Source organism: Aquibium sp. ELW1220, assembly GCF_030398385.1.
In the GTDB taxonomy this organism is placed as follows: Bacteria; Pseudomonadota; Alphaproteobacteria; order Rhizobiales; family Rhizobiaceae; genus Aquibium.
This window is the reverse complement of record NZ_JAOAOQ010000017.1, coordinates 56,559-138,308: the sequence shown is the minus strand read 5'-3', so window position 1 is coordinate 138,308 and position 81,750 is coordinate 56,559. Positions and strand designations below refer to the sequence as shown.

At 67.3% G+C, this 81,750-nt stretch carries 77 protein-coding genes, 2 tRNA genes and 1 pseudogene (1 of these 80 cut by a window edge); 39 read left to right on the top strand and 41 right to left on the bottom strand.

Annotated features, from left to right (window positions below):
• Together N1F91_RS16790 and N1F91_RS16785 are read left to right on the top strand one after the other, a co-directional pair.
• The coding region (locus N1F91_RS16790) for a hypothetical protein (protein WP_354670549.1) at positions 1 to 401 on the top strand (401 nt) is incomplete at its 5' end.
• Entirely contained in the window at positions 401 to 664 is a 264-nt protein-coding gene (locus N1F91_RS16785) for a hypothetical protein (RefSeq protein ID WP_289994028.1), read from the top strand. The genes N1F91_RS16790 and N1F91_RS16785, both read left to right, overlap by 1 nt.
• A gap of 571 nt (positions 665 to 1,235) precedes the next feature.
• Here N1F91_RS16785 and N1F91_RS16780 read toward each other — a convergent pair.
• Positions 1,236 to 1,511 carry a hypothetical protein gene (locus N1F91_RS16780; protein ID WP_289994025.1) on the bottom strand — a complete coding sequence of 92 codons (276 nt, stop codon included), beginning with the start codon at positions 1,509 to 1,511 and terminating at the stop codon, positions 1,236 to 1,238.
• 168 nt (positions 1,512 to 1,679) lie between these two features.
• On the opposite strand from N1F91_RS16780, the gene N1F91_RS16775 reads away from it, so the two are divergent.
• From N1F91_RS16775 to N1F91_RS16740, 8 genes are all read left to right on the top strand, one after another.
• On the top strand, positions 1,680 to 2,258 hold the full coding sequence (locus N1F91_RS16775) for a hypothetical protein (protein WP_289994024.1): 579 nt from the start codon (positions 1,680 to 1,682) through the stop codon (positions 2,256 to 2,258).
• A complete protein-coding gene (locus N1F91_RS16770) occupies positions 2,246 to 2,659 on the top strand; it encodes a phage terminase small subunit P27 family (protein WP_289994023.1) in 414 nt (137 codons plus the stop codon). The genes N1F91_RS16775 and N1F91_RS16770 overlap by 13 nt, the downstream gene beginning before the upstream one ends.
• On the top strand, positions 2,628 to 4,247 hold the full coding sequence (locus N1F91_RS16765; RefSeq protein WP_289994022.1) for a terminase TerL endonuclease subunit: 1,620 nt from the start codon (positions 2,628 to 2,630) through the stop codon (positions 4,245 to 4,247). Before N1F91_RS16770 ends, N1F91_RS16765 begins: the two co-directional genes overlap by 32 nt.
• A 10-nt stretch (positions 4,248 to 4,257) precedes the next feature.
• Positions 4,258 to 4,455, top strand: coding sequence for a hypothetical protein (locus N1F91_RS16760; protein ID WP_289994021.1), 198 nt, complete (start codon positions 4,258 to 4,260; stop codon positions 4,453 to 4,455).
• Positions 4,455 to 6,236, top strand: a complete 1,782-nt coding sequence (locus N1F91_RS16755) for a phage tail tape measure protein (RefSeq protein WP_289994019.1) — start codon at positions 4,455 to 4,457, stop codon at positions 6,234 to 6,236. The genes N1F91_RS16760 and N1F91_RS16755 overlap by 1 nt, the downstream gene beginning before the upstream one ends.
• 127 nt (positions 6,237 to 6,363) lie before the next feature.
• Complete coding sequence (locus N1F91_RS16750; protein ID WP_289994018.1) at positions 6,364 to 6,558, top strand: hypothetical protein; 195 nt, start codon at positions 6,364 to 6,366, stop codon at positions 6,556 to 6,558.
• Positions 6,555 to 6,713 carry a hypothetical protein gene (locus tag N1F91_RS16745; protein ID WP_289994015.1) on the top strand — a complete coding sequence of 53 codons (159 nt, stop codon included), beginning with the start codon at positions 6,555 to 6,557 and terminating at the stop codon, positions 6,711 to 6,713. Before N1F91_RS16750 ends, N1F91_RS16745 begins: the two co-directional genes overlap by 4 nt.
• A gap of 50 nt (positions 6,714 to 6,763) precedes the next feature.
• On the top strand, positions 6,764 to 6,949 hold the full coding sequence (locus tag N1F91_RS16740) for a hypothetical protein (RefSeq protein ID WP_289994013.1): 186 nt from the start codon (positions 6,764 to 6,766) through the stop codon (positions 6,947 to 6,949).
• A gap of 63 nt (positions 6,950 to 7,012) precedes the next feature.
• Here N1F91_RS16740 and N1F91_RS16735 read toward each other — a convergent pair whose 3' ends face one another.
• Together N1F91_RS16735 and N1F91_RS16730 are read right to left on the bottom strand one after the other, a co-directional pair.
• A complete protein-coding gene (locus N1F91_RS16735) occupies positions 7,013 to 8,257 on the bottom strand; it encodes an integrase arm-type DNA-binding domain-containing protein (protein ID WP_289994011.1) in 1,245 nt (414 codons plus the stop codon).
• Between the two features lie 179 nt (positions 8,258 to 8,436).
• Positions 8,437 to 8,526: transfer RNA gene (locus N1F91_RS16730), tRNA-Ser, on the bottom strand.
• A gap of 295 nt (positions 8,527 to 8,821) precedes the next feature.
• Between N1F91_RS16730 and N1F91_RS16725 the strand changes: the two genes are divergently transcribed.
• From N1F91_RS16725 to N1F91_RS16705, 5 genes are read left to right on the top strand one after another with little or no spacing between them, the layout of a single operon-like run.
• A complete protein-coding gene (locus tag N1F91_RS16725; RefSeq protein WP_289994008.1) occupies positions 8,822 to 9,766 on the top strand; it encodes a MurR/RpiR family transcriptional regulator in 945 nt (314 codons plus the stop codon).
• Positions 9,763 to 10,416, top strand: coding sequence for an isochorismatase family cysteine hydrolase (locus N1F91_RS16720; protein WP_289994006.1), 654 nt, complete (start codon positions 9,763 to 9,765; stop codon positions 10,414 to 10,416). Before N1F91_RS16725 ends, N1F91_RS16720 begins: the two co-directional genes overlap by 4 nt.
• The gene (locus N1F91_RS16715) at positions 10,413 to 11,768 is read left to right on the top strand and encodes a glutamine synthetase family protein (protein ID WP_289994004.1); all 1,356 of its coding nucleotides are present in this window, start codon (positions 10,413 to 10,415) and stop codon (positions 11,766 to 11,768) included. Before N1F91_RS16720 ends, N1F91_RS16715 begins: the two co-directional genes overlap by 4 nt.
• Complete coding sequence (locus tag N1F91_RS16710; protein WP_289994003.1) at positions 11,768 to 12,514, top strand: N-formylglutamate amidohydrolase; 747 nt, start codon at positions 11,768 to 11,770, stop codon at positions 12,512 to 12,514. The genes N1F91_RS16715 and N1F91_RS16710 overlap by 1 nt, the downstream gene beginning before the upstream one ends.
• 46 nt (positions 12,515 to 12,560) lie before the next feature.
• Entirely contained in the window at positions 12,561 to 13,877 is a 1,317-nt protein-coding gene (locus tag N1F91_RS16705; protein ID WP_289994002.1) for an ArgE/DapE family deacylase, read from the top strand.
• Between the two features lie 47 nt (positions 13,878 to 13,924).
• On the opposite strand, the gene N1F91_RS16700 is transcribed toward N1F91_RS16705, so the two are convergent.
• Genes N1F91_RS16700 through N1F91_RS16680 form a run of 5 tightly spaced genes read right to left on the bottom strand, consistent with a single transcriptional unit; the run spans position 13,925 to position 18,521 of the window.
• A complete protein-coding gene (locus N1F91_RS16700) occupies positions 13,925 to 14,932 on the bottom strand; it encodes a branched-chain amino acid ABC transporter permease (protein ID WP_289994001.1) in 1,008 nt (335 codons plus the stop codon).
• Positions 14,929 to 15,804 carry a branched-chain amino acid ABC transporter permease gene (locus tag N1F91_RS16695; protein WP_289994000.1) on the bottom strand — a complete coding sequence of 292 codons (876 nt, stop codon included), beginning with the start codon at positions 15,802 to 15,804 and terminating at the stop codon, positions 14,929 to 14,931. Before N1F91_RS16695 ends, N1F91_RS16700 begins: the two co-directional genes overlap by 4 nt.
• Positions 15,804 to 16,529, bottom strand: a complete 726-nt coding sequence (locus tag N1F91_RS16690; RefSeq protein WP_289993999.1) for an ABC transporter ATP-binding protein — start codon at positions 16,527 to 16,529, stop codon at positions 15,804 to 15,806. The genes N1F91_RS16695 and N1F91_RS16690 overlap by 1 nt, the downstream gene beginning before the upstream one ends.
• Positions 16,526 to 17,263 carry an ABC transporter ATP-binding protein gene (locus N1F91_RS16685; protein ID WP_289993998.1) on the bottom strand — a complete coding sequence of 246 codons (738 nt, stop codon included), beginning with the start codon at positions 17,261 to 17,263 and terminating at the stop codon, positions 16,526 to 16,528. Before N1F91_RS16685 ends, N1F91_RS16690 begins: the two co-directional genes overlap by 4 nt.
• A 4-nt stretch (positions 17,264 to 17,267) precedes the next feature.
• Positions 17,268 to 18,521, bottom strand: coding sequence for an ABC transporter substrate-binding protein (locus N1F91_RS16680; protein ID WP_289993997.1), 1,254 nt, complete (start codon positions 18,519 to 18,521; stop codon positions 17,268 to 17,270).
• A gap of 196 nt (positions 18,522 to 18,717) precedes the next feature.
• Here N1F91_RS16680 and N1F91_RS16675 point away from each other — a divergent pair, with 196 nt between their 5' ends.
• Together N1F91_RS16675 and N1F91_RS16670 are read left to right on the top strand one after the other, a co-directional pair.
• Complete coding sequence (locus N1F91_RS16675; RefSeq protein WP_289993996.1) at positions 18,718 to 19,536, top strand: alpha/beta hydrolase; 819 nt, start codon at positions 18,718 to 18,720, stop codon at positions 19,534 to 19,536.
• Between the two features lie 105 nt (positions 19,537 to 19,641).
• The gene (locus tag N1F91_RS16670; RefSeq protein WP_289993995.1) at positions 19,642 to 20,145 is read left to right on the top strand and encodes a DUF3833 family protein; all 504 of its coding nucleotides are present in this window, start codon (positions 19,642 to 19,644) and stop codon (positions 20,143 to 20,145) included.
• A 93-nt stretch (positions 20,146 to 20,238) separates the two neighbouring features.
• Here the strand turns inward: N1F91_RS16670 and N1F91_RS16665 are convergent, their stop codons facing one another.
• The 7 genes from N1F91_RS16665 to N1F91_RS16635 all read right to left on the bottom strand — a co-directional run bounded on the left by N1F91_RS16665 (position 20,239) and on the right by N1F91_RS16635 (position 27,481).
• Positions 20,239 to 21,315 carry a BMP family ABC transporter substrate-binding protein gene (locus N1F91_RS16665; protein WP_289993994.1) on the bottom strand — a complete coding sequence of 359 codons (1,077 nt, stop codon included), beginning with the start codon at positions 21,313 to 21,315 and terminating at the stop codon, positions 20,239 to 20,241.
• Positions 21,316 to 21,360: 45 nt separating this feature from the next.
• Entirely contained in the window at positions 21,361 to 22,335 is a 975-nt protein-coding gene (locus N1F91_RS16660; protein WP_289993992.1) for an ABC transporter permease, read from the bottom strand.
• A complete protein-coding gene (locus tag N1F91_RS16655) occupies positions 22,322 to 23,449 on the bottom strand; it encodes an ABC transporter permease (protein WP_289993991.1) in 1,128 nt (375 codons plus the stop codon). Before N1F91_RS16655 ends, N1F91_RS16660 begins: the two co-directional genes overlap by 14 nt.
• Entirely contained in the window at positions 23,449 to 25,008 is a 1,560-nt protein-coding gene (locus N1F91_RS16650) for an ABC transporter ATP-binding protein (RefSeq protein ID WP_289993990.1), read from the bottom strand. The genes N1F91_RS16655 and N1F91_RS16650 overlap by 1 nt, the downstream gene beginning before the upstream one ends.
• A gap of 109 nt (positions 25,009 to 25,117) precedes the next feature.
• Complete coding sequence (locus tag N1F91_RS16645; RefSeq protein WP_289993989.1) at positions 25,118 to 26,095, bottom strand: quinone oxidoreductase; 978 nt, start codon at positions 26,093 to 26,095, stop codon at positions 25,118 to 25,120.
• 1 nt (position 26,096) lies between these two features.
• Complete coding sequence (gene pcsA / locus N1F91_RS16640; RefSeq protein ID WP_289994037.1) at positions 26,097 to 26,864, bottom strand: phosphatidylcholine synthase; 768 nt, start codon at positions 26,862 to 26,864, stop codon at positions 26,097 to 26,099.
• 2 nt (positions 26,865 to 26,866) lie between these two features.
• Positions 26,867 to 27,481 carry a DUF1326 domain-containing protein gene (locus N1F91_RS16635; protein WP_289993988.1) on the bottom strand — a complete coding sequence of 205 codons (615 nt, stop codon included), beginning with the start codon at positions 27,479 to 27,481 and terminating at the stop codon, positions 26,867 to 26,869.
• Between the two features lie 281 nt (positions 27,482 to 27,762).
• Here N1F91_RS16635 and N1F91_RS16630 point away from each other — a divergent pair, with 281 nt between their 5' ends.
• Positions 27,763 to 28,992 carry a UbiH/UbiF family hydroxylase gene (locus N1F91_RS16630; protein ID WP_289993987.1) on the top strand — a complete coding sequence of 410 codons (1,230 nt, stop codon included), beginning with the start codon at positions 27,763 to 27,765 and terminating at the stop codon, positions 28,990 to 28,992.
• Here the strand turns inward: N1F91_RS16630 and N1F91_RS16625 are convergent.
• A complete protein-coding gene (locus N1F91_RS16625; protein ID WP_289993986.1) occupies positions 28,963 to 29,931 on the bottom strand; it encodes an AEC family transporter in 969 nt (322 codons plus the stop codon). The two genes, N1F91_RS16630 and N1F91_RS16625, sit on opposite strands and share 30 nt — an antisense overlap.
• Positions 29,932 to 30,050: 119 nt before the next feature.
• On the opposite strand from N1F91_RS16625, the gene hspQ reads away from it, so the two are divergent.
• Positions 30,051 to 30,383, top strand: a complete 333-nt coding sequence (hspQ, locus tag N1F91_RS16620; protein WP_289993985.1) for a heat shock protein HspQ — start codon at positions 30,051 to 30,053, stop codon at positions 30,381 to 30,383.
• Between the two features lie 28 nt (positions 30,384 to 30,411).
• On the opposite strand, the gene dnaE is transcribed toward hspQ, so the two are convergent.
• The 5 genes from dnaE to N1F91_RS16595 all read right to left on the bottom strand — a co-directional run bounded on the left by dnaE (position 30,412) and on the right by N1F91_RS16595 (position 38,595).
• The gene (gene dnaE / locus N1F91_RS16615; protein ID WP_289993984.1) at positions 30,412 to 33,945 is read right to left on the bottom strand and encodes a DNA polymerase III subunit alpha; all 3,534 of its coding nucleotides are present in this window, start codon (positions 33,943 to 33,945) and stop codon (positions 30,412 to 30,414) included.
• A gap of 135 nt (positions 33,946 to 34,080) precedes the next feature.
• Complete coding sequence (locus N1F91_RS16610; RefSeq protein WP_289994036.1) at positions 34,081 to 34,656, bottom strand: ABC-type transport auxiliary lipoprotein family protein; 576 nt, start codon at positions 34,654 to 34,656, stop codon at positions 34,081 to 34,083.
• 110 nt (positions 34,657 to 34,766) lie between these two features.
• Positions 34,767 to 36,557, bottom strand: a complete 1,791-nt coding sequence (locus N1F91_RS16605; protein WP_289993983.1) for an MlaD family protein — start codon at positions 36,555 to 36,557, stop codon at positions 34,767 to 34,769.
• Positions 36,557 to 37,393: an ABC transporter ATP-binding protein gene (locus N1F91_RS16600; RefSeq protein ID WP_289993980.1), complete on the bottom strand. Its 837-nt coding sequence runs from the start codon at positions 37,391 to 37,393 to the stop codon at positions 36,557 to 36,559. Before N1F91_RS16600 ends, N1F91_RS16605 begins: the two co-directional genes overlap by 1 nt.
• 26 nt (positions 37,394 to 37,419) lie before the next feature.
• Positions 37,420 to 38,595: an ABC transporter permease gene (locus tag N1F91_RS16595; protein ID WP_289993979.1), complete on the bottom strand. Its 1,176-nt coding sequence runs from the start codon at positions 38,593 to 38,595 to the stop codon at positions 37,420 to 37,422.
• Positions 38,596 to 38,679: 84 nt separating this feature from the next.
• Between N1F91_RS16595 and dgcA the strand changes: the two genes are divergently transcribed.
• Positions 38,680 to 39,663, top strand: coding sequence for an N-acetyl-D-Glu racemase DgcA (gene dgcA / locus N1F91_RS16590; RefSeq protein WP_289993976.1), 984 nt, complete (start codon positions 38,680 to 38,682; stop codon positions 39,661 to 39,663).
• On the opposite strand, the gene N1F91_RS16585 is transcribed toward dgcA, so the two are convergent.
• Positions 39,660 to 40,865: an MFS transporter gene (locus N1F91_RS16585; RefSeq protein ID WP_289993974.1), complete on the bottom strand. Its 1,206-nt coding sequence runs from the start codon at positions 40,863 to 40,865 to the stop codon at positions 39,660 to 39,662. The two genes, dgcA and N1F91_RS16585, sit on opposite strands and share 4 nt — an antisense overlap.
• 139 nt (positions 40,866 to 41,004) lie before the next feature.
• Entirely contained in the window at positions 41,005 to 41,829 is an 825-nt protein-coding gene (locus N1F91_RS16580; protein ID WP_289993972.1) for a UDP-2,3-diacylglucosamine diphosphatase, read from the bottom strand.
• Positions 41,830 to 41,946: 117 nt separating this feature from the next.
• Between N1F91_RS16580 and N1F91_RS16575 the strand changes: the two genes are divergently transcribed.
• The gene (locus N1F91_RS16575) at positions 41,947 to 42,726 is read left to right on the top strand and encodes an SDR family oxidoreductase (protein WP_289993971.1); all 780 of its coding nucleotides are present in this window, start codon (positions 41,947 to 41,949) and stop codon (positions 42,724 to 42,726) included.
• 31 nt (positions 42,727 to 42,757) lie between these two features.
• The gene (locus N1F91_RS16570) at positions 42,758 to 43,600 is read left to right on the top strand and encodes a fumarylacetoacetate hydrolase family protein (protein ID WP_289993970.1); all 843 of its coding nucleotides are present in this window, start codon (positions 42,758 to 42,760) and stop codon (positions 43,598 to 43,600) included.
• 10 nt (positions 43,601 to 43,610) lie between these two features.
• Here the strand turns inward: N1F91_RS16570 and N1F91_RS16565 are convergent, their stop codons facing one another.
• Positions 43,611 to 43,946, bottom strand: a complete 336-nt coding sequence (locus N1F91_RS16565; protein WP_289993969.1) for a hypothetical protein — start codon at positions 43,944 to 43,946, stop codon at positions 43,611 to 43,613.
• 217 nt (positions 43,947 to 44,163) lie between these two features.
• Here N1F91_RS16565 and N1F91_RS16560 point away from each other — a divergent pair, with 217 nt between their 5' ends.
• Positions 44,164 to 45,324, top strand: a complete 1,161-nt coding sequence (locus tag N1F91_RS16560) for an aromatic ring-hydroxylating dioxygenase subunit alpha (protein WP_289993968.1) — start codon at positions 44,164 to 44,166, stop codon at positions 45,322 to 45,324.
• A 3-nt stretch (positions 45,325 to 45,327) separates the two neighbouring features.
• Here the strand turns inward: N1F91_RS16560 and N1F91_RS16555 are convergent, their stop codons facing one another.
• Entirely contained in the window at positions 45,328 to 46,527 is a 1,200-nt protein-coding gene (locus tag N1F91_RS16555; RefSeq protein WP_289993967.1) for an MFS transporter, read from the bottom strand.
• A gap of 208 nt (positions 46,528 to 46,735) precedes the next feature.
• On the opposite strand from N1F91_RS16555, the gene N1F91_RS16550 reads away from it, so the two are divergent.
• Together N1F91_RS16550 and N1F91_RS16545 are read left to right on the top strand one after the other, a co-directional pair.
• The gene (locus tag N1F91_RS16550; protein WP_289993964.1) at positions 46,736 to 47,734 is read left to right on the top strand and encodes a DUF1624 domain-containing protein; all 999 of its coding nucleotides are present in this window, start codon (positions 46,736 to 46,738) and stop codon (positions 47,732 to 47,734) included.
• Between the two features lie 41 nt (positions 47,735 to 47,775).
• Positions 47,776 to 48,207, top strand: a complete 432-nt coding sequence (locus N1F91_RS16545; RefSeq protein WP_289994033.1) for an isoprenylcysteine carboxylmethyltransferase family protein — start codon at positions 47,776 to 47,778, stop codon at positions 48,205 to 48,207.
• 33 nt (positions 48,208 to 48,240) lie between these two features.
• Here N1F91_RS16545 and N1F91_RS16540 read toward each other — a convergent pair whose 3' ends face one another.
• From N1F91_RS16540 to N1F91_RS16530, 3 genes are all read right to left on the bottom strand, one after another.
• Positions 48,241 to 48,627, bottom strand: coding sequence for a MerR family DNA-binding transcriptional regulator (locus N1F91_RS16540; protein ID WP_289993962.1), 387 nt, complete (start codon positions 48,625 to 48,627; stop codon positions 48,241 to 48,243).
• A 109-nt stretch (positions 48,628 to 48,736) separates the two neighbouring features.
• On the bottom strand, positions 48,737 to 49,480 hold the full coding sequence (locus N1F91_RS16535) for an alanyl-tRNA editing protein (protein WP_289993959.1): 744 nt from the start codon (positions 49,478 to 49,480) through the stop codon (positions 48,737 to 48,739).
• Positions 49,480 to 50,517 (bottom strand): cysteine synthase A, encoded by a 1,038-nt coding sequence (locus tag N1F91_RS16530; RefSeq protein WP_289993957.1) that lies wholly within the window; start codon positions 50,515 to 50,517, stop codon positions 49,480 to 49,482. The genes N1F91_RS16535 and N1F91_RS16530 overlap by 1 nt, the downstream gene beginning before the upstream one ends.
• A 271-nt stretch (positions 50,518 to 50,788) precedes the next feature.
• Between N1F91_RS16530 and N1F91_RS16525 the strand changes: the two genes are divergently transcribed.
• A complete protein-coding gene (locus N1F91_RS16525; protein ID WP_289993955.1) occupies positions 50,789 to 51,436 on the top strand; it encodes a ChrR family anti-sigma-E factor in 648 nt (215 codons plus the stop codon).
• Between the two features lie 56 nt (positions 51,437 to 51,492).
• A complete protein-coding gene (locus N1F91_RS16520) occupies positions 51,493 to 52,293 on the top strand; it encodes an SDR family NAD(P)-dependent oxidoreductase (protein WP_289993953.1) in 801 nt (266 codons plus the stop codon).
• A 78-nt stretch (positions 52,294 to 52,371) separates the two neighbouring features.
• On the opposite strand, the gene N1F91_RS16515 is transcribed toward N1F91_RS16520, so the two are convergent.
• Positions 52,372 to 53,712 (bottom strand): MFS transporter, encoded by a 1,341-nt coding sequence (locus N1F91_RS16515; protein ID WP_289993952.1) that lies wholly within the window; start codon positions 53,710 to 53,712, stop codon positions 52,372 to 52,374.
• A 197-nt stretch (positions 53,713 to 53,909) separates the two neighbouring features.
• Here N1F91_RS16515 and N1F91_RS16510 point away from each other — a divergent pair, with 197 nt between their 5' ends.
• The gene (locus N1F91_RS16510; RefSeq protein ID WP_289993950.1) at positions 53,910 to 54,881 is read left to right on the top strand and encodes an alpha/beta hydrolase; all 972 of its coding nucleotides are present in this window, start codon (positions 53,910 to 53,912) and stop codon (positions 54,879 to 54,881) included.
• Positions 54,882 to 54,937: 56 nt separating this feature from the next.
• Here N1F91_RS16510 and N1F91_RS16505 read toward each other — a convergent pair whose 3' ends face one another.
• A complete protein-coding gene (locus N1F91_RS16505; protein WP_289993948.1) occupies positions 54,938 to 55,762 on the bottom strand; it encodes a universal stress protein in 825 nt (274 codons plus the stop codon).
• A 104-nt stretch (positions 55,763 to 55,866) separates the two neighbouring features.
• On the bottom strand, positions 55,867 to 56,616 hold the full coding sequence (locus tag N1F91_RS16500; RefSeq protein WP_289993947.1) for a competence/damage-inducible protein A: 750 nt from the start codon (positions 56,614 to 56,616) through the stop codon (positions 55,867 to 55,869).
• 197 nt (positions 56,617 to 56,813) lie between these two features.
• Between N1F91_RS16500 and wrbA the strand changes: the two genes are divergently transcribed.
• The 3 genes from wrbA (at position 56,814) to N1F91_RS16485 (ending at position 58,828) form a co-directional block, all read left to right on the top strand.
• Positions 56,814 to 57,413 carry an NAD(P)H:quinone oxidoreductase gene (gene wrbA / locus N1F91_RS16495; protein ID WP_289993945.1) on the top strand — a complete coding sequence of 200 codons (600 nt, stop codon included), beginning with the start codon at positions 56,814 to 56,816 and terminating at the stop codon, positions 57,411 to 57,413.
• Between the two features lie 205 nt (positions 57,414 to 57,618).
• The gene (locus tag N1F91_RS16490) at positions 57,619 to 58,578 is read left to right on the top strand and encodes an alpha/beta hydrolase (protein WP_289993943.1); all 960 of its coding nucleotides are present in this window, start codon (positions 57,619 to 57,621) and stop codon (positions 58,576 to 58,578) included.
• Between the two features lie 165 nt (positions 58,579 to 58,743).
• Positions 58,744 to 58,828: transfer RNA gene (locus N1F91_RS16485), tRNA-Leu, on the top strand.
• A gap of 108 nt (positions 58,829 to 58,936) precedes the next feature.
• Here the strand turns inward: N1F91_RS16485 and glp are convergent.
• The 3 genes from glp to N1F91_RS16470 form a co-directional block, all read right to left on the bottom strand.
• Complete coding sequence (gene glp, locus N1F91_RS16480) at positions 58,937 to 60,196, bottom strand: gephyrin-like molybdotransferase Glp (RefSeq protein WP_289993941.1); 1,260 nt, start codon at positions 60,194 to 60,196, stop codon at positions 58,937 to 58,939.
• Between the two features lie 65 nt (positions 60,197 to 60,261).
• On the bottom strand, positions 60,262 to 62,730 hold the full coding sequence (locus tag N1F91_RS16475; protein WP_289993940.1) for an arsenate reductase (azurin) large subunit: 2,469 nt from the start codon (positions 62,728 to 62,730) through the stop codon (positions 60,262 to 60,264).
• An 11-nt stretch (positions 62,731 to 62,741) separates the two neighbouring features.
• Complete coding sequence (locus N1F91_RS16470) at positions 62,742 to 63,263, bottom strand: arsenate reductase (azurin) small subunit (protein WP_289993937.1); 522 nt, start codon at positions 63,261 to 63,263, stop codon at positions 62,742 to 62,744.
• A gap of 317 nt (positions 63,264 to 63,580) precedes the next feature.
• Here N1F91_RS16470 and N1F91_RS16465 point away from each other — a divergent pair, with 317 nt between their 5' ends.
• The 3 genes from N1F91_RS16465 to N1F91_RS16455 are packed head-to-tail and all read left to right on the top strand — an operon-like array spanning position 63,581 to position 67,168.
• Positions 63,581 to 64,396 carry a PhnD/SsuA/transferrin family substrate-binding protein gene (locus N1F91_RS16465; protein WP_289994032.1) on the top strand — a complete coding sequence of 272 codons (816 nt, stop codon included), beginning with the start codon at positions 63,581 to 63,583 and terminating at the stop codon, positions 64,394 to 64,396.
• The gene (locus N1F91_RS16460) at positions 64,393 to 65,856 is read left to right on the top strand and encodes a HAMP domain-containing sensor histidine kinase (protein ID WP_289993935.1); all 1,464 of its coding nucleotides are present in this window, start codon (positions 64,393 to 64,395) and stop codon (positions 65,854 to 65,856) included. Before N1F91_RS16465 ends, N1F91_RS16460 begins: the two co-directional genes overlap by 4 nt.
• On the top strand, positions 65,834 to 67,168 hold the full coding sequence (locus N1F91_RS16455; protein WP_289993934.1) for a sigma-54 dependent transcriptional regulator: 1,335 nt from the start codon (positions 65,834 to 65,836) through the stop codon (positions 67,166 to 67,168). Before N1F91_RS16460 ends, N1F91_RS16455 begins: the two co-directional genes overlap by 23 nt.
• A gap of 198 nt (positions 67,169 to 67,366) precedes the next feature.
• Here N1F91_RS16455 and N1F91_RS16450 read toward each other — a convergent pair whose 3' ends face one another.
• On the bottom strand, positions 67,367 to 68,269 hold the full coding sequence (locus tag N1F91_RS16450; protein WP_289993932.1) for a GGDEF domain-containing protein: 903 nt from the start codon (positions 68,267 to 68,269) through the stop codon (positions 67,367 to 67,369).
• A 370-nt stretch (positions 68,270 to 68,639) separates the two neighbouring features.
• On the opposite strand from N1F91_RS16450, the gene N1F91_RS16445 reads away from it, so the two are divergent.
• A complete protein-coding gene (locus N1F91_RS16445; RefSeq protein WP_289993930.1) occupies positions 68,640 to 68,981 on the top strand; it encodes a hypothetical protein in 342 nt (113 codons plus the stop codon).
• Between the two features lie 86 nt (positions 68,982 to 69,067).
• On the top strand, positions 69,068 to 70,882 hold the full coding sequence (ade, locus tag N1F91_RS16440) for an adenine deaminase (RefSeq protein ID WP_289993928.1): 1,815 nt from the start codon (positions 69,068 to 69,070) through the stop codon (positions 70,880 to 70,882).
• 12 nt (positions 70,883 to 70,894) lie between these two features.
• Here ade and N1F91_RS16435 read toward each other — a convergent pair whose 3' ends face one another.
• Together N1F91_RS16435 and N1F91_RS16430 are read right to left on the bottom strand one after the other, a co-directional pair.
• Positions 70,895 to 72,352 (bottom strand): TrkH family potassium uptake protein, encoded by a 1,458-nt coding sequence (locus N1F91_RS16435; RefSeq protein WP_289993927.1) that lies wholly within the window; start codon positions 72,350 to 72,352, stop codon positions 70,895 to 70,897.
• 128 nt (positions 72,353 to 72,480) lie between these two features.
• Entirely contained in the window at positions 72,481 to 73,938 is a 1,458-nt protein-coding gene (locus N1F91_RS16430) for a TrkH family potassium uptake protein (RefSeq protein ID WP_289993925.1), read from the bottom strand.
• A 136-nt stretch (positions 73,939 to 74,074) separates the two neighbouring features.
• On the opposite strand from N1F91_RS16430, the gene ilvA reads away from it, so the two are divergent.
• Positions 74,075 to 75,349, top strand: a complete 1,275-nt coding sequence (ilvA, locus tag N1F91_RS16425; protein ID WP_289993923.1) for a threonine ammonia-lyase IlvA — start codon at positions 74,075 to 74,077, stop codon at positions 75,347 to 75,349.
• 22 nt (positions 75,350 to 75,371) lie between these two features.
• Here ilvA and kdsA read toward each other — a convergent pair whose 3' ends face one another.
• Positions 75,372 to 76,211: a 3-deoxy-8-phosphooctulonate synthase gene (kdsA, locus tag N1F91_RS16420; protein WP_289993921.1), complete on the bottom strand. Its 840-nt coding sequence runs from the start codon at positions 76,209 to 76,211 to the stop codon at positions 75,372 to 75,374.
• A complete protein-coding gene (locus N1F91_RS16415; RefSeq protein WP_289993919.1) occupies positions 76,208 to 77,065 on the bottom strand; it encodes a VOC family protein in 858 nt (285 codons plus the stop codon). The genes kdsA and N1F91_RS16415 overlap by 4 nt, the downstream gene beginning before the upstream one ends.
• A 322-nt stretch (positions 77,066 to 77,387) precedes the next feature.
• Between N1F91_RS16415 and N1F91_RS16410 the strand changes: the two are divergent.
• Positions 77,388 to 78,155 (top strand): annotated as a pseudogene (locus tag N1F91_RS16410) (D-alanyl-D-alanine carboxypeptidase family protein); the annotation flags it as partial.
• A 43-nt stretch (positions 78,156 to 78,198) separates the two neighbouring features.
• Here N1F91_RS16410 and N1F91_RS16405 read toward each other — a convergent pair.
• Both N1F91_RS16405 and N1F91_RS16400 read right to left on the bottom strand, forming a co-directional pair.
• Positions 78,199 to 79,380: a TMEM43 family protein gene (locus tag N1F91_RS16405; RefSeq protein ID WP_289993917.1), complete on the bottom strand. Its 1,182-nt coding sequence runs from the start codon at positions 79,378 to 79,380 to the stop codon at positions 78,199 to 78,201.
• A gap of 106 nt (positions 79,381 to 79,486) precedes the next feature.
• Positions 79,487 to 81,115: a CTP synthase gene (locus N1F91_RS16400; protein WP_289993914.1), complete on the bottom strand. Its 1,629-nt coding sequence runs from the start codon at positions 81,113 to 81,115 to the stop codon at positions 79,487 to 79,489.
• Between the two features lie 219 nt (positions 81,116 to 81,334).
• On the opposite strand from N1F91_RS16400, the gene N1F91_RS16395 reads away from it, so the two are divergent.
• Positions 81,335 to 81,750 carry the 5' portion of an isovaleryl-CoA dehydrogenase gene (locus N1F91_RS16395; RefSeq protein ID WP_289993913.1) on the top strand. The gene runs 1,240 nt beyond the window's last position, so 416 of the gene's 1,656 nt are visible here — the first part of the coding sequence; it begins with the start codon at positions 81,335 to 81,337; its stop codon lies beyond the right edge, outside the window.

Below are 81,750 nucleotides of genomic sequence, written 5' to 3'. Positions count from 1 at the left end.
ATATTACCATTCGTCCGGTCATTGCGCCGGGCACTTACAACAATGCCGGGACGACTCCGTGGGTCGGCGCCATCATCGACCGGCTCGGCTATGACTCGCTGACCTATGCCATTGCTACCGGTACGCTTTCGGACGCGGACGCGACCTATACCGTGCTTCTGGAGGAGTCGAACGACTCCGGCATGTCGGGCGCTACTGTCGTTGCGGATGCCGACCTCATTGGCACCGAGGCTGCGGCAGGCTTCACCTTTGCCGACGACGGCGAGACCCGCAAGCTCGGGTACGTTGGCAACGCCCGCTATACGCGCCTCACAGTCACGCCCGCCGCTGCGAATTCCGGAGATAGCCCGCTTGCGGCTATGGCTATCCTTGGTCGTCCGCACAGCGCCCCGGTGACCTGATGCCGACCGAAATCCTTGCGACTGCCGCGACGGCAGACGATTCCGCGGATGTCGTTGTGGCGGACGGCGATTCCCTGACTGTGGCGCTTAAGGGCATGACGGACGACACCGCCCGCGTGCTCGTTCTGCTCAAGGATGACGCAGGCGCATACAACGGCGTGACCGAACTTACCGCGTACGACAAGGCAAAGGTGCTAGCCGCGCCGGGAACCTATCGTTTCACGCGCGTTGCGGGCGGCACCTGCGGCGTCTTCAGCGGCTAGCCCACACACTTCGGCGGCACAACCACGAGGGCAACTCCTGCCGCAAGCGGCGGGACAACGGGCCTGTCCAGCAACAGATAGTCACCTCCGGGCCGCCAAGCAGTCTTTCCGGTCAAGGTGACAAGGCCCAGACACCAGCCGTTTTTCATGGGCGGCCAAGGGTCGGCAGCGGCTCGTCAGCAATGGCGGGCCGCTATCACATAAGGAGGGCGCTATGGCCAACCGCATCTGCCCTTGCGGGTATAGCGTGCCTAAGAGCGCTAAGTGTCCCTGCCAGGTGCGCAATAGCAAGGCACGCCAGCAGGCTAACGACGCGGCCCGTGGCAGCGCCGCTGAACGCGGTTACGACGCGCGCTGGCACAAGGAGAGCCGCGCGTACCTGAAGGCGCTGGGCGCCCCCTTATGCGCCTGCGGATGCGGCCGGCCTGCGGACATGGTTGACCACGTCGTGGCGCCTAAGGGCGACATGCAGCTATTCTGGGATAGGTCCAACTGGCAGCCGTTCAATGGGCTGTGCAATCGGCGGAAGGCAATCAAGAGCGAGGGGGCGTTTGCGCGTTAGGGTGGCGGCTTAGCTCTTCATGTTAGCGATCTTTTCCGCTCTGACGAAGAACAGGCTGCTTGTATTCAGTATGATTTCTTCGCGCGGCATGTTTCTCTCAACCGATGTGGCAAGCAATTCTTCGAACTCGTGCTTAGAGAAGTCAGGCCCTAAGAACTTGACCAAAGTGCCATCAACAGCCGCCACTTCATACACTCGTTCTGACTCGTACGTAGACCATTTCCCTTCGTAGTTGTCGCCGGTCTCAAGCGTAACTACTTTGTATTCACTCCCAACCTCAAACACCGAATATCTCCCGCCAGATTCAAAGGGCGAAGCGCGTCAGCAGAATGCGTTTGCCTCCACCTTTGCCACCCTCGCACAACCGGGGGGTGGTTGTCGACTTCCTGCCGTCCGGCCTGCACCACGCGCCCCCCACAATTCGCAATTCACCCATATTAGGAATTTGAACCTATGGCCATTGTCGTAGTTACCGCGCCGGCAGTTGAGCCGGTGACGTTGAATGATCTTAAGCAGCACGTGCGCGCAACTGACTTCACTGACGACGACGAAATCTTGACCGCGAAGGGAATTTCCGCGCGGCAGCACGTCGAGCGATTCATTGGGAAGCCGCTGATCTCGACGACCTTCGAACTCGTCTATGACGCGTTCCCGGCGGGCGCGATCACGCTGCCGAAGGGGCCGCTGCAGTCCGTGACGAGCGTCAAATACCTGGACGCGGCGACGGGCCTGGAGGCCACCCTTTCGTCGGATGACTATGCGGTCGACACGGCGTCCGATCCGGGCCGCATAAAGCCGGGCGTTGGCGGCTGGCCCGACACTGCGGAGACCGTCAACGCGGTACGTATCCGCTTTGTGGCCGGCTATGGCGACGCGCCTGAAGACGTGCCGGAGCCGTTGCGGGAAGCCGTCCTGCAGCTTGCGGCGCAAGCGTATCAGCATCGCGCGGCGGCCCTTGTCGGCGAGTCGGCGGCGTCCATTCCGTTTGGCGTCGGCGACATGCTCGGCGAATACCGCGAGTGGTCGTTCTGATGCGTGGCCGCAAGCCCGCGATAACGGCGCTAGACGGGGCATTGTCGACCGCGCCTGCCGCGCCAAAATGGCTACCGCCACACGCCCGCACCGAGTGGCGCCGCGTTGTGCCGCAGCTTGTGGCCGACCGGAAGATCGCCGCGCACGAGCTTGCAACGGTGGAGTCCTATTGCCTTGCGGTCGCGACAATGCGCTCGGCGGAGGAAGCCGTGCGCAAGCATGGCCTGACCTACGAGTCCGATAGCGGCCCGAAGCGGCGGCCGGAGACAACCATCCTCAAAGAGAACCTCGAAGCCGCGCGCCGGCTTGCCGCTGAGCTTGGGCTTACGCCCGCCTCGCGCACCAAGAACAAGGGAGGGGCGCCGGGCAATGACGACGACGACGCCCTTGGCGATATCTAGCCACCTCGCGTGGATCTTCGATAACAGCAAAATTCCCGACCCGCATGGCAAAGGCGAGCGCGCCATCCGCTTTATCAAGGCGCTAAGGCATCCGAAATCCACCCTCCCCGGCCGTGCTTTCCAGCTTGATCGCTGGCAAGAGCGGATCGTCCGCCGCGTTTACGGCGACACCCTGCCCGACGGCACGCGACGGATTAAGACCGTCTTCGCGCTTATCCCGCGCGGCAACCGCAAGACCACGCTCGGCGCCGCGCTGGAACTCGTGCACCTTGGCCCGGAGCGGATCCCGCGTTCGCAGGTGGTCGGCGCTGCGGTTGACCGCGACCAGGCGCGTATTGCGCTGGAGGAGATGGTCGGGATTATCGGCGCGCACCCGCGCACGGCGGAAGCGTTCCAAATCCAGGACACTAAGAACCGCATCACCCACAAGCGCAGCGGCGCGTTCTATCGCGCTATGTCGGCGGACGCGGCAACGGCGCACGGGCGTACACCTGTGTTCGCCCTCGTGGATGAATTGCACGCCTGGAAGAAGCGCGACCTATGGGACGCGCTAAAGACCGGCCTTGTGAAAACGGCAGGCAGCTTGCTCGTCGTCACGACAACGGCCGGCGTCGGGCGGGAAAACATTGCGTATGACATGTACGCGTATGCCAAGCAGGTAGCGACGGGCGCCATTCAGGACGACGCGTTCCTGCCCATCCTCTTCGAAGCCGACCCCGAAGACGATTGGCGCGACGAGGCGGTTTGGCACCGGGTAAATCCCGGCTTGTCATGCGACCCGCCCTACCCCGATATCGTTGGCTTGCGGCAGCTAGTGCGGGAAGCCGAGCACCGGCCGGCCGATCGCGAGATGTTCCGGCAGTTGAACCTCAATGTGTGGCTCGACGGCGCGGCCAATCCGGAATGGGACTTGGCGATATGGGACCAGAACGGCGACCCGGTCGACCTGCCGTCCCTGAAGGGCAAGCGCGCTTGGCTGGCGGTTGACCTATCGAAGCGTATCGACCTGGCAGCCGTTGCCGCCGCGATCGAACTCGACGACGGGCGGTATGCCCTGCACGTGCGCGGCTTTGCGCCGGAAGCGCAGTTGCGCAAGCGGGCCGACAACGACGGCGCCCCGTATGCGCTATGGCGCGACCAGGGACACCTTACCGCCTGTCCGGGCGACATCGTCGACCGCGGCGTCATCGAGGACCACATACGCGAATTGTGCGGCATCCTAGACGTGCGCGAGGTTGCATTCGACCCGTACATGGCCCGCGAGATCATCGAGAATCTGGAGGCGTCCGGCATTCCATGTGCCGCCTTCTCGCAGACGCTGGCCAACTACGCGAAGCCGGTGGACGACTTCGAAGACCTGATGATGACGCGCCGGCTTTGCCACGGCGGCAACCCGCTCCTGCGCTGGGCGGTTGGCAATGTTGTGATGATGGCCGACCAGTCCGGCAACCGTCGACCCAACAAGGCTCGAGCCGCCGACCGTATCGACCCGGCCGTGGCCGCGATCATGGCTTGCGGTCGTGCCGTCGCCAGCGCGAGCGGACGCTCGATTTATGACACCGCGTCCGACGACGCTTTCTTTTTCTAGGGGATACCCAATGAACGACAAACTCTCTGTCTCCGAAGCCGCGACGGCAGCCGTTGCCGAGGCAATGATCCGCAACGGGCACGCCGTCGAGCACGTCGCCGCAGCGATGGCTATGCAAGGGATAGCTATGTTGCGCGTGCTGGACGGCGCGGCTGCGACGGCTGCCACGCTGCGCAGCCTTGCCGCACATATGGAAGGCGCGCGCTAATGGCCCAGGAAATCCAAAAGCTCGTCATAGCACTTGAAGCACGCACTGCCTCATTCGAGAAGGCACTCAAGCGCGCGACCGGCGCGACGAACCGGCAGGCCAAGGCGATAGAGACGCGGTTCGAGGCCGCCAACAAAAAGGTCGCCGGTATCTTCAAAAACTTCGGCGCCGGTCTCGTCGGTGGCATTGCGGCGGGCGGTATCGCGGGCATTGTTACGCGGTTCGCAGAAGTCGCGCGGAGTGTCGCCACCATCGGCGACGAGGCCAAGCGCGCGGGCGTGTCGGTCGAGGCGTTCCAAGAATTGAAGTTCGTCGCCGAGCAAAACCGAATCGGGCTGGACTCGATGATTGACGGCTTGAAAGAACTTAGCCTGCGAAGCGATGAGTTCATTCAAACGGGCGCTGGGCCTGCCGCAGAAGCCATCCAGAGGCTCGGCTATAGTGCGGAAGAGCTTCAGAGGAAACTCAAGGATCCGTCCGAACTGCTGCTTGAGATTATCGGCCGGCTTGGCGCTTTCGACAAGGCTGCGCAGATCCGCCTGGGTGACGAGTTGTTCGGCGGAAGTGGTGGAGAGCGTCTAGTCGAACTTATCGCGCAGGGTGAGGACGGCTTGCGCGCGACGATCGACCGGGCGCACGAACTCGGCACCGTCATGGACGCGGAGCTTATCGACAAGGCCGCCGAACTCGATCGGCGCTTTAACGAGGTTGTGACCACAATCGGCACGGCCTTGAAAACTGCCATCGTTGAGGCTGCAACCGCGCTAGAAGACTTCATCAATGCCTTTAGCGGCGCGCTAGCCGACCTGGATAAGAGGCGGCAAGCGGTAAGCCTTGGCGAGCAGTTCGGTTCGCTGGCGGGCACTACGGGGGGCGGCAGCTTCCCGCGCACGACGACAACGGCCAAGACCGACCGGCTGCCGCGTGCCGCGTTCGTCCCGCCTGTGGCGCCAGCCGGCGGCTTCGGCGCGATTAAGGCGGGCGGCGGGGCCAAGCGCGACGCGAGTGCGTCTGCGGCCATGCGGGAAGCCGAAGCCGTCCGGGAACTGATCGCCGAGCTAGAGGCCGAGCTTGCGCTAGTCGGCGCGACTGACCTGCAACGCGAGATCGCCAATACCCTCCGGCAGGCAGGCGCCGCGGCCACGGCCGAGCAACAGGCGCAAATCGTTGCGCTGGTCACTGCGCTGGAGGCCGAAGCAACGGCCACCCGAAACGCCACGGCGGCGGCGGAGGAGCTTCGCGGGATTGGGCGCGACGTGCTCGGCGGCATGATTTCGGACCTTCGGAGCGGCGCTTCGGCTGCGGAGGTGCTGCAGAACGCATTGAGCAAGGTTGCCGACCGGCTCATTGACATCGCGCTCAACAGCATCTTCGACGGCGGCGGCTTCAATATCCTTTCGATTTTCGGATTGAAGGACGGCGGCGGCGTGCAGCGGCTTGCGGGCGGCGGGCCAGTACGCGGGCCAGGCGGGCCGCGTGGCGACAAGATTCCGGCGATGCTATCGGATGGCGAGTTCGTCACCAACGCGCGCGCGACGTCCAAGCATCGCGGCTTGCTGGAAGCCATCAATGCCGACCGGCTAGGCAGCTTCCAGGCGCCCGCTATTCCGGCGCAGAGCGGCGGCGGCACAATGCGGCACGTGGTCGAGGTTTCGGGCGTGTTCGTGGACGATGGCGGCGTCGTGAAAGGCATTGCCACGCAACAGTCGCGCACGGCTGTCACGCAGGGGCTTGCTGGATACGACAAGGCCAAGCAGCGGCAGCAATTGACGAATGGCTAGGCGTTTTCGCACAATTCGTTGCAAGTATTGTGCGAAAACAACTACAGTAATAACCGCTTGCCTTCCAAACTACACTATGCATATATTGTTCCCGTAGCCGCATCGGGCGGCGTTGAGGGGAATGAATATGAACATGCATGCTTCTTCGACCGCGGTTGCAGCGCCTGCCTTCGTGGCGCCCATTGCGCTTGGCGCCCAGGTCGAGGCGGACAGCCTGATCTATGACGTCGTCGGCCGGAACGAGATGAACGGCGACCTGCTCGTCCGCTTCGGCGCTGAGCACTATTGGGCGCCGGCCGATGCCTTCAAGGTGGTCGAATGATCCCGGCGCCGCTACAGGAACGGATCCCGGCGCTACAGGCGGAACGCGCAAAGCTGGCCGCCGAGGCGGCACGCGAGGCCGACCCCGAGATTCGGCGGCTTATCGAGCAACAGGACGAATTGCTGCTCGTCATGATTTGGAAGCGGGCGAACTGAACTCGGACTACCGAATGCAATCTAGCGTTCGGCTCAACAGGAGAGAGACAATGGACAAAAGCGAAAAGTTGCGTGGCCACGTGCAGCACACTAAGACTTTCCTTGAGGCGGCTGAGGCTGCACTGGCTTCCGCCGGCTCCGAGGCAAGCCGCATTGATGCGGCCGCGACTGTTATCGAAGCGGCCGCGGACGCAATGGAAGACTTACAGGCTGCATTGAAAGAGGCACGCGCCTAGCGATCAGCCGCACCGCGTGCCGCGGCCTGTCATCCGAAAGGGTGGCGGGCCTTTTCGTGGCGGCTAGCGGCGCGGGCCGGAAAGCAAGTCTTCGGCTGGAGGCAAGCCGTCAAGGATAAGGTCGGCCCAAAGCTGCGCGAGTTCCCGCCTGCGCGCCATGTGGAGCGCGCGATTGTATGCGCCCTCTACGGCATCCTTCGGCACGTGCGCGAGCATCAAATCAATAACCGCGCGATCGGCAGGGAATCGCTCGTTCATCACAGACGAGAACGTCGCGCGCCATCCGTGCGGCACGTGCTTGTGATGATACCCAGCCCGGTTAAGCAGATACCCCATGGCGTTTTCCGACATGGGCTTGTGCGCGTGCCGCGTGTTCGGGAAGGCCAGCCGCCCTCGCCCGGATATCGTCTGCAGTGCGGCGATGGCTTCAACAGCTTGACGGGAAAGCGGAACGATATGGTCGCGCGCCTCGTCGCCTTTGTGCTGTAGCCGCATCTTCATGCGCTCGGCTGGAACCTGCCACGCGGGCGCGTCGGCGTCTAGGTTGGACCATTCAGCCCACGGCGTGCTCGCGAGCGTACCGGGGCGGACCGCGGTAAGGGCAAGGATGCGCAGCGCGAGCTTCGTTACGGGATGGGCTGGCTCGGCTTCTGCTTTCGCCAGCATCGCCCGCGCTGCCTCTAGGTCGATGATTGCGGGCTGGCGTCCCTTGGCCATTGGTGCCATCGCGCCTTTCACCTGCGCGCCCGGATTGGTCGTGGCTATACCCTTGGCAATCGCCCGCGCAAAGACAGCCTCTATCCGCTGGCGGACGCGACGGGCGGTTTCCTTGGCGCCCCGTTGTTCGAGCGGATGAACAACCGCGTACACATCGGAGGCTGAGATGTCGGCAATGGGTGCGGACCCCATGAAGGGAAAGACGTCCCGTTCAAGGCTCACCAGCACGTCATGCGCATGACGTTCGGCCCATTGGTCCCGGTTCACTTCGAACCATTCGCGGGCGACCTCTTCGAACGGATGTCGCGGAGCCGAGGTCACGGCAGCCTTTTCGGCCCGCTTGGTGGCGCTTGGATCCTCACCTTTGCGCAACGTTGCCTTGGCATCATCGCGCGCGCCGCGTGCCTGCGATAGCGAAACATCCGGGTATGGTCCGAACGAAAGGAGCTTTTCCCGCCCCTCAAATCGGAACTTGAACCGCCAGAGTTTGCCGCCAGATGGCGTGATGACCAGGTGCAAACCGTCGCGGTCGAATTTCTTGTACGACTTCTCGCCCGGCTTGAATGCCCTGATTGCCGCGTCAGTCAACATCGATGCGCTCTCCGAAATACCCCACTTCCGAAGGAATACCCCCACCTCTACCCCTTGTGCAAGCGGGGTATGGCGGGGTAGCGATGGGCAGCATGGGGCAACCAAAGGCAAAAGACGCGACATAAACCGTTGAAAATATGTAGCTTTCGGCAATAATGGAAAGTCTCGGGTATAAACAGTGGCGGAGGGAGTGGGATTCGAACCCACGGTGAGCTTGCACCCACGCCGGTTTTCAAGACCGGTGCCTTAAACCGCTCGGCCATCCCTCCGCGGCTCGCCGGCTATGATGCCGTCTGCCGACGCCCTTGCCGGCGAACACGATCCGGCGGTCGCATTTACAGCGCGCCGGATCGCAGCGTCAACCGGTCCGCCGCCGGCCTCTCTCCGCTTCCGACGCCGCGACCCCGCCTGATCCCGTCGGTACGCAGGCGAGGCTGCCGCAGGGCCGCGAGGGTTCGGACGGTGGCTCCGGAGCCGCGCGCGCTGTAGGTTTTCTTCCAGAAATTGACAGCGGAAAGCCATAATGTAAGAAACATATCAACCACCCGCGCAACCGGAAGTCCGATGTCGATTCGCGAAGATCTGGCGCACACGCGTCTCGTGCTGACGGCTTCGGAGGCGAAGATCGTCCAGGTGCTCTTGGCCGATTTCCCGATGTCGGGGCTCGGCACGGCGACGCGGCTGGCGAGGCTCGCCGGGGTCAGCGATCCGACCGTCACGCGGCTGATGATCAAGCTCGGCTATTCCGGCTTCGCCGACTTCCAGCAGCGCGTGCTGGCAGAAGTTGAATCGCGGCTGCATTCGCCGCTCCTGATGATGGAGGCCAAGCGCCCCGGTGGCTCGGACGCCGCTTCCGCGCTCGACTATTTCCGCTCCGTCTCCGACAGTCTCGAACGAACCCGTACGGCAGTGGCCGCGCAGGCCTATACGCGCGTCGTCAGGATGCTGCTCGAGAGCAAGGGCGAGGTCGTGCTGCTCGGCGGCCGGTTCAGCCGCCATATCGCCTCGATGCTGGCGGGCTACCTGATCCAGTTCCGCTCCGGCGTGCGCGACATCGGCGAGCTGGCGCCGCCGGATTTCGACCTGTTGATCGATCTCGGCAGGCGCGACCTCCTGGTGGTGTTCGACTACCGTCGCTACCAGTCCGACGTGGTCCGCTTTGCGCGCCAGGCGCATGAGCGGGGCGTCACGATCCTGCTCTTCACCGACAGCTGGCTGTCGCCCATCGCGGAACATGCCGACCAGACCATGGTCGCCGCCATCGAGGCCAATTCACCCTTCGACACGCTGGCCACCGCGGTCGCGCAGATGGAGGCGGTCCTGGCGCATGCGCTGGCGCTGCACGGCGGCGACATGCGCAAGCGGATGGAGGAGATCGAGCTCATCCGCCGCGCCAATGCGGTCACGCTCGACGCGGTCACGCCGTCGCCGGCCGACCGCGTCGGCCAGGCCGGCGCGGGCGAGCCGGCCGGTGCGCCATCCCAGCCAAGACGGACGAAACCAGCATGACCATGACCCTGCCGCGCCGCGACGAGCCGTTCGGGGCCGGCCAGACCGCCCTGCTTCTCGTCGACATGCAGCGCATCTGGCTGGAGCCCGGGCTCGATCCCGGCCATCCCGACTGGGGCGCCGACCATTATTTCTACCGCCGCACGCGCGAGGTGGTCATCCCCAACCAGATGCGCCTCCTCGCCGCCGCCCGTGAAAGCGGCGTGGAGGTGATGCACACGATCATCCAGAGCCTGACCGAGGACGGCCGCGACCGGTCGCTCGACCACAAGCTGACGCCGATCCACATTCCGCCGAGCCTCCCGGAAGGCCTGCCGCCGAAGGACCTCGCCCCCGTCGGCGACGAGATCATGCTGCCGAAGACCTCGTCCGGCATCTTCAACTCCACCAATGTCGACTATCTGCTGCGCAATCTCGGCATCCGCCATCTCGTCGTCGCGGGCGTGCTGACGGACCAGTGTGTCGACATGACGGTGCGCGACGGCGCCGACCGAGGCTATCTGGTCACCTGCGTGTCCGACGCCTGCGCGGCGCCGACGCAGGAGCGGCACGAAACGGCGCTGAAGGCCTTCGGCGGCTATTGCTGGGTCGCCGACACGGCCACCGTCGAGGCGCGCTTCCGGGCGCTCGGACGGGCGGACGCCGCATGAGCGCCGTGGCACCCTCCTCGCTGATCGGTTCCTCCGCTCTGGTCAGTATCGTGACGACGGACCTCGCGGCCGTGACGCGCGGACGGCCGCTGACGGAAGCGCGCTATCGGAAATCGCTGGAGACGGGCGTCGGCTGGGTGCCGGCCAACCAGTGCCTGACCGCCTTCAACACCATCGCCGATCCGAACCCCTGGGGCTCGTCCGGCGACCTGCGCATCGTGCCCGACGAGGCGGCGCGCTACGCCACCGCGGCCACGGGTGCGGCGACCCGCTTCGACATGGTGATGGGCGACATCGTCGAGCTCGACGGCACGCCCTGGATGGCCTGCGCCCGCACGCAGCTGCGTGCGGCGCTGCGCGCGCTCGAGGCGGCGACCGGACTTAGCCTGGTTGCAACCTTCGAGCAGGAGTTCACGCTGGTGCCAGGCGCGGCCGGCGCGCCGGTTCAGCCGCTTCATGCGTTTTCGGTCGAGGCGCTGCGCCATTTCGATCCCTTCGCCCCGCGGCTCTCCGCCTGCCTCGAGGAGGCGGGCGTGGAACCGGAGATGGTGCTGGCCGAATATGGCGCGAACCAGTTCGAGATCACGCATGCGCCGACCGACGGGCTGACCGCCGCCGACCGGGCCGTGGCGATCCGCGAGATCACCCGCGAGGTCGCGCGTGTAGCCGGCGCGCGCGCGAGCTTCGCGCCGAAGCCTGCGCTCGACCAGGTCGGCAACGGCGTGCACATCCATTTCAGCCTGCGCGACATGACGGGGCAGCCCGCCACGTTCGACGCCGCGCGACCGGGCCGGCTGTCGCAGGCCGCGGGCGCCTTTTGCGCCGGCATCCTGAGGCACCTGCCGGGGATTCTCGCGCTGACGGCCTCGGGCGTGCCGTCCTACTACCGGCTGGCGCCGCACAACTGGAGCTCGTCCTACACCTGGCTCGGCGAGCGCGACCGCGAGGCGACGCTGCGGATCTGCCCGACCGTGACGATCGGCGGGCGCGATCCTGAGCGCCAGTTCAACATCGAGTACCGGGCGGCCGACGCGACGGCCAATCCCTATCTGGCACTCGCCGCGATCGTGCGCGCGGGGCTGGCCGGGCTTGAGGCAGACCTGGCCGCCCCGCCCATCGTCGGAGGCGATCCGTCCGTCATGAGCGAGGACGAGCGCGAGCGCCTCGGGCTTCGGCGGCTGCCGGAGACGCTCGAGGAGGCGCTCGTCGCCATGGCCGCGAATCCGGTCGTGACGTCCTGGTTTGCGCCCGAGCTTCTTGCCAGCTTCGTCGCCGTCAAGCGGTCGGAGATCGGCCTGATGGCCGGGCTCGACCGCGCCGCGGTCTGTGCGGCCTACGGCGCGCGCTACTGATGCTGGCGGCCGGGAGTCGCGCCCTGGACTGGCCGGCACCGGTCGAGGTCCTCAATGCCGGTTCGGACACGGAGCTGGTGCTGATCTGCGACCATGCCTCGAACCACATCCCGGCCGAATACCGGCGGCTCGGCGTCAGCGAGGCCGATCTCCTGCGCCACATCGCCTGGGACGTCGGTGCCGCCGACCTCACGCGCGGCCTTGCCGAGCGCCTCGGCGCGCCGGCCTTCCTCGGCACCTATTCGAGGCTGCTGGTCGACCTGAACCGGCCGTTCGGCAGCCCAACCAGCATGCCGGTCCTGTCGGAGGCCACCCGCATCCCCGGCAACGAGGAGCTGAAACCCTCCGAGATCGAGCGCCGCCGCCGCCTGGTGTTCGAGCCGTTCCATGCCGCGGTCGCGTCCTTCCTCGATGCGCGCGAGAGGGCTTCGAAGCGCTCCCGCATCGTCGCCATCCATTCATTCACGCCCGTCTTCCTCGGCGTGCCGCGTCCCTGGCATGTCGGGATCCTGCACGACGACGAGCCCGCCTATGCCGGGCGCGTGATGGAAGGGCTGGCGCGCGACTTGGCACTGATCGTGGGTAAGAACGTGCCCTACGAGATCGACCGCGCGAGCGACTACGCGATCCCGGTGCACGGCACCGATCGCGGCAGCCCTGCCCTGCTGATCGAGGTCCGCAACGACCTGATATCGGATGGAGACGGCATCCGCGACTGGACCCGCCGGCTGGCCGAGGTGCTCTGACGGCATGATCGCACACGGCCGTGAGGCCAGGGAAGAGGATGAAGACATGGCGAACACCGAAGACATCATTGCAGGCGTGCAGGCGGCCATCGAGAAAGACCGCGACTGGGTCATCGGCCTGACCCGCGACATGGTGCGCATACCCTCCGTCAACCCGAAGTTCGAGCCCGATCCGGAGATCAACAGGGAGACGGAGGTTCAGGCGCTGCTGGAGCCGATCCTGAAGCAGCAGGGCTTCGCCACTGAACAGTGGGACGCCCTGCCCGGACGCCCCAACCTCGTCGGCGAGTGGGCAGGCTCGGAGGAGAAGAGCCTTATCCTCTGCGGCCACATCGACGTCGTGCCGGTGGGCGCCGCGAAGGACTGGTCGGTCGATCCGTTCGGCGGCGACATCGTCGACGGGCGGCTCTACGGACGCGGCGCCATCGACATGAAGAGCGGCGTCGCCGCCTGCATCGCGGCTGCCCGCGCCATCCGCAACGCCGGCATCGCGCTCGACGGTCGGCTGGCGATCCACTCGGTCGTCGACGAGGAATCCGGCGGTTTCGGCGCCATGGACGCGGTGAAGCGCGGCAAGCTCGCAAGGGCCGTCCTGGTCGCCGAGCCCACCTGGGGCGACGTGCTGCCCGCCGAAGGCGGCCTCGAATGGGTGCGCGTCACGATCCGGGGCCGGGCGGCGCATGCCGGGTGGCGCTACAACGAGATTTATCCGCAGGCGCACGAGGTCGGCCGTCTCGAACCGGGCGTCAACGCCATCGAGCTTGCCACGCGCTTCCTGACGGCGCTGCGCCATTACGAGCTCGACCGCGCTCGCGCGCGCTCGCACCCGCTGGTCCCGCTCGGCGTCAACACCATCAATCCGGGCGTGATTCACGGCGGCGCGGGACTGGGCGCGAACGGCCTGCCGAACATCATGACCAACCCGGCGATCATCCCGGACGTCGCAGTGATCGATCTCGACATGAAGTTCCTGCCGAACGAGAGCGCAGCGGACATCCGCCGCGACTTCGAGGCCTTCGTGCATCATTTCGCGCAGACCGACGCCTGGATGCGCCACAATCCGCCGACGATCCAGTGGGAACTCGGCGGGCTGCACTTCCCGCCGATGAACACCTCCGTTGACCATCCGCTGGTGACATCGCTCGTTGCGCGCAAGGGCGCGATCGGCAGAAAGCCGGCGATCAAGGGCTTCGTGGCGGTCTGCGATGCCGCGCACTATGCCGGGGCCGGCGTCGACGGCGTCATCTTCGGCGCGTCGGGCGACGGCTTTCACGGCAAGGACGAATATGTCGACATCGAGTCGCTCGTCGAGACCACCAAGGTCATTGCCGCGACCATCATCGACTGGTGCGGCGTCCGCTGAGCGGACGCGTCAGCATCGACTGTTTCGGCATCCGCAGAGCGGATGCCTCAGGCCGGGCGCTTCAGCCGCCCGGTGAGGCCGGCCCAGGCCGCCTGGATCATGCCGACCAGACCGCTCGGATAGACCAGCATCACGACGATGATGAGCACGGCGGTGATCATCGGCCGCCATGCGCCGAAATCGGCCATGGCCTCGCCGAAGAAGGTGAGCACGAACGAGGCGATGATGGCGCCGTAGATCGTGCCGGTGCCGCCGAGCAGCACCATCGACAGGACGATCGTTGCCAGGCTCATGCCGAACACGTCGATCGAGGCGTTGCGCTGGTAGGCGGCGTAGAAAGCCCCCGCGATCCCGGTGAAGAAGGCGCTCGCCGCCAGCGTGATCAGGCGCTGGCGCACCAGCGAGACGCCGCGGCTGATCGCATATTCCTCGTTGTCGCGCAGCGCCACGATGCTTGCGCCGGTGCGCGAGCGGACGAGCATCCGCAGGAAGATCGTGCTCGCCGCCAGCAGCCCTAGCGCGATGCCGAAATAGCCGATCTTGGCGTCCCGCACCATGTTGTGGTCGAAGAGGTAGAGGCCGGGGATCCGGACGATGCCCTGCGTGCCGCCGGTGAGCTCCGACTGGCTGATGATCACCTGCATCACCAGCTGGGCGAAGCCGAAGGTCACCAGGATGATATAGATGCCCTTCAGCCGCAGGATCGGGATGGTGACGATCACGGCTGCCAGCGTCGCCACCACACCGCTCGCCACCAGCGCAAGCCAGGGGTCGAGTCCCGCGAGCTTGGTCAGCAGCGCATAGGCATAGACGCCGATGCCGAACAACGCCAGGTGCCCGAAGTTGAAGACACCGCCATAGCCGAGGCTCAGATCCCAGTTCGACGCCACGATGGCGTAGATGAACGCCATGATGAGGATGTGCCGGCTGTAGCTGTCGGCGAAGACGAAGGGCAGGAGCGCCAGCACCGCGAAGCCGAGCATGAAGCCGGCGGCTTCCCGCTGCCAGGGGGTGCGTCCCGGCGCGCGGACGTTTCGCTTGATCGGGTCCATCATGCCAGCCCCCGGCCGCGGCTCGAGAATATGCCCTCCGGACGCACCATCAGCGTCAGGATCAGCACGGCAAAAAGCAGCGCGGGCGTCCAGTAGAGACCGAAATAGTAGCTGCAGGCCGCTTCGAAGAAGCCGATCAGGTAGGCAGCGAAGATAGGTCCCGAAATGCTCGATATGCCGCCGAAGACAACCACGATCAGCGCCTTGAGCAGCGGGTCGGCGCCCATGACCGGCGACATGAAGCGGTATCCGCCCATGAAGATGCCGGCGAGGCAGGCGAGCCCCGCGGCAATCGCGAAGGCGAGCCCGTAGAGCGCTGTGACGTTCAGCCCGACGAGTTGGCTCGCGTCCTCGTTCTGCGCCACTGCGCGCAGCGCCAGGCCGAGGCGCGTGCGCGTGAGAAACATCCACAGCGCGCCGAGGATGAGCGGCGTGACGACGATGATGGCGATCTGGTGCAGCGAGACGCCGATGCTGCCGATCATGGTGTTTCCGTCGACGAGCGGCGGCAGCTGCTTGGATCGCGGCCCCCAGATCTCTAGCACGCCGTTCTCGATCAGCGAGCCGGCCGCCAGCGTGGTGATCACGACCACGAGGACGAGGTTGGCGCGGCCGATCAGCGGCCGCACGACGGCGGCCTGCAGCAGCCAGCCGACACCAGCCGTCGCCAGCACGGCGAGCGGGAAGGCCGCGGCCGGATGCAGCCCCACCTCGACCAGCTGCCAGGCGAAATAGGCGCCGAGCATCATGAACACGCCGTGGCTGAAGTTGAACACGCCGATCGTGGTCCAGACCAGGGCCAGTCCCACGGCCATCATGGCGTAGAGCGAGCCCTGGAACAGGCCTCCGAACAGGATTTCCGCGAGTGCGCCCATCAATGGTCCTGGTGCTGGCCGAAATACATCGACATAATTTCGGCATGGGCAATGCTCTCGCCCGGCTTGATCTCCGTCGCGACGGTGCCGTGGTTGATCAGGTAGAGCTGCCGGCACAGTTCGAGCAGGAATTCGATGTCCTGTTCGACGACGATAAGGGGCACGCCGCCCTTCGATATGTCCAGGACCGAGGCGCAGAGTTCGTCCTTGATCCTGGGCGCGAGGCCGAGCGTCGGCTCGTCCAGGATCAGCAGGCGCGGATGGCTCATCAGCGCGGTGCCGATCGATACCATCTGTCGCTCGCCCCCCGACAGCGTGCGCACCCGCTGGCGCCAGCGCTCGGCGATCTTCGGAAACAGCGCGACGACCTTCTCGCGGTTTTCCGCCTCGTGCGGCCGGGCGCGCGCCGAATAGGCGCCGAGCGACATGCAGTCCGCGATCGTCAGGTCGGGAAAGATCCGGTTGCCCTGCGGCACGTGGATCAGCCCGGCGCCGACGATGGCGCGAGCGCTCTTGCCGGTGATATCTTCGCCATCGAACACGATGCGTCCGGCCTTCGGCCTAAGCAGGCCGGAAACGACGCGCAGCAGCGTCGTCTTGCCGTGTCCGTTCGGTCCGAAGAAGCCGACATTGCCATGGCGGCCGGCCTCCAGCGACATGTCGTTCAGAACGGTCACGCGGCCATACCCGGCCGTGATCCCTTCGACGGTCAGGATGGGTGTCACGCCGCCGCTCTCCGCGTGCCGAGATAGGCTTCCACGACCCGTTCGTCCGCGATCACCGCCGCGGGGTCGCCGGCCGCGAGCACCCGGCCCTGGTTCAGCACGAGGAGGTGCTGCGACAGGCTCATCAGGAAGGTCAGCACGTGCTCGATCAGGACGATGGTAATGCCGCGCGCCGCCGTTCGCCGGATCAGGCCGATCGACGTCTCGATCTCCGGGCGCGTCAGGCTCGAAGCCGGTTCGTCCAGAAGCAGCATCCTCGGCTCCATCGCGATCGCGGTCGCCAGCATCAGGCATTTTCGGTCGAAGACCGACAGTTCGCCGGCCAGGCGGCCGAACGACTGGGCAGAAAGACCGACGAATTCGATCGCCTCTGCGGCAGCGTCGCGCGCTTTGGCGGCCGGCCTGTCGGGCTTGCCGTAGCTCGAACCGATCAGGACGTTCTCGAACACGGTCAGTCCGTCGAAGCTCGTCTCGCGCTGGAAGGTGCGCGCCAGACCCAGGCGCGCGATGGCGTGCCCGGGCCGGCCCTGGATATCGATCCCGTCGAAGACGATCCGGCCGCGGTCGGGACCGAACGGGATTCCGGTGATGAGGTTGAACAGCGTGCTCTTGCCGCTGCCGTTCGGCCCGGCGACGCCGAAGATCTCTCCCGGCGCCACCGTGAACGACACCTCATCCACCGCCTTCAGCGAGCCGAACGCCTTGCAGACGCCCTCGACCTGAAGCAGGGCCACGCCCTTACTCCATCCAGGGCTGGATCTTGAACTCGCCCGTCGCATACTTCGCCGGCGAAATGAGAGTGCGCTCGCCGTCCCAGATCTGGAAGAAGGTGATCGGGATGAAGTCGTCGCCCTGCATGGCGAGGTGCGTCTCCGGGTCGAACTTGAGGCGGCCGGCAGCGACCTGCTTGTCGGTCTCGCTGATCGCCTTCATCACCGCTTCATGGTCGGCGGGATCGCCGGCCTTCTTCAGCGCGTCGAAATAGACGTGGACCATCTCGTAGAGGCCGATTCCGTAGGTGCCGCTCTCGGCGCCGTACTTGGTCTTGAACTTGGTCGCCACTTCCTCGGCGCGCGGGTTCTTCGGCGTCGTCAGCGCACCGCCGAGCAGGTTGTAGATGATGCCGGTCGAGTTCTTGCCGGTCAGCTCGACGAATTCCGGCACGCTCGGCGCGTATTGCAGGAAGACGAGGCTCTTCGTCGGCTGCTCCATGAACTGGTTCAGGAACGAGGCCGAGTTGCCCGGCAGGTAGTCGGTGTTGATCACGACGTCCGGCACGTTCTCGCGCACCTTGGCCAGGATCGAGCGCCAGTCGGTGACCTCGCCGAACGGCACGATCTCGTCGACGGTGATGGTCCAGCCGTTCTCGGCGAAGGTCTTCTTCATGCCTTCCGATATGGTCTTCGAATAGGCGTTGTCGGACGAGATGATGGCAACCTTCTTGTCCTTGAGCGTGATCTTGCCCTCGGCCGCCAGCTTCTCGACGAACAGCGTGACGTCGGTGTTGTAGGCGTCGAAGGAGGGCGTCATCGACCAGCAGCACATGTAATCCTCGGGCGACGGGGCGATGATGTCCCGGGTCTGCTGCGAGGTGGCCGCCAGCATGTAGGGCATGCCAGCTTCGGCCATGTTGTCGATCTCGAAGTTCGTCAGGCTGGCATAGCCGGTCAGCATGAAGTGCACGTCCGGGTCGCCGAGAAGTCGCTCCACGGCGCTGGTCACGTTGCCGGACGACTGATCCTTGACGTCGCCGACGACCAGTTCGAACGTGTCGCCGTCGATGCCGCCGGCTTCGTTCATCTCGTCGATCGCCATCTGGGCGCCGCGCTGAAACTCCTGGCCGTCAGCGGCGGCGGGACCCGTGAGCGGGGCCAGGAGGCCGATCTTGACGACATCCGCGAAGGCGGGAATGCTCGCAGCCGAGAACACGGTCGCGAGTGCCGTTCCCAGGAGAATCTGCCGGATGCGGCGATGTGCGGATCTGTGCGTCATGGTTTCAGTGCCCCTGTCTTTCCCGCGAGCCGGGAGTTGAAAGATTGACAATTTACGCACAAGCGTTCTTCCTTGAAAAGATGGTTTCACCGGCTGGCGAACAGAATCGAACACGCGGCAGGCGTCGCGGCAACCGTGCCGCGAAAGCGTGCAGTTGCCGTCGGCAGGACAACCGGCAACGCAGATGGGGGTGCCAATGACGATGACGCAGACGACGATCGACACGAGCCACGGCAGGATCGCCGTCCGGCAGAGCAGCGGCAGCGGGACGCCGGTCCTGCTTATTCACGGCAATTCCTCGTCAGGCGCCGTATTTCGCAACCAGCTGACCGGCCGTCTCGGCGAGCGCTTCCGGCTGATCGCGCCCGATCTGCCCGGCCACGGCGATTCGGCCGATGCGGTCGATCCCGACCGGACCTACAACATGGTCGGCTATGCCGATGCGATGACGGAAGTACTGAAGGTACTCGGTGTCGAGAAGGCCGTGGTGTTCGGCTGGTCGCTCGGCGGCCATATCGGCCTCGAGATGATCGACCGCTATCCCGGGCTGCTCGGCCTGATGATCACTGGCACGCCCCCGGTCTCGCCGGCACAGATCGGCGAAGGCTTCAAGCCGAGCCCGCATATGGGCCTGGCCGGCCAAGAGGTGTTCTCGGCCGAAGACGTGGAGAACTACGCGCGCAGCACGGCAGGCGAACCGTTCGAACCCTTCATGCTCGACACCGTCGCGCGGACCGACGGGCGCGCCCGGCGGATGATGTTCGAGAAGCTGGCGATGGGCGTCGGCCGCGACCAGAACGCGCTCGTGGCCGGCAAGACGCCGCCGATCGCAGTCCTGAACGGGCTGGACGAGCCGTTCGTGAACACCGACTTCGTGGAAGCGGTCGTCTTCTCGAACCTCTGGGAAGGTAGAAAGCACGTGCTTGAGAAGTCGGGCCACGCGCCGTTCTGGGACTCGCCCGACCGCTTCGACCCGGTCTTCGAGCGCTTCGTCGACGACATGGGCAAGGCCTGAGCACGCCCCGCCGCTCCTGCGGCAGATCGCGGGCCGCCTCATCTCCGGCGCTCCTGATCCGGGGATGGCGGCGATGCGTAGAATGCCCGTGAACAGGAGGCATTCATGGCTTGGCTCAGGACGGCGCTTGCGGGCGCCCTGATCGGATTGCTGTCTTCCGGCCCGGCGGCGGCCCGCGATCTGCGGCTGGAGGAGTTCTTCAAGGGGCGGACCAGCGCCACGGGAAGCTTCAAGGCCATCACCGGCACGTCGCGGACCTTCGACGTCGCCCTGCACGGTCGCTGGGACGGCAAGGTGCTCGTGCTTCGCGAGGACTTCCGCTACGCCGACGGCGAAAAGGACACCAAGACCTGGCGCTTCGAGAAGGTCGGCTGGAACACCTACAGTGGGACCCGGGAAGACGTGATCGGCGAAGCCAGGGTCGTCCTGGCGGGCGACAAGGCCTACTTCAACTATCTCGTCGATCTCGATCCGGGCGAGAAGCGCAACGTCGTCCGCTTCTACGACACGCTGCAGCTGTCGGCCGACGGGCGAAGCCTTTCGAACACGGCGATCGTCTTCAAGGGCCCGCTCCCGGTCGCGCGCGTGCGGGTCGACTTCGTGCGGTGACGGCCGCCAATCGGCCAGGCCTGCTCAGGAAGGCACAACGAGAAAGGGCGCCCGGCGGGCGCCCTTTCCGTTTCGTTCCGCTGTGCCTGGTGCTTACTGCGGCAGCTGGTCGTCGACGCCGGCGACGTAGAAGTTGAGGCCGAGCAGCACGCCGTCGGCGGCAACCTCGCCGTCCTTCAGCCATTCCGAGCCGTCCTGCTTCATGATCGGGCCGGTGAAGGGGTTGAACTCGCCGGACTTGATCTTCGCCTCGGTCTCCGCGGCCGCCGCCTTCACGTCGTCGGGCATGTTGGTGTAGGGCGCCATGACGACGTGGCCTTCCTTCATGCCGTGCCAGATGTCGTGCTGCTCCCAGGTTCCGTCCATGACCGCCTTGACGCGCTCGATGTAGTACGGACCCCAATCGTCGATGATCGAGGTGAGCTGGGTCTCGGGGCCGAACTTGATCATGTCGGAGGCCTGGCCGAAGGCCTTGATGCCGCGCTCGGACGCCACCTGCATCGGCGCGGTGGAATCGGTATGCTGCGTGATGATGTCGACGCCCTGGTCGATCAGCACCTTGGCGGCATCGGCTTCCTTGCCCGGGTCGAACCACGTGTTGGCCCACACCACCTTGACCTTGAAGTCCGGGTTGACCGACTGCGCGCCGAGCACGAAGGCGTTGATGCCCATCACCACTTCCGGGATCGGGAAGGAGGCGATGTAGCCGGCGACGCCCTTTTCAGACATCTTTGCCGCGATCACGCCCTGGACGTAGCGGCCCTCGTGGAACTTCGAATTGTAGGTCGCGACGTTGGGGTGCTCGCGCTTGAAGCCGGTGGCGTGCTCGAACTTCACGTCCGGGAACTTGGCGGCCACCTTGTTGGTGGCGTCCATGTAGCCGAAGGAGGTGGTGAAGACGATGCCGCAGCCCGAACGGGCGAAGCGCTCGATGGCGCGCTCGGCGTCGGCCCCTTCCGGCACGCTCTCGAGATAGGCGATTTCGACCTTGTCGGGGCCGCCGAGCGCCTCCTGCATCTCCAGCGCGCCCTGGTGATGCTGATAGGACCAGCCGAAATCGCCGATCGGACCGACATAGATGAAGCAGGCCTTGGCCTTGTCCTGTGCGGAGGCTGCGCCGGCGACCAGCATCGCCGTCGTGGCCGCCAGTGCGAAAAGTGTCTTTTTCATTGTTGGTTTCCTCTGTGGTTTCGGATGCTTGCGTCTTCCAGGAAGTCAACGGTCCGGCACGAAGGGCCGTCCGAGCGATGCCGGCGTGTTCATCATCGTCAGCCGTCTGTTCCTCGATATCAGGACGAGCACGACGACGGTAGCCAGATAGGGCAGTGCCGACAGGAACTGCGACGGCACCGACTTCACCGCGCCCGCAAGCCAGTAGAGCGGCCCGGGCAGGCCGGCGAGATCGGCGAGGTTGGTTGCCTGGATGTGCAGCTGCGCGATGGTGATGGCGCCGAAGAGATAGGCGCCGGCCAGCACCCGCCAGGGCCGCCAGGAGGCGAAAACGACGAGCGCCAGCGCGATCCAGCCGCGGCCGGCCGTCATGTTCTCGATCCACTGCGTGGTGTAGACGAGCGACAGCTGCGCGCCGGCAAGGCCCGCGCAGGCGCCGCCGAACATCACGGCCATGTAGCGGATGGCGATGACCTTGATGCCGAGCGCATGCGCCGAGGAATGGCTGTCGCCGACCGAGCGCAGCGTCAGCCCGGCCCGCGTGCGGAACAGGAACCACATGACGCCTGCCGTGAGCAGGATCGAGATGTAGAACATCGGGTCCTGGCCGAAGAGCAGGCGCCCGACCAGCGGCAGCTCGGTGAGGCCCGGAATGGAGATCGCCTCCAGCTTGACGCCCGGCTGCCCTACGAAGGCCACGCCGATCATCCCCGACAGGCCGATGCCGAGGAGGGTGAGTGCCAGCCCGGTGGCGACCTGGTTGGTCACGAGCGTCAGCGCCAGCACGCCGAAGAGCAGCGAAAACGCCATGCCGGCCAGTGCGCCGGCGACGACGCCGATCCAGGCGCTGCCGGTGGCGAGCGCCACGCCGAAGGCCACCACGGCGCCCATCAGCATCATGCCCTCGACGCCGAGATTGAGCACGCCGGAGCGCTCGACCACGAGTTCGCCGATGGCGGCAAGCAGCAGCGGCGTCGCCGCCGTGGCAATCGTCAGCAGGATCGCCTCAGCCATGCCCATGGGCGGCCTCCGTCGCAGGCGTCGGGCCGGCCGCGGGCGCGGCGGCGGGCGCCGGCCGCACCAGCCGGACCCGGTAGTGGATCAGCGTGTCGCAGGCGAGCACGAAGAACAGGAGCATGCCCTGGAAGGCGCGCACGGTCTTGTCGGTGACGCCGATCTCGATCTGCGCGGCCTCGCCGCCGAGATAGGACAGCGCCAGCACGAAGCCCGCCGCCACGATGCCGAGCGGGTTCAGCCGGCCGAGGAAGGCGACGATGATGGCGGCGAAGCCGTAGCCGGGGGAGATCTGCGGCTGCAGCCTGCCAATGGCGCCCGAAACCTCGACGATGCCGGCAAGCCCCGCCAGCGCGCCGGAGACCAGGAAGGCGAAGACGATGGTGCGCGCGGTGGAGAAGCCGCCGAAGCGCCCTGCCCTCGGGCTCTGACCGATCACCTTGACCTCGAAGCCCTTCAGCGTGCGCGCCAGCATGAACCAGACGGCGATGGCGGCAATGACGGCGAAGACGATGCCCCAGTTGGCCCGGCCCGACATCGGCATCAGTTCGGGAACGATCGCCCAGGAATGGAAGGCCGGCGCCTGCGGGAAGCTCATGGCGGCGGGGTCGCGCCAGGGGCCGCGCACCAGCCAGTCGAGGATCAGCTGCGCGACGTAGACCAGCATCAGCGAGGTCAGGATCTCGTTGGTGTTGAAGCGCGCCTTGAGGATCGCGGGAATGGCGGCCCAGGCCGCGCCGCCGATCGCGCCGCAGACGAGCATCATCGGCAGCACGGCGGCGTTCTGCAGGTCGGGGAAGTAGAGCGGGATCGCCGAGCCGACGATGGCGCCGATGGTGAACTGGCCCTCCGCGCCGATGTTCCAGTTCGACGACAGGAAGCAGACAGAGAGGCCGACCGCGATCAGGATCAGCGGCGCCGCCTTGATGGCGAGCTCGTGCAGCGACCAGACCTCGGTCAGCGGGCCGATGAAATAGGCATAGAGACCGTCGACCGGATCCTTGCCGAGGGCGAGGAAGATCAGCCCGCCCGCCACCACCATCAGGGCGAAGGCGATGAAGGGCGAGAGCGCGGAAAAAAGCACCGACTGCTGTGGCCGCTTGACCAGTTCGAGCCGCATCACGCCACCTCCGCCGGGTCGTGGTGATGGACGTGGCCGGGCTCGGCGCCGCCCATCAGGAGCCCGACCTTCTCGAAGGTGGCTTCGGCGCGGGACATCGGCGTCGACAGCTCGCCATTGTGCATCACGGCGATCCTGTCGGAGATCTCGAACAGTTCGTCGAGGTCCTGGCTGATCACCAGCACCGCCGAGCCCGATCGCGCGAGCTCGATCAGCGACTGGCGAATGCGCGCCGCCGCTCCCGCGTCGACGCCCCAGGTCGGCTGGTTGACCACCATCACCGCGGGTTGGCGGTCGAGTTCGCGGCCGATGATGAACTTCTGCAGGTTGCCGCCCGACAGCGCGTTGGCGGCGGGATCCTCCGCGCTCTTGCGCACGTCCATCATCTGGTTGATGCGCTTGGCGGTGGCTGCGATGGCGGCATGGCGGATGACGCCGAGCGCGCCGACATAGACGCCGGGGTCGGTGGCATGGCGCGACAGGAGCAGGTTCTCCGACAGCTTCATGGCCGGTGCCGCGCCATGGCCGAGGCGTTCCTCGGGCACGAAGGCAGCGCCCATGCGCCGACGTCCGGTGATGCCCTCGCGGCCGGCACCCTTGCCGCGGATCGTCACCGCATCGGCGCGGTCCTGCAGCACCTCGCCGGAGATCGCCTCGAAGAACTCGCCCTGGCCGTTGCCGGCGACGCCGGCGATGCCGATCACCTCGCCGGCGCGGACCTCGAGCGAGACGTCGCGGAGCGGGATGGAGAACGGCGTCGCGGGCGGGCGGCTCAGCCGGTCGACGCGCAGCAGCACGTCGGCGCTTCCGGTGGTATCTGCCGTGCGGACGACGGCATGCACCTCGGAGCCCACCATCATGCGGGCAAGCGAGGAGGCCGTTTCCTGGCGCGGATCGCAATGGCCGACCACCTTGCCGTGCCGCAGCACGGTGGCGCGGTCGCACATGCGCTTCACCTCTTCGAGGCGGTGCGAGATGTAGAGGATCGACTTGCCCTCGGAGCGCAGCCGCTCCAGCGTCTCGAACAGCTTGTCGGCCTCCTGCGGCGTCAGCACCGAGGTCGGCTCGTCGAGGATGATCAGCTGCGGCGTCTGCAGGAGGCAGCGGATGATCTCGATGCGCTGGCGCTCGCCCACCGACAGGTCGCCGACGAGCGCGTAGGGATCGAGCGGCAGGCCGTAGCTGTAGGACAGCGCCTGCGCCTTGGCTGCGATAGTCGAGATCGGAGTCCTGGCGTCCAGCGACAGCGCGATGTTTTCGGCCGCCGTCAGCGCCTCGAACAGCGAGAAATGCTGGAAGACCATGCCGATGCCGAGGCGGCGGGCCTCGCTCGGGCTGCCGATGCGCACCGCTTCGCCGTTCCAGCGGATCTCGCCCGCATTGGGCTCCAGCGATCCGAACAGCATCTTGACGAGGGTCGACTTGCCGGCTCCGTTCTCGCCCAGCAATGCGTGGATCTCGCCGCGCGCGATGTCGAGGTCGACGCCGTCGCACGCCCTGAGCGTGCCGAAGACCTTGGTCAGGCCGCGCACGTCGAGAAGGGTTTCTCCTCCCGCCAAATCAGACCCCGTGTTTGTTCTTGTTTCCCCTGACGCATCGTAGGCGCGCGCTGGGCGCAACGCAAAGCGATATGCTAATTGAAAGAGCTTCACGATATCCGGCGCAATCTCAAGGCAGCAGAATGCTCGTTCCGGTGGTCTTTCGGCCCTCGAGGTCGGCATGGGCCTGAGCCGCATCCTTCAGCGCATAGCGCTGGTTCACCTCGACCGTCACGATGCCCTTGCCGACGACGTCGAACAGCGCGTTGGCGCAGTCATCGAGGTCGGCGCGGGTGGCGACATAGGAAAACAGCGTCGGCCGCGTGGCGTAGAGCGAGCCCTTCTGCGACAGGATGCCGAGGTTGACGGGCGGGATCGGCCCCGACGACTGGCCGAACGAGACGAACATTCCGCGCGGCCGCAGGCAATCGAGCGAGGCCGGAAAAGTGTCCTTGCCGACGGAGTCGTAGACGACGTCGCACATCTTTCCGCCGGTGATCTCCTTCACCTCCGCCACGAAGTCCCTGGAGGAATAGTCGATCACATGGTCGTAGCCATGCGCCTTCGCCAGCGCGATCTTGTCGGCGTTGCTCGCCGTGCCGATGACCGTGGCGCCGAGGTGCTTCGCCCACTGACCGACCAGCAGGCCGACGCCGCCGGCTGCCGCGTGATAAAGGATCGTGTCGCCCGGCTTCACCGCAAAGGTGCGGCGCAGCAGGTATTCGGCGGTCATGCCCTTCAGCATCATGCCGGCGGCCTGCTCGTCGGACACCGTGTCCAGAAGCTTGACCAGCGTCGCCACGGGCATCACCCGCGCCTCGCAATAGGCGCCGATGGGGCTGGCATAGGCCACGCGGTCGCCTTCTTTCAGCCAGTCGACACCAGGCCCCACCGCCTCGATCACGCCCGCCGCCTCGTTGCCCGCCGTCAGCGGCAGGCCCTTCGGCGCGGGATAGAGGCCGGTGCGGAAATAGGTGTCGAGATAGTTCACGCCGATGGCCGTGTGGCGCACCAGCGCCTCGCCCGCGCCGGGCGTGCCGATGTCGACGTCCTCGTAGGTCAGGACCTCGGGGCCACCATGCGCATGGATCCGCACCGCTTTCGGCATATTATGAACTCCTCGCACCAAGTTTCGGAAACAGTTGCATGATTCCGCCGATCACGAACAGATAGAGCCCCGTGACGGCAATGGCGATCCTGACCCAGGCCGACGCCTCCATGCCCTGGACCAGCGCAACGACGGCCAGCCCGCACCAGACGAAGAAGACCGGCAGGTTGAGACCACGCAGGCGATGGACGCGCACGGGATGCAGGAAATTGATCGGCAGGAAGGTGAGGATGCCGGCGAAGACGACGACGGCGAACGACACCCATTCGCCCGGCTCGATGACGAAGAGCGTGAACACCACCATGTTCCACACGACCGGGAACCCCTTGAAGAAGTTCTCCTTCGTCTTCATGCCGGTGTCGGCATAGTAGATGGCGCTCGACACTACGATGATGGCCGCCGACAGGAACGACAGCCCCTCCCCCATGAAGCCGCGCTGGTAGAGCGCGAAGGCGGGGATGAGGACGTAGGTGACGTAGTCGATGATGTTGTCGAGCATGTCGCCCGACCAGGTCGGCAGCACCGTCTTGACCTGCAGCTTGCGGGCGATCGGGCCGTCGATGCCGTCGACGAAGAGGGCAAGGCCCAGCCACCAGAACATCGCCGTCCAGCGCTGCTCACTCGCCGCCACGAGGGACAGGAAGGCGAGGAACGAGCCCGAGGCGGTGAGGAGATGCACGGAGAAGGCACGCGCCTGCGGCCACGTCACCTTCTTGCGGTTCAGCGGCAGCCGTTCGGCGATCTTCCGGCCGATGACGTTCTTGTTCAGTTTCAAGGTCCGCGCCAGTCCAGCTTGCAGATTTCGGCCGAGCGGCCATCGAAATTCCAGTCGCGGCCGAAGGCGCGCATCCGGCTCCGCTCGGCGCGGGCAACGGTGACGTCCGGGCCGACCCAGTAGTCGACGTTCGAAATGACGGTATCGTTCACGCCGTCCCTGCCGGGGATCGGCGCAATCGCGCCGTCGATGATGTTTCCGATCCGGACGATGCGTGTCCTGCCTTCCGTTTCGTAGACCATCGCTGCCCGCTCAACTCCGACGAAGCGGCCGACCAGATAGGACAGCATCGCCGTCGTGCCGCCCGCGCGGCCGGTGAAGATCTTCTGGAGCGCCTTGGTGGCATAGATGGAGGAGCGCCTGTCGACGAAAAGACCCGTCGTCCAGTTTCCGCGGCTCATGGGGCCGGGACTGTCCATGACGAAGCCGGCATGGAGGCCCGAGAGGTCGATATCGCCGTAATGTCCCGAATCGATGCGCAGGCCCGCCCACTTCTGGCAGGCACCTTCCGACGAGATCTGGCTGCCGAGGGAGAGGACGCTGGGGCAGAAGACGGCGCAATTGCAGGAGAGCACGATCTCTCCCTTCATCGTCCAGCTTTCCGTCGCCATGCGCACCCTCCTCCCCTGACGAGGCCAAAGGGACACTACAGGCAGCCTTGCCGCCCACACAAGCCGTATCCCGCCAGCCGTCCGGGAGACCACAGCCGATTGAAGCCGCTTCTCCACGACCGCAGCGGAAAACGCAAGGAGCACGAAAGCGCGTCGTCCACCCACCGCGGGTCCGGTCATGCGTCAGGCTGGCGCATTCCGGTGCGTTGATTGGCGGCCGCCGGCTGCCATATACGGTGCATGGCCACATCGCCATCCGCCGCAGACAGGAGCGCAGAGACATGGGCACTGACGATTCGATCGGCACAGCCGAGAGCGTGGACGTCATCGTCGCCGGCGCGGGGCCGGCGGGACTGATCGCGGCGCTGGCCTTCGCGCAGGCGGGCTTCGAGGTCCGGCTGGTCGGCCCGGAAGCGGGAGCCCAGGACCGGCGGACCACGGCGCTCATGGCGCCCTCGATGGCGTTCCTCGACCGGCTCGGCGTGCGCGACGCGGTCGTCGGCGAAGCCGCACCGCTGCGCACCATGCGCATCGTCGACGTGACGAAGCGGCTCGTGCGTGCCGGCCCCGTCTCCTTCCACGCCTCCGAGATCGGCGAGGACGCCTTCGGCTGGAACGTTCCCAACGCCGTGCTGGCGCGCGAACTGCAGTCCGCCGTGGCGACACATCCGTCGATCGGCTGGACGAAAGCCGTCATCGACGACTGGCAGGTCGACGCCGATGCGGTGACCGCCCGTCCCGATGGTGCCGCGCCGGTGTCTGCCCGTCTCGCCGTCGCCGCCGACGGGCGCAATTCGCCGGCGCGCGAGGCCGCCGGCATCCGCGTGCTGCGCCACGCCTACGACCAGGCCGCGCTGGTCTTCAATTTCGCCCACACGCGCGAGCACGGCTTCGTATCGACCGAGTTTCACACCGAAACCGGACCGTTCACACAGGTGCCGCTGCCGGGCCGGCGGTCGAGCCTGGTCTGGGTGCTGCGGCCGGAGCGAGCGGAGGAACTGGCTGCGCTCTCCGACGAGGATCTCTCCGTCCTGGTCGAAGAGCGGATGCAGTCGGCGCTGGGCAAGGTGACGGTGGAGCCGGGCCGGCAGGTCTATCCGCTGTCGGCGGCGATGCCGGTGAGCTTTGCCCGCGACCGGATCGCGCTCGTCGGCGAGGCGGCGCACGTCTTTCCGCCGATCGGCGCGCAGGGACTGAACCTCGGCATCCGCGACGTCCGCGACCTCGTCGAGATCGCCGGCCGCCATGCCGCCGATCCCGGCGCGCCGGCGGCCCTCGACGCCTATTCGCGGCGCCGTCGCCCCGACATCGTCGCGCGCACCGGCGCCGTGCACGCGCTCAACCGCTCGCTTTTGTCCGACATGCTGCCCGCCCAGCTGGCGCGGATGGCCGGGCTCGGCCTCCTTGGCACGTTCTCGCCGCTGCGCGCCTTCTTCATGCGCGAGGGGCTGGAGCCGGGCAGCGGCTTCTCCTCGATCTTCTCAGGCGCCCGGAAACAGGTCGGGCGGTAAGAGGCCGCTCTTGATCAGGTAGAGCAGCCCGGTGACGGTGAAGACGGACAGCACCGTGGTGATCAGCACGCTGGCAGAGGCGCGTTCGACCCAGACGCCATATTGCTGGGCGATGACGAAGACGTTGGTTGCCGTCGGCAGGCCGGCGAGCAGCACCGCGGTATAGACCCAGACAGGATCGAAGTCGCCGACGACGCTCAGCATCACCCAGCAGACGATCGGATGCAGCACGAGCTTGATGCCGGCGATGGGCGCCATGGCCGTGGGCACCCGCTTCAGCGGCCTGAGCGCCAGCGTCACGCCCATGGCGAAGAGCGCGCACGGCGCTGCCGCACGGGCCAGCATCTCCAGCAGCCGCGTGATCGGCTCCGGCGGCGTGAAATGGAGCGCGGCGGCAGAGACGCCGACCACCGTGGCGATGATGAAGGGGTGCAGCGCGATCTTGCGTGCCACCTCCAGCACCAGCGCGCCCGGCGAGCGCCGGTCGCCGCCCGACAGCGCCATCATCATCGGCGCGATGGCGAAGTGCATGATGTTCTCGAAGCAGAAGATCAGCGCCACCGGCACCGCCGCGTCCTCGCCGAAGGCCAGCAGCGCGATGCCCGGCCCCATGTAGCCGATATTGCCATAGGCGGCGGCAAGCCCTTTGATGGTGCTTTCGGCGATCTCGCCGCGCGACAGCACGGCCGAGCCGGCAAACATCAGCGCGAACATGACGTAGGTCGAAAAGACGGTGCCGAAGATGTAGCCCCATTCGGTCAGGCGCTCGATCGGCGTGCGCGACAGGAGCTGGAAGAACAGCGCCGGCAGCGCGACGTAGATGATGAAGACGTTCATCCAGCCCAGCGCCTCCAGCGGCTGGCGCACCAGCCGGGCGACGACGAAGCCGAGGAAGATCAGCCCGAAGAACGGCAGGACGAGGCCGAGGATCTCCGCCAATTTCTTTCCCTCCATCCCTTCGGTCGAGCGAGGCGCTACCGGCTGGCGGACAGACCGTCAAGCGCGGAGACTCTTGAATTGTCGTTCAGGTTGCGCCACTTATCGCAAAGGGTGTGACAATGAAAACAATTCGCGAAGCCAAATTCCAGATCGGCCAGGTGGTCTGCCACCGGCTGTTCCCGTTCCGCGGCGTCATCTTCGACGTCGATCCGGAATTCGCCAACACCGAGGAATGGTACCAGGCCATTCCCGAGCAGGTCCGGCCGCGCAAGGATCAGCCCTTCTACCACCTCCTGGCCGAGAACGCCGAGAGCGAGTACGTCGCCTATGTCTCCGAGCAGAACCTCCTGCCGGACGAGACGGGCGAGCCGGTGCGCCATCCGCAGATCGCCGAGTTCTTCGTCACCACGCCCGACGGCCGCTACGAGCCCAAGCCGACCGTGATGAACTGACGGCGACGCGGCCGGATCCGACCGGCCGCTACGAGACCAGTTCCACCTCCACCACCCCGGGCAGGCCGCGCATGGCGGACGCGATCTGCGGCGAGATGCGGTAGCGCTCCGGCAGTTCGATCTCGACCTCGCCCTTGCCGCCGTCCTTGATCACCACCAGACTCACCTGCCCCTCGCCGCGCTGCGACAGGCGGGTGGCCACCGCCTCGAGCGGAGTGGCGTCGCGCAGGTAGACGCGCAGCGCCTGCTTGATCCGGCTCGCCTCCTCCTCCAGCGACTGGACGGTCTGGATGCGCAGATTGACGCCTTCCGGCCGATCTTCCGCCTGCACCGTGATCACCACCGAACGGCCCGGCTCCAGCATGTCGCGGTACTGCGCCAGCGTTTCGGAAAACATCACCGCCTCGAACTGTCCCGACGTGTCGGAGAACACGACGACGCCCATCTTGTTGCCGGTGCGCGTCTTGCGCTCCTGCTTGGAGGCGACGGTTCCCGCCAGCCGGCCGGCGGTTGCGCCGCGCTTCACGGCAATCGAGAAATCGGCCCAGTTCTGGACGCGCAGGCGCTCCAGCACGGTCTTGTATTCGTCGAGCGGGTGGGCCGACAGGTAGAAGCCGACCGCTGCGAACTCTCGGTGCAGCCGGTCGGCCGATTCCCACGGGGCGATCGATGGCAGGCGCAGCCTCTCGCGCGGACCGGCGAGCGCCATGCCGAAGATGTCGTGCTGGCCGGACTGCGCGTCCTCGGCGGCGCGGTGCGCCAGTCCCATCATAAGTTCGACGCCGGCGAAGAGTTCGGCCCGCTCGCGCTGGAAGCAGTCGAGCGCGCCCGCCTGGATCAGGCTTTCCAGCACGCGCTTGCCGACGATGCGCGGGTCGATGCGCTCGCAGAAATCCTCGAGGCTCTCGAACTGCTTTTCCTTGCGCTTCTCGACGATGTGGTCGACCGCCGCCTCGCCCACGCCCTTGATGGCGGCGAGCGCGTAGTAGATGCGGTTCTCGCCCACCTCGAACGGCCGGAACGACGATTTCACCGATGGCGGCTGCACCTCGATGCCGAGCCTGAGCGCGTCCTGGCGGAAGTCGGCCAGCTTGTCGGTGTTGTTCATGTCGAGTGTCATCGACGCGGCCAGGAACTCGACCGGGTAATGCGCCTTCATGTAGGCCGTCTGGTAGGAGACGATGGCATAGGCGGCGGCGTGCGACTTGTTGAAGCCGTAGTCGGCGAACTTCGCCAGAAGGTCGAAGATGAAGTCGGACTGCTGCTTGGAGACCCCGCGCTCCACCGCACCCTCGACGAAGCGGACGCGCTGCTTGTCCATCTCGGCGCGGATCTTCTTGCCCATGGCGCGGCGCAGCAGGTCGGCTTCGCCGAGCGAATAGCCCGACAGTTCCTGCGCGATCTGCATCACCTGCTCCTGGTAGACGATGACGCCCTGCGTCTCCTTCACCAGGTGGTCGATCTTGGGATGGATCGAGGCGATCTCCTCCTCGCCATGCTTGCGGGCATTGTAGGTCGGGATATTCTCCATCGGGCCCGGCCGATAGAGCGCGACCAGCGCGATGATGTCCTCGATGCGGTCCGGCTTCATGCCGATCAGCGCCTTGCGCATGCCCGCCGATTCCACCTGGAACACGCCGACCACCTCGCCGCGCGAGAGCATCGAATAGGTCTTCTCGTCGTCGAGCGGCAGCTTCGCCAGATCGATCGCGATGCCGCGGCGAGCCACCAGCTTCACCGCCTTGTCGAGCACGGTCAGCGTCTTGAGGCCGAGAAAGTCGAACTTGACGAGGCCGGCGTCCTCGACCTTCTTCATGTTGAACTGCGTCACCGGCATGTCCGAGCGCGGGTCGCGGTACATCGGCACCAGTTCCGACAGCGGCCGGTCGCCGATGACGATACCGGCGGCGTGCGTGGACGCGTGGCGGTAGAGCCCCTCGAGCTTCTGGGCGATGTCGAGAAGCTGCTCGACGATCGGCTCCTTCTCGACCTCCTCCTGGAAGCGCGGCTCGGCGGCGATGGCGTCGGCGAGCTTGACGGGGTTGGCGGGGTTGGCCGGCACCATCTTGCAGAGCCGGTCGACCTGGCCGTAGGGCATCTGCAGCACGCGGCCGACGTCGCGCAGCACCGCGCGGGCCTGCAGCGTGCCGAAGGTGATGATCTGCGCCACCTGGTCGCGCCCGTAGCGCTCCTGCACGTAGCGGATCACCTCGTCGCGGCGGTCCTGACAGAAGTCGATGTCGAAGTCGGGCATCGACACGCGGTCGGGGTTGAGGAAGCGCTCGAACAGCAGCGAGAAGCGCAGCGGGTCGACGTCGGTGATGGTGAGCGCATAGGCGACGAGCGAGCCTGCGCCCGAGCCGCGACCGGGCCCGACGGGAATGTCGTGCGCCTTGGCCCATTTGATGAAGTCGGCCACGATCAGGAAGTAGCCGGGATACTTCATCCGGTCGATGATGCCGAGCTCGTATTCGAGCCGCTCGGCATATTGCTCCTGCGTGTAGCCCTCCGACAGTCCGATGGTGGCCAGCCGCATGGCGAGGCCCTCGCGCGCCTGTCGTTTCAGCTCCTCCGTCTCCTCGCGCTCGGCCGCCTGCGGGTCGTCGCTGGAGCCGGTGGTGAAGCGCGGCAGGATCGGGGCGCGGTTCTTCGGATAGTAGGAACAGCGCATGGCGATCTCGACCGTATGGTCGATCGCTTCCGGCAGGTCGGCAAACAGCGCCGTCATCTCGGCCTGGGTGCGCAGGTGATTGTCCGGCGTCAGCCGGCGGCGGTTGTCGTCGCCGATGACGGTGCCCTCGGCGATCGCGATCAGCGCGTCATGCGCCTCGTAGTCCTCGCGGCCGGGGAAGAAGGCCTCGTTGGTGGCCACCAGCGGCAGGTCGTGCCGGTAGGCGAGCTCGATCGCGGCCGCCTCGACGTGCCGGTCGTAGCCGCGCGGGCGCTGCAGTTCGACGTACAGCCGGTCGTCGTAGATGCGGGCGAGCTTGAGCAGGCGCTCCTCCGCCAGCGCGGCGCGCTCGGCCTTCAGCGGCCGGCCAATCGGGCCGCCCTCGCCGCCGGTCAGGCAGATGACGCCTTCGGCGAGTTCGGCCATCCAGTTTTCGCGGATATGCGGCCCCTCGCCCGCCGCCGTCTCCAGATAGGCGCGGCTCACGAGCCGCACGAGATTGGCGTAGCCTGCCTCGGTCGCGGCGATCAGAACCACCGCAGCCCGCTCGCGGCCGCCATTGCCGCGCCCGCCGGTGCGGGTCGACTGCGGCTGTTCGCCCTCGAAGACCACCTCCAGCTGGCAGGCGATGATCGGCTGGACGCCGTCCTTGGTCGCGTATTGCGCGAATTCCAGCGCGCCGAACAGGTTCGACGTGTCTGCAACCGCGATGGCCGGCGCGCCGTCCTTGACCGCGTGCGCGACGATCTTCTTGAGCGGCAGCGCGCCTTCCAGCAGCGAATAGGCGGAATGGACGCGCAGATGGACGAAGGTCCGCACGGCTGCCGGAACCGGCGCCCTTGCGGCGGCGGCCTCGCGCTTGAGCGGGTCGCGGGGGGGACGATCAGCCATGATGTGTTCTGTCCGGTCTTCGAGTCGCCCACCATTGTCCGCGCTCGACGGCGTCGCGTCCACCGCCGAAACGGTCGATCGGCCCCAGGCCGGTCCAGTGTTGTGGAAAACGGATGCAGGCCGGGCGGCCGGCGGTCAGATGGCCGAGACGGCCCAGTTGACCAGCGAGGCGGTCGCGTCGGCGAAGGCGCGGTCGAGCGCAGCCACGAAGGCGTCGTTGCCCGTGCCGACGACCGGAGCCGTCGCCTCGAAGCCGCGCGAGGCGCGAACCACGCCGTTGCGGTCGTTCAGGATGCGGACGAAGAACTCGACATGTGCGGTCTGGCCGCCCGTGGCTCGGATCTCGAAGGCGCGGATGTCGAGGGAAATCTGGTAGTCGATCGCCAGGCCGTCGCCGGGACGTCCGACGCCGCCGAACTTACCGGACTTCTGGAACGCCTCGGCGAGCCGCGCCTGCACGACCTTCGGCAGCCGGTCGCCCCACTGCGCGCCGCCGAGGAACTCGATCGAGGAAGGCGTCGGCTTGACGACGATGTTCTGGCCGTCGAGCGATTTCAGCGCGGTGGGCTCGGAGATCAGGATCTGTCGGCGGGAATTGGCCCGGCCGACCGCGGCGAAGGTGGGCGTGGTCAGTTCGTAGGTGTCGAGCGCGGCGGGGCCGCCGCCCGGAAGCGCCGCGCAACCCGAAACGAGGGCCGCCAGGCCCAGCATCACTCCAAATACACGTCCGCTGTTCACACTCAGGTTCCCGATACGCCCTCGACGGGGCGAGCGCGGACGCTCCACCCAGAGGTCTGTCTTGCGGTGATCGGGTGGCAAAGTCAACGGCGCACCCGCCCGTCATACTCGCGCACGGCGCCTTCGCCGCCGGTGATGATGCGCTGCGGATTGCGCTCGAAGGAGGTGATGGCCTCCTCGATCCGGTTGATGGAGCGGCGGCTGTCCTGGATCAGCGCCTCGGCGTCGCGCAGGCCGTTGCCGCTGAAGCGCGAGAAATTGTCGAGGATCACGCCGAGGCGCGCGTTGAGCGTGTCGGCGACGGACCGGAAGGACTTGAAGGTGGCCGAGGCATCGGCGAACAGCCCTTCCGCCTCGCCGGAGCCGAGCAGATCGTCGACCTTGACCAGCACGCCGTCGACCCGCGTCGAGGCCTGCCGGAGGTTCTCCGCCATTGCCCTGGCGTCGGAGATGATCGCGTCGACGTCCTCGGTCCGCGCCGAGATCGTGTCGGTGAAGGCGGCGACGTCGCCGGCGGCCTTGCGGGCGTCCGCGGCCGCGCCCGAAAAATCGCCGATCGCCTTGTTGACCGCCTCGGCGTCGATTTCGGCAAGGATCGTGTCGACCTTCTTCAGCACGCCGTCGACCCGCGTCGATGCCTGGGCGAAGTCGTCGGTGATGCTGCGTGCGTTGCTGATGATCTGCTCGATGTCCTCGCCGCGCGCGCTGAAGCGCCCGGTCAGGGCGGAGACGTCGCCGGCTGCCTTGCGCGCGTCGGTCGCCGCACCCTCGATGGAGGTCAGCGCACTCTCGACCTTCGCCGGGTCGACGCTGGCGAGAATCTCGTCGGCGCGGGCGAGTGTGCCCGAGGCTCCATCGGCCAGTCTGGTGATGGATCCCGCGGCCTGGTCGATGCCACCCTTCGCACTGTCGAGCACCCCGTCCACCTTGGTCAGCGTGCCGGACGCCTGCGTCGACAGCCGATCGAGCGAGGCGACGGCCGTACCGACGCCGGTCTTGACCTCGTCGAGAATGCCATCGACCCGGCCAAGCGTGCCGTTGGCATTGTCGGCGAAGGTCCGGACCGAATCGGAGGTCTGCTCGACATTGGCCACGATCCGGTCGATGTCGGCGGATGCGGTCCGCAGCGTTTCGGTGAAGGTCTCGACGTTGCCGACGATGTTGGCGACCTTGTCCTGGTCGACCGCCCGGATCAGGTCCTCGGCGGCGGCGAGCGTCGAATCGAGCCGCCCGGAGACGGTGCCGAGCGTCTTCGACAGCTCGCTGAAATTGGCGAGGAAGTCGTTGACGCCCGCGGCATTGCTGCTCAATGACTGTGAGAAGGTCTCGACGTTCCGGACCGTGCTCGTGAGAGGCTCGCGGACGTCGGCGACGAAGCCCTCGAAAGTAGCCACCGCCCGTTCGGCGCGCGAGAAGATGTCCTGCGCCGTCTGAAGGAGGTCCGTCACCGCCGACGGGTTGGCAGAGATCTCCGCGACCGTGCCCGCTTCCTCGGCCTGCTTGAGCAGGTTGGTCTCGGCCGGGTCGCCGCCCTTGAGCTCGATGTTGGCCTGCCCCGTCAGGCCGGCGATGCCGATGTCGGCGCGGGTCGACTGGGTGATGGGCGTGAGGCGGTCGACCTTGGCGTCGGCGATGGCCGCTTTGGGATTGTTGATGTCGATGTAGACACGCTGGACGTCGCCGACCTTCACGCCATTGAACAGGACCGCGCTGCCGCGCCCCAGTCCCGCGGCCGATCCGGGGATGCGGATGCGCAGCGTGGCGGTCTCAGTGGTGTTGTCGACGCCGTAGGCCCAGTAGAGGGACGCGAAGGTGGTCAGCAACGCCAGAACGACGAAGAGGCCGACGGCGACATAATTGGCTTTCGTGTCCATCAGCGAATGGCTCCGGCCGACGCGTTGTTTTTCAGTGTGGCGGGATCGATCTGCCGAGCTCTCTTGCCGCGGAAGTAGGATTTCACCCAGGGCTCTTCGACGGTCAGCATATAGCTGATCGAGCCTTCGACGAGGACCTTCTTCTGGCCGAGAACAGCAACCCGGTCGCAAACCGAGAACAGGCTGTCAAGGTCATGGGTGACCATGTAGACGGTCAGCCCCATCGTGTCCCGCAGCTTGGCGACCAGTTCGTCGAACTCGGCTGCGCCGATCGGGTCGAGGCCCGAGGTCGGCTCGTCGAGGAAGACGATGGCGGGATCGAGCGCCAGCGCACGGGCGAGCGCTGCACGCTTGATCATGCCGCCCGACAGCTGCGAGGGAAACTTGTTCGCTGCGTTGGCGGGCAGACCCACCAGTTCGATCTTCAGCCGGGCGAGCTCGTCCATCAGCTTCCTCGGCAGGTCGAGATACTCGCGCATCGGCACCTGCACGTTCTCCAGCACCGACAGGCCCGAAAACAGCGCACCGTGCTGGAACAGCATGCCGAGCCTCATGTCGATGTCGATGCGCTGGGCATCGCTCAGCTTGTCGATGTCGTTCCCGAACAGCTTGATCGTGCCGCTCTGCTTGCGGTTGAGGCCGAGCACGGTGCGCAGCAGCACCGACTTGCCAGCGCCCGAAGCGCCGACGAAGCCGAGGATTTCGCCGCGGTAGACGTCGAGCGAAAGCTTGTCGAGGACGACCTGCTCGCCGAACGCGACGCTGACGTCGCGCACGGAGAGAATGACGTCGTCCGACCCGTCGCCGCGTCCCTCGCTGGCCGCCGAAGTCGCCATCAATGCCCAGGCCCACCCTTCACCATTCAGAAGTCGATCGCCGCATAGAAGATGGCGAACAACCCGTCGACCACGATCACCACGAAGATGGACTTGACCACCGACGAGGTTACCTGCCGGCCGAGCGACTCCGCACTCCCGCCGACCTTCATGCCCTCGACGGAAGCAATCAGTCCTATGATCAAGCCCATGATTGGGGCCTTGAAAAGGCCGGACAGCAAACTCGATTCATCGATGGCCGCGGTCATCCGGTCGAAGAAGGCATCCGGCGTGATTCCGGAATAGACCCAGGCGATGGCCATGGCGCCTGCGATGGCGGCGATGTTGGCGATGATCGTCAGCAGCGGCATGATGATGGCGAGCGCCACCAGGCGCGGGAAAACCAGCACGCCGATCGGGTTGAGCCCGATGACGGTCAGCGCATCCACCTCCTCGCGCATCTTCATCGAGCCGATCTCGGCGGTGATGGCGCTGCCGGAGCGGCCGGCGATCATGATCGCCGTCAAAAGCACGCCCATCTCGCGCAGCACGAGGATGCCGACGAGGTCGACGACGAAGATCTCGGCGCCGAAATAGCGCAGCTGGAAGGCGCCCTGCTGGGCGACGATGGCGCCGACGATGGTCGACATCAGCACCACCACCGGGATGGCGCCGATGCCCATCCGGTCGATCTGGGTGGTCAGCGGCGCGAGGTTGATCCTGCGGCCGCGGCGGCGCTTGCTGCCGCTCAGCGTGGCGCCGAGGATGTGCATGGCCAGCAGGAACTCGCCCCAGGCGTTGACCACCGAGCGGCCGATCGCTTCCAGGAACGGAACGATGCCGAAGGCGCGCGCTTCGGCCGGAGGCACCTCCTGAAGCGCCGCATCCTCGACGGCCGCCAGCAGCACGTCGAAGGCCTCGCGCTCGCCGGTCAGCTCGATCGTCGCGCCCTTGCGGCCCTGCGCCACGGCCAGGCGCTTGATCACCCAGGCGCCGGCGGTGTCCATGTCGCCGATGCCCGACAGGTCGAGGACGACGGTCCGAACGCCGGCCTGCTCTTCCAGCGCCCGCATGTCGCGGTCCACGCCGCTGATGGTGCGCGTCGTCCAGTTGCCCGAAAGCGTCACGGCAAGCCGGCCGCCTTCGGCCTTCCCCTGCGCCTGCGGGCGCGGTTCGGCCGCGATGTCGTGCGGGCTTGCATCGTCTCGGTCTTTGGTCAACATGACTGGCACTCTTAGCGGCTGCGGCACGGCGTGTCGATTTCTTGATGCGCCCGTTCGCGCTGCGCGAACGAGAAAGCCTGGGTCATGTCATTCTCCCTCCTTGTCGAAACCGAGCGGTTCCCGATCGCCGGCCGCTTCACCATCGCCCGCGGCTCCAAGACCGAGGCGGAGGTGGTGACCTGCACCCTGTCGCGGGACGGACATGCCGGACGCGGCGAATGCGTCCCCTATCGCCGCTACGGCGAGACGGTGGAGAGCGTCGTCGACGCCATCGAGGCGATGCGACGGCATATGGAAGGTGGCGTGTCGCGCGAGGATCTGCTGCAGGCCATGAGCCCGGGCGCGGCGCGCAACGCGATCGACTGCGCGCTCTGGGACATCGAGGCCAAGACCATGGGCCACAACGCGCACCAGCGCGTCTGCCGGGTGCTGCCGCGCCCTGTCGTCACCGCGCTTACGATCTCGCTCGGCGAACCGCAGGAGATGGCCGCGCAGGCGCGCGCCGCCGCGCACCGGCCGCTCCTGAAGATCAAGGTCGGATCGACCAACGATGCCGCGCGCATTCACGCGGTGGCGAGCGCGGCACCGAACAGCCGCATCATCGTCGACGCCAACGAGGGCTGGACGGAAGACAACATCCGCGAGAACCTGATGGCATCCGCGGAATTCCACGTCGCGCTGATCGAGCAGCCGCTGCCCGCCGGGCAGGACGAGATCCTGCGCCACATCCCCCACCCGGTCCCGATCTGCGCCGACGAGAGTGTCCATGTGGCCGAGGACGTCGACGCGCTGGCCGGCCTCTACGATTTCGTCAACATCAAGCTCGACAAGGCCGGCGGGCTGACGGCGGCGCTCCGGTTGCGCGACCGGGCGCGCGAAGCGGGGTTCGGCGTCATGATCGGCTGCATGGTCGGAACGTCGCTGGCGATGGCGCCGGCCGTTCTCCTCGCGCAGGACGCCGACTATGTCGACCTCGACGGGCCGCTGCTGCTTGCCCGCGACCGCAGCCCCGGCCTGACTTACACCGGCTCGATCGTTTCGCCGCCGACCGCCGACATCTGGGGCTAACGACCCCGCCGCTCCAGCCGCAGGGCAACGAGGGCGAGCGCGAAAGCGGCCGTCGCGATGACGGCCATGACGAGGAAGCCGCGGGCGCCGAGGGCGTCGAACAGCGGCCCCGAGCCCAGCGTGACGACGGCCATGCCGGTGCTGTTCGCGGCGAAGGCGATGCCCTGTGCCGCGCCCGTGCGCTCCTCGGGCACGGACTGCGCGATCATCTTCTGAAGGCCGAGCATGGCAAGGCCCGTCGACAGCCCGTGCAGGGCCTGCGTGGCCGCGAAGCCGGCGAGACCGAGACCGAGCGTCCAGACGAACGGCATGGCCGACCAGCGGATCAGGCCTGCGGCCGCCGAGACGCAGAGGATGGCGGCCGGCGAGAGATGGCCGAAATGGCGGCGGAAGAAGAAGAACACCACGACCTCGGCCACCACCATCAGCGCCCACAGCACCCCCGCCGTGTCCGCCGCGATGCCGAGGGAGCGCCAGTAGATCGAGCCGAAGGCGTAGAGATAGCCGTGGCTGGCGATCAGAAGCGCGCCGCCGACGACGATGGCGAGGAAGACCGGATCCGACAGGACGCGTCCGGCGCCCGGGAAATCCGCAGCCGAAAGCTGCGACGCCTTACGCGGGCGGCCGAGCCGCGGCGACAGCAGGCTGATCATGGCCATGCAGGCAAGGCCGCCGGTCAGGAGCGCCGGGACCAACCCCGGACCGTAGCGCTCCAGGATCGCGCCTCCCGCGAGGTTGGCCGCAAGGAACGAGATCGTGCCCCAGATCCGCATGCGCGAATAGTCGGCGCCATAGCGGCGCACGCCCGACAGCGCCAGCGAATCGGCAAGCGGCCCGTGCGGGCTCCAGACCACGATGAGGACGAGCGACATCACGAGCACGAAGGTGGCGTCGCCGGGCAGGAAATATCCGAGCGAGAAGAGCATGGCGGCCATGGCCAGCCCGATCAGCACGTTGGCCCGCTCCGGTGCCCGGTCGGCCAGCATGGTGATGAGCGGTGCGGCGACGATGCGCGCGAAGATCGGCATCGACAGGATCAGCGCCACCTCGCTGGCGGTGAAGCCGCGGTCGGCAAGCCAGAGTGGAAAATAGGGCAGATGGATGCCCATGGGCAGGAACATCGCGGCAAACAGCAGCGACATGCGCAGTTCGTAGCGCTGCGGCTTGACGGCTTGTTCGGGCGTGAGGGGCGGCAATTGCATGGCGGGGCTTTTCTGGTCACGCCGCCTGGATCGGCCCTCGGGACCGGCAGCACGACCTCCCCTAGCATGCGCATCCGGCAGCGCGAAGCGGCCGCGTGGCAGCGCGTGATTGGTGCAGCGGAAGCCGTGGCGGTGCGCGTCAGGCCGCCTCGGCCGAGGCGGGCAGGACGAGTGTGAGCGCCGGCTCCGCCGCCTCGTTCTCCGTTTCCGCTTCCGTCACCTTGGCCCAGGTCAGGATCTCGAAGCTGCCGTCGTGACGTTCCGCCACCGCCGTGCAGCTTTCCACCCAGTCGCCCGTGTTGATGTAGTGGACGTCGCCGAAGCGCTCGATGGCGGCATGGTGGATGTGCCCGCAGATGATGCCGTCGACACGCGATCGCCGCGCCTCCTCGGCCACAACCTTCTGGAACGAGCCGATGAAGTTCACCGCGTGCTTCACCTTGACCTTCGCCCAGGAGGAGAACGACCAGTAGGGCATGCCGAGCCTGCGGCGCACGACATGGACGGCCCGGTTGACGAGGATGGCGACGTCATAGGCCTTGTCGCCGAGATAGGCGAGCCAGCGGACATTGTGGACGACGGAATCGAACTGGTCGCCGTGGATGACGAGGAAGCGGCGGCCGTCGGCGGTTTCGTGGATGGTACGGTCGGCGACCACGATGCCGCCGAAATGCACGCCCTGGAAGCCGCGCAGGAACTCGTCGTGGTTGCCGGCGATGTAGATGATCTCCGCACCCTTGCGCGCCTTGCGCAGCAGCTTCTGGACGACGTCGTTGTGCGCCTGCGGCCAGTGCCAGGAGCGCCTGAGACGCCAGCCGTCGACGATGTCGCCGACCAGATAGATCTTCTCTGCCTCGTGGAAGCGCAGGAAATCGATCAGGAATTCGGCCTTGGCGGGCTTCGACCCCAGATGCACGTCGGACAGGAACAGCGTACGGAAGTGGCGTGTCGGCTCGCTTTTCATCGTCTGATCCAGGCTCCGGCTGCGCCAAGCCAAGACACGATTCATGTCACAGGCTTATGACGGTTGTGGATTCCTGCGCCCGCCGCTAGACCGTTCGCACGAACGGAGGAACCGGCAATGGATCTCGGCATCAAGGGTCGCAAGGCCATCATATGCGCCTCGAGCAGGGGGCTGGGCCGCGCTTGTGCGACCGCTCTGGCCGACGCCGGCTGCGACCTCGTGCTCAACGGCCGCGACACCGACGCCTTGGCGGCCACGGCGCAGGATCTTCGCGAGCGTTTCGGCGTGACCGTCGAGGAGGTCGCCGGCGACGTGTCGACGCCGCAGGTGCAGAAGGCGCTGCTTGTCGCCTGCCCCGCCCCCGACATCCTGGTCAACAACAATGGCGGCCCGCCGCTGAAGGACTTCCGCCAGCTCGACCGGGCCGCGATGCTCGACGGCGTCACGCAGAACATGATCACACCGATCGAGCTGATCCAAGCCGTCATCGACGGCATGGCCGAGCGCGGCTTCGGCCGTATCGTCAACATCACCTCGCTCTCGGTCTACCAGCCGATCCCCGGCCTCGACCTGTCGTCGGGCGCGCGCGCCGGCCTCACCGCCTTCCTGGCCGGCATCGCCCGCACGGTGGCCGACCGCAACGTCACCATCAATGCCATCCTGCCGGGCAAGTTCGACACCGACCGCATCCGCAAGACCGTCGTCTACGCGGCGGAGAAGTCGGGCGTCAGCCTGGAAGAGCAGACGAGAAGGACCGAGCAGGCCATCCCCGCCGGCAGGCTCGGCCGGCCGGAGGAATTCGGCCGCACCTGCGCCTTCCTGTGCTCCAGTCACGCCGGCTACATCACCGGCCAGAACGTCATCCTCGACGGCGGCCTGTTCAACTGCGCGTTCTGAAACCCATTCGAACCATCCACCGGAGGAAACCTTGAAACTCGTCAGATTCGGCCCTGCGGGCCACGAGAAGCCCGGCATCGTCGATGCCGGCGGCACCATCCGCGACGTCTCCTCCATCGTGCCGGACTTCGGCCCGGAGACGATCTCGCCTGCGCTGAAGGACAGGCTTGCCGGGATCGACCCGACGTCGCTGCCGGCCGCGCCCGAGGGTGCCCGCATCGGCGCGCCGGTCAGCCGCATCGGCCACTTCATCGCCATCGGCCTGAACTATGCCGACCACGCAGCCGAGACCGGCGCGGCCATTCCCAAGGAGCCGATCGTCTTCTCCAAGGCGCCGAGTTGCCTGTCGGGTCCGAACGATGACGTCCTTATGCCGAGGGGCTCGGTCAAACTCGACTGGGAGGTCGAACTCGCCATCGTCATCGGCGAACGCTGCGACTACGTCTCGAAGGAAGATGCGCTGTCGAAGGTGTTCGGCTACGCGCTGTGCAACGACGTGTCCGAGCGCGAGTACCAGGCCGAGCGCGGCGGCCAGTGGATCAAGGGCAAGAGCGCGCCGACCTTCGGCCCGCTCGGCCCCTGGATCGTCACCGCCGACGAGATCCCCGATCCGCAGGCGCTGTCGATGTTCCTCGACGTGAACGGCCAGCGCGCCCAGACCGGCTCGACCGCGACGATGATCTTCACCTGCGCCGAGATCGTCTCCTATCTGTCGGAGTTCATGGTGCTCGAACCCGGCGACGTCATCACCACCGGCACGCCGCCCGGCGTCGGCCTCGGCATGAAGCCGCCGCGCTTCCTCAAGGCCGGCGACACGATGCATCTCGGCGTCGAGGGACTGGGCGAGCAGCGCCAGACGGTCGTCGCGCGGTAGGCTGCGGCGGTCAGAACAGCTTCGGCGGCACGAACAGGCAGATCGTGTCGCCGTCGTCGGCTCCGGCGACGGAGCACCAGTGAAACTCGCCGTCCGGCGATGTGCGTATGCGCCCGTCGGCATAGCCGACCACTTCGCCGGTGCTCGCGATCACATACCCGTCAGGGGTTTCCGCCACCCTGGCCGCGGAAACCTGCCGGCAGTCGAAGCCCGAACAGCACGCCAGTGGATAGGACCAGCCGGACGCGGCGTCATGGGCGATTGCGCGGGAGCCGGAAGAGGGCAGCGCGGCAGAGGCAAGGAAAAGGGCCACCAGCGGCGTGACCGAACGACAATCGGGAATCATGCGTGTTCTCCAGGTCAACCTCCCGGTTTCTTCCTGTCCTGCCGGTCCCGTTCGAGCCGGTCGGCCAGCATGTCCTCTCGTCTGACCGCTAACAGGGATGGCGGTCCAAGGTTCCCTCGACCGTAACCATCCGGAGGCGGTGCCCGCCGGGCCACGCTCGACGCGCCAGTAGGCTTCAGGCTAGTCTCGGCCGGTGCCACAGCTTGGACGACCTCCCATGACCCTCCATCCGCCGAGCAAGCCTGCCTGGAACGGCCTGACCGAGACGCGGCAGACGCTGCCGTCGGACGCCTATCTTTCGGACGAGGCCTACCGCCGCGATCTCGACGCCATCTGGTACCGGCACTGGATCCATGCCTGTCGCGCGAGCGATCTCGCAGAGCCGCGCGCGTTTCGCCTCACCCGCATCGGCGACCAGGAGATTCTCCTCCTGCGGCACGAGGACGGAAGCCTGTGCGCTTTCCACAACAGCTGCCGGCATCGGGGTGCCGCGCTGAAGAGCGAGGAGTGCGGCCGCCTCGCCGGCCGGCTGATCGTCTGCCCCTACCATGCCTGGTCCTACTCGCTCGACGGGGCACTGGTCCGAACCTCCAGCAAGGTGCTTCCCGACGGCTTCGACAAGGCCGCGCACGGGCTGCATCCGGTCGCGGTCGCCGAGTGGCGCGGCTTCGTCTTCGTCAACCTGTCCGCCGCACCGGGTGCCGCCGTCGACGGCTTCGACAGCGATCCGGCAATGCTCGCCAACTGGCCGCTGGAGCGGCTGGAGCGCGGTCCCGTCTACCGCAAGGAGATCGCCTGCAACTGGAAGGTCTTCTGGGACAATTACAACGAGTGCCTGCACTGCCCGGGCGTGCATCCCGAACTCTCTGCCCTGGTGCCGATCTACGGCCGCGGCCTGATGGAACGCCGCGACGACCCCGCCTGGCAGGCGCATGCCGACGACGAGGCGCCGCAGTTCTCCGGCAGGCTGCGCAGCGGTGCCGAGACCTGGTCGGGCGACGGCAGTGCAAAGGGCCGCGCCTTCGCCGGCCTGACGGACGAGAACCGGCAGGCCGGACAGAGCTACGTCACCCACCTGCCCTCCTTCTTCGTCGTCGGCCATGTCGACTATGTCCGCAGCGTCAGCCTGCGCCCGCTCGGACCCGCGCGGACCGAACTCACCGCCGAATGGTACTTTACGCAGGAGACCAGACCCGAAACGGCCGAGGCGCTCGACAACGTGGTCGCCTTCGGCTCGCTCGTGCTCGATCAGGACGCGGCGATCTGCGAGATCAACCAGCGCGGGCTGTCGGCCCTGCCGCACCGGCACGGAACGCTGATGCCGGAGGAATACGAGATCGCCCGCTTCCACGCCTGGGTGCTGTCGCGAACGGGCTGAGCCTCACATCCGCTTCGGCAGATAGACGAAGGTAACCACCCCGCAGGCGGCCACGAAGACGCCGAGCGTGACGAAGACCGAGCCCAGGCCGAAGAAGGCCAGCGTCACCGAATAGACCAGTGGCGGCAAGAGTTCCGACAGGTCGAGATAGGTGCGGTAGACCGCCGTCATGCGCGCGCGTTCCCAGACGCGGACGCTGCGCATGAAGGCCGTCGAGCCGAGCGCGTCGAGCGCGATGCAGAAGAAGGCCGCCAGCAGCAGGAAGGCTGCGGCAGCGATCGGCGCCTCGCTGCCGGCCGTGCCGGCCGCCACCAGCATGGCGCCGGTGACGAGGAAGGCCATCGACATGACGTTGCGCGCGCCGAAGCGGCGACCGGCCCAGCCCCAGATCAGCGCCGAGAACAGCAGCGCGTTGGCGGCCGAGACGACCATGCCGCCGGCAAGCTCGCCCTGCCCCGACGTCACCATCAGGATCGGCGCGTAGACGAAGAAGGTGGTCCAGAAACAGGAGCGGCCGAAGGCGATCAGCCAGGCGAGCCTGAGCCGCGGCTGGCGCAGGAAGCGGCCGATATTGGCGAGCGGGCTCGCCGGCCGCGTGGCGCCCGGCCGGATCATCGCATTGTCGCTCAGGCGGAAGAACCAGAACAGGCAAAGCAGCAAGAGCCCGGTCGCGATCGGCACCGCCTGCGCGGCCAGGATCCCATAGTTCACGTAGAGCACGACGCCGAGCGTCGGCCCGCCGGTCCAGGCGAAGGTCGACCAGGCCATCCGCATCGATTCGGAGCGGATGAACTGCGTCTTGCGGATGTGGTCCATGATGTAGAGATTGAGGGTGATCGACAGCGCGCTGGCCCCCATCACGCGGCAGAGCATCCCGGCCATCTGGCTCCACAGCCATGGCGTCAGGAACAGCAGCGCGCCGAGGATCAGCCCGCCGACGCCCGCCGTATAAACCCAGCGCCGGGCGAATCGCTCGATCAGCAGCGGCATGAACAGCGTGACCGAGATGCCGGCGAAGGCGACGGCGGTGTAGACCAGCGACACGGCCTGTTCGTCGCGCAGGACGTCGTAGATCTGGATCGGGATGACGCTCGACACCGAGGCGCGCGCGAAAGACTCGACGGCATAGAGGATTGCGAACGTGTGCGCGCCCGGCGTCTTCAGCGCCGGAAGCCAGATCGGATGCCGGACCTGAGTCGCCATGATGTCCCGAAGTTTCGCCTGAGCGACATCTGGCAGGCGCGTCGGGCCAGCGGATGACAGGAATGCGACGCCGCCATGACGCAAAATCGTTCGACCGGCGCAAAGCCCGCCGCTGGCCCAACGCGCCGGGACCGGGCAATTCGTTGAGCCGATGCGCAGCGGAATACCGGCCGCTCGCGTTTCCTGCTATCGCAGAAACGGAAACGCCATGACCCAGCCCGATCCCGCCATGTCCGCCCCCGTCCGCCACCGACGAATCGAAGCGATCGACCTCGCACGCGGCGTGGCGCTCATCGCCATGGCGATCTACCATTTCACCTGGGATCTCGAATTCTTCCGCTATGTCGAGGCGGGCACGACGACGGTCGGCGGCTGGAAGCTGTTTGCCCGCTCGATCGCCTCGTCCTTCCTGTTCCTCGTCGGCGTCAGCCTGTTCCTGGCGCATGCGCGCGGCGTGCGCTGGCGCGGCTTCGGCATCCGCATGGCCATGGTGGCCGGTGCGGCGCTGGCCATCAGCATCGCGACCTACGTCGCCATGCCCGACACCTTCATCTTCTTCGGCATTCTGCACCAGATCGCGCTGGCGAGCCTGCTCGGCCTCGCCTTCCTGCGGCTGCCCTGGGCGGTGGTGCTCGTGCTGGCGGCCGGCGTCATCGCCGCGCCGGCCTGGCTCACTTCGTCCGCCTTCGATCCGGCCTGGTGGTGGTGGACGGGCCTGTCGGAGACGCGGCCGCGCTCCAACGACTTCGTGCCGCTGTTTCCGTGGTTCGGCGCCGTGCTGGCCGGGATGGCGGCAGCCATGGTCGCAGAGCGCAGCGGCCTCTTCGACAGGCTGTCGCGTCTCACCGCACCGGCCTGGACCGCGCCGCTCGGCTTCCTCGGGCGGCACAGCCTCGCCTTCTACCTGATCCACCAGCCGGCACTGATCGGCTGCGTCTTCCTGTTTTCGCAGCTGGTGCCGCCGCAGGTCGAGACGCCGCAGGTGCAGTTCCGCCAGGCCTGCGAGCGCACCTGCTCGGCCGAGCGCGACGAGGAATTCTGCAGCTTCTACTGCGTCTGCGTGCTCGACGCCCTGGAGGGCGAGAACTTGCTCGACGGACTGTTCTCGGGCCGCCAGAATGAAAGCGAACGGCAGACGGTGGCCGCACTCGCCGCCATCTGCACGGACGAGACCGAGCGCAGACCTGCTACGGGAGGGAACCAGTGAACGCCTACGACGCACGACCCAATCGGCTGCCATGGCCGCCGATGATCTATCTGACGGCGATCGTGCTGGCCGCGATCCTCGCCTGGACGGTTCCGCTCCCCTGGATCCCGAGCCCTTTGTCGGACATCCTGTTCGCCATCGGCATCGTCACGATCGTCGGTGTGGTGGCCATCGACGTCTCGGCCATGCGCACGCTGCACCGGGCACGCACCACCATCATGCCGCATCGCGGCTCGGAGCACCTCGTCTCGGGCGGCCCGTTCTCCTTCTCGCGCAATCCGATCTATCTCGCCAACACGATGCTGACCTTCGGCATCGGGCTGATCGCCGGCAGCGCCTGGTTCCTGCTACTGGGCCTCCTAGCGGCCTTCGCGACGCAGAAGCTCGCGATCGAACGCGAGGAAAAGCACCTCGAGGCGCGGTTCGGCAAGAGATACAGGGACTATCGCAAGAAGGTGCGGCGCTGGATCTGAACCGCGCCGCCCCGAGGCTCGCAGGCCGTCGCCTCAAGTGTTGACGCCGAGTTCCACCAGCCGCTCGACGCAGGATTCCTCGGCCTGATCCAGTTCGGCCAGCGTCTCTTCCAGGTCGCGGCGTTTCTGGCGCAGGTCGCCGCGCTTCTCCTCGATGCGCTTGATCATCAGCTTCAGCTGGCCGACCTCGCCGGGCGGCGTCTTGTACATCTGGATGATCTCGCGGATCTCCGAGATCGAGAAGCCGAGCCGCTTGCCGCGCATGATCTGCTTGACCAGATGGCGGTCGGACGGGCGAAACAGCCGCGTGCGGCCGCGGCGGACCGGCTGGATCAGCCCCTCGTCCTCGTAGAAGCGCAGCGTGCGGGTGGAGATCTCGAACTCCCGGGTCAGCTCGGTGATCGTGTAGTATTCCCGCATGCGCTGCCCGCCTAAATCGATTTCAGTGTTGAAATCATTGGCACGGCATTTACGTAAAAGTCAATTGAGCGAACGTCGGAGCTGCGTCGGAGACGGCCACGCCCGCGCGTCACGCCGTCGGCAACGGCCCGAACCGGATCCGGAAGCGGCGGTTCTCGCGGCCCTTCTTCTCGATCTTGGCGATGTGGATCGCCCCCACCTCCTGCGTCTCCGAGACATGCGTGCCGCCGCAGGGCTGGCTGTCGACGACGGAGTCCTCGCCGATGCAGACGAGGCGGATGCGGCCGGCGCCCGTGGGCGGGCGCACGTTCTTCGATTTCACCAGCCCCGGATTGGCCGCGAGTTCGTCGGCCCCGATCCAGCGGTTGAAGATCGGGTGGTTGGCGTCGACGAGGTCCATCATCGCCTGCGTCACCCCTTCCCGCGTGACTCCGGCATCGGGAATGTCGAAGTCGACGCGCGACTCCTCCTCGCCTACCGAGGCGCCGGTGATCGGAAAGGGACACACCACGCTGAGCAGGTGGCAGGCCGTGTGCATGCGCATCAGCTTGTAGCGGCGCTCCCAGTCGATGTGCAGCACGAGCGTCTCGCCGACATTCGGCACGGCCTGGTCGGGTGCCGGAACATGGATGATCTCTTCCTTCGTCTCGCCGGTGATGGTTCCGGCGATCATGATCCGCGTGCCGTCGGCGCGCTCGAAAAAGCCGGTATCGCCCGGCTGGCCGCCGGAGGTGGCGTAGAAATTGGTCCGGTCGAGAACGATGCCGCCGCGCTCGTTGACGGCCGCGACCGCGCCTTCGGCGGTGGACAGATAGGCGTCCTCGCGAAACAGGATCTCGGTTGTGTGGGCCATCAGGCGTCGACCTTCTCATAGGGCACCGCGATGTCGACGGTCGTCTCCATCCAGCCCGGCACCGGCAGGTTCTTGCCGCGCAGGAAGGCGGGGTTGAAGAGCTTGGACTGGTAGCGCGTGCCGTAGTCGCACAGGATGGTCACGATCGTGTGGCCCGGGCCCATCTCCTTCGCCAGGCGCATCGCGCCGGCGATGTTGATGCCCGACGAACCGCCGAGGCAGAGCCCCTCCTCCTGCACGAGATCGAAGACGATCGGCAGCGCCGCCTCGTCCGGCACCTGGAAGGAGAAGTCGGGCGTGAAGCCATCGAGATTGGCCGTGATGCGGCCCTGGCCGATGCCCTCGGTGATCGACGAGCCCTCCGACTTCAGGACGCCTTCGGTGTAGAAGGAATGGAGGGCAGCACCCAGCGGATCGGCAAGCGCGATCTTCACGTCGCGGCGCCGGCCCTGCAGGCCCATGGCGGTGCCGGCCAGCGTGCCGCCGGTGCCGACGGCCGAGACGAAACCGTCGACCTTGCCGTCGGTCTGGCGCCAGATCTCCTGCGCCGTCGTCTCGATATGGCCCTCGCGGTTGGCGGTGTTGTCGAACTGGTTGGCCCAGATCGCGCCGTTCGGCTCGGTACGGGCGAGCTGCTCGGCCAGCCGCCCCGACAGCTTCACGTAGTTGTTCGGGTTCTTGTAGGGGACCGCCGGCACCTCGATCAGCTCGGCGCCCAGCAGCCTGAGCGCGTCCTTCTTCTCCTGGCTCTGGGTATCGGGGATGACGATCACCGTGCGGTAGCCGAGCGCCTTGGCCACGACGGTGAGGCCGATGCCGGTGTTGCCCGCGGTTCCCTCGACGATCACGCCGCCCGGCCGAAGCAGGCCCTTCTTCTCGGCGTCGCGGATGATGAAAAGGCCGGCGCGGTCCTTGACCGACTGGCCGGGATTCATGAACTCGGCCTTGCCGAGAATCTCGCAGCCGGTTTCCTCCGACGCGCGCCGCAGGCGGATCAGCGGCGTGTTTCCGATCGCTTCGATGACGGAACGATACATGGGGGCCTTCCCTTCCTGTCGGTTTCCGCGTGCAAGTCCGGTCGTGACGCCGTCCGCGGGTTTGTTTTCTGGTCTACGAAGCAGGACATGCGCTTTCAAGAAGGGATTTTCCGCCGATGGCGGGATCGGCGCCATATTCGTCCGGTGGCGCGGCGAGACGGGAAAAACATCGATTGATCCAGTCGGCCGCACCGCTCGTATGTGGCGAAAGGACAAAAAACCGAATAGATTGCAAAGCACAAGGGCGATGGCAGAGCAGAGACGAGACCAGATGACTTCGGACGCCACCGACACGATCGACACGCTGATCGCGCGCTACGTCGCGGGCAACCTGCCCACGCCTGCGCGCGTGCTCGTCGCATCGCATCTCGAGCTGAAGCCGCGCAGTCGTGCGCTGGCGCGCGGCCTCGAGGTGATGGCCGGCGAGGAGCTGGAACAGGAAAAGCCGAAGCCGCTGTCGGATCGCACCAGCCGGCTCGCGGCCATCCTCGGCAGCGAGGCCCCTGCGCCCATCGTGCTGCCGCCGCAGCCCCGGAATGCCGTTTTCCCGCGCGCCTTGCGCGATTTCGTCGGCTTCGACGCCGACGAGACGCCATGGCGCACCAAGATGCCCGGTTTCCGCGAGCACGAGCTCGGCGACATCGAAGGCTTCCATGTCTCGCTGTTCTGGATCAGGCCCGGCCGTCGCATCCCGACCCACACCCATGGCGGCGTGGAACTGTCGCTGGTGCTCGACGGCGCCTTCACCGACGTGCACGGCCGCTACGGCCGCGGCGACATCTCCATTGCCGACGAGACGGTGGAACACCGGCCCACGGCCGAGATGGACCGCCCCTGCATCGGCATGGCGATCACCGATGCGCCGCTGAAGCTGACGGGCTCGATCCCGCGGCGCCTGATGGACATCATCGGGGGCTGACTGCGCGCCGGTCCGGGCCGGCGCCTCCTTCCTCTCCCTTCGACGGAGCACGCTGCATGACGCTCTACCGCGCCAAGCCGTCCGACGGCATTGCCTGGATCACCGGGGCCAGCACCGGGATCGGCCGCGCTCTGGCGCTCGAACTCGTGCGCCGCGGCTATGTCGTCGCCGCAACCGCGCGCGGCGAAGGGAATCTCGCCTCGCTCGCAGCCGAGGCGGCAGCGCAGGGCGGCCGCGTGGTGCCTTTCCCCTGCGACGTCACGGACCAGACGCGCATGGCCGCAACGGTCGAGGCGATCGAGACCGAACTCGGCCCGGTGGCACTCGCCGTATTCAACGCCGGCAATTATTTCCCCGCCAAGGGCGAGAAACTGTCGGTCGACAACTTCGTCAAGACCTACGAAATCAACCTCTTCGGCGTCGTCAACGGGCTCGTGCCCGCAGTCGACGCGATGAAGGGGCGCGGCTTCGGCCAGGTGGCCATCGTCGGCTCGGTGTCCGGCTATGGCGGACTGCCGCTCGCCTCGGCCTACGGTGCGTCCAAGGCGGCGGTCAACAACATGGCCGAGGCGCTGAAGTTCGACTTCGACAAGATGAACATTCGCATCCAGGTCATCAATCCGGGCTTCGTCGATACCCCGCTCACCGAAAAGAACACATTCCCGATGCCCGGCCTGATGCAGGTGGAAGACGCGACGCGCCGTTTCGCCGACGGTCTCGAGCGCGGCGGCTTCGAGGTCTGCTTCCCGCGCCGGCTCGCCTGGACGCTGAAGCTGGTGAACCTCCTGCCGCACGCGCTCTACTTCCCGGTGATGAAGCGGGCGATGGGCTGGGACAAGCGGCCGCTCAAGCCCTGAGAGAATGCCCGTTTTTGCGCAGCCTAAGCCGAAAATCCCAAGGATTGCAGTGGGCATTCTTTCGCATCCTCGATCGATTCACACGCTCTGAGCGGCGGCCCGCGCCGTCGCCGACCGTTCCTCGATCGTCCGGCGCAGCGACGCCTGCTCAAGCCGGTCGAGCGGAAAGCGCCACATCAGCGCGATGGCGGCGAGCTTGAGCGCGATCGGCGGCCAGACATAGAGCGCCACGAGCGCGCCGATCGCCGCCTCGTCGTTCGCCGCGCCCGCCGCGGCATCGAAGCCGGCGAAGCCCAGCAGCGGAAAGACAATGCCGACGCCCGCCGCCAGCGCCAGCTTGGTCGCAAGGCTCCAGGCGGCGAAATAGGCGCCCGAGCGCTGCTCGCCGGACAGCGCCGTGTCGACGTCGATGACGTCGGCCTGGATTGCCGGCGGCAGCGACAGGTCGAAGCCGAGAAGCAGGCCGGTCGCCACGCAGATCGCCGCGAACCCCGCCACGTCGCCTGTGCCGAGCAGCGGGACCAGCGAGAAGATCGCGCAGTTCGCCACCATGGCGACGCACCAGGCGCGGTGCTTGCTCGTCCGCCGTGCCGCCCACAGCGCCAGCGGCACGCCGCCGATGCCAGCGAGGAAGTAGAGAAACAGCAGCGGCCCGCGCATGTCGGGCGCCCCGATCCGCGTCGCCACGAAGTAGAGGAAGAGCGTCGCCGGGATACCGTTGGCCAGCCCGTTGAGGAAATAGGCCGCGATCAGCCGGCGAAACGGCGCGTTGCCCGCCATCCGGGAAAGCCCGTCGCGCAACGAACCCGCCGCGACCGAGTGATCGACCGGCTCGGGCACCTTCAGGACCGCAAGGCCGCCGAACAGCGCGAGCCCGCCGACGACCGACAGTCCGAGCACCGCAAGCCCGCCCAGCCCGCCTGCCGGCCCGAAGCCGATGGCGAAAGGCAGAGCGATGGCGATCAGCGTTCCAGCCAGCGTCAGGCTTTCGCGAAAGCCGGCGATCCGCGCCCGCTCGGCATAGTCGCCGGCAAGCTCCGCGCCCCAGGCGGTGTAGGACAGCATCGCGCCAGTGAAGCCGAGCGACAGCACCATGCCCCACACGGCGAGATGGATCACGCCTGCGTCGGCCGGCGGCCAGAACAGCATCAGCGCCGCAAGCCCGCAGACGGGCAGCGACAGCGCGAAGACCGCGCGGCGGCGCCCCATTGCCGGTCGCCAGCGGTCGGCAAGCCAGCCGATCAGCGGGTCGTTGACGGCATCGAAGATGCGCACGACGAGCAGCGCTGCGCCGACCGCACCGAGCGAAAGGCCAAGCGTTTCCGTATAGTAGGTCGGAACGATGATGTAGAGCGGCAAGGTCAGCGCCGCGAGCGGAACGGCCGGCAGGGCGTAGAACAGGAGCAGGCGAAACGGCATGGCGGCCCTGGCGGCAGGAGGTGTTTCGACCTTGTACGCGCCGCGCTGCCGATTGGTTGCCGCCGCCGGCCACGTGCCGGATGGGCCAACTCCGATCGCCGGCCGCTTCGCCGCGGATCCGCCGGTTGCCCGTTCCATCGCCGCCGCGGAGGCGCTATTGCTGCGCGCATGGTACGAGGAACGAATCCGTGCGGCGCATGATGCTTCTCCTGGGACTGGCGGCGGTGCTGATCGCTGCGGCGGCGATCGTCTGGTTCGCCGGTCCGCGCGTCGCGCGCGACACAACCGTCACCTTCGATCCGGCGACGATGGGAACGGATCTCGACGCCTGGATCGCCGAGCGCGAGGCTGGCGTGCCGGGCATCCGCCCGGGGCTCCGGAAGGAGATCGTCTGGGCTTTTCCCGCTTCGAAGGCGCGGACGCCGCTGGCGATCGTCTACGTGCACGGCTTCTCCGCCTCCAAGCAGGAGATAAGGCCGGCGCCCGATCAGGTCGCCGCGGCGCTCGGCGCCAACCTGTTCTATACGCGGCTCGCCGGCCACGGGCAGGATGGCGCGGCGATGGCCACCGCCTCGGTCAACGCCTGGGTGAACGATTTCGCCGAAGCGCTGGCCATCGGCGAGCGCCTGGGCGAGCGCGTCGTGGTCGTGGCCACCTCCACCGGCGCCTCCATCGCCAGCTGGGCGGCCACCGAGCCGGACTTCCGCGAGCGGATGGCGGGCGTGGTGCTGGTGTCGCCCAACTACGGCGTCCAGGCCGGCGGTGCGGGCCTGCTTGCCGGGCCGTGGGGCCTGCAGATCGCGCGCCTCGTGGCGGGTGACGAACGCAGCTTCGAACCGTCGAACGAAAGCCATGGCCGCTTCTGGACGACGCGCTATCCGATCGAGGCGGTGATGCCGATGAGCGCCGTGGTGGCGATGGCGGCCGAAGCGCCGGTCGAGCGCGCCGCCGTGCCGGCGCTGTTCGTCTTCTCCGACGCCGACGCGGTCGTGCGGCCGGACCTGACGCGGGCCGCAGCCCGGCGCTGGGGCGCGCCGCATGCCCTGGTCACCGTCGAGGATTCCGGTGATCCGTCGAACCACGTCATCGCGGGCGACGCGCTGTCGCCCGGCACGACCGACCGCCTCGCCGCCGCCGTCACCGACTGGATCCGCACGCTGCCGCAGTGACGGCCGGCATCATCCGGTTCGGCGCGACGCGAATCGCGCGACCCCGGGTCCGCCGGTCAGCGTGCCATCAGGGTCAGGCAGGGCGGGTTCTCGATGATCGAGCGCGTCGTCCCGCCGAAGATCATCTCGCGCAGCCGCGAATGGCTGAAGGCGCCGAGCACGAGCAGGTCGGCGTTCTTCGCGCGCACCGTCCGCTCCATCACCTGGGCGCGCGACCAGTCTCCCGAGGACACGGCCTCGATCGTCACCTTGACGCCGTGGCGCGTCAGCGCTGCGGCGATCTCCGAACCGGGCAGCGGGACGCCCTCGCCGGCGATCGGATCGATGGTGAGCAGCGTCGTCTCCTCGGTCTCCATCAGGAAGGGCAGCGCGTCGAACGCGGCGCGTGCCGCCTCGCGCGAACCGTTCCAGGCCACCACCGCGCGGCGGACCTCGGCGCGGACGGGGCGCTCCTTCGGCAGCAGCAGCACCGGCCGGCCCGCGCCCTGGATCAGCGTGTCGATGTCGGGCGAGCCGCCCTCCCCGCCGCCATGGCCGGCCAGGACGATGTCGCCGCAGCGCGCGCTCTCCAGCGCCGACAGGGCGCTGTCGCCGGAAAAGCTGCGCAGAGTCCGCCACTCGCAGGACAGGTCCGCGCGGGCCATCCGCGACGCGAAGAGTTCGCCAAGCCGCTTCTCGCGGGCGCGGTTGATGTCCTCGCTCGCGCCGATCAGCGTCGCGTCCGGAAAGCCCATCGGCGAAGCGATCGGCATCGGCAGGGGCTCGGCGTGCACGCCGACCAGCTGGGCGCCGAAGCGTGAGGCGAGCGCGACGGCGGCGTCGAGCATGGCAGGCGCGCCAGCCTCGTCCTGCAGCACGGCGACGATCGTCTTGTAGGTCATGGGACCACTCCTTTCCCGCAGAGACCGCCCGAGCCTAGCACAGCTGCGGCAACCCGTGCGGCGCTTTCGTGGCTGCGCCGGTCCCCATCAGGTCCGCAGGTCCTTCAGCCCGGCTGCACGGCCTCGGCCTTGCCGGCCACCATCGCCTCGACGGCCGCCACGGCCGGCGCGAGGGCCGCTTCGGAGCGGGCGCGCACCACGAGCTCGGTCCAGAATTTTCCGTCGAGATATTTCGGATAGGAACCGATGATCGTGTCGGGATGCGCCTTCTGGATGGCGCCCAGCGCATCGCCGATCGTGCCCTCGCCGAACGGGCACGGCACCGTGGCCGAGATCAGCTTCGTCCCGGTCTTCAGCGTCGGCACGACATTGTCGAGCATCGCCTGGAAGATCGACGGCACGCCGGCCATCACGTGCACGTTGCCGATCCGGAAGCCGGGCGCCATCGAGATCGGGTTGTCGATGTGGTCGGCGCCGCGCGGCATCCGCGCCATGCGCTTGCGCGCCTCGGTGAACTCCATCTCCCGCGCCGCGTAATGCGCCTCCAGCATGGCGTAGGCTCTCTCGTCATATCCGCAGGGAACGCCGAAGGCCTTCGATACCGAATCGGCGGTGATGTCGTCATGCGTCGGTCCGATGCCGCCGGTGGTGAAGACGTAGGTGTAACGCGCCCGCACCGCGTTGATGGCGGCGACGATCTCGTCCTCCTCGTCGGGAACGACGCGGACTTCCTTCAGGTCGATGCCGATCGCCGTCATGATGTCGGCGAGGTGGCCGATGTTCTTGTCCTTGGTGCGGCCGGAGAGGATTTCATCCCCGATGACGACCATGGCGGCAGTGACGATCTGAGACATCGGGGCTCTCCGGGGAATGTCGAAACGACATAGCGCCGGGCGGAGCCGGCAGCAATGGCATCGGTTCTGTGAACGAACCGTGCTGCGATCCGGCTGTTTCGTAGACGATGGGCGCGCCCTAGATAGAGGCGAGACCGGGATAAGGCCGCAACCGACGGATGCTGGCGGCCCGGCAGTCGAAACCGAAGGAGACAGACATGGCGAAGGTACTCGTTCTCTATTATTCGAGCTGGGGTCACATGGAAGCGATGGCGAAGGCCGCCGCCGAGGGCGCCGCGGAAGCCGGCGCGACCGTGACGATCAAGCGCGTTCCGGAGCTCGTTCCCGAGGAGGTCGCCAAGGCCGCCTACTACAAGCTCGACCAGGAGGCGCCGATCGCCGATCCGCTCGAGCTCGAGAACTACGACGCCATCATCTTCGGCATCTCCACCCGCTACGGCGCGATGTCCTCGCAGATGAAGAACTTCATCGACCAGACCGGCCCGCTCTGGGCCAAGGGCGCGCTGATCAACAAGGTCGCCTCGGTCATGGTGTCGACCGCCACGCAGCACGGCGGCGCCGAGTTCGCCATCATCTCGACGCAGGTCTCGCTGCAGCATCACGGCATGATCATCGTGCCGCTGTCCTATGCCTACCAGGGCCAGTCGGGCAACGATGTCGTGCGCGGCGGTGCGCCCTACGGCATGACCACGACGTCGAACACGGACGGCTCGCGCATGCCGTCGGAGCAGGAACTCGAGGGCGCGAAGTTCCAGGGCAAGCGCGTGGCCGAGATCACCGCCAAGCTGCACGGCTGAGCCGCGCTGCACGGCTAAGCCGCGCTGCACGGCCGGCCGCACGCGATACGTGCGGCCATCGAATCATCGGGGCGGCCTCAGGGTCGCCCCTTTTGCGTCCGCCGCCGATGCGAACAGCCATTGATCTTGGCCGCGCGCCGGGGCAGACCTTGGCCGGCCGACGCCCACGCGACGGACCGACCCGTCCGACGAAGGAGACCTGCCCATGGCCGTGCTGATCTGGATCCTCGTCGCCGCGCTGCTGGCCGCCGCCGGCTGGCTCGGCTGGAACGCGCTGGCGACCCGCCGCCTCGCCGCCGACGCCGAGAAGAGGATTCCGCGCATCGGCAAGACGGTCGTGGTCGGCGGCGACGCGATCCACTATGTCGACCAGGGCTCCGGCCGACCGATCCTCTTCGTTCACGGTCTGGGCGGCCAGTTGCATCATTTCCGCCAGACGCTGTTTCCGGCCATCGGCGGCGGCTTCCGCCTCGTGGCGATGGATCGCCCCGGCTCGGGCTATTCCACCCGCGTGTCGAGCGGCGCCCGCATTCCGCAGCAGGCCGAGGCGATCGCGAAATTCATCGACGCGGTCGGGCTGGAAAAGCCGCTGCTGGTCGGCCATTCGCTCGGCGGGGCGATTGCGCTGCGCGTCGCGCTCGACCACCCCGACAAGATATCCGGCCTGGCGCTGATCTCCCCCCTCACCCACTACGTGCCGACGCCGCCGAAGGAATTCGGCGGCCTCTACATCCGCTCGCCGCTGATGCGCCGCATCATCGCCGCGACGCTGGCCGTGCCTGCGGGAATGAAGACGGCGCAGCAGACGCTCGACTTCGTCTTCGGGCCGCAGCCGGTGCCGGCAGACTACGCCATCGGCGGCGGCGGCTATCTCGGCCTGCGCCCCGGCCATTTCTACGCCACCTCCACCGACCTCGTGGCGGTGGAGCAGGACCTGCCCGGCCAGATGGAACGCTACGGCGAGATAGCGATGCCGGTCGGCATCCTGTTCGGCAGCCGCGACCGCGTGCTGCATCACACCCGCCACGGGCTGGCGATGGAGGGCCGGATCAAGGGCATCGACATCGAGATTCTCGAAGGCATCGGCCACATGCCGCAATTCGTCGAATCCGAAAAGGTCGCCGGCTTCGTGAAGCGCATCGCCGCCAAGGCGTTCGGCGGCTGACGACCGGACGGCGCGCGGCGTCCTGTCGCTGCGCCTGCCGCGTGCAGCGCATCCCTTGACGCGCGTGACGGTGACGGGACAGGCCTCGCCGTCCCGGCGCTGCCGCCTTCGCGCGCCTTTCCCGGCTTGATCCCGCGCGACCGACCCGCTACCGCTCTACCGGCTGCCCCCTTGGCGGAACAGGTAGACGCAAGGGACTTAAAATCCCTCGGCTTCGGCCATGCCGGTTCGATCCCGGCAGGGGGCACCATCAAACCCCCGTCGACCTCCCGGTCAGGATCCGGAGGCAAGGCATCGGCCCAGCGCGACGCCACGCCGTTCGGACGGCCGCAAGGGCATCACCGGCGACGATGGCGGCTCACATCGCCTCGAAGGCGAGAGGCAGGCCGGGTTCGATGCGGTCCACGCCGGGCGGCAGCAGCGCGATGCCTTCGGCCTGCGAGATCGCGCGCAGGCTGGCGGAGGAGCCGCGGCCGAGCATGGTGAGGCGCGGCAGACCGTCCGGAGCCGGATCGCCGAGGCGCACGGGCACGAATTCCGTGCGGTCGGCCCGCTTGTCATAGGTGAAATCGGCCACGGCCCGCGTCCAGACCGGGGCGGTGCCCGACAGGCCTGCCATCTTGCGCAGGGCCGGCAGTGCGATCATCCGGAAGGTGACGAGCGTGGCATTGGGATTGCCGGGCAGCCCGAGGAAGAGCGCGCTTCCGAGCCGCCCGACCTTGACGGGCTTGCCGGGGCGCATGGCGACCTTCAGGACGTCGAGCGCGCCGCCGCCGGAGCTGACCGCCGAGGTGACATGGTCTTCCTCGCCGGCCGAAACGCCACCGGTGGTGATGATCGCGTCGCAGCGCTTCGCCGCCTCGGCCAGGGCGGCGGCGATTTCTTCGCGCGTGTCGGCGACGATGCCGAAATCGATCACCTCGGCCCAGCGGCAGGCGTCGAGGCTGGCGCGCAGCATCACGCGGTTCGAGTTGAAGATCTGGCCCGGATGCAGCCGCTCGCCCGGCTCGCGCAGTTCGGTGCCGGTGGAGACGAGCCCGACGCGGATCCTGCGGCGAACCTCGATCCCGGCCATGCCCTGACCGGCAAGCAGCGCGAGGTGCTGGGGCTTCAGAAGGTCGCCTTCCCGCAGCAGCATGTCGCCGCGGCGGACGTCCTCTCCCGCCACCCGCACGTTCTGGCCCGTGCGCGGCCGCTCGCGGATGACGATGTCGTCGCCGTCGACGGTGCACTTCTCCTGCATGACGACGGTGTCGAAACCCTCCGGGACCGGCGCGCCCGTCAGGATGCGGACGGAGCCTTCGAAGGATGGCCGGGGAGCATCGCCGGCCGCGATCCGTCCCGTCACCGCGAACCGCCACGGACCCGGTCCACCGAAGCGATCCGCCTTCACCGCATATCCGTCCATCGCCGAAGCGTTGAAGGGCGGCAGGTTCAGACCTGCGCGCACCTCCGCCGCCGGAACGCGGCCGTTGGCGGCAAGCAGGTCGAGCGTCTCGGTCTCCGCGACCGCCATCACGGCGGCCGCCGCCTTGGCGGCGGCGATGTCGACGGGGACGACGGTGCCGGTCGCGCCGGCGTCGCACGGCTCTTGGGCGGAGACTGCAGCCAGGGTCATGATCGCTCCTGTTGACCAGGGGGGCGCCGCCGGGCCCTGTGGCCCGGCGGCTGTGTGCGGAGGTTTCAGCCCGCGCTGTACTCCATCGACTTGAACGAAAGATCCGCCGCCGAGGAAGGCGCATCCGAAATCTTCCGGATGTTGGCCCAGGTGTGCTTGTAGTTCGGCAGGATCAGCTCGTTCGTGCCGGCATTGACGATGTTGCCCTGCGCGCCGTTGGGCGCGCCGAACACCATGAAGGTCTCCTTCCGCCGCGCCGTCGGCGTCGGATAGACCAGCGCCTGCGTGGCGCCGACGTCGTTGAAGACCTCGACCAGGTCGCCGGCCTTGACGCCCAGGTCCGCCATGTCCTCCGGGTTGATCTCGATATAGGGGATCGGGAAGCGGTCGGTGACGAAGTCGTTGGCCTTGTCCAGGAACCAGTTCTGCCAGATGACGTTGGCGCGGCCGTTGTTGATGAGGAACGCGAAATTGTCCCTCTGGTAGGCCTTGCCCGGCGCCTGCAGCCCGCGCCACTCGCCGCCGCAGAACAGCGCCTTGCCGTCCTCCCGCCCGTGCCGGGTGAACTTCCCGTCGGTATAGAGGCGCTTGGTGCCGACCAGCTTTCCGTTCTCGAAGCCGACGACCGGCTCCTGCACGCCATTGTTGCCCATCGCCCGCAGCCGGTCATAGGTCACCTCCGGATTGCCGGAGTGATAGCCGTCCATGAAGGCGTCCTCCTCCGTCTTCCAGTCGTAGCCCTTGAACTGGTCGGCATAGGCGTCGCGGCCGTCCTCGCGCAGGACCCGCTCCAGGTGCTGGGCGAGCCCCGCCGCGATCAGGCAGTCCGGCTTGGCGTTGCCGGGGCCGTCCATGTATTTCTCGACGAGGCGCAGGCGGCGCTCGCCGTTCATGGAGGTCAGGTTCATCTCGCCGGATTCCACCGCCGGCAGGATGACGTGCGCGGCCTGGCCGATCTGGCTGTGGATGATGTCGACGTTGACCGAGAACAGCCCGCCCGCATTGATCGCGCCGACGATCGCCTCGACCAGTTCGTCCCGCGTCGCGCCCGCATGGGCGTCCATGGCGTCCTTCACCATGTTGGTCCGGCGGTTGTACTCGCGCTTGAACTCGGTCGCGTTGAGCGTCGTCTTGTAGTGGTCGTTGGCCCAGATGTGGTGCACCTTGCCGCGTCCGCCGATGATCAGCTGGTCGATATAGGGTGCCGGCCGCCCGACATGGGCGTCAGACGGACGGAAGTAGCCTTCCTGGTGGCCGCCGAGACGGCACACGCCGCCGCCCTCGCGGCCGATATTGCCGGTGGCGAGCCCGATGTTCACCAGCGCGCCGATGACGCGGTAGTTGTCGTTGCCCCAGATGATGCCCTTCTCGTAGCCGGTGGCGCATTTGCGGCGCGAGCCGTCCTCCTTCGGCTTGGCGATCCATTCGGCCGCCTTGACGATGTCCGCCTCGGCGAGCCCGGTGATCGACGCGCCCTCGGCGAGCGACATCCTGCACTTCACCCGTGCCATCTCGAACGAGCCGAGCGCGGCCGGATGCGCTTCGTCCTGCGCCACAGCGACGTCGCCCGAGAGCGTCGATGCGGCGATGAAGTCCTTGTCCACCCAGCCCTGGTCGGCAATGTAGGTGAACAGCGTGTTGAACAGTGCCAGATCCGTCCCGGTCTTGATCGCCAGGTGCAGCACGTTCTCCGCCCCCGCTTCCACCTCGCAGGCATTGGCGGTCACGGTGCGGCGGGGATCGACGATGATCACCTTGGCGCCGTTGCGCATGCCTGGAACCATGTGGTTCAGGAACAGGTTCGTCTGGCATTCGAGCGGATTGGTGCCGACCAGCATGATCGTGTCGGCCAGCGTGTAGTCCTCATAGGCGTAGTTCAGCTCGTCGACGCCCATGTCGCGGGTGGAGTGCACCTCCGAATTGTAGGCCGGCCGGTTGTGGATGCGGCAGTTCTTCACCTTCATCGAGCCGAAATAGAGTTTTCCCGTGCCCCAGGTGTTCTCGTAGCCGCCGGCCGAGCCGCCATGGTCGAACATCGAAACGAACAGATCGTCCTCGTCGTCCTTGTCGATGACCCGCGCGGTGACGCGGGCCACGAGGTCGAGCGCGTCGGCCCAGCTCGTCGGCTGCCAGGTGCCATAGCGCCAGACCATCGGCTCGGTCAGCCGCTGCTGCTGCGTGCCGGTCTTGTCGGAGCGACGGTTCTCGGCCATCCGCGCGCCGCGGACTGAACCCAGGCCGGAATTCACCACGCAGCCATGGTCGGGCTTGATGACGAGGTGGACGTCCTTTCCGTCCTGCCGGACGATGTTGTACATCGACGGCGCATACCAGGCCTCCGTCTCGGCCGGCTGCTGCTCGGCCAGATTCACGCCGAAGGCGTTGGCGGCGGCATCCGTGCCGCCCTGCTTGTTCACCGGCCAGGTGTAGGCATGGTAGCCGCAGCCGACGATGCAGTAGTGGCAGGTGACGTTGTGCTTCTTCGCATCCGCCGGAATGATCGGCAGGCGGTCGATGTGTCGCTTGTAGGCCATTTTCCCCTCCCTCAGAGCACGTTCGACAGGCGGCCGTAGAGCAGTTCGTCCACGCCCTCGGCGTAGATGTCGCCCTTCTCGTCCACCCTCAGCGCGTATTGCGGCAGGTTCTGCGTCGCCTGGCCCCAGATCTGCTGTCCGCCGGCCTCGCAGTCGAAGCGCGAATAGTGGCCCGGGCAGTTCAGCGTCCGGTCGGCCGCGACGTAGTTCAGCGGAAAGCCCTTGTGCGGGCAGACGGTCGAGAACCCGACGATGTCCCCGTCAGGGCCGACGCCGCCCTCGACGGGGGTGCCGAGCCTGATCAGTACGCCCGGCGCGTTCTCGTCCGGATAGGCGACGTCCATCGGCTCGTTCGCCACCAGGTCGGCGACGTTGCCGAGGCGGTTCGACGGATAGTCGACGCGGGCGAGCGCCGCCGCCTTCGCGGCGGTCGCGGGAAGGGCCACGCTCGTGGCGGCCCCGGCTGCGGCGAGCGCGCTCCCTCGCAAGAACTGCCGGCGCCCGACATCGACCAATTTGCTGCAGCGATCCATTCCATCCTCCCAGGTTCGCGACTGGCTACGTGGCGAACGGTGCAAGGAGGGTGCCATTCCCCATGCGACGGACGAGGCGAGCGAATACAAGGTGTTGCAAAAGGCGCCGCAGCGCGATGTCCGGATTCCCGGACATGCTGCGCCGCCGTTGGTCCGGAAAGCCGGACGCGGCCGGAAACTGCGGATTCCGGTCGATTTCGACCGACCGGAAGGCTATTCTGTCGCCCGGGAGGACCAAGGACTTGACCGCACGGTACCCAGCCACGAGCCAGGGTCTCGACCGCCGTTCGGCGCTTGCGTTGTGCGGCAGTGCCGTCGTGTCGCTCGCACTCGCGCCCGGCCGGGCGTCCGCCCAGGACGGTTTCAAATTCGGCCTGACGCCGGTCTTCCTGTCCAACGACCTCGAACTCCTGGCGCTGCTGCGCGCCTATCTCACCGAGGCGATCGGAGAACCCGTCGAGCTGGTCAGCCGCCGGACCTATCAGGAGATCACCGCGCTGCTGGTCGCGGGTCAGCTCCATGCCGCATGGATCTGCGGCTATCCCTACGTTCAGTTCAAGTCGGAGCTCGATCTCGTCGCCACGCCGTCCTGGCATGGCAAGCCGCTCTACCAGTCCTACCTGATCGCTGCCGCCGGCAGGCCGACCGGGCGGTGGCAGGAACTGAAGGGCGACATCCACGCCTTCTCCGACCCCGATTCCAACTCCGGTTTCCTCGTCACCCGTGCGCTCCTGGCCGAGAACGGCTTGAAACCCGAGGGCTTCTTCTCGCGCAGCTTCTACACCTACGGCCACCGCAACGTCATCCGCGCCGTCGCGTCGGGGCTCGCCCAGTCCGGCAGCGTCGACGGCTATGTCTGGGACGTCATGCGCGAGATGGAGCCGGCCCTCGTCGACCAGACGAGGATCGTGCGCCGCTCCGAATGGCTGGGCTTCCCGCCCGTGGCCTCGCCCCGGGCGCTGGCGGGCGATCCGCGCATCGCGCGGCTGAAGGAGGCGCTGACGGCGATGGCCGGCCACGAACAGGGCCGCAAGGTGCTGGCGCTCCTGCGGCTGGACGGCTTCGTCGCCGCCGAACCGGCCCTCTTCGACACGATCGCCGCCAAGGTCGACGCGGTGAGGCGCTTCGGATGAACCTGCTGCGTCGTCTCCGCGCGATTCCGGTCTCCTACCGCGTGCCGATCCTGGTGGCGCTCTTGATGGTCGCCATCAGCGCGGTGATCTCCGAGCGGGTGCTCGACCGCCTGTCCCGCACGCAGGAGGCCTTCCTCGACGGTCTCGCCGGCAGCTACCTCGACGGGCTGACCGCGGCGGTCCTGCCGGCCGTCCTGCGCGGCGACGTCTGGGAGGTCTTCGACGCGCTCGACCGGTCGCAGAGATCCTACCAGGCGCTGTCGCCGATCGAGGCCGTCGTCACCGGCGCCGACGGCAGGGTCCTGGCGGCGACCGATCCGACCCGCGTGCCGTCCTACTCGGAACTGCCGCAGGCCCATGCCTCGCGCTACGGCGCAAGCACCGTGACCTTCGACCGCGAAGCCGACATCGGCTTCGCCCACCGCGACCTCGTCTATCAGGGCCAGAAGATCGGCGCGATCCACACCGCCTTCGACGCTTCGCACGTCTTCGCCGAGCGCCGCGAGATCCTGGCGACGCTGCTCGTCACCAACGCCGTCCTGGCGGCAATCTTCTCGCTCGGCGGTTTCCTTCTGGTTCGCCGCATGATCGAACCGATGCGCGTGCTCGAGGATCACATGCGCGCCGCGGCCAGGGGCGTCGCCGAGCCGATCCCGTCACGGGATTTCCCGTCGCGCGACGGCGAGGTGGCGAGCCTCTTTCACGGCTACAACGCGCTCGTCCACGCCGAGCGCGAACGGGCCAACCTCGCCATGCAACTGGCCGAAGAAGAAAAGCTCGCGAGCCTCGGGCGCCTGGCCTCCGGCATGGCGCACGAGATCAACAATCCGCTCGGCGGCCTGTTCAACGCCATCGACACGCTGAAGACCCACGGCCGGACGCCGGGCGTCCGCGACACCTCGATCAGCCTGATCGAGCGCGGGCTGAACGGCATTCGCGAGGTCGTGGAAGCGGCGCTGGCCACCTATCGGCCGGAACGGTCGGCCCGCCCGCTCTGCGCCGACGATCTCGAGGACGCCAGGGTGCTGATGAAGCCGGAACTGCGGCGCCGGCGGCAGAGGCTCGACTGGCAGGTCGACTGGCCCGATGGCGTCGTCGTCCCGACCCCCGGCGGACCGGTGCGACAGGCGGTCCTGAACCTGCTGCTCAACGCCAGCGCGGCCACGCCGGAGGCCGGCGCGATCGGTCTCAGGGTCGAGCGGACGCCGGACCGGCTGACGATCTCGGTGGCGGACGAGGGACCGGGCATGCCCCGGGAGTCCGTCGCCATGCTCTGCGACGAGGATCCCGGCCCGGCCATCCGCGCCGGACGGGGGCTCGGGCTCTGGATGGTCCGCCGGATGGTCGACGCCTGCGGCGGCAGGGCTGGCGTGGAAGCCGGCCCGTCGGGCGGATCGGTCGTCACGCTCGTCCTGCCGATGCGGGAGGTGGCTCGGGATGAGCGCAGCCATGCCGCCTGAGCGCGCGCACGCGGGGCTCGTCGAGGACGATCCCGTCATGGGCGGCTCCATCGTCCAGAGACTGGAACTCGAAGGCTGGAACGTCACCTGGTGGCAGACCGGCCAGGAGGCGGTCGCAGGGCTGGCCCGCGTCGCCGGCGCGCTCGACCTCGTGATCTGCGACATCAGGCTGCCCGACATGTCGGGCGAGGCAGTCTTCGCTGAGATGGCGCGGCAGCCGAACGCGCCGCCCTTCCTGTTCGTTACCGGCTTCGCGGAGATCGACCAGGCCGTCCGGCTGATGCGTTCCGGTGCCGTCGACTTCATGACCAAGCCCTTCGCCATGGACGATTTCCTGAAGCGCATCGCGGCCGGCCGGCGAAGCACGCGCGCAGGCACGCGGCTGAAGGACTACGTTCTCGGCCGTTCGCCTGCCATCCAGCACGCCGAGGACCTGATCCACCGCTTCGCGGCGCACGACCTGCCGGTCCTGATCACCGGCGAGACCGGGTCCGGCAAGGAGGTTGCGGCGCGCCTTCTGCACCAGGTCTCCGCGCGCGCGGAACAGCCCTTCGTCGCGGTGAACTGCGCCGCGATCCCGGCCGAGCTGCTGGAGAGCGAGATCTTCGGCCACGAGAAGGGTGCCTTCACCGGTGCCCACCAGCGCCATCTCGGCTATGCCGAACGCGCCAGGGGTGGCACGCTCTTCCTCGACGAGATCGGCGACATGCCCCCTGCCCTGCAGGCCAAGCTGCTGCGCCTGATCGAAAGCGAATCCTTCACGCGGCTGGGCGGCGAAACGCCGGTTCCGTTCCGCGCCAGGATCGCCGCGGCCACGCATCGCGCGCTGGCGCCGGGGCAGGCCTCGGGCTTCCGCGAGGACCTCTATTTCCGGCTCGCCGTGCTCCCCGTCGAGATACCGCCGCTGCGCCAGCGGCCGGAGGACATCGTCTGGCTGCTCGATCTTTTCCTGCAAAACGCCGTCGCCCGCTCGGCCGCCCGAATCCGCGGCTTCAGCGCCCTCACCGAGGACGCAGCGCTGGCGCATGCCTGGCCGGGCAACGTGCGCGAGCTGCGCAACCGCGTCGACCGCGCGGTGGCACTGACGGCGTCGGAATGGATCATGCCGGGCGACCTGTTTCCCGACCGTCCGGGGATGCAGGCCAGGCCCGGCTTCCTCCCCCTTGCCGACGTTCGCGACGCGGCCGAGCGTCGCCAGATCGAGCGCGCGCTCGAACAGACCGACGGCCAGGTCATCAAGGCGGCCGAACTGCTGGGCATCGGCCGCTCCACGCTCTGGGAGAAGATGACGCGGCTCGGGGTTCGATCCTGACGCCTATCGAGGCGCCGCCCGCCGTCCCGCAACTCGGGCGGTTCCGGCATCACGCCACGACCAGTGTGCGACACGCCCTCGCCGAGGCGGGCGTTCCAATGGCTCCGTCGCCGCAGGAAGGACCGAGGCCCGCAAGCGGAACGGAACGATGACGCCGCGCTCTTCACCGTCGCTGACAAGCGTTCACCAGCGCCCCGCCTACTCCTGCACGGAGCGCGCCTTCGCGGCCAGGTCCCGATCACAGGTGCCGTCGGCTGCGAGCGGAGGCGCTTCGACGAAGCGGCGTTCGCGCGCGTCGCCGGCCCGCTCGACCCTGTTGCGCCCCGTATTCTTGGCCCGGTACATCGCTCTGTCGGCACGGGCCATGTCGGCGGCGATGTCGGCGGTGCGGCCGGCCACGCCGGCCGAAAAGCTGATGCTCCGGTCGTCGAGGACGGATGCGGCCGCCAGCGTCGCCCTGGCACGCTCGATCAGCCGCACCGCCTCGTCGGGTGCGCTGGCGGGCAGGAGAACGCCGAATTCCTCGCCGCCCAGCCGCGCCACGCAGCCCGCATCGCCGACCACGTCGCGGATCAGCCCCGCGATGGTCTTCAGGACATGGTCACCGGTCGGATGTCCATGCGTGTCGTTGATGACCTTGAAGCAGTCGATGTCGAGGATGGCGATGCTGCCGCCGCTCTCCGTTGCCGCGCGTTCGAGGAAGGCGCGGCGGTTGGCGAGCCCGGTGAGGCCGTCCGTCCGCGCCTCGCGCTCGGTCTCCTGCAGCAGCCGGTCCGCCGTCTCGATCGCCCAGGCGGCGGAGCGGGCGAGCCTGCCGATCTCGTCCGGCGCGGCGTGATCGATGGGCATGATCTCGCGCCTTTCGGCAAAACTCTCCAGCGCCCGGGCGATGCGGATGACCGGCGTCATCTCGCGCCGGAGCAGATGAAGTGTCGCGGCAGTACCGATCAGCGTGGCGGCGAGGACGCTGCCGATGACGGTCCAGTCGAACCGGTCCCCCGTCCACATGTGCAGCACGACCACGGCGATCAGCGGCACGTGGATGCCGATGAAGCAGGTGACCATGATCCTGACGAGAAACCTCCTGCGGATGATGTTCAATCCAGTCCTCTCCGTCTTCCTTGCGGGCTCCGACCCATCCGGGGCGATGGGCCGCGCACGAGTCATCCCCCGGAAACATGAAAATCTGCTCAATTAGCGTACTTTAATATATTCCACTGTTCCCCTGGAACCGCCGACGGCCGTCGCCGTTCTCCACCCCAAGGACGGCCGGGCCGCGACAACCGGGCTCGGCGGCAAGGACGTACAGGGCTGATTTTCCCGGTTTCTGGCCCTGGGCAGCGAAGAGCCACGCGCACGTCTGTCCCGCCCGGCCCGGCCGTCCCTTCGCGTCGATCGTGTGCTTCAGGTTACGGAACGAAGAGGCACGCCCCGCGTTGCCCGTGCATTCAACGCAATGACGGGGATACGAATGGCCTTTTCCATCAGCCGCACGCGCGACGAAGCGATCGACGATCTCGATCGGCAGGTGACTGCCCTCAAGCGCGAGCTTTCCTCCCTGCGGCGCACGGCGGCGGCGCAGGGCACGCATCTCTACGGCGAGGTCGCCGAGCGCGGCGCGCATGCCTATGACGACGTCGCCGACATCGTCTCGGATCTCGTCACGCGCCTTTCGAAGCGCCGTCCGAGCCGCCGCGAGATCGAACGCCAGGCCCGCATGGCCGGTGCGGTGGTGACGGATCATCCGAAGACGGTCGCACTGGTCGGGCTGGCGGCGCTCGGGCTCGCCGCGGTTCTGCTGATGCGGCGATAGCCGGCCGCCCACGCGCGAAAACACCGTCATCCAACTGGTCAAATCGCCCCGGTCTTGGCATGGTCCGCCAAGACCGGAGAGATGACATGACCACCACGATCCCCCCTTTCCAGAAGCCGAAGACCTGGACCGAGGCTGCGCCCGCGCTCGTCGACGTCGCGATGGGTCGGCGGCCGGCCGATCTCGTCGTGCGCGACGGGCGCTGGGTCAACGTGCATTCGGGCGAGATCGTCGCGGCGACGGACATCGCCGTCGTCGAGGGCCGGTTTGCCTATTGCGGGCCGGACGCCTCCCACTGCATCGGCGAGAATACGCTCGTCGTCGACGCCGGCGGCCGCTATCTCGTCCCGGGCCTCTGCGACGCGCACATGCATGTCGAGAGCGGCATGGTCACGGTGACCGAGTTCTGCCGCGCCGTCATCCCGCACGGCACCACCTCCATGTTCATCGACCCGCACGAGATCGCCAATGTGCTGGGGCTCGAAGGCGTGCGGCTGATGCATGACGAGGCCGTCGACATGCCGGTCAGCGTGCACGTGCAGATGCCGTCCTGCGTCCCCTCCGCGCCTGGACTGGAGACGCCCGGCGCCCTGATCGGCCCGGCCGAAGTCGCCGAGGCGATGGGCTGGGACAACATCATCGGGCTCGGCGAGGTGATGAATTTTCCGGGCGTCGCGGCCAACGACGCCAAGATGCGCGGCGAGATCGACGCCACCGTCGCCGCAGGCAAGACCGTCGGCGGCCACTACGCCTCGCCCGACCTCGGCCTGCCCTTCCACGGCTATGTCGCGGGCGGCCCTGAGGACGACCACGAGGGCACGCGCATCGAAGACGCCATCGCCCGCGTGCGGCAGGGCATGAAGGCGATGCTGCGGCTCGGCTCCGCCTGGTACGACGTCGCCACCCAGATCAAGGCGGTGACGGAACGCGGGATCGATCCGCGCAACTTCATCCTGTGCACCGACGACTCCCATTCCGGCACGCTGGTCAACGAAGGCCACATGAACCGCGTCGTGCGTCATGCGATCGCGCAGGGGCTGAAGCCCGTGACGGCGATCCAGATGGCGACGATCAACACCGCCCAGCATTTCCGGCTGGAGCGGGAACTCGGCTCGATCGCGCCGGGACGGCTCGCCGACTTCCTGATCGTCTCCGACCTCGCGGCGCTGGCCATCGACGAGGTCTGGGCGCGCGGCGTGCGGCTGGCCGCGGCGGGGCGGCTGGAGGTCGACATCCCCGTCCGCGACTATCCGGCGAGCGCCAAGCAGACGGTGAGGCTCGGCAAGGTGCTGTCGGCGCAGGATTTCGACATCGCCGCGCCGGCCGGTGCCAACGAGGTCCGCGCCCGGGTCATCGGCGTCATCGAGAACCAGGCGCCGACGCGGGCGCTGGAGGCCGATCTCGCCGTCGAGGACGGTCTGGTCGCCATGGACCGCGACAACGACGTCTGCCAGATCGCGCTGGTCGAGCGGCACCGCGGCACCGGCGCCGTGGTCAACGGCTTCGTCTCGGGCTTCGGCTATCTGGAGGACTGCGCGCTGGCTTCCACCGTCGCGCATGATTCGCACCACATGATCGTCGTCGGCACCAACAAGGCCGACATGGCGGCTGCCGCCAACCGGCTGGGCGAGGTCGGCGGCGGCGTGGTCATCTTCTCGAAGGGCAAGGAACTGGCGATCGTCGAGATGCCGATCGCCGGGCTGATGTCGAACGAGCGCGCCGAGATCGTGGCCGCCAAGGCCGAGAAGCTGACGGCGGCCATGCGCGCCATGGGCTGCTCGCTCAACAACGCCTACATGCAGCACTCGCTGCTGGCGCTGGTGGTGATTCCCGAACTGCGCATCTCCGACATGGGCCTGATCGACGTCAGGACCTTCGAGAAGGTCGATCTCTTCGTCTGAGCGGATCCTGCCTCAGCGGCGCCAGAAGACCGGCGCGAAGATCACCAGCACGGTCAGGATCTCCAGCCGGCCGAGCAGCATGGCCAGCACGAGCACCCATTTGGCCGGGTCCGGGATCGTCGCGAAATTGCCGGCCGGGCCGATCACGTCGCCGAGGCCCGGACCGACATTGGTCAGCGCCGTCAGCGCGCCGGTCATGGAGGTCATGAAATCGAGCCCGGTTCCGGCCAGCAGCACCGTCGCTGCCCCCCAGATGACGAAGAACGACGCGATGAACAGCACCACGGCGCGCTGCATGTCGTCGTCCACAGGGCGGTCGCCATAGCGCACGGTGTGCACCGAGCTTGGATAGACGAGCCGCCGCAGGCCGTTGCTCATCAGTTCGAACAGGATGATGAAGCGGTAGGCCTTGATGCCGCCGGCCGTCGAGCCCGAGCAGCCGCCGAGGAAGGTGGCGATGAAGGCGCAGGCCACCGCGAAGGCGCCCCAGGTCGAATAGTCCTGGCTGGCATAGCCGGTGGTGGTGATGATCGAGACGAAGTTGAACATCGAGTGCGTGAACACCTCGAAGAACGGCTGGCCGGTGTTGACCCGCACATAGACGGCCACCACCACCGCGAAGAACAGCACGTAGAGCGCGAAGGCGCGGATCTGCGGATCCTTCGCGGCGTCCAGCCGGCCGCGGAAGGCAAGCAGGGCGAGGATGGAGAATGGCAGGCCGCCGACGAACATGAACACGGAGGCGATCCACAGGAGCGTGAGATTGTCCCCGTAGAAGCCGAACGAGCTGTCATGGGTCGAATAGCCGCCGGTCGACAGCGTGGTCATGGCGTGGTTCACCGCGTCGAAGCCCGACATGCCGGCTGCCGCATAGGCGATGGCGCAGGCGAAGGTCAGCGACGAGTAGATTCCGAGGATGCTCATCATGAAGACCGACAGCCGTTCGAACGGCCGGTCCTCGATGTCGGAGGATTCGAGCTTGAAGTAGGAGACGCCGCCGATGTTGAGGAACGGCAGGATCAGCAGGCCGAGCACGATCACCCCCAGGCCGCCGATCCACTGCAGCAGCGACCGCCAGATCAGCAGGCCCGGCGGCAGCGTGTCGAGACCGACGATGACCGTGGAGCCGGTGGTCGTCAGGGCCGAGACCGATTCGAAGACGGCGTCGGCAAGGTCGAGGTTGAGCGAGGACGCCATCAGGGGCACGGCCCCGACGAAGGCGGTCGTGGCCCAGAGCAGATTGACGATCAGGAAGCCGAACCGGGCGTTTGCCGTCACGCTGCGCCCCTGCGTCGCCAGCGCGGTGGCAAGCGACAGCCCGCCGGTGAAGAAGGCCGACAGCGCAAAGACCTGCCAGTCGGCATTGCGGAAGTAGAAATCGACGAAAGCCGGCACGAGCATCGCCAGCGACAGGTAGATCCCGAAGATCGCGGCGATGTGGATGGCGGCGCGGACGGATTGGCTGTTCAAGACATGATACCCGATTCACCTGGCGGCGGGGCTCGGCTTCAGCCGCTCGGGTCCCGTCTGGCGCGGCGCTCCGTTTAGCCGACGGCGGCGCCGCGCGCAATGCAGCTGTCGCATCCGCGGTCGCGCGCTCAGCGGCGCCAGAAGACCGGCGAGAAGATCACCAGCACGGCCAGGATCTCCAGCCGGCCGAACAGCATGGCCAGCGCCATCACCCACTTGGCGAAATCGGGGATGAGAGCGAAGCTGCCCTTCGGCCCGATGAAGTCTCCGAGGCCGGGGCCGACATTGGTCAGCGCCGTCAGCGCGCCGGTGAGCGCCGTCACCAGGTCGAGCCCCGTGGCGGCCAGGAGCAGGGTCGCGATCGCCCAGAGCACGAAGAAGGAGGCGATGAACAGCACCACGGCGCGCTGCATGTCGTCGTCGACCGGCCGGTCGCCATAGCGCACCGGCTGGACCGAACTCGGATAGACGAGCCTTCGCAGGCCGTTGGCCATCAGTTCGAACAGGATGATGAAGCGGTAGGCCTTGATGCCGCCGGTGGTCGAACCCGAACAGCCGCCGGGAAAGGTGGCGATGAAGGCGAGCGCGACGGCGAAGGGGCCCCAGGACGAATAGTCGTGGGTGGCGTAGCCGGTGGTGGTGATCAGCGAGACGAAGTTGAAGGTCGCATGCGTCAGCGCATCGAAGAAGCTCATCTCGGTCTCGATGCGCAGATAGATGGTGGTCACGGCGCAGAACGCGAAGGTGTACCCGAGAAAGGCGCGCAGCTGCGGATCGCGCAGCGCGTCGATGCGGCCGCGCACGGCGAGCAGGATCAGGATCGAGAACGGCAGCGCGCCGATGCACATGAACACGATCGCGATCCACAGGATCGCCGGCGTGTCGGTGTAGTGACCGAAGGAATCGTCGTGGGTCGAGAAACCGGCCGTGGCGATGGTGGTCATCGCGTGGTTGATCGCGTCGAAGCCCGACATGCCGGCTGCCGCATAGGCGATGGCGCAGGCCAGCGTGAGCAGGCCGTAGATGGCGACCATGCTGATGGTGAAAGTCGAAAGCCGTGCAAAGGGGCGATCCTCGATGTCGGTCGATTCGATCTTGAAGTAGGAGACGCCGCCGACATTCAGGAACGGCAGGATGAAGAGGCCGAGCGCGATCACGCCGAGGCCGCCCATCCACTGCAGCAGAGAGCGCCACAGGAGCATGCCGGGCGGCAGCGAATCCAGTCCGACGATGGCCGTCGCCCCCGTCGTGGTGATGGCCGAGACCGATTCGAACACCGCGTCGGACACGGTCATGTCGAGCGACGAAGCGAGGAACGGGATGGTGCCGGTCGCCGCTGTCGTCAGCCAGAGCAGGTTCACCAGCAGGAAGGCGAAGCGGGACGAGACGCCGGGCGGCCGGCCCTGCGTCGACAGCGCGACCGCCAGCGCCAGCCCGCCGGTGAAGAAGGCCGACAGCGCGAAGATGCGCCAGTCGCTGTTGCCGTAATACAGGTCGACGAAGGCCGGGACGAGCATGGCCAGCGACATGTAGACGGCGAAGATCGCGGAGATGTGGATCGCGGCGCGTAGCGAAAATGTCTGCACGATCCTCCGCCCCGGCTCTTCGATCCCGATGCGGGAGCCGGGCCCGCCCGGCCCCGTCCCGCGGGCGGACAGTGGCGGCAGGCGGCCGATTGTGCAATAGGCCGGGACACGGCAAACACGTCAGCGGGAGACAACCATGTCCGTCACGTCCCCGGCCTCCGGCTTCAGCGAACGCGTCGACGCGGCCGCCCTCGCCCTGCGCGATCTGTTCGCCGAGACGCCGCTCCAGCTCAACGACCATCTGTCGCGTCGGTATGGCGCGCGCATCTGGCTGAAGCGCGAGGACCTGTCGCCGGTGCGGTCCTACAAGATCCGCGGCGCCTATACCTTCTTCCGCAAGGCGCTGAAGGCGAAGGCGCCGGCCAAGAGCTTCGTCTGCGCCTCGGCGGGCAACCACGCGCAGGGCTTCGCCTTCGCCTGCCGCAACCTCGGCCAGCACGGCGTCATCTTCATGCCGGTCACGACGCCGCAGCAGAAGATCGACAAGACGGTCACCTTCGGCGGAAAATATGTCGAGATCCGCCTGACGGGCGATTTCTTCGACGCCTGCCTCGAGGCCGCCCTCGCCTATGCCGAGGAGACGGGCGCGCTGATGGTGCCGCCCTTCGACCACCGCGACATCATCGATGGCCAGGCGACCGTCGCCGCCGAACTCGTGTCGCAGCTGCCCGACGGCGTCGTGCCCGACCTGATGATCCTGCCCGTCGGTGGCGGCGGGCTCGCCGCCGGGGTGACGCAATACCTGACCGCCAGGGGCTGGCCGACACGCTTTGTCTTCGCCGAGCCGGTCGGCGCGCCGAGCCTGAAGCAGAGCCTCGCCGAGGGCCGGCGGGTGAAGCTGTCGAAGGTCGACAACTTCGTCGACGGCGCGGCCGTGGCGGAGATCGGCCGCGAACCGCTGCGCCACCTCAAGGGTTATCGCGCCGAGGACGTCCACCTCGTGCCCGAAAACCGGCTCTGCGCGACCATGATCGAGATGCTCAACGTCGAGGGCGTGGTGCTGGAGCCGGCCGGCGCGCTGGCGATCGACGCGCTGAAGGATTTTTCCAGGGCCGAACTGAAGGGCAAGACGATCGTGCTGGTCGTCTCCGGCGGCAATTTCGACTTCGAGCGCCTGCCCGACGTCAAGGAGCGGGCGCTGCGCTACGAGGGGCTGAAGAAATACTTCGTCTTCCGGTTCCCGCAGCGCCCCGGCGCCTTGCGCGACTTCCTCGACCTGCTCGGCCCCGAGGACGACATCGCCCGCTTCGAATACCTGAAGAAATCGGCGCGCAATTTCGGCTCGGTGCTGATCGGCATCGAGACGAAGAGCCGCCGGAATTTCGACCGGCTGGAGAAGAAGTTCCGCGAGGCCGGCTGGTCCTATCAGGACATCACCGACAACGATGTGCTGGCCGGGCTGATCATCTGACCGACCCGGCCGCTCGTTCCGGTCAGGCTCGGCGCTTGGCTACCGCGTCGAAGGCCATCAATGTTTCCAGCAGACGCGGCATGTCGGCCAGCGGAACCATGTTTGGGCCATCCGACGAGGTCGAGTTGTCGGGGTCCTGGTGCGTCTCGATGAAGACGCCGGCGACGCCAACGGCCACCGCCGCCCGCGCCAGCGTCTCGACGAAACGCCGCTCGCCGCCCGACGTCGCCCCCTGCCCGCCCGGCTGCTGCACCGAATGGGTGGCGTCGAAGATCACCGGCGCGCCGATGTCGGCCATGATCGGCAGCGCCCGCATGTCGGAGACGAGCGTGTTGTAGCCGAACGACGCGCCGCGCTCGGTGACCAGCACGTTGGCGTTGCCCGAGCCGGTGATCTTGGCGACCACGTTCTTCATGTCCCAGGGTGCGAGGAACTGCCCCTTCTTGACGTTGATGATCTTGCCGGTCTTCGCAGCGGCGACCAGGAGATCGGTCTGGCGCGAGAGAAAGGCCGGGATCTGCAGGATGTCGACATGCGGCGCGACGATCCCGCACTGCTCCTCGGAATGGATGTCCGTCAGCACCGGCAGGCCGAAGGTCGCCCGCAGGTCGTCGAAGACCGGAAGCGCGGCATCCAGCCCCGCGCCGCGGGTCGATGACAGCGAGGTGCGGTTCGCCTTGTCGTAGCTGGTCTTGTAGACGAGCCCGATGCCGAGCTTCTCCGTCAACTCTTTCAGCGCGCCGGCCATGTCGAAGGCATGCTGGCGCGATTCGAGCTGGCACGGGCCGGCGATCAGCGTCAGCGGGCCATCATTGGAGAAAACCGCGCTGCCGGCGGTGACGGTGGTGTTCGGCTGGGTCATGCCCGTTCCTCGAAGATGAAGCTTGCGCCCTGTCCCTGTGCGGGGGGCACGGTGATGCGTTCGCCGGCGATCTCGAAGTCGATTCCGTTGGCGGCGAGGACCCGTCGCGTGTCGGACAGGTCTAAGACCGCAAACGTCACGGCGCGGAAGTCGAAGAGCCCTTGCGGGAGCGCCCCGTCCTTTGGCGTCGCCGCGTGCACGAGGATCTCGCCATTGGCCAGGGCGTGACGCGCTCCGGCCGCATCGCTCTCGCCGCCGACGCCGGTCACGGTGGCGATGAAGCGGGAGGCAGCGGCCGGATCGGCTGCCACGACGGCGATCGACGCCAGTCGCATCGCGCCGTTGGCGTGGCGCTGCAGCGCGGTACGGTCGACCGCCGGCGCGTTGACGCGCTGGCAGGAAAAGAGGAAGGGGACGGTGCCCGGTGCCGCCGCGAAGGCGAGCTTGAACGATGCCGTGTCGCTGCGGCCGGACGCATCCTGGAATGGACGCGAGAAGGACAGGACGTCCCCCGCCGACAGGCCGGCCGCGTTGAATTTCGCGTGATCGGCCTCGGCGTCGTCGCTGGCAAGCACGATGGCCGAGAACCCTTCGTCTCGCCCCGCCGACCGGAAGATGCGGTCGCGGGCGACGAAGACGTTGCCGCCGGCGGCGGCCGCCGCGCAGGCGTCGGCATCGGCAACCGCCAGCGGCTCGAGGAACGTTCCGTCGGCCATGTAGACGCAGCAATTGGCCGTTCCGAAAGGATGCACGCCCGTCGGCGCCACCGTGAAGCCGAGCGCGCCGAGGCGCCGCCGCGCGGCTTCGAGCGAGGCGGTCGGCAAGACGAGATGGTCCAGGGCAGCGTTCGACATGGCGCCCATGTGCCGCAAGACGCCCGGCCGCGCAAGCGTTGCGCCGAAGGGACCGCGCGAATGCCGGCCTTCGGACGGTTGCATTCGAAAAGTGCTCGGATAGGCTCCCGGCCTCGGGCGACGCGCGCGGCACGCAGCCGAACCGCGCTGCCAGGCGGACCACGGGCGAGAACCTATGTCATTCATTTCATTGGCGAGAGACCCATCGTCGCTTGCGTCGGCGCGGCCGCGAATCAGGTCAGGCGCGATCGGGGCCGTCGGCAGGGCGATCCTTTGCTTCGTGCTCGCGGCCGTCGTCACGGCCTGCACAACCTCGGACGTCCTGCGCAGCACGTCCCGGCCCATCCCGACATCCGCCTCGAGCAAGTACGCGGCCATCGTCATCGATGCGAACACCGGGCGCGTGCTGCACGCCGACCAGGCCGATTCGCGGCGCTATCCCGCCTCGCTCACCAAGATGATGACGGTCTACATGCTGCTCGAGGCCCTGCAGCAGGGCCGTATCGGTCCGTCAACGGCAATCCCGGTCTCAGCCTATGCCGCCGGCAGACCGCCGACGAAGCTGCACTTCAAGGCTGGCCAGTCGATCGACGTGGATACCGCGATCCGGGCGCTGGTGACGAAGTCGGCCAACGACGTCGCGACCGCCGTCGCCGAGCATCTCGGCGGCAGCGAGGCGCGGTTCGCCTCGATGATGACGTCCAGGGCGCGCCAGCTCGGCATGGGCTCGACCGTGTTCAAAAACGCGTCCGGCCTGCCCGACGGCGGACAGGTCACGACCGCACGCGACATGGCAACGCTCAGCCTCGCGCTGCGGCGGCAGTTTCCAGCGCAGTACGGCTATTTCGCACGCACCAGCTTCTCGTTCCGCGGCAAGACCGTGAAGGGCCACAACAAGGTGCTGGAGACCGTTCGCGGTGCCGACGGCATCAAGACCGGCTACACCCGCGCGTCGGGCTTCAACCTCGCCACCTCGGTGCGGCGCGACGGCAAGTCCATCGTTGCCGTCGTGATGGGCGGGGACAGCGCGGGCCAGCGCGACGCCCTGATGGCGCAGCTGATCGAGACATTCCTGCCAAAGGCGTCGCGCCGCTGAAGGCGGCCGGACCGCACGCATATCGAACCCGGATGCCTCAGGCGGCGGGCGCCGGCGCGGCTGGTTCGGCTGGCGCCTTCCTGCCGAACCGGCTCACCAGGACGGCAATGGCGACGGCGGCCACGACGATGCCGATGGCGAGCAGCGGTCGGTACCAGAACCAGGCCAGCGCGATCGTCAGGCCGCCCACCAGCACGGCGAGCACGAACGAGATGGCACCCGTTCCCAGCCGGACCAGGCTGCCGAGGAAGGGGATCACGTCGGCCAGCACGCCCACCGGCCCCATGATCATCGAGAAGGTGAGCATGAGGAGAACCAGACCGCCGATGCGCAGCGCCCAGGTCAGGATCGTGTTGCCTGTCATGGCGTCCGCAAACATCTGCTCGGCCGGTACGACGCCGCTTTCGACCATCAGGAGACGGTTGCCGGCCACCGTCTGATAGGCCGTAAAACCATCCGAAGTCTGGCGTCCGACGACGCTCACCGGGCCGAGAGGCACGACCTCCCAGCTCAGGCGGTAGTCCCCGATGCGGGGCGACGACGGATCGAAGCCCATGTAGGCGCCGCTGGCGGTGACGTGCAGGCCGCGCGGGCCGGTATAGCTCGCTTTCACCGCTTCGATCATGCTCTGGTCGAGCGACAGCCTCTCGGCGCCGCCGATCCTGTCCAGCACCGGCGCGTCCAGCCGGAACGCGCCGAGCGCGGCCTGCGGGATCTGGAAGCTCTCGCTCGAATAGTTCATGCCGGGATTGGCGTGGCCCTCCGGCTGCTTGAACCGTCCCGAATCGATCGCGCGCGTCGACCACTCCTTGTCGTAGGAATAGGTGGTGACCGTCTCCTCGCCGCCGCCGAGCTTGGTCTTCGTCTCCGATTTCTGCCGCTCGACCCACTGGTACATTTCGACGCCGCGCTCCAGCCGGATCCCGGCGGCGACGACGCCGAACAGGTCGTCCTTCGGTTCGGTGGTCGCCGAGACGGGTCCTGCGACGTGCACGAGGCGCCCTTCGAGCGCCGCGTCGATGCGGTCGGCGGAGACGGACTGGACGAGCCCCGCACCCTCCTCGAGCGAGCGGGCGGTGGTCACCGCCCTGCCCTCGTTCCAGAACAGGCCGATCACCATCGCCACGAGGAGCAGCAGGCCGAAGACGATGCCGCCGGCCGACCGTTTCAGGCGGCCGAACCAGGAAACCGACGTGACCTCGCGAATGCTGTCGCTCATTCCGGAAAATCCCCAGACCCCCGCGGATCAGCTCCGCGGCACAACGCCCCTGGCGTTATTCTATTGGCGATTTCCCGACGTCCCGCAACGGACCAGTGGCCGTCGCTCAGACCAGCCGCGACTGTTCCACCGCCGCGCCGATGAAGCTCGCAAAGAGCGGGTGCGGCTCGAAGGGGCGCGATTTCAGTTCGGGGTGGTACTGCACGCCGATGAACCACGGATGGTCGGGATACTCGACCGTCTCGGGCAGCACGCCGTCGGGCGACATGCCGGCGAAGACCAGGCCGCAGCTCTCCAGCCGCTCCTTGTAGTCGATGTTGACCTCGTAGCGGTGGCGATGGCGCTCGTGGATCTTGGTGCCACCATAGACCGCCGCGATCTTCGAGCCTTCGGCCAGCCGCGCCTCGTAGGCGCCGAGGCGCATCGTTCCACCCATGTCGTCGGTCTCGCGGCGCTTCTCCAGCATGTTGCCCTTCAGCCATTCGGTCATCAGGCCGACGACCGGCTCCCTGGCCGGGCCGAACTCGGTCGAGGAGGCGTTCTCGATGCCCGCCAGCGACCGCGCCGCCTCGATACAGGCCATCTGCATGCCGAAGCAGATGCCGAAATAGGGCACCTTGCGCTCGCGGGCGAACTTGGCCGCCAGGATCTTGCCTTCCGAGCCGCGCTCGCCGAAGCCGCCGGGCACCAGGATGCCGTGCACCTTCTCGAGCCAGGGCGCCGGATCCTCCTTCTCGAAGATCTCGCTCTCGATCCAGTCGAGCTTCACCTTGACGCGATTGGCGATGCCGCCATGCGTCAGCGCTTCCATCAGCGATTTGTAGGCGTCCTTGAGGCCCGTGTACTTGCCGACGATGGCGATGGTCACCTCGCCCTCCGGATTGTGGATCCGGGTCGAAACGTCCTGCCAGCGTTCCATGCGCGGCTTGGGCGCGGGGTCGATACCGAAGGCCGCCAGCACCTCGCCGTCGAGGCCTTCCCGGTGATAGGCCATCGGCACGTCGTAGATGTGGGCGACGTCGAGCGCCTGGATCACGGCTGATTCGCGCACGTTGCAGAACAGCGACAGCTTGCGGCGCTCGTCCTTGGGGATCGGGCGGTCGGCGCGCACCAAGAGGATGTCGGGCGCGATGCCGATCGAGCGCAGTTCCTTGACCGAATGCTGCGTCGGCTTGGTCTTCAGCTCGCCGGCCGCCGGAATCCAAGGCATCAGCGTCAGGTGGATGTAGACGGCGGCGTTGCGCGGCAGGTCGTTGCCGAGCTGGCGGATCGCCTCCAGGAACGGCATCGCCTCGATGTCGCCGACCGTGCCGCCGATCTCGCACAGCACGAAGTCGTAGTCGTCATTGCCCTCGAGCACGAAGTTCTTGATCTCGTCGGTGACATGCGGGATCACCTGCACGGTGGCCCCGAGATAGTCGCCGCGGCGCTCCTTCTCGATGATGTTCTTGTAGATCCGCCCGGTGGTGATGTTGTCCTGCTGGTTCGCAGACCGGCCGGTGAATCGCTCGTAGTGGCCGAGATCGAGGTCGGTCTCGGCCCCGTCGTCGGTCACGAACACCTCGCCGTGCTGGTACGGCGACATCGTTCCGGGATCGACGTTCAGATAGGGATCGAGCTTCTTGATGCGCGCGCGATAGCCGCGCGCTTGCAGCAGGGCTCCGAGAGCCGCTGCGGCAATGCCTTTGCCAAGGGAGGAAACCACGCCGCCGGTGATGAATACATATCGCGCCATGGGAGTCAGGGCTTATCGCTGCGCTTGCGATTCCGCCAGCGAAAAAGCACCTGCCGCAACGCGTTATCCCCCGGCTGTCCGTGACGCAGGGTCAGGCCGCGCCGGCGCGGCGCGACGGTTGGCCGGGTTGCGGGCGGTCGGCCGGATGGTCCACAACCCCTGCAGGAGGCTCCGCGCCGCCCCGCACGCGCGGCGGCGGAGCAAGACTGGAGGAACGTCATGACCGCCCTGCCCGCCTTCGAGACCCACGAGGTCCTGAACCAGCCGCCGGCACTCGAGGATTTCAATCTCTTCGCCACCGACAGGGCGCTGGCCGGCGCCGCTGCCGCCATGGGCGCCGGTCCCGCGGCCGATCGTCTGGCAGCCTATGGCGCCCTGCTCGGACGCGCCGAAACGATCGAGGCCGGACGGCTCGCGCACAAATTCCCGCCGGAACTGAAGACCTTCGACCGCTCCGGCAACCGTGTCGACCGGGTGGAGTTCCACCCGGCCTGGCACCGGATCATGAGCCTGATCATCGGCGAAGGCCTCCATTCCGGCCCGTGGGTCGAGCCGGGTCCCGCCGCCCACACCGCGCGCGCAGCCGCCTACATCATGCATGCGCAGGTGGAGCCGGGCAGCCAGTGCCCGACCAC

What these genes read in the sequence shown, in the direction of transcription:
- N1F91_RS16785 (WP_289994028.1), top strand. Translation starts at nt 401, where the DNA reads ATGCCGACCGAAATCCTTGCGACTGCCGCGACGGCAGACGATTCCGCG.
- N1F91_RS16775 (WP_289994024.1), top strand. Translation starts at nt 1,680, where the DNA reads ATGGCCATTGTCGTAGTTACCGCGCCGGCAGTTGAGCCGGTGACGTTG.
- N1F91_RS16765 (WP_289994022.1), top strand. Translation starts at nt 2,628, where the DNA reads ATGACGACGACGACGCCCTTGGCGATATCTAGCCACCTCGCGTGGATC.
- N1F91_RS16760 (WP_289994021.1), top strand. Translation starts at nt 4,258, where the DNA reads ATGAACGACAAACTCTCTGTCTCCGAAGCCGCGACGGCAGCCGTTGCC.
- N1F91_RS16755 (WP_289994019.1), top strand. Translation starts at nt 4,455, where the DNA reads ATGGCCCAGGAAATCCAAAAGCTCGTCATAGCACTTGAAGCACGCACT.
- N1F91_RS16750 (WP_289994018.1), top strand. Translation starts at nt 6,364, where the DNA reads ATGAACATGCATGCTTCTTCGACCGCGGTTGCAGCGCCTGCCTTCGTG.
- N1F91_RS16745 (WP_289994015.1), top strand. Translation starts at nt 6,555, where the DNA reads ATGATCCCGGCGCCGCTACAGGAACGGATCCCGGCGCTACAGGCGGAA.
- N1F91_RS16740 (WP_289994013.1), top strand. Translation starts at nt 6,764, where the DNA reads ATGGACAAAAGCGAAAAGTTGCGTGGCCACGTGCAGCACACTAAGACT.
- N1F91_RS16735 (WP_289994011.1), bottom strand. Translation starts at nt 8,257, where the DNA reads ATGTTGACTGACGCGGCAATCAGGGCATTCAAGCCGGGCGAGAAGTCG.
- N1F91_RS16725 (WP_289994008.1), top strand. Translation starts at nt 8,822, where the DNA reads ATGTCGATTCGCGAAGATCTGGCGCACACGCGTCTCGTGCTGACGGCT.
- N1F91_RS16720 (WP_289994006.1), top strand. Translation starts at nt 9,763, where the DNA reads ATGACCATGACCCTGCCGCGCCGCGACGAGCCGTTCGGGGCCGGCCAG.
- N1F91_RS16715 (WP_289994004.1), top strand. Translation starts at nt 10,413, where the DNA reads ATGAGCGCCGTGGCACCCTCCTCGCTGATCGGTTCCTCCGCTCTGGTC.
- N1F91_RS16710 (WP_289994003.1), top strand. Translation starts at nt 11,768, where the DNA reads ATGCTGGCGGCCGGGAGTCGCGCCCTGGACTGGCCGGCACCGGTCGAG.
- N1F91_RS16705 (WP_289994002.1), top strand. Translation starts at nt 12,561, where the DNA reads ATGGCGAACACCGAAGACATCATTGCAGGCGTGCAGGCGGCCATCGAG.
- N1F91_RS16700 (WP_289994001.1), bottom strand. Translation starts at nt 14,932, where the DNA reads ATGATGGACCCGATCAAGCGAAACGTCCGCGCGCCGGGACGCACCCCC.
- N1F91_RS16695 (WP_289994000.1), bottom strand. Translation starts at nt 15,804, where the DNA reads ATGGGCGCACTCGCGGAAATCCTGTTCGGAGGCCTGTTCCAGGGCTCG.
- N1F91_RS16680 (WP_289993997.1), bottom strand. Translation starts at nt 18,521, where the DNA reads ATGACGCACAGATCCGCACATCGCCGCATCCGGCAGATTCTCCTGGGA.
- N1F91_RS16675 (WP_289993996.1), top strand. Translation starts at nt 18,718, where the DNA reads ATGACGATGACGCAGACGACGATCGACACGAGCCACGGCAGGATCGCC.
- N1F91_RS16670 (WP_289993995.1), top strand. Translation starts at nt 19,642, where the DNA reads ATGGCTTGGCTCAGGACGGCGCTTGCGGGCGCCCTGATCGGATTGCTG.
- N1F91_RS16665 (WP_289993994.1), bottom strand. Translation starts at nt 21,315, where the DNA reads ATGAAAAAGACACTTTTCGCACTGGCGGCCACGACGGCGATGCTGGTC.
- N1F91_RS16660 (WP_289993992.1), bottom strand. Translation starts at nt 22,335, where the DNA reads ATGGGCATGGCTGAGGCGATCCTGCTGACGATTGCCACGGCGGCGACG.
- N1F91_RS16655 (WP_289993991.1), bottom strand. Translation starts at nt 23,449, where the DNA reads ATGCGGCTCGAACTGGTCAAGCGGCCACAGCAGTCGGTGCTTTTTTCC.
- N1F91_RS16645 (WP_289993989.1), bottom strand. Translation starts at nt 26,095, where the DNA reads ATGCCGAAAGCGGTGCGGATCCATGCGCATGGTGGCCCCGAGGTCCTG.
- N1F91_RS16635 (WP_289993988.1), bottom strand. Translation starts at nt 27,481, where the DNA reads ATGGCGACGGAAAGCTGGACGATGAAGGGAGAGATCGTGCTCTCCTGC.
- N1F91_RS16630 (WP_289993987.1), top strand. Translation starts at nt 27,763, where the DNA reads ATGGGCACTGACGATTCGATCGGCACAGCCGAGAGCGTGGACGTCATC.
- hspQ (WP_289993985.1), top strand. Translation starts at nt 30,051, where the DNA reads ATGAAAACAATTCGCGAAGCCAAATTCCAGATCGGCCAGGTGGTCTGC.
- dnaE (WP_289993984.1), bottom strand. Translation starts at nt 33,945, where the DNA reads ATGGCTGATCGTCCCCCCCGCGACCCGCTCAAGCGCGAGGCCGCCGCC.
- N1F91_RS16610 (WP_289994036.1), bottom strand. Translation starts at nt 34,656, where the DNA reads ATGCTGGGCCTGGCGGCCCTCGTTTCGGGTTGCGCGGCGCTTCCGGGC.
- N1F91_RS16605 (WP_289993983.1), bottom strand. Translation starts at nt 36,557, where the DNA reads ATGGACACGAAAGCCAATTATGTCGCCGTCGGCCTCTTCGTCGTTCTG.
- N1F91_RS16600 (WP_289993980.1), bottom strand. Translation starts at nt 37,393, where the DNA reads ATGGCGACTTCGGCGGCCAGCGAGGGACGCGGCGACGGGTCGGACGAC.
- N1F91_RS16595 (WP_289993979.1), bottom strand. Translation starts at nt 38,595, where the DNA reads ATGTTGACCAAAGACCGAGACGATGCAAGCCCGCACGACATCGCGGCC.
- dgcA (WP_289993976.1), top strand. Translation starts at nt 38,680, where the DNA reads ATGTCATTCTCCCTCCTTGTCGAAACCGAGCGGTTCCCGATCGCCGGC.
- N1F91_RS16585 (WP_289993974.1), bottom strand. Translation starts at nt 40,865, where the DNA reads ATGCAATTGCCGCCCCTCACGCCCGAACAAGCCGTCAAGCCGCAGCGC.
- N1F91_RS16580 (WP_289993972.1), bottom strand. Translation starts at nt 41,829, where the DNA reads ATGAAAAGCGAGCCGACACGCCACTTCCGTACGCTGTTCCTGTCCGAC.
- N1F91_RS16575 (WP_289993971.1), top strand. Translation starts at nt 41,947, where the DNA reads ATGGATCTCGGCATCAAGGGTCGCAAGGCCATCATATGCGCCTCGAGC.
- N1F91_RS16565 (WP_289993969.1), bottom strand. Translation starts at nt 43,946, where the DNA reads ATGATTCCCGATTGTCGTTCGGTCACGCCGCTGGTGGCCCTTTTCCTT.
- N1F91_RS16560 (WP_289993968.1), top strand. Translation starts at nt 44,164, where the DNA reads ATGACCCTCCATCCGCCGAGCAAGCCTGCCTGGAACGGCCTGACCGAG.
- N1F91_RS16555 (WP_289993967.1), bottom strand. Translation starts at nt 46,527, where the DNA reads ATGGCGACTCAGGTCCGGCATCCGATCTGGCTTCCGGCGCTGAAGACG.
- N1F91_RS16550 (WP_289993964.1), top strand. Translation starts at nt 46,736, where the DNA reads ATGACCCAGCCCGATCCCGCCATGTCCGCCCCCGTCCGCCACCGACGA.
- N1F91_RS16545 (WP_289994033.1), top strand. Translation starts at nt 47,776, where the DNA reads ATGATCTATCTGACGGCGATCGTGCTGGCCGCGATCCTCGCCTGGACG.
- N1F91_RS16540 (WP_289993962.1), bottom strand. Translation starts at nt 48,627, where the DNA reads ATGCGGGAATACTACACGATCACCGAGCTGACCCGGGAGTTCGAGATC.
- N1F91_RS16535 (WP_289993959.1), bottom strand. Translation starts at nt 49,480, where the DNA reads ATGGCCCACACAACCGAGATCCTGTTTCGCGAGGACGCCTATCTGTCC.
- N1F91_RS16530 (WP_289993957.1), bottom strand. Translation starts at nt 50,517, where the DNA reads ATGTATCGTTCCGTCATCGAAGCGATCGGAAACACGCCGCTGATCCGC.
- N1F91_RS16525 (WP_289993955.1), top strand. Translation starts at nt 50,789, where the DNA reads ATGACTTCGGACGCCACCGACACGATCGACACGCTGATCGCGCGCTAC.
- N1F91_RS16520 (WP_289993953.1), top strand. Translation starts at nt 51,493, where the DNA reads ATGACGCTCTACCGCGCCAAGCCGTCCGACGGCATTGCCTGGATCACC.
- N1F91_RS16515 (WP_289993952.1), bottom strand. Translation starts at nt 53,712, where the DNA reads ATGCCGTTTCGCCTGCTCCTGTTCTACGCCCTGCCGGCCGTTCCGCTC.
- N1F91_RS16510 (WP_289993950.1), top strand. Translation starts at nt 53,910, where the DNA reads ATGATGCTTCTCCTGGGACTGGCGGCGGTGCTGATCGCTGCGGCGGCG.
- N1F91_RS16505 (WP_289993948.1), bottom strand. Translation starts at nt 55,762, where the DNA reads ATGACCTACAAGACGATCGTCGCCGTGCTGCAGGACGAGGCTGGCGCG.
- N1F91_RS16500 (WP_289993947.1), bottom strand. Translation starts at nt 56,616, where the DNA reads ATGTCTCAGATCGTCACTGCCGCCATGGTCGTCATCGGGGATGAAATC.
- wrbA (WP_289993945.1), top strand. Translation starts at nt 56,814, where the DNA reads ATGGCGAAGGTACTCGTTCTCTATTATTCGAGCTGGGGTCACATGGAA.
- N1F91_RS16490 (WP_289993943.1), top strand. Translation starts at nt 57,619, where the DNA reads ATGGCCGTGCTGATCTGGATCCTCGTCGCCGCGCTGCTGGCCGCCGCC.
- glp (WP_289993941.1), bottom strand. Translation starts at nt 60,196, where the DNA reads ATGACCCTGGCTGCAGTCTCCGCCCAAGAGCCGTGCGACGCCGGCGCG.
- N1F91_RS16475 (WP_289993940.1), bottom strand. Translation starts at nt 62,730, where the DNA reads ATGGCCTACAAGCGACACATCGACCGCCTGCCGATCATTCCGGCGGAT.
- N1F91_RS16470 (WP_289993937.1), bottom strand. Translation starts at nt 63,263, where the DNA reads ATGGATCGCTGCAGCAAATTGGTCGATGTCGGGCGCCGGCAGTTCTTG.
- N1F91_RS16460 (WP_289993935.1), top strand. Translation starts at nt 64,393, where the DNA reads ATGAACCTGCTGCGTCGTCTCCGCGCGATTCCGGTCTCCTACCGCGTG.
- N1F91_RS16455 (WP_289993934.1), top strand. Translation starts at nt 65,834, where the DNA reads ATGAGCGCAGCCATGCCGCCTGAGCGCGCGCACGCGGGGCTCGTCGAG.
- N1F91_RS16445 (WP_289993930.1), top strand. Translation starts at nt 68,640, where the DNA reads ATGGCCTTTTCCATCAGCCGCACGCGCGACGAAGCGATCGACGATCTC.
- ade (WP_289993928.1), top strand. Translation starts at nt 69,068, where the DNA reads ATGACCACCACGATCCCCCCTTTCCAGAAGCCGAAGACCTGGACCGAG.
- ilvA (WP_289993923.1), top strand. Translation starts at nt 74,075, where the DNA reads ATGTCCGTCACGTCCCCGGCCTCCGGCTTCAGCGAACGCGTCGACGCG.
- kdsA (WP_289993921.1), bottom strand. Translation starts at nt 76,211, where the DNA reads ATGACCCAGCCGAACACCACCGTCACCGCCGGCAGCGCGGTTTTCTCC.
- N1F91_RS16415 (WP_289993919.1), bottom strand. Translation starts at nt 77,065, where the DNA reads ATGTCGAACGCTGCCCTGGACCATCTCGTCTTGCCGACCGCCTCGCTC.
- N1F91_RS16405 (WP_289993917.1), bottom strand. Translation starts at nt 79,380, where the DNA reads ATGAGCGACAGCATTCGCGAGGTCACGTCGGTTTCCTGGTTCGGCCGC.
- N1F91_RS16400 (WP_289993914.1), bottom strand. Translation starts at nt 81,115, where the DNA reads ATGGCGCGATATGTATTCATCACCGGCGGCGTGGTTTCCTCCCTTGGC.